Genomic DNA, 108,478 nt, shown 5'->3' on the forward strand with positions numbered 1-108,478 from the left:
TTCGCAGTCCTCCTGGCCAAGCAGGGAGGCCATGTCACCTCCGTCGCGGCCGGTCAGGGCGACAACGGTCATGTCTCGATCGTGAGCAGCCTGGATAGCCTGAACGACGTTGGCCGAGTTGCCGCTGGTGGAGATGGCCAGCAGTATGTCGCCGGGTTGGCCAAGTGCGCGGATCTGCTTTGAATAGACCTCGTTGTAGCTGTAATCATTGGCGATCGAGGTCAGGGTCGAGGTGTCTGTTGTCAGTGCGAGGGCCGGTAGGCTCGGGCGCTCGCGTTCGAAGCGATTGAGCAGTTCAGATGAGAAGTGTTGGCTGTCTCCGGCGCTGCCACCGTTGCCGCAGGCCAGGATCTTGCCTTCGCTCACCAGGCACTGGACCATCATCTGGCTGGCTACCTCGATGAAGGGGGGTAACACTTCGCTGGCATAGGTCTTGGTGTCGATGCTTGCGTTAAAGTGTCCGAGAATTCGTGATTGGAAATCCATCTTGGCTTCCTGGTCCTATAGCGATCAGAACGCTTCGAAGGCGGCCTTAACCCAGAGAAACTCGAGGTTCGGGGCGCTGCCGGTAACGGCGACCACATCGAAGCGGCATGGGCATGATAGCCCGTTGCGGGCGAGATAAAAACGCGCCGCCTTGATGAGGCGGCGTTGCTTGCTGATTGTCACGGTTTCCAGTGGGTGGCCGTGGCGGCTGTCACGACGATGGCGGACCTCGACGAACACCAGGATCTCGCCTTCTCGCATCACGAGATCCAGTTCACCGCCCTTGGCATGCTGATTGCGCGCCACCGGGGTGAGGCCCCGGGCGGTCAGCCAGTCGTTGGCCAGGGCCTCGATGGCGGCACCGCGTGCGCGGGCGTCAGCGGAGCTGGCCATCGCCCAGCTCACTCGTGTCCATTTCACTACCGCTGACATCGTTGCTTGGTTGGCGGCCCTGTTGAACGTTGCCCGAGTCCGCGTCAATCCTTCGTTCGCCCCCGGCCTTCAGAGGCGGTTGCGGACGGCCGTCGATGAATTCCGCCCAAGGCAGTTGGCGTTGGATGCGCCCATCGTTGGCCGCACGCAGGGTGCCGGTAGCACCAAAGAGTTCACTGCCGCCGATGGCCTGCAGCTGAGGAAGCCGTACACCAAGCTCGTAAGCGTCGACGCCCATGGCCATCAATTTGAGAACGCCAGGATCGTCGGCTTCTGCCGACAGGGTGCGGTAGCTTGCATAGAAGGGCAGGGCTTCGACGCCGCCGACGGCTGCATCAGGGATCAGCCAAGGGATTTCGACAAAGCGCACACCGTTCAAATCGCTATCGGCTCGCGGCTGCGGCTGACCTTCGTAAGCCTGAGAGGTGGTGTAAACCGGCAGGTCGGGGCGTTTTTGATACTCAAGAGTGGGAGGGATCTGACGGGCATAGCTCGGCAGGCCGAGTAAAAACAGCATGTCTACCTGGCCGCTCAGGTTGAGGAGTCGCTTGACGCTGTTATTCACCAGCGCCTCTGGGTCGTACTGCATCATATGGCCGATTTCGCCGCCCTGATCTTCCCAGGTCTCTTCAAAGGAGGCGCCGACGCGGCGCCCCCAATCATTATTAGGCACCATGCCCGCAGCGCGGCGGTGGCCGTCACGCGCTGCACGGATGGCGACCTGGCGTGCTTCATCTTCGACAGAGAGGCCGTACTGGAAGAGATTTTCGGCGACATTGCGCTCGGCCGTCCCGTAGTTCAGGGCAAGGGTTGGCAGCGGTAAGCGCTGACGCTGCTCCAGTTCCTCGACCTTACGCTTGGCCAGCGGACCGATCACGACCTGGGCACCACGCATGCTTGCCTCTGCATAGAGCGCATCCAGATCTTTCTGGCTTGAGTCAATGAAGTCCAGTGCTGGACTAGCGACGCCTTGGCGTCCGGCATGGTTGTGGCGGGCCTCGATGCCCTGGCGTATCCGGCCGGCCACCGAGGCCAGCGGCCCTGATTCGGGGAGCAGGATGGCGATGCGCTCGACGCGCGTACCGCGAAGCTCTCGCAGGGCGAGTAGCTCGGCAGGTGGCTTGCGCGCGGCCGGGTGGGCTGGGTTCGCGTCTCGCCAGGTGGAGAGCTTGCCGAGCAGTCGGTCGATATCCCCGCTGCTCTGGCGTTGCAGCTCGAGTAGTGATAGCCAGCCGCGGGTCAGGTTGTCGGCGTCTGAGCGCAGCGTCATCAACTCCTGTGCCGAAAGGCGATTGAGCTGCTTCCAGATGGCGTCGTTGGGGATATCGCTGCCGGTGGCGGCTTGTGCCGTCAGCATGGCCTGGGTGGAGGCCAATGGCTCGCCGAGCATGCCAAGTGCCAGGCCACGGCGGTAGAGAAGGTTGTTGGCGGCGTCGTTATCCAGCTGGGCGCCGTCTTCCAGTAGGTCGGTGGCCTTGATGACGCTTGGGGCATCATCGGCTTCTAGCCCCAGCCGGGATAGTAGCAGTGCCCACTCCTGGCGACGCTCGGCGTTCAAGGCCGTGTCATCTAGCTGGGTGGCGATTTCCTTGGCCTTAGCCGCATCGCCTCGTCGTGCTAGAATGCGGGCTGCTTCCAGACGGCTCTCGGCTGCCGGGCCGGGCGCCTGTTGTTCGGCCTGGGCGAGCAGGGCGTCGGGTGACCGCTCGGTCGACATCAGGCTGGGGCCGGCGCAGCCGCTTATCAGCAGCGTCAGCAGCGCTACGGCCAACCAGCCGCGAAATGATGTATTCATGAATCCCTTCCTTAGATAACCCGCTTTCGGAATCGTAATGACAGTTTCGGCTATTGGAACATTGTACGTGGTCGCCACACCGATTGGGAATCTCGACGACCTGTCGCCGAGAGCCCGTGAAGTGCTTGGTGACGTCTCGGTAATTGCCGCCGAGGATACCCGTCACAGCGGGCGCTTGCTGCGCCACCTAGGGCTTGATCGGCCCATGCTTTCACTGCATGAGCACAACGAAAGCGGGCGCGTTGCCCAGCTCAAGGCAAGACTTGCCGCAGGCGACGATGTGGCGTTGATTAGTGATGCCGGTACGCCGCTGATCTGCGACCCGGGGTTCTTGCTGGTGCGTGAGCTGCGAGCGGAGGGGTATCGGGTGGTGCCGATTCCCGGTGCCTGTGCCTTTGTCGTTGCCCTCTCTGCGGCGGGCCTGCCCACCGACCGTTTTCTTTTTCAGGGGTTTTTGCCGGCCAAGGGCAGCGGTCGTCGGGGACGCCTGGCGGCCCTTGAGGAGCGCGAGGAAACGCTGATCTTCTATGAGTCACCCCATCGCATCCGTGACACGCTGGAGGACATTGCCCAGTGTCTCGGGACGCGCCGTGTGGTGTTGGCCCGGGAGCTGACCAAGACCTTCGAGACGTTTCTTGATGGCGATGCGGCGTCGTTGCTTACGCGCATGGAGGAAGACACTGACCAGGCGCGCGGCGAGTTCGTGGTGATGGTGGCTGGCGCCTCGCCTCGGACGGATGACGACGAGGCGCTGGTCGAGGCCGAATCGCTTCTCAAGGCGCTACTGTCAGAGGGGGTGGGCGTTAAACAGGCGGCTGCCATTGCGGTGCGCTTGCTCGGCGGGACCAAGAAGGTTTGGTACGCCAGAGCCCAGGCCCTGAAGGATGAGGGGTAGACTGCACAGTCATCGCTTGAGGGGGGGCGGCTGCGCTGGTATTCTGCGCCGCTGGGAGTCAGCCAGACAGTCGCCGCCGATAGCCTCTCGAGGTCATCGGGGGAGGAAAGTCCGGGCTCCATAGGGCAGAGTGCCAGGTAACGCCTGGGCGGCGTGAGCCGACGGCAAGTGCAGCAGAGAGTAGACCGCCTACGTCTCCTTCGGGAGGCCGGTAAGGGTGAAAGGGTGCGGTAAGAGCGCACCGCGCGCCTGGCAACAGTGCGTGGCACGGTAAACCCCACTCGGAGCAAGACCAAATAGGAACCCATTGGCGTGGCCCGCGTTGGGTTCGGGTAGGTTGCTTGAGGAAGGCGGCGACGCCTTCCCTAGAGGAATGACTGTCCACGACAGAACCCGGCTTATCGGCCGACTCCCTCCATTCCCCATCATCGGTTGGTCATCGACTGACTTGCCGGTGTTTCTTGTTTGTATCGAGACCTGCATGAGCGCATCTGAAAACCCCGCGGCCCCGTCTTCCTTTCGTCACGAAAGCGTGCTGCTCGACGGGGCGGTCGATGCGCTGCTTGTCGACCCCGCCGGCGCCTATCTGGACGGCACCTTCGGCCGCGGCGGTCACTCCCGCCTGATTCTGTCGCGCCTGGCACCAGAAGGGCAGCTGTTGGCGATCGACCGAGATCCCCAGGCGCTGGAGGAGGCGGCGAGTATCGATGATGCTCGCTTCGCCATCGAGCGTGGCGAGTTTGCAAGGCTTGGTGATATCGCGGCGGCGCAGGGCCTTCACGGTCGGCTGGCCGGGATTCTGCTTGATGTGGGCGTGTCATCGCCTCAGCTTGATGACCCCGAGCGTGGCTTCAGTTTCCTGCGCGATGGCCCGTTGGACATGCGCATGGACCCTGAACACGGGGAGAGTGCTGCCGACTGGCTAGCGCGGGCCAAGGTTGAGGATATTGCCTGGGTCTTCAAGACCTATGGTGAAGAGCGTTTCGCCAAGCGCTTGGCGCGGGCGATCGTCGAGCGTCGTAAGGAGTGCCCCTTCACACGCACCGGTGATCTGGCCGAGGTGATCAAGACGGCACATCCTGCCTGGGAAAAGGGTAAGCATCCGGCCACTCGAGCCTTCCAGGCCTTGCGTATCCATGTCAATGGCGAGCTCGATCAGCTCGATGCCGCCCTCGACGCCGCGCTCGAGGCCTTGGCACCGGGCGGTCATCTGGTGGTCATCAGTTTTCACTCCCTGGAAGATCGGCGCGTCAAACGCTTCATCCGCGAGCACGTGCGCGGCGATACGCACTTGCCGCGCGGCATGCCGATCCGCGATGATCAGCTCAATCGCCGCCTTGAAGCCGTCGGTAAAGCGCGTCGCGCCAATGCCGCCGAGGTTGATGCCAATCCCCGTGCCCGCAGCGCCGTGATGCGGGTGGCCCGCAAGTTGAAGTAGCCGCGACGCACAAGCAGCTAAGGAGCGACATGAGCCAGGGACGAGTCTGGATGCCGGGTCTTGAGGCGAGCCCTCGCCCGAGCCTGCGTCTGGTGCTAGTGGTGCTGTTGGTCATCGCCGCGTTGGCGAGTGCTGTGGCCGTTACCACGACCAGCCATTTGACCCGCGAACAGTACGCCCGCCTTCAGCAACTTGAGCGCGAGCAGAGCCAGCTGCAGACCGAGTGGGGGCAGCTGCTTCTCGAGGAGAGCGCCTGGTCGAGTCCGGCACGGATCGAGAGGCTTGCCAGTGATCGGTTGGAAATGCACTTGCCGGATATCGAGCGTGTGGAGGTGATTGGGCCATGAGCACGACCCAGCGCCGCTCCGCTACGCCACGTCGCCCGCCTCCTGGCGCGCCTTTGGGTGTCTTCCGCTACCGGTTAATGCTAGGGCTGATCCTGTTGGCCTTGTGCCTGCTCGGTGCACGTATCGTCTATCTGCACGTGATCGACCGCTCCTTTTTGCAGGGGCAGGGTGATGCCCGCACGCTGCGCGTGGAATCGATAAGTGCCCACCGGGGAATGATCACCGACCGCAACGGTGAGCCATTGGCCATCTCCACCCCGGTTGTCAGCCTATGGGCAAACCCTGAGGAATTACCGCCAGATGACATTCAGCGTCTGGTGTTGGCGCGCGCCCTGGATGTTGACCTGGACGACCTTAATGCCCGCATTGCGCGTTATTCTGAGCGTGAATTCATGTATCTGCGCCGTCAGATGACGCCCGCCGATGCCCAGGAGATTCTCGATCTCAAGGTACCGGGTATCTATCGCCAGCTCGAGTACCGTCGCTACTATCCGTCGGGCGAGGCCTCGGCGCAGCTGATTGGCGTGACTAACGTCGATGACCGTGGGCAGGAAGGCCTCGAGCTCGCCTACAACAACTATCTGTCCGGGACGCCTGGCAAACGCCGCGTGCTCAAGGATCGTCGCGGTCGTTTGGTGCGCGACCTGCACCTGCTCAAGGAGGCTGATCCGGGTGGCGATCTGACGCTTGCCATCGATCAGCGGCTGCAGTACATGGCTTATCGGGAGCTCAAGGCGGCCGTTCAGGAGAGAAATGCCGATGGTGGCACCCTGGTCATGATGGACACCCGTAGCGGCGAGGTGCTGGCAATGGCCAACCAACCCTCCTACAACCCCAATAATCGCGCCGGCCTCGATCCCAGTAGCCTGCGAAATCAAGCCATCGTCGATGTTTTTGAGCCAGGCTCGGTGATGAAGCCATTGGCCATGTCCGCGGCACTTGAGACCGAACGCTATTCACCAGACACCGTCGTCGACACCTCGCCGGGCTGGATGCGTCTGGACAACCGCTTTACCATCCGCGATTTTCGCAACTACGGTGAGCTGACGTTGGGCGGTATTCTCCGGAAATCATCGAATATCGGCATGACTCGTATTGCTCTCGACCTGCCGGATACCGCTGTGGTCGATACCTATCAGCGCCTGGGGCTGGGGCAGGCGCCGGGCACGGGTTTCCCCGGCGAGGCCTCGGGAAGCCTGCCGTCACCAAGCCATTGGGCTGACAGTCAGCGTGCCAGCCTCGCCTATGGCTATGGCTTGTCGGTGTCGGCTTTGCAGTTGGCAAGCGCCTATACGGCGATCGCTAACCACGGGCGTCGTCTATCTCCTTCGCTTTTAAAGCGGGATGGGCCGCCCGAAGGGTCTGTGGTCATCGAGCCGCGGGTCGCCGATGAGCTGCTCGGCATGATGGAGCAGGTGGTGCAGCCTGATACCGGCGCACATCGAGCCGGGGTGCCGGGCTATCGGATAGCAGGCAAGACCGGTACGGTGCGTAAGGCCGCCGGCGGGGGCTACGAGGAAGACGCCTATCGTGGCCTCTTTGTCGGCATCGCTCCCGCCTCTGACCCGCGTATCGTCACTGTCGTGATGATCGACCACCCTCGAGGGGATGACTACTATGGGGGGCTGGTCGCGGCACCGGTGTTCTCGACGGTTGTCGGCAATGCCCTGCGTCTGCTCGATGTGCCGCCTGATCAGGATACGCTTTCATCCGCCGACGCCCCTTGATTCCTGGAGAAACGCATGCAGGTTGAGAATTCGCGCCTCCTAGCCAGCCTAGAGGCCTTCTGGCCCGGCGTCAGCGCCGCGCTTCCCGACATACCTGAAGGCACGCAACGGTTAATGCAGGACAGTCGCCTCGTCAGGCAGGGCGATATCTTCATCGCCCTGCCTGGACTCCATGTCGATGGCCGGGATTACCTGGTTCAGGCGCTCGAGGGCGGTGCCGCGCTGGTGCTCTGTCATGCGGATGACGGTTCACCTTCCCATGCTAAGGCCGCCGACCCGCGGGTGCTGATGCTGAATGGCCTCGCTGACTGCGTGGGTGAGCTTGGTCGCACCCTGTTTCAGGTGCCTGAGAACCAGCAGCTGATTGGGGTTACCGGCACCAACGGCAAGAGCTCGGTGACCCACTATCTGGCGGCGCTGAGCGAGGCTATTGGTCGCCCCTGTGGGCTCATTGGCACCCTGGGCAGTGGTCGTCCGGGAGCACTTGAGGATAGCGGCTTGACCACGCCGGGCCCCTTGGCACTGCAGGAGAGTCTGGGTGAGATGGCGGCCCAGGGGCTAGACCGAGTGGCCATGGAGGTGTCGTCCCATGCGCTCGCGCAGCAGCGCCTCGAGGGATGCCGAGTGCAGGCGGCGGTATTTACCAACCTGACACGTGACCATCTGGATTATCACAGCGGGATGGCCGACTACGCCGCTGCCAAGGCAAAACTTTTCAAGCGCTCGGAGCTGGAGCTCGCCGTGGTCAATGGTGATGACGCCCTGGCGAGATTGATGCTCGCCGGGCTGCCCAAAGGTGTCAGGGTGTTGGCGACTGGCGAAGGCGAGGCTACCACTTTTCGCGTTCTCGATTGGGAGCCGCTCCCCGACGGCCAGCGCGCCCTGATCGCGAGCCCCGATGGCGAGTTTGCGCTGGCGCTATCCCTGATGGGGCGTTTCAACCTCGATAATGTCCTGCTGGCCATGGCCACGCTCTATGGTCTCGGCGAATCCCTCGAAGATATCAGCGTGGCGGCGGGACAGTTGGCTCCGGTGCCGGGGCGCATGCAACCGCTTTCTCGGCCTGGCCAGCCAGCGGTGGTGGTAGATTACGCCCACACGCCGGATGCCCTGGATAATGCATTGATGGCATTGCGAGCGCACCTGGGGGCAGCGGGTCAGCTTTGGTGTCTGTTTGGTTGTGGTGGCGAACGTGACCGTGGCAAGCGGCCGTTAATGGCGCGCGCGGCCGCCGCTCGCGCTGATCGGCTGGTGATTACCGATGACAACCCGCGAGGGGAGGATCCTGCGGCGATTCGTGATGAGGTTCTTTCAGGCCTTGAGCCTGCCGAGCGCGAGGCCGCCTGGTGCATCGATGGGCGGCGTGCCGCGATTCGAGCTTGCCTGGAGGCCGCTGGTCCGGAGGACCTGGTGCTGATCGCGGGCAAGGGCCACGAGGCCTATCAGGAGATCTCTGGTGTGCGTCATGATTTTTCCGATGCCGACGAAATCGACAAGGTTCTCGATGCCCTCGAGGCGGCAGCGGAGGCCGGCTCATGAGTGGAGTAGGCCTTGAAACGCTGGGTGAGCTTGCCGAGCGACTCGGCACTGCCTGCCCGGCTGGTGCCTCCTCGCCTGTCTTGGGCATCACCACCGATACGCGTGCGCTGACGCCGGGCCAGGTGCTGATAGCATTGGTCGGCGAGCGCTTCGATGCGCACGATTATCTGGCCAAGGCGCGTGAGGCCGGGGCGCTTGCTGCGGTAGTGTCGCACCCCGTCGATGACCCGCTGCCACAGCTCGTGGTGCCCGATACCCGCCTGGCCTTGGGCGTGCTTGCCAAGGCGCGCCGTCAGGCCTGGGGTGGCCCGTTGGTCGCGATCACCGGTAACAGCGGCAAGACCACCGTCAAGGAGCTGCTTGCCTCTCTGCTGGCGGCAGGCGGTAAGGGGCTCGCGACTCGCGGCAACCTCAACAACGACATCGGAGCCCCCCTGACCCTGCTGGGACTGGCTGCCGAGCATCGCCATGCGGTGCTTGAGCTCGGTGCCAACCATGTCGGCGAGATCGCCTGGACGACGTTGCTGGCAGCGCCGCAGGTGGCGGTCATCACTAACGTGACCGGCGCCCATGTCGGTGAGTTTGGTGGCACGGGGCGTATCGCTCAGGCCAAGGCCGAAATTCTTTCTGGTCTCGCCGCCGACGGGGTGGCGGTGCTTAATCGCGACGATGTCTTCTATCCGCTATGGCGCCGGCTGGCTGAGCCGAATGAGGTGCTGGACTTCGGCTTCGCGGAGGGAGCCCGGGTTCGGGCAGTCGACCCGGTCTGTGATGGGGAGGGGCGCTATGCGTTTGCGCTGCATGTCGATGGCCGCTCACTGGGGCGTGTTCAGCTTGGCCTGCTTGGTCGGCACAATGTGGCCAATGCCCTGGCTGCTGCCGCAGCCGCTCTCGCGATGGGGCTGGACGAGGCCACCTTGATGGCGGGGCTGTCTGCAGCGGCGCCGATGCCCGGGCGCCTGATGGTGGTGCCGGGAATCCGCGATTCACGTTTGCTCGACGATACGTATAATGCCAACCCCGGAGCGGTGAAAGCGGCAATAGATCTGCTGGCCGAACTACCGGGCCCCCGCTGGTGCCTACTGGGGGCCATGGGCGAATTGGGATCGGCGTCCGATCAGCTACATGCCGACATCGGACGTCATGCGCGGGAACGAGGTATCGACTTTCTTGGCACTCTGGGTGCGCCGGCCGAGCCGGCCAGTCAGGCCTTCGGCGAAGGCGGGTGTCATTTCAACGATTGGCAGGCGCTCGCGCGCCATGCCCAAAACCATCTTCCGCCCGGGGCCAGTGTGCTGGTCAAGGGCTCGCGCAGTGCCGGCATGGAACGCTTGATTGCCGAGCTGCGCCTGGATGCATCAAGGTGAACGCAACCCATGCTGCTTTTTCTCGCCGAATTACTGTCGCACTACAATAATGCCTTCAATGTCTTCGGCTATCTGACCCTGCGCATGATCCTGGGGACACTGACGGCGCTGCTGCTGTGTCTATGGTTGGGGCCAATGATGATTCGCCGCCTGGTCGAGCGCCAGATCGGTCAGGCGGTGCGTGATGATGGTCCTCAGTCACACCTGTCTAAAGCCGGTACGCCGACCATGGGCGGGGCGATGATCCTGATGGCGATGGCCGTCAGTACGCTATTGTGGGGTGACCTGACCAACCATTACGTATGGATCGTGCTTGGTGTCACGCTGGGCTTTGGTGCCATAGGCTGGGTCGATGATTTCCGCAAGGTGGTCGAGAAGAACCCTCGCGGCCTGCCAGCGAAGTGGAAGTACTTCTGGCAATCGGTGATCGGGCTGGGAGCTGCAGTGCTGCTCTACCTGACCGCCGCGAGCCCGGTCGAGACCAGCCTGATCGTGCCGCTATTCAAGGACGTGGTGGTGCCGTTGGGGCTGTTCTTCGTGGTGCTGACTTACCTGGTGATCGTAGGCAGTTCCAATGCCGTTAACCTCACCGATGGCCTGGACGGCCTGGCGATCATGCCCACCGTGCTGGTGGCCATGGGGCTCTCCGTATTTGCCTACGCCAGCGGCAATACGGTCTTCGCCGAATACTTGCATATTCCGCTGATTCCCGGCGCCGGTGAGCTTGCAGTGTTCTGCGGCACCATCGCCGGTGCTGGTCTTGGCTTTCTGTGGTTCAACACCTATCCGGCCCAGGTCTTCATGGGCGACGTGGGGGCCCTGGCACTTGGCGCCGCCCTCGGCGTGGTGGCGGTGATCGTCCGTCAGGAGATCGTGCTGTTCATCATGGGTGGCGTCTTCGTCATGGAAACGGTGTCGGTGATCCTTCAGGTGGCTTCCTACAAGCTTACCGGGCGGCGCATCTTTCGTATGGCACCTCTACACCACCACTTCGAGCTCAAGGGCTGGCCTGAGCCGCGGGTCATCGTGCGTTTCTGGATCATTACCGTGGTACTGGTGCTGATGGGTCTTGCGACGCTGAAGGTTCGCTGATGGTCGCTGTTCCCGAGGGGGTGACCTTGGTGGTGGGGCTTGGCGTATCGGGCCGCGCCATTACGCGTCACCTGTCGCGCCTGGGTGTCCCCTTCATGATCGCGGATACGCGTCAGTCACCGCCTGGTCTTGACGAGATTCGAACGCAATACCCTGATGCGGCGATTCATTGCGGTCCGCTCGGTGACGTGGATATGTCGGCGGCCAAAGAAGTCGTCTTGAGCCCTGGTGTGGATCCCAAGACACCAGGTTTGCCGTCACTTGCGGCTATTGGTGATGAGGGCCGGCCGCGCCTGGTGGGCGAAATCGCGCTCTTCGTGCGTGCGTGTCGTGCCCCTATTGCCGCGATTACCGGCTCCAACGCCAAATCTACCGTAACCACCCTTCTCGGCGAGATGGCCAGTGAGGCCGGTCGCCGTGTCGCCGTTGGGGGGAACCTGGGCACGCCGGCGCTGGATTTGTTGGCCGATATGCCCGATGCCGAGCTCTATGTGCTTGAGCTATCCAGCTTCCAGCTCGAGACCACGCCCTGGCTAGGTGCCGAGACGGCAGCCTTTCTCAACCTCTGCGATGATCACCTGGATCGTCATGGAGATCTGGCGGGGTATCGCGACGCCAAGCTTGGCATCTTCCGTGGCGCGGCTCATGGGGTGGTCAACGCCGATGACTCCATGACCTGGCCCGCAACAACGCTGCCTGCGCTGGATCGTTTTACCACCCAAGCCCCCGACGAGGGGGACTGGGGCATTGCGAAGCATGATGATGGCCAGGGCGATGTGCCCTGGCTGATGCGTGGCAAGACCCCGTTGATGCCGGCCAGTGCCGTGCGCCTGCCCGGGCGTCACAATCAGGCCAATGCCTTGGCCGCGATGGCCATGGGCGAGCGCTTGGGACTGCCGCTGTCCTCGATGCGCGCCGTGCTCGAGCGCTTTCAGGGGCTTGCCCACCGTGGTGAGCTTGTGGCCAAGGTGAATGACATCGCCTGGATCAATGATTCCAAGGGCACCAACGTCGGGGCGACGCTGGCTGCCATAGAAGGCCTGGGGCCGACGCTCGATGGTCGCTTGGTGCTGCTGGCCGGTGGTGTGGGCAAGGGGGCCGATTTTACGCCCCTGGCGGAACCGCTTTCGCGCTATGCCCGCGAGGTGGTGGTATTTGGTGCCGATGCCGAGCGTCTGGCCACTACCGTGGAGGAGGGCGTGGCGGTGACTCGGGTCGATGATCTCATTTCTGCGCTTGTGCGGGCGCGTGGCGTAGCTCGGCCGGGCGATGCCGTTCTGTTGTCACCAGCCTGCGCCAGCCTCGATCAGTTTCCTCACTATATGGCCCGCGGTGATGCCTTTCGTGACTGGGTAAGTGAGATGCTGAAGGAGAAGACATGAAGAGGCTGAGCGAACGTCTGTCTACCGCTCACCAGCCTTTCGATGGTTGGCTATTGCTGTCGGCCCTCACCTTGATGCTGGTGGGTTGGGTGATGGTGACTTCAGCCTCCACCGAGGTGGCGTCGGGGCTTACCGGCAACCCCTTCTATTTCAGCATCCGCCATGGTTTCTTCGTGCTGTTGGCGATTGCGACCGGCTATGCGGTGCTGTGGGTGCCCATCGGCTGGTGGCGGGTCAATGGACTGTTGCTGCTGGGGGTGGCCTTTTTTCTGTTGGTACTGGTGCTGATTGTCGGTCGTGAGGTCAACGGCAGCACTCGCTGGCTATCCATTCCCGGTGTGCCCGTTAACCTCCAGCCTTCCGAGATCGCCAAGCTCTGCCTGATTGCCTATATGGCGGGCTATCTCGAGCGCTATTTACCGTTGGTGCGCAAGACCTGGGGGGCTTTCCTGAGGCCGCTTTTGGTCACGGGTGTGCTCGCCTTGCTGCTTATTCTCGAGCCTGACTATGGCTCGGTGGTCGTCATGACCGGCTGTGTGATGGTCATGCTGCTGATGGCCGGCGCGCCGATGTGGCGTTTCCTGCTGTTGATGGTATTACTGGCGGCGCTGGGCGCGCTGCTGGCGGTCGCCGAGCCCTACCGCATGGCGCGCCTGACCAGTTTTTCCGACCCCTGGGCGGATCAATTTGCTAGCGGTTATCAGTTGACCCAGGCGCTGATTGCCTATGGCCGCGGACACTGGTTCGGGCTGGGGCTGGGTAACAGTGTGCAGAAACTTTTCTATCTGCCCGAGGCCCATACCGACTTCGTGTTTGCGGTGATTGCTGAGGAACTCGGGTTGTTGGGTGCCATGGCGGTGGTCGGGCTTTTTGCCCTGCTGGTCATTCGGGCAATGGCAGTAGGTCGGCGTGCGGAGCTTGCCAAATTGCCGTTTGCCGCTTATCTCAGCTACGGTATCGCCCTGATCATCGGCGGCCAGGCTTTCATCAATATCGCCGTGAGTACCGGGATGTTGCCGACCAAGGGGCTGACGCTCCCGCTGCTGAGCTATGGCGGTTCGAGCCTGGTGATCAGTGCCGTCATGGTGGCGCTGTTGCTGCGGGTCGATATCGAGACCCGCCAGGCAGCCCGTCGATCGCGTTCTACGGCGCCCAAGACGGCGCGCACCAAGACACCGACTCGATCGCAGGGAGAGCGAGCGTGAAAGAATCCAAGCCTGAGCGGGTACTGATCATGGCCGGTGGCACCGGAGGGCACGTAATCCCGGCGCTGTCGCTGGCGCGTGGCCTTCAGGCCCACGGTGTGTGCGTCGAGTGGCTGGGTAGCCCTCGGGGCATCGAAAACCAGTTGGTTCCCGAGGCCGGCATCCCCCTGCATCGCATCGATGTGGCTGGTCTGCGCGGTAACGGGGCGGCCGGTTGGCTTTCGGCGCCCTGGCGACTAAGCCGTGCCATCTGGCAGGCTCGCGGCGTGATGGCTCGTTTCAACCCCGACCTGGTCGTCGGCATGGGCGGCTTTGCCAGCGGCCCTGGTGGCCTCGCGGCCTGGCTGACGCGTCGTCCGGTATTGATCCACGAACAGAATGCTGTGGCTGGCATGACCAACAAGGCCCTCGCGCGCCTAGCGCGACGGGTCTATGCCGCCTTTCCTGGTGCCTTCCCCCGGGGGGCAGAAGTGATAGGCAACCCCGTGCGCTCCGAGATCGCCGCCTTGGGTGAGACGCCCCGCGGGGAAGCCACGATGAATAACCGGCCGCTGCGCCTGCTGATAGTGGGGGGATCTCTGGGTGCCAAGGCGTTGAACGATTACTTGCCTACGGCACTTGCCAAGCTCGCGCCGGAAAAGCGCCCCGAGGTGCGCCATCAGGCCGGACGTGATAAGGACGTGGCAACCCGTGAGGCGTATGCGGCGCAGGAGGTGACGGCTGAGGTCAGTGCTTTCATCGATGATATGGCCAACGCATACGACTGGGCGGATCTGGTGGTCTGTCGCGCCGGGGCGCTGACGGTGGCCGAGTTGGCGGCGGCCGCGAAACCGGCGCTGCTGGTGCCTTACCCGCATGCGGTAGATGATCATCAGACGGCCAATGCCCGGGTGCTGCTGGATGTCGGCGCCGGCGAGCTGGTGCCTCAGGCCGAAATTACGTCGTCCGCGCTTGCTGCGCGGCTCGAGGCGCTCTTGGTGCCCAATACCCTAGCCACCATGGCAAGCCGCGCCCGGGCTAATGCCCGCTTGGACGCCGTCGATCGCCTGGTGGCTGGCTGCATGGAGATAGACAGTGAAAGATCGTAAGCAATCCCCGCTCGCTGGCAGCGATGTCCGTGGTCCTGGTATGCGGCGTATCCGGCGTATTCATTTCGTCGGCATCGGCGGTGCTGGCATGTGTGGTATCGCTGAGGTGTTGGCCAATCAGGGCTATCAGGTTAGCGGTAGCGATCTTAAGGAATCGCCGGTGGTCGCCCATCTGCGCCAGTGCGGCATTCGCGTGTCGCTTGGGCATGCTGCCGAGAACGTTGAGACGGCTGATGTGGTGGTCGTCTCGACCGCTGTCGACCCGGCCAATCCGGAGATTCGCTGGGCCCAGGAAAACCGGGTGCCGGTGGTGCGTCGTGCCGAAATGCTTGCCGAGCTGATGCGCTTTCGCCACGGTATTGCCGTGGCCGGCACCCATGGCAAGACAACGACAACCAGCATTGCCTCGACACTTCTCGCCGAGGGCGGGCTTGATCCTACCTTTGTGATTGGCGGCAAGCTGACCAGTGCCGGCACCAACGCCCGGCTCGGTGAGGGCGATTACCTGGTCGCTGAAGCCGATGAGTCGGATGCGTCCTTTTTGCACCTGCAGCCGATGGTGTCGATTGTGACCAATATCGACGCCGATCACATGAGCACCTATGGCGGCGATTTCGAGCGGCTCAAGGACACCTTCGTCGAGTTTCTTCACAACCTGCCGTTCTATGGACTCGCCGTGCTGTGCCTCGACGACGAGAACGTGCGGGGTCTGTTGGATCGGGTGCATCGTCAATTCGTGACGTATGGCTTCAATGAGGGCGCCGATTACCGTATTACCGAATTTGTTCAGGATGCCGGAGAAGTGCGCTTTACCGCACTGCGCCCCGATGGCCAGCCGCCCCTCGAAGTGCGTCTTGCCATGCCGGGCGAACATAATGCCCTCAACGCCCTGGCGGCAATCGCGGTGGCCTGTGATGCCGGTGTTTCAGATGCTGCCATCCTGAGCGGCCTGGCGAGTTTTGCTGGTGTCGGGCGTCGCTTCCAGGTGCATGGCGACTTCAAAGCCCCTGATGGCGAGGGTGAGGTGATGCTGGTCGATGATTACGGCCATCATCCACGTGAGGTGGACATGGTGATCCGTGCGATCCGCGCAGGCTGGCCCGAGCGGCGCTTGGTGATGGTCTACCAGCCGCATCGCTATTCACGCACGCGTGATCTTTACGAGGATTTTGTGCGGGTGCTGTCGGGTGTCGATACCCTGGTACTGCTGGACGTCTATGCGGCCGGTGAGACGCCAATTCCTGGTGCCGAAGGCAAGACGCTGGCCGGCTCGATTCGCCAGCGTGGTCTCGTTGATCCGCTATTCGTCGAGCACAAGTCGGAACTCCCGGATCTGCTCAAGCGCATTCTGCGCCCCAACGATATTCTGATTACCCAGGGCGCCGGTGACGTTGGCGGCATCGCCTTGGGGCTTGCCGAACAACACCTTGAGCTCGATAAGGTGACGCTATGACGGATGATGCAATGATGATGAGCGAGGGTGTCAGGCCTGAGCGGTATGGCCGAGTGGTAGTCGTCTATGGGGGCACCTCCGCTGAGCGCGAAGTGTCGCTGATCAGCGGCAGTGCCATCCTTGCTTCCCTCAAGCGCAGTGGCGTTGACGCCATTGGCTATGACCTGGCCCTTAGTGGCTTGGCCGGCTTGCAGGCGCTGGCCCCGGACCGGGTCTTCATCGCCCTGCATGGCGGTGTGGGTGAAAACGGCACCCTCCAGGGAGCGTTGTCACTGCTTGAGGTTCCCTTTACCGGCAGTGGCGTGCTGGCCTCAGCGCTGGGGATGGATAAACAGCGTACCAAGGCGATATGGCAGAATGCCGGGCTTCCCACGCCGGAGAGCCTGACACTCGAGGCTACCGCTGACTGGAGTGGTGTCTGTCGTTCGCTTGGGCTGCCGCTAATCGTCAAGCCCGTGCATGAGGGGTCGACGCTGGGCATCACCATCGTCGATAGTCCCGAGGCTCTCGAGGCAGCCTATCGCGATGCAGCGCGATTCGATGCGGCCGTGATGGCCGAACGCTTCGTCAAGGGGCCCGAATATACGGTGTCGCTGCTCGGTGACAGTGTGTTGCCGGCGATCCGGGTCGAAGTTCCCAGTGGCTTTTATGATTATGAGGCCAAATATCTCTCCGACGAGACCCTCTACCATCTCCCCTGCGGGCTCTCCCCGGAGGATGAAAAGGCCCTGGGTGATTTGAGTCGTCGCGCTTTCCAGGCTATCGGGGCCGAGGGCTGGGGGCGCGTGGATGTGATGCGTGACGCTGAAGGACGCTTCTGGCTGCTCGAGGTCAACACCGTGCCGGGCATGACCGATCACAGTCTGGTTCCGCAAGCGGCGGCCTACGCCGACATCGATTTTGACACGCTGGTGCTTCGCATCCTCGATAGCAGCCTCGCTGCCACGCAGGAGTCGTAACAGGCGATGGAACGCTCCCGTGGGCCCTGGCTTGGCCTCATTCTGCTTATGGTACTGCTGGTGGCCGGTGGCCGCGTGCTGTGGCTGTGGCTGGATCGCCCCATTGAACGGGTCTCGATCCGGGGTGATCTTGAACTCGTCAGTGCCGATTATCTGCGCGAGCAGTTGGCACCGCTGGTAGAAGGACAGTCCTGGCTGGCGCTTGATCTTGGCGAGCTACGTCAGCGGGTCAGAGATATTGGCTGGCTGGCCGAGGTTCGTGTGTCACGTCAATGGCCGGATGCGCTGACGCTGGAGCTTTTCGAGCAGCAGCCGGTGGCGCGCTGGCATGATGATGAGTTGCTCAATCCTCGCGGTGAGCCCTTCGCCTTTGGCTCGGTTGCCCCTCCAAAGGGGCTTCCTGACTTGGCTGGTCCAACGGGCAGTGGCGCCGAAGTCCTGGCCTATTACGACCGCCTGCAACGACACTTTACTGCATTGGGCGTGACGGTCCGCCAGTTGCGCCTTGAGCCCCGGGGAGCCTGGCGCCTGCAGCTTGATAGCGGTGTTTGGATCATGCTGGGACGCAGCGATCGTGATGCGCGGCTCGCACGACTCGAGGCAGCTTGGCGGCGACAATTGGGGAGTGAAGCGTCGCAAATTCGCTACATCGACCTGCGCTACCCGAATGGTGTGGCGGTTGCCTGGCACGGTGAGACGGCTCCGGTCGAGCCATGAGGCATGAATGACAACGGGTGCCTTTTTTCGATACAGCTCCCGTCACGTGGGAGTTCAGGGTGTTTCTTTTCAGAAAAAAACCGCTTATTGTGTGCGATGTTTTTATGCTGGGGTGGTGAAAGTAGGGAAGTTGTTCCTATAATTGCCTCAATATACATTTTATGCGGATTCACGGATGATCATCCGAACAGTTTCTAGGAGTATTCCCGACCCATGGCAGGACATTCCAACGCTTCTAATATGGTAGTCGGGCTGGATATCGGAACATCCAAGGTGGTGGCGATTGTCGGTCAGCCCAGCGATGATGGTGGTATTGAAATTGCCGGCATCGGTTCGCACCCCTCACGGGGCATGAAGAAGGGGGTCGTGATCAATATCGAATCGACTGTTCAGTCGATTCAACGCGCCGTCGAAGAAGCCGAGTTGATGGCCGGTTGCGACATTCATTCGGTTTATGTGGGTATCGCAGGCAGTCACATCAGTTCGATGAATTCCGATGGTGTGGTGGCCATCAAGGATCGGGAAGTATCGTCATCTGATATTGAGCGCGTGATCGATTCGGCCCGTGCGAGGGCGATATCCGAGGGGCAGCGCGTGTTGCACGTGTTGCCTCAGGAATTCGCCATCGACACCCAAGAGGGTATTCGTGAGCCGCTGGGCATGTCGGGTGTTCGCCTGGAGGCTCGCGTCCATTTGGTCACGGCGGCGCTCAATGCCGTGCAGAATATCGAGAAGTGTGTGCGTCGCTGTGGTCTGGAAGTCGACGACATCATTCTCGAGCAACTGGCCTCAAGCCATGCGGTGCTTACCGAGGATGAGCGTGAGCTCGGGGTTTGCATGGTAGATATTGGTGGCGGAACGACCGACATCGCGGTCTTTACTGAGGGGGCCATTCGCCATACGGCGGTGATTCCCATCGCCGGCGATCAGGTCACCAATGATATCGCCATGGCCTTGCGTACGCCGACGCAGTACGCCGAGAACATCAAGGTCAAGTATGCTTGCGCGCTGACGCAGTTGGCCGCAAGCGATGAAATGATCAAGGTGCCGAGCGTCGGCGACCGTCCCGCTCGGGACCTGTCACGACAGGCGCTGGCTGAGGTGGTAGAACCTCGCTATGAAGAATTGTTTACGCTGGTCCGCGAAGAGTTGCGTCGCAGCGGATTCGAAGACCTGGTCGCCGCCGGCGTCGTGTTGACCGGTGGCACCTCGCGCATGGAAGGCGTGGTCGAGCTGGCCGAAGAAATCTTCCACATGCCTGTGCGTATCGCCTGCCCGCAAAATGTTCGTGGGCTTGCCGATGTAGTCAGAAACCCGATTTATTCAACAGGAGTCGGTTTGCTACATTACGGAATGCGTGATGCCAGGCAGGGGCAGGGCCGGGTCGTTTCGGCACAGCCGAAGAGGGAGGACGTCTCCCGGGGACTCAAGGAAGCGATGCCGGCCATAGACAGAATCAAGGGCTGGTTCAAAGGAAATTTCTGATACGGGCCGCATGCGGTCCAGGAGACGGGGCATATGTTCGAACTGGTTGATAACGCACCCTCAAGCAGCGCGGTCATCAAAGTAGTTGGTGTTGGTGGTGGTGGTGGTAATGCCGTCAATCACATGGTCGAGAGCAGCATCGAGGGCGTGGAGTTCATCTGTGCCAATACCGACGCTCAGGCTCTCAAGCGGGTAGCTGCCAAGACCGTCCTCCAACTGGGTAGCGAGATTACCAAGGGACTGGGCGCTGGTGCTAATCCCGAGGTGGGTCGCCAGGCGGCAATGGAAGATCGTGAACGCATCGCCGAATTACTGGAAGGTGCTGACATGGTGTTTATCACCGCCGGTATGGGCGGTGGTACGGGTACCGGTGGTGCTCCGGTCGTCGCGCAGGTAGCCAAGGAACTCGGCATCCTGACAGTCGCCGTGGTGACTCGACCCTTCCCCTTCGAAGGGCCCAAGCGCATGCGTGCGGCCGAAGAGGGAATGAAGGAGCTCTCCGAGCATGTTGATTCGCTGATCACCATTCCCAACGAGAAGCTGCTGTCGGTGCTTGGCAAGAGCGCGACGCTGTTGACGGCTTTCAGCGCTGCCAATGATGTCTTGCTGGGTGCCGTTCAGGGTATTGCCGAACTCATCACCAGTCCTGGCATCATTAACGTCGACTTTGCCGACGTACGTACCGTTATGTCCGAGATGGGTATGGCGATGATGGGAACCGGTGGTGCGACCGGGGAAAACCGTGCACGTGAAGCGGCCGAGAAGGCGATTCGCAGCCCGTTGCTCGAGGACATCGACCTTCACGGTGCTCGCGGTATCCTGGTCAACATCACGGCGGGTCCCGACCTGTCCATCGGCGAGTTCAACGACGTCGGTGCTACCGTTCAGGAGTTTGCCTCTCAAGATGCCACCATCGTGGTGGGTACCTCCATCGACATGGAAATGTCGGATGAGCTTCGCGTCACCGTAGTGGCAGCGGGTCTCGATGGCCGTGCGCCCAAGACGGCGACTGCACCGCGAGAAGCTGCTGCATCGCGCCCCGAGGCCGCTGATTATCGCACCCTGCAGCAACAGCCGGCGGTGGCGCGTCAGCAGGCTGCCAAGACGGCCGATCAGGAAGCCGCCAAGGCACGCTCCGATCAGCGCCGTAACAAGGATATGGACGACTACCTGGATATCCCGGCATTTCTTCGCCGCCAGGCCGATTGAGCCAATCTATTGTTGACATAGGGGGCGCCGGGGTGAGTTTTCTTTGTTGAAACGGGCGTTCGCTGGTATAGTGAACACCGTTTGATAACTACATGTCACGGCTCGGCGAATGCCCATGATTAAACAACGTACTCTCAAGAACACGATCCGCGCCACTGGCGTGGGTTTACATTCGGGTGAAAAGGTCTGTCTGACCCTTCGCCCTGCGCCGGCGAATACCGGTGTCATCTTCGTGCGTACCGATCTGAGCCCTGAGGTTCAGATTCCGGCTAACGCCAACCTCGTTACCGATACCTCCTTGTGCACGGCGTTGTCACAGGGTGATGTCAAAGTAGCGACGGTCGAGCACCTGATGTCGGCTTTTGCCGGCCTGGGTATCGATAACGTCTTTGTTGAGCTAAGTGCTGGTGAAGTGCCCATCATGGATGGCAGCGCGGGTCCCTTCGTCTTTCTGATTCAGTCGGCGGGTATCGAAGAACAGGCAGCCGCTAAGAAATTTATTCGCATCAAGCGCGAAGTGGTGGTGCGCGATGGCGATAAAGAAGCCATTTTTCTCCCGCACCACGGCTTCAAGGTCTCCTTTGCCATCGATTTTGATCATCCTGTTTCGGAGCTGCGCGATCAGATGGCTGTCGTGGATTTTTCGACGACGTCATTTGTTAAGGAAGTCTCACGGGCGCGTACCTTTGGCTTCATGCGTGATCTCGAGTTTCTGCGCGCTCAGAATCTGGCGCTGGGCGGTAGCCTGGATAATGCAGTGGTGGTTGATGACTATCGTATCGTCAATGAGGGCGGTCTGCGTTACGACGATGAGTTCGTCAAGCACAAGGTGCTGGACGCCATTGGTGATCTCTACCAGCTTGGTTACAGTCTTATCGGCGAGTTCCGTGGTGTGAAATCAGGCCATGCGCTCAACAACCAGCTTTGCCGCGCCATGCTGGCTCAGCCGGATGCCTGGGAGCTGGTCACCTTCGAGGATGCCAACCAGGTCGCCCCCATTTCCTACGCCTCACCCGCCATGGCTTGACACCCAGGGCTATGCCCCTTCGCCGAGCTGCCGTCATGGAGGTGATTTCCGTGATTGGCACTATTGCTTGACGCCGTTTCCTCTTCTGGAAGCGGCGTTTTTTGTTTGGGTCTTCTCTAGTATTTTTCTGGTACTTCCGCAGTTTTCTCTCAAGGCAGGTGGGTATTGGCCGTGCCAGGTGTGAAAGATTGAGGCTTCAGGGTAACAAGCGAGGGCGGTCGGCTAGCCCTGGTCGTCGGCATGAGACGCCAGGCGCTCGAGGGCGCGTTTCAATCGCGGATCTTCTGTATCCTCGGCGCAGCTGGCGATTTCGCCAGCGGCATTAGTCGACAGTCGCCGGTTATGGCGTGGCGGGGCCTTTGGGGGGCGGACCGGGCGAACCTTTAATGTAAACCCCAGTACGGCCTCGAACTCCGGTTGTTGTCTCAGTAGATCCAGCAGTCGGGGTTGTTCGTAACGAAGCCAGGTCAGCCAGACCGCTCGGTCAGTAATCAGGGTAAGTTTGCCATCCCGGTAGCCGCCCACAAATACATGCTCGCGTACTTCGAGCGGTAGGTGTTCACGAAGCACTGTCTGGGCTTTGTCGATCAAGCTCGCCATGCGCATCAGGCCGCCAAGCTCGCCGCGGCCGCCGAGCAGCGACGTGACGGGCTGGGCGCGGAAACGCTTAACCTTTATACTCATGGGCTGCACTTTTAACGCCAATTGATAATCGGCAATCTACCATGCCCGCGAGTACTCCAACAGCATGAATGGCTCTTCCTATGCCAGCCCAGGTCGGCCCGCCGATACGGTTTCGCGCCGTCGCACCCGATGGTGGCTGGCGGGGTTGTTGGTGGGCTGTCTGCTGCCCGCCGGTCTGGTGCAGGCCGACGGCGTCAGGTTGGTCGAGCGGGTGGTGCAAATATGCTGGCTGGCGCCGGCGGTCATCCGCGCGGAAAGCCGCCGTCAGGCGAGTCAACGACGTTGGAGGCCCAAACGCCATTGGCGCCGCTTTCGGTCATCGATTTCGCCCCTGCCACGCAATGATTTGCGGGTTCCCGCTGCCGCTCATGATGTCTTAACTCGTCGCGGTCCGCCTTCTCCAACCGTCTGACATACCCGCCTGTTGGGTAGACATGGGGCGCAATTACCTGCTCGGGGTACTGCTGCCTTAATTGGGATACTTGGTAGAGAACGGACGTTTCATGATCAATAATTTATTACGCAAAGTGGTGGGTTCCAAGAACGATCGCGAGGTCAAACGCCTAGGCAAGGTCGTTGAAAAGATCAATGCCATGGAAGCGGATTTCGAGACACTGGATGATGCCAGCCTACAGGCCAAGACCGGCGAATTTCGTGAGCGCCTAGCGGCAGGGGAAACGCTCGATGCGTTACTGCCCGAAGCGTTTGCAGTGGTGCGTGAGGCCAGTAAACGCGTCATGGGCATGCGCCATTTCGATGTTCAGATGATCGGTGGTCTGGCGCTGAATACGGGCCGTATTGCCGAGATGAAGACCGGCGAGGGCAAGACGCTGGTGGCGACATTGGCCGTGTATCTGAACGCACTGCCTGCCAAGGGCGTGCATGTCGTCACGGTCAACGACTACCTGGCCCGGCGCGACGCCGAGTGGATGCGCCCGCTCTATGAGCGCCTCGACCTGACGGTCGGGTCCATCTATTCGGGGCAGGACGGCGAAGACAAACGCCAGGCCTATGCCTGTGACATCACCTACGGCACCAACAACGAATTCGGCTTTGATTACCTGCGCGACAACATGGCCTTCTCGCTTGAGGACAAGGTCCAGCGAGGCCTGCACTATGCGATCGTCGATGAAGTCGACTCCATCCTCATCGATGAAGCGCGCACGCCGCTGATCATCTCCGGCCCGGTGGAAGAAAACACCGAGCTCTACAAGGTGATGAACCGCCTGTCCGCCGACTTGGTGCGTGGCGAGCAGAGTGAAGATGATGAAGTGCCGCCCGATGGCGATTTCGTTCTCGATGAGAAGCAGAAACAGGTCGAAATCACTGAAGAGGGGCACCATAAGGTTGAGGCGCTGCTGAGGAGTGAAGAGCTGCTTGGTGAGGACGAGTCGCTGTATGCGGCGCAGAACCTCAACCTGCTCCAGCACATGCATTCCGCTCTGCGGGCGCGACACCTCTATCAGCGTGACGTCGACTACATCATCGATGACGGCCAGGTGGTCATCGTCGACGAGCACACGGGGCGCAGCATGCCCGGCCGTCGCTGGTCCGAGGGTCTGCACCAGGCCGTCGAGGCCAAGGAAGGAGTCACCGTGCAGCGCGAGAGCCAGACGCTGGCCTCGACCACCTTCCAGAACTATTTCCGTCTCTATGAAAAGCTCGCCGGCATGACCGGCACCGCCGATACCGAAGCCTTCGAATTCCGCCAGATCTATGGTCTGGATGTGATGGTGATCCCGACCAATCGGCCGTTGATCCGTCGGGACCAGAATGACCTGGTCTACCTGACCGGCGAGGAGAAGTTCGAGGCGATCATCAAGGATGTGCAGGCCGAGACCGAGGCGGGTCGCCCCGTATTGGTGGGTACCGCTTCCATCGAGACATCCGAGTATCTGGCCGAGCTGATGCGCAAGGCGGACATGGCCTTCAGCGTATTGAATGCCAAGCAGCACCAGAGCGAGGCACAGATCATTGCCCAGGCGGGTCGTCCCGGCGCGGTGACCATCGCCACCAACATGGCCGGGCGTGGTACAGACATCATGTTGGGCGGTAGCTGGGAGGCCGAGGTCGCCGAACTCGATCATCCCGATGAGGCCGCGGTACAGGCCATCAAGGATGCCTGGCAGGAACGTCACGATGCCGTGCTGGCCGCCGGAGGCCTGCATGTGATTGGCTCTGAGCGCCACGAGTCGCGCCGCATCGACAATCAGCTGCGCGGCCGTTCGGGTCGTCAGGGTGATCCCGGCTCGACCCGTTTCTTCCTGTCACTGGAAGATAACCTGATGCGCCTGTTCGGCTCCGACCGGGTGCAGCGATTGATGCAGGCGCTGGGTCTCGAGCGGGGCGAGGCCATCGAGCACAAGATGGTTTCCAATGCCGTCGAGCGCGCCCAGAAGAAGGTCGAGGGACGCAACTTCGATATCCGCAAGCAGTTGCTCGAGTACGATGACGTGGCCAACGATCAGCGTCGCGTGATCTACGAGCAGCGCAACGACATTCTCGAGGCCGAGGATGTCTCCGAGAATGTATTGGGGATTCGCACCGAGGTGATGGATGAGGCCATCAGTGATTTCGTGCCGCCGCAGAGCCTGCCCGAGCAGTGGGACCTGGCGGGACTCGAGACGCACCTCAAGTCCGAGTTCAACCTTGATACGCCGGTGACCCAGTGGTCGGCCGAGGATGCTCGACTCAGCGAGGAGCAACTGCGCGAGCGCCTGCATGAGGCACATCGCAAGCTGTATGAGGACAAGGTAGCCGCCGTCGGTGAGCCATTGATGCGGCGTTTCGAAAAGCAGGTGATGCTCCAGGTGCTGGACACCCGCTGGAAAGAGCACCTTCAGTCGATGGACCACCTGCGTCGTGGCATTCACCTGCGCGGCTATGCCCAGAAAAACCCCAAGCAGGAATACAAGCGTGAAGCCTTTGAGCTGTTCCAGGGGCTGCTTGGCAACATCAAATCCGACATCACCCGCATCCTGAGCCATGTTCAGGTGCGTCGTCAGGAAGAAGTCGAAGAGCTTGAGCAACAGCGGCGTGAAACCTTGGCCCGCGAGCAGGCTGGCGTCGCGACACGTCGTGACGAAGCCACGGCAAGCCCTGATGAAGCGTCAGCGGACCAGCCAGCGCCAGAGGGTGCTGAGGGTCAGCCGGTGAGGCGTGAAGGTCCCAAGGTCGGCCGCAATGATCCTTGCCCCTGCGGCTCCGGCAAGAAGTATAAGCAGTGCCACGGCACACTGAGCTGATAGAGGCTGGCGGCGTGAAGCGTCGCCGGCCTGCCACGAACGAGGAGTAGATGCATGGCAGTGGGTGAAGCGGTCTTTCCGCAGATGCCGGTGATAGAAGGGCTGCGTCTGGGCACCACCAGTGCGGGTATCAAGAAACCGGGGCGTCGTGATCTGGTGGTCATCGAGGTGCCTGAGGGGGCAAGTGTCGCTGGTACTTTCACCCTTAATGCTTTCTGCGCGGCGCCGGTACAGGTAGCCAAGCGGCATCTGGCGGCGCGTTGTGAAAAGGGCCTGGCACCGCGTTATTTCGTGATCAATACCGGCAATGCCAATGCGGGTACCGGGGCGCTTGGTCTGCGCGATGCCACCTCCAGCTGTGACGAGCTCGCGCGTCTGACCGGCGTCGAGGGCGAGGCGGTATTGCCGTTCTCCACCGGTGTGATCGGTGAGCCACTGCCCATGGAGCGCTTGCTGGGGGCACTGCCTCAGGCGCTTGAGGCACTGAGTGAAAACGGCTGGGACGCCGCTGCCGAGGGTATCCTGACCACCGATACGCGTCCCAAGGGGGCCACGCGTACGATCACCATCGATGGCGAGACGGTGACCATCGCCGGTATCAGCAAGGGGTCGGGCATGATCCAGCCCAACATGGCGACCATGCTTGGCTTCGTGGCCACCGACGCCGCTATTTCTCAGGCGCGGCTTGAGTCGTTGTTGCAAGACGGCGTTGGCCGTTCTTTCAACTGCATCACCGTGGACAGCGACACCTCCACCAACGATGCCTGCATGTTGGTGGCCACGGGGCGCGGTCCCAGAGTCGAGAGCAGTGCGGACCTCGAGGCGTTTCGTGTTGCGCTCGATGAGGTGTTGGTCGAGCTGGCGCAGGCGATTATCCGCGATGGTGAGGGAGCGACCAAGTTCGTGACCCTCGATGTCGAAGAGGCCACCTCTCGCCGGGAAGCCCTGGACGTGGCCTTTACGGTGGCGCATTCACCGCTGGTCAAGACCGCCCTGTATGCCTCTGATGCCAACTGGGGCCGCATTCTGGCTGCTGTGGGGCGTGCGCCCGTCGAGAACTTCGACGTTGAGCGTATCGTCATCGACCTGGGCGATGTGCGCCTGGTCGAAGCGGGTGGCCGTGCCGCCGGCTACACGGAAGAAGCCGGCAGTGACGTGATGGCGAGGGAAGATATTCGCATCCGCATTCGTCTGGGACGCGGGGAGGCCAGCGCCACTGTGTGGACCTCCGACCTGTCCCATGACTATGTCTCCATCAATGCCGATTATCGCAGCTAGGTCTGACTGGTTGTCGCCATGGCGCGCGTGGGCGCGTCATGGGTTACGCGTTCTTCATGTTTGAAAGGTAATACACACAATGGTCAAGAGAAGGGTACATGTGGCTGCCGCCGCCATCGTCAGCGAGGATAAGGCTCAGGTGTTGATCGCCCGGCGCCCCTCCAATGTCGATCAGGGCGGGCTGTGGGAGTTTCCTGGCGGCAAGCTGGCCCCCTATGAAACTGGCTTCGAGGCCCTGAAGCGCGAGCTGCATGAGGAGCTTGGCGTCGAGATTCATCGCGCTCAGCCGCTGATTCGGGTCAATCACGAATATCCCGACAAGCATATTCTGCTCGATGTGTGGCAGGTCCATGCTTTCGCCGGCGAGCCGTTCGGCCGCGAGGGTCAGGCCGTGCGCTGGGTCAACAAGGAAGACCTCTTCAACTACCCCTTCCCGGCGGCCAACTTGCCGATTCTGCGGGCGGTGATCCTGCCTACCGAGTGTCTGATCACTGGCGAAGAAGACGACGATGATGTGTTCTTCACCAAACTCGAGCGGGCATTGGTCGAGGATCAGGTGCGTCTGGTGCAGCTTCGTGCCAAGCAGCTCGACCGGAAGGCCTATCTGGATCGCGCCGAAGGGGCGCTGGCGCTGTGCCGCAAGCATGGTGCTCGCCTCCAGCTCAATGGCGAGCCCGAGCTTTTGAATGAGATCGACGCTGATGGCGTTCATCTGACCAGCGAGCGGTTGATGAACCTCGAGCGTCGCCCGCTGGCTCAGGGCAAGTGGCAGTCGGCCTCGACTCACAATCAGGAACAGCTGGATCAGGCTGGCCGCATCGGCTGCGACTTCGTCACGCTGTCGCCGCTGCGTACCACGCCGACCCATCCGGAGACGGCGCCGCTTGGTTGGCACGATTTCCAGCAACTGGTCGAAACGGCTGCCATGCCGGTCTTCGCGCTGGGGGGCATGACGCGCCACGATGCCAACCATGCCCGCGGCGTGGGCTCGCAGGGGATCGCCTCGATTCGCGACTTCTGGAAGTAACCCGGGCTTCAAGTGATATTCCTTCGGCCTGCGCCTGACGCAGAGTTCTCGTCCATGGGGTTGCTTCAGGGCTGCTTGCGATAGCCAGTTGTCGAGCGTCAGTAACAAGCGCCCCCGCCAGGATGCCTGGCGGGGGCGCTTGTTTGATGGGGCGAGGCGTATTGTATGGCGTCTAGGTACTTAATCCCCGAAACAGGAACTTAATCCCTGAAATAGGTACTTAGTCCCTGAAGCGCCGTGTCAGGTCACCGTAAGCATCAATGCGGCGGTCGCGCAGGAAAGGCCAGATACGACGGGTGTCCTCGGCACGAGCCATGTCGACCTCGACCAGCAGTCGCTGGCTTTCTTCGCCGGCATGGGCCAAGAGCTCACCTTGGGGGCCGCAGATGAAGCTGCCTCCCCAGAAGTCGATACCCTGACTCATGCCGCTGAGGTCGGGTTCGTGGCCGACGCGGTTGGCGACCACGACCGGCAGGCCGTTGGCCACGCCATGCGCGCGCTGAATCAGGGTCCAGGCATCTTTCTGACGGGTCTTCTCATCGGGCTCATCCGATGGCGTCCAGCCGATGGCAGTGGGGTAGAGCAAAAGCTCAGCCCCGGCGAGCGCCATCAGTCGGGCTGCTTCCGGGTACCATTGGTCCCAGCAGACGAGCAGCCCCAGGCGCCCCACCGAGGTGTCGATGGGGGCGAAGCCGCCCAATGGCGCCAGGGCGTTGACGCCTTCGGCATCGCCCGGGGTGAAATAGAATTTTTCATAGAACCCCGGATCATCGGGAATGTGCATCTTGCGGTAGTGGCCGACGGCCCCTTGCGCCCGGTCATAAACCACGGCGGTGTTGTGGTAGAGCCCGGCGGCTCGCCGCTCGAACAGCGAGCCCACCAGCACGATGTCGAGTTCGGCGGCCAGCGCGGCCAGTCGGCGGCCGGTGGGACCATCCAATGGCTCGGCCAGGTCGAAGACGGCCGGGTCTTCGTACTGGCAGAAATAGTGACTGGCATGCAGTTCCTGAAGCAACACAAGCTCGGCGCCTTCTGCCGCGAGCGCGCGGACACTTGCTTCGGTCTCGTTCAGGCTCTTGGTCTTGTCGGGCCAGGCTTGCTGCTGGACCAGGCCAACGGTGAGCGTCTTGTTCATATGATCACTCCTGAAGATCGTCGGCGTCGCCGAAGAAAGAAGCACTCAGGCTGCCCTTGGGCAGCTGCATGGTCAGACAGTGCAGGCTGCCGTGCTGGCGGATGACCTCGCGACAGTCGATGGGGATCAGATCGCGGTCGGGAAAAACCGTTGCCAGGGCGCTTAGTGCCAGGCTATCAGCCGCATCGCCATAGGCCGGCACCAGTACGGCACCGTTGATGATCAGAAAATTAGCATAGGTGGCTGGCAGGCGATGGCCGTCCTCGGGGTCGAAGCAGGGCCGCGGCCAGGGCAGGGCGATCAGCCGGTAGGGCGTGCCGTCAGCCTGTCGCAATGCTCTCAGCTCATCCTCCATGGCGGCCAGGGCTGCGTAGTGAGAGTCCGTGGGGTCGTCACAGCGCACGTAAGCGATGGTCTGTGGGTCGCAGAAGCGGGCCAGGGTGTCGACATGACTATCGGTGTCATCGCCCTCCAGGTGCCCATGTGCGAGCCATAGTACGCGATGCGCGCCGAGATCTTCGGCCAGCCGTGACTCTATCGCCGCCCGATCGAGTGTCGGGTTGCGATTCTCGTTGAGCAGACAGGCTTCCGTGGTCAGAAGGGTGCCTTGACCATCACTCTCGATGGCGCCACCCTCCAGAATCAATTCACGGGAGATGAGAGGGGCAGCGAACACACCCTGATCCGCGAGGGCCCGGTTCAGGGCGTTGTCCTTTGTGGCGGGAAACTTGCCGCCCCAGCCGGTGAAACGGTAGTCGAGGAGGGTGAGTCGTCCGTCGCGCTCGATACCAATGGGGCCGTGATCCCGTGCCCAGGTGTCATCGCTTGAGACGACACAGAGCCTAAGTCGGGTGCCAGGCACGCCGAGTTGCCTGAAGGTCGCGGCCAGGCGTGTGCGGGTGGCGTCATCGGCCACACTGATCAGCACGCCTTGATAGCGGGTGATGGCGATCACCATGTGCTCAAGCGTGGCTTCGATACGTGACAGCATGGAGGCCCAGTCGCTGTGAGCACTCGGCCAAGTCAGTTGCACGGCATCCTGTGGGTGCCATTCGGGGAACAAGCGGTTAGCCATCGCAGTCTTCTCACGGGTATGCTCGTCGGGGCCTTGCCCCGGGAACGGCGCAATGTAGGGGCAGCGCTACCGGGATGCAAGGGCTACGCCCACAGAGAACCGCCTTGCTTTTGGTGGCGCACATGCGTCGCCAGGCAAAAAACCGTACCATGAGCGCCCGCTGACAAGGAACCGATCGCGATGCTCGACCGCCTGCCATTTATGCTTGGACTGCGCTACGTGCGCGCCAAGCGACGCAACCACTTTATTTCCTTTATTTCCCTGACTTCGATGCTTGGGTTGATGCTCGGTGTCGCCGTGCTGATCCTGGTGCTGTCGGTGATGAACGGTTTCGATCACGAGCTGAGATCTCGGGTGCTGGGCATGGTGCCCCACACCCGTATCGAGGCACCATCGGGGATGACCGACTGGCAGCCGCTGGCCGAGCGGTTGACGCAGCGTGAACGGGTCATTGGAGCGGCGCCCTATGTGCAGCAGCAAGGCATGTTCTCGATCGGCGGGCGCAACGAAGGGGCCATGGTCAACGGCATTGCCCCAGACGCCGAAGCCAAGGTGTCGATCATCGATGACAACATGGTTCAGGGCAGCCTCGATGACCTGAAAGCCGGGGAGTGGAATGTCGTGCTCGGTGAACTGCTGGCCAAACGGCTGGGCGTCGGGGTCGGCGATCGTGTCACCCTGCTGGTTCCCGAAGCATCAATTACCCCGGGCGGGGTCTTCCCGCGCCTCAAGCGTTTCAATGTCAGCGGCATGTTCAGTGTCGGCGCCGATCTGGATGCCAGCCTCGCCTATGCGCATATCGACGATATGCAGACCCTGGCCCGAATGGGGGATGCGGTAGGAGGACTGCGGCTCGAGTTCGATGATCTGTTCGCCGCCCATGGCGAGACACGCAAGATCATCGACGAGCTGGGGCCAGGGTATCGCGGTATCGACTGGACGCGGACCCACGGCAACCTCTTCCAGGCGATCCAGATGGAGAAGCGCATGATTGGGCTGCTGCTGACCGTGATCATTGCGGTGGCCGCCTTCAACATCGTCTCGACGCTGGTCATGGTGGTGACCGACAAGAAGGCGGATATTGCCATCCTGCGTACTATCGGCGCGACGCCTGGCTCGATCATGGGCATCTTCATCGTCCAGGGACTGGCGATTGGTATCATCGGCATTCTGATGGGGCTTGGCATTGGCGTAACGCTGGCGCTGACGATTGCCGATCTCATCGCCTGGTTCGAGTCGGCCACCGGTATCCAGTTCCTGGACGCTAACGTCTACTTCATCAGCTATCTGCCGTCCCGCCTGAACTGGTCCGATGTGGGGGTGATTACCACGGCGGCCTTCGTGCTGACCTTCCTCTCCACCCTGTACCCGGCCTGGCGTGCCTCGCGCATCCAGCCGGCCGATGTGCTGCGCTACGAATGAGGCCCTCGATGAGCAAGGAGACAACCATGACCGAGGAGCGTATCGCCCCCAAGGCGGGGCAGGTGCTGCTCGAGTGCCAGGGGCTGACGAGGACCTATCACGAAGGGCCTCAGGATGTGACGGTGCTCGAAAACCTGGATCTTGACGTGCGTGCCGGCGAACGCGTGGCGGTAGTCGGCAGCTCGGGGTCGGGCAAGACCACATTGCTTAACCTCCTGGGGGGCCTGGACCGTCCCACTGCCGGAACCGTCAAGGTGGCTGGGCAATCATTGGCAGAACTGGGCGAGAGCCAGCTGGGACGTTTTCGCAACCGCCACATCGGTTTCGTCTATCAGTTCCATCACTTGTTGGCTGAGCTCACGGCCCTGGAAAACGCGGCGCTACCCCTGATCGTGCGTGGCCAGTCGCGCAAGGACGCCTGTGGGCGCGCCGCCCAGATCCTCGAGCGCGTCGGCATGGCCACGCGAGGTGACCACAAGCCGGGTGAGCTGTCCGGGGGGGAGCGTCAGCGGGTCGCGATTGCCAGGGCATTGATTACCGACCCAAGCCTGGTGCTGATGGACGAGCCTACCGGTAACCTTGATCAGACAACCGCGGCCAGTATCCTTGCGATGATGGACGATCTAGCAAGGACCACCGCCTGCGCCTTCGTGGTGGTGACGCATGACACTGGCCTCGCGGCGCATCAGGACCGGGTGATGAAGCTTGATAATGGCAAACTGACTCCCGATTAGACCGCTTTCGGGACGGTGGCGGCCCTGCTGATACTGATCATTGGAGGATCAGCGCGAGCCATGCGGCGGCCGGCGCCGTCACCGGCAGTCTTCATTGCGACCTTTCCCGGGCGGTGTTGCCCGCAGGCGACGCTTCTTGCGGCGGCTCCAGCTACGCGAGACCTGCCAGCGCCAGATCAGGCGAATGCTTGCGTTTGCGGCAAGGCCAGCCACCACCGCCGCTACCAGCGAGCCAAGCGCCAGCGCTGGCAGGATATCGACCAGCTGCTCGGCTACCCACTGAGTGGACAGGGTGTCTGGCGCCGCCCGAGGCGGAGTGGATAGCAGCCAGGTACCCAGGCGATAGTTGCCGTAGAAGATGATCGGTATGGTCAGCGGATTGGTAATCCACACCAACCCAATCGAGAGAGGAAGGTTGCAGCGCAGTAGGCAGGCCCCGCCAGCGGCGAAGACCATTTGAAAGGGAATCGGTAGCAGGGCGCAGAATATGCCGACCATGAAGGCATTGGCGACAGCACGGCGTGACAGCATCCATAGCGAGGCATCGCCGATCAAATGGCGCATGAAACGCAGCGAGCGATTACCCTTGAGGGCATCGGGATGGGGCATGTAGCGCTGTAGGAAGCGGCGCGGCATGGCAGGCTCGCAGGCGATGGACGATATGGATCAGGCAATCCGTCGCCATTATCCATACAAGGCATGTCTCTCGCCACGGCTTCGGCCGTGACGAGGGGATGACAGGGCCAGGGAGGGCCGCAGACTGTCATGTATACCGCCATGCGCAGCGGTCTTGGTATGCCCGTGGCGCTTGCCGCCATGGCAGGCGCCGGACTCGCCATCCAGGCTCCTGGTGGACTCTTTACGGCCTGGGGAGTCACCGGGCTGTTACTGCTTGTGTGCCTTCCACGCTCACGATTGGCGTTATGGCTCCTTGTCGTGGCGACGATGGTTGGCGCAGCACTGCTGCTTGCGCGAGGCGCCGAGCTGCCGCGAGGCCTGATAGGAGAGGATCTTCGGCTCGAAGGGCGTGTCACCGCCTACCAAGCGGGTCAGCCGGCGAGTCGCCTGCGCTTGACCGTTGATGACTGTCATCCGTTGAACCCTGGCCTGCCGGCTTGCGACGCACTCAATGAGGTACGCCTGTCGGTCTATGGGGGTAAAACCATGGCGGTAGGAGAGCGCTGGCGCCTGACGGCGCGACTGCGTCCGCCGTCAGGCTTTTCCAACCCGGGCACGTTCGATTATCGCGCCTGGTTGTGGCGCGAGGGGCTGGGGGCGACAGGTTATGTGCGCCATTCACCGCCCGCTGAGCGCATGGGAGCCGCGCCCGATTCGTTGCGTCAAACGGCTCTTTCCTTTCTCGACAGTCATTACCCCGACGGTGTGGGCCGTCGCTGGTTGGCAGCCCTGACGCTTGGCGCTGATGAGCGGCTCAATGATGAGGATTGGGCGGTTTTGAATGCCAGCGGTACCACGCACCTGGTGGTGGTGTCGGGGCTTCATGTCGGGCTGGTCGCGACCTGTGTGCTGTGGCTGATGCGAGGGCTGGCCCGGTGCGTGACGCCGGGACGTTGGCGCATGGCCATCTGGCCCTGGGTGCTGGCCGGTGCGGCGGCAAGCGGCTACGCCTGGCTTTCTGGTCTCGAGCCGCCGGCGTTTCGCGCTCTGATCATGACCCTGGTCGGCCTCTGGGTCGCTTGCGGTCGCCATGCCCCCGGTCCTTGGCAAGCCTGGTGGCTGGCGCTTTCGATGGTCGTTCTGGTTGATCCTCTCTCACTATGGCGGCCTGGCCTGTGGCTGTCGTTTCTGGCGGTCGCTTGGCTGATCCTTATCTGGCAGGGGCGGACCCGACCCCAGGGCCTGAAAGGGTGGGCCTGGGCGCTGATTCGCACCCAGCTTCTGCTTTCACCGATGATGGCCGCTGCCGTGGTGATCGCTTTCGGGCGGCTGGCCCCGTCCGCGCCTTTCATCAACCTGATGGCGGTGCCTTGGGTCAGTATGCTGATGGTGCCGTTAGGCCTTTTGGGCTGGGCATTGAGCGTCGTGCCGGTATTGGCCTATGCCTGTTGGTGGTTGTTCGAAGCGCTGGCGGTCGTGTTGCATGCCGGCTTGAACGAGGCGGTTGTGGCCATTCCCCAGCAGGTGCTGCCGACCTGGCAGCGGTTACCGGCGACGCTGTGCCTGTCGGGTCTTGCCCTGGTCTGGGGTTTGCCGGCCTTGTCGCGGTCGCTGCGGGTAATGAGTTCACTATGGTTGATGGTCGTCGCCTTTAGCCTCGAGGCACCGACGCCTGAGGTGGGGAGTCTGCGTGTGCACGTCTACGATGTCGGCCAGGGGCAGGCGATCGAACTCAGTACATACGCTCCTATAGACCCCGGCCATGCGACTCATCCTGATAATGACAACTCAGATCGCATGCTCGATGGCCTTGAAGACGGTGCCCATAAGGGCATACGGGACACACGCGTTTTGTATGATACCGGCCCACGCTTTGCCTCTGGCTTCATGCCGCTGGCCGGTCTCTGGCCTGCGGGACAGATGTTCTCACGCGTTATCGTCAGTCACGGTGATCAGGATCATGCCGGTGGCGTGGCGGCGCTTGCCGAGCATAGGGTAGGTGAGTGGCTGGCCCCGAGAGGAGAGCGCATCGGGCATTCATCCAAGGCCTGTGTTGCCGGACAGCGCTGGACAAGTGGCGGTGTCGCCTTCCAGGTACTCTGGCCGCCGGCAGGTCCGCTCGATTCGCTGTCCGCGAACGACCGTTCCTGTGTGCTGCTGGTACGTCTTGGTGATCAGGCGGTCTTGATCACCGGTGACGCCGGGCGAGCGGTGGAACACCGTTTACTGCCTAGCTTGCCCGAGCATATCGATGTACTGATCGCCGGGCATCATGGCAGCCTCACCAGTTCCGGGCCGGCCTTCGTGGCGGCGACGAACCCTTCTCAGGTCATCTTCAGCGCGGGTCGCGACAATCGCTTCGGTCACCCGGCTCCAGAGGTGGTGCGCCGTTTTCGCAGACAAGGCAGCTGTCTTTGGAATACCGCGCTCGACGGGGCGGTGACACTCACCATGACGCCAGGCGTGGCGCCCGTACTGACGGCAGAACGCCAGCCGAGCTGGCGTCGTGGTGTCGATGGCGGCTGCCATGGGGTAGAATCGCGTCCCTAGACTGACGGCCAATGGCGTCTCCGGCGGTCATGGCATTAGGGAGACTCTTGTATGGATATGCTCGGCGCTCTGGAAGTCGGTGGTTGGCTGATATTGCCGCTACTGGGCTGTTCTCTGGTGGCTACCGTGATCATCATCGAGCGGCTTTGGACGCTGCGGGCTTCACGCATCGCACCGGCGGGGCTGGGAGGCGAGGTATGTGCTCTGGTCGCCCAGGGCCAGGTCAACCTTTACTGGTTGGAAAGCCATTCACCGCTTGGGAGGGTGCTGGCTGCCGGACTTCGCAATACGCGTCTCGGGCATGATCAGGTGCGGGCTCGCCTGCAGCAGGCCGCCGTCGCGGTGATCCACGATATGGAACGCTTCCTGAGTCCGCTGGGTACCATCGCCGCGATAACCCCACTGATCGGTTTGTTGGGTACCGTGGTCGGAATGATTGAGGTCTTCTCGGTGCTGGTCAGTGCGGAAGGCCCGGGGCGCACCGCAGACCTTGCCGGCGGGATTTCCCAGGCGCTGGTGACGACCGCCGCCGGTCTGACGGTGGCGATTCCGTCGCTGATGTTTCATCGCTTCTTCCAGCGTCGGGTCGAAGATATCACCGTTCGCATGGAAGAGCAGGCCAGTCAGCTGGTGGATTTTCTGGCGCACTACCCGGGAGAGTTGAGCCTGACCGAGCGTGACGAGGCGCCCGGTCGAGGAGTGTGTGGCGCATGAAGTTTCCGCGCCGTCGCCGGGAACCGGTGGAAATCAATCTGACACCCTTGATCGATGTGGTGTTTCTGCTGTTGATCTTCTTCATGGTGTCGACCACCTTCGAAACCCGCCAGGCACTTGAAATCGAACTTCCCGAAAGCAGCCGTGCCGCGCCGGCCGATACCTCGCCAGTGGTGCTCTCGATCACCGTCGCCGGTGACTATCGGCTTGGTGAGGCAATCGTCGAACAGGATGACCTGGCGACGGCACTGTCGTCCCGCGCAGAAGACGCTAGAGCCCATGGCCTGATCATTGAAGCCGATGGCAGAGTGGCTCATAGCCGCGTGGTCGCCGCTCTCGACCAGGCGTCCGCTCAGGGCATCACCCGTGTACGCATCGCCACCCGCAAGGCAACCGAACGTACCAATCAAGCGGAGACACCGTGACCTACGATTCAGGATGGGCTCTCTACAAACGCCTGCTCGACTATGTCAGGCCCTATTGGCGCTCCTTCATGCTGGCCGTGGTCGGCTATGCTATCTACGCCGCGTCCAGTACGGCCCTCGCCGAGATGATGAAGCGCCTGATCGATGGCATCCAGAATCCGGATGCGGCGTTTCGACTCTTCCTGCCGCTTTTCGTGGTCGGCATGTTCGCCGCTCGGGGGCTGGGGACCTTTCTCGGCACCTATTTCATGAGCCAGGTAGCACGTAATGTGGTGCATGCGCTGCGTTGCGATGTCTTCAACCACATGCTGCACCTGCCCGGACGCTTCTTCGACGAGCACTCCAGCGGTCAGCTGGTCTCGCGGGTGACGTATCACGTCGAGCAGGTCACAGGCGCCGCCAGCAACGCCATCACCGTAATTTTGCGCGAAGGTCTCTTCGTGATCGGTCTACTCAGCTACCTGCTGTGGACCAATGCGTTGCTGACGCTGGTGTTCTTGACGGTCACGCCGCTGATCGCGCTGGTGGTCAGCTACGCCAGTAAGCGATTCCGGCGCCTGTCCCAGCGTATCCAGCGTTCCATGGGCGATGTCACGCATGTGGCCTCGGAAGCACTGTCCGGGTACCGGGTCGTGCGCACTCATGGCGCCGAAGCCTATGAAAAGCGTCGCTTCGCTCAGGCAAGCGATGAAAACCGTCGCCAGAGCATGAAGGAAGCGCTGACCAAGGGCATCAGCACGCCGGTGATTCAGCTGTTGGTGGCGCTGGCGCTGGCGGGGCTTGTCTGGCTAGCCATGTCACCGGCACTGCTTGATGACATGACGCCAGGCGAATTCGTGGCCTTTATCACCGCGGCTTCATTGATGGCCAAGCCCGTGCGCCAACTGACCGACGTCAACAGTGCGATTCAGAAGGGTATCGCCGCCTCCGGCGAGCTGTTCGGCCTGATCGAGGAGCCGGCTGAACCCGATCAGGGAACGATCGAGCCGGAGCGGCTGAAAGGGCGGGTGCACTTCGACGGCGTGCGCTTCGCCTACGCTGATGGGGAAAATGAGGTGCTCAAGGGCATTCAGCTTGAGGTGGCGCCCGGTGAGATGATTGCGATCGTCGGCCGTTCCGGCAGCGGTAAATCGACGTTGGTTAATCTGTTGCCACGTTTCTATCGACCCTCGCAAGGCGCGATTACACTTGATGGCGTGTCGCTTGACGACTTCAAGCTGTCGCCACTACGTCGCCAGATCGCTCTGGTCTCCCAGCAGGTGACCCTCTTCAATACCACCATCGGCCAGAACATTGCCTATGGTGTCGATGACCCCGACCAGGACGCTATCGAAGCCGCGGCCCGTGCCGCCTTTGCCCATGACTTCATCATGGAGATGCCTAAAGGATATGACACCCCGGTAGGCGACAATGGGGTGATGCTCTCCGGTGGCCAGCGGCAACGCTTGGCGATCGCGCGTGCGATCTTCAAGGATGCGCCGCTGCTGGTGCTCGATGAGGCGACCTCGGCGCTGGATAGCGAGTCTGAGCGCTATATTCAACAGGCGCTTGAAGAGGTGTGTCGCGGGCGCACCACCTTTGTTATCGCTCACCGCCTCTCCACCATCGAGCGTGCGGATCGCATCCTGGTGATGGAGCAGGGCGAGATCGTCGAGCAGGGCAGTCATGCCGAATTGATCGCCAGAGGTGGCGCCTATGCGGCCTTGCATCAGCTGCAGTTCCAGGACGCGCCATGAAGTGGTGGCGTCGGTTCACTGAGCGCCTTGGTGAGGCGCTCTTGAATGCCTGGTACAGCGATGCCGCCTGGCTTTCTGTGCTGAGACCGCTAGAGGCAATCTATTGTCGCCAGGTGACGCGTCGTCTGGCCGAGGCGCGGGCTGGCAAGCGGACCGTTCATCAGCTGAGCGTGCCGGTCATCGTGGTCGGCAATCTGACCCTCGGCGGTACCGGCAAGTCACCGCTGGTGGCGTGGTTAGCGAGGTATCTCAGCGAGCAGGGCTATCGCCCGGGCATTCTGTCGCGTGGCTATGGTGGCAAGAGCGCCGATTATCCGCTGCGGGTCGCCGCAACAACGCCGGTCGATGTCTGTGGTGATGAGCCCTTGATGCTGGCGGCGCAGACGGGCGTGCCGGTGGTGGTCGACCCTAAGCGGGCCCGCGGCGCCGAGCGACTGCTCGATGAGGGCTGCGATATTCTGATCAGTGATGATGGCCTTCAGCATCTGGCACTTGGCCGCGATATGGAACTTGTGGTGGTCGACGGTCAGCGGGGCTTCGGCAATGGTCGCTGCCTGCCCGCCGGTCCGTTGCGCGAACCGCTCTCTAGGCTAACAAGCATTGATGCGCTGGTGATCAATGGCGCCGAGCCCGATGCGGTAGCCGGTGGTGAGAAGGCGGCGCAGCGCTATCAGATGACGCTCGCGCCTGTGGTCTGGCGGCGGCTCAGCGACGATACGCGTCTGTCGCTGTCGCCCTTGCCCTTCGCCCCTCGGGTTCACGGTCTGGCGGGCATCGGCAATCCGCCGCGCTTCTTCGCTACTCTCGAGGGGCTCGGGCTCGAGGTGATGCCCCATCCTAAGCCCGACCACCATCGTTTTACGTCCCGGGACCTGTCCTTTGATGATGAAGCACCGGTGATAATGACCGCCAAAGACGCCGTCAAGTGCCGAGGCTTCGCCGATACGCGCTGCTGGGCACTGGACGTCGAAGCCCGGCCTTCATCAGGCTTCATCGAATGGTTTGCCATCCAACTCGACGCGCTGACGCGTGTCCCGCAAGGGGAAAGACAATGATGGATAAGGAATTGCTGGCCATGCTGGTCTGTCCGCAGTGCCAGGGCAAGCTCAAGTACGACCGTGAACACGCCGAGCTCAAGTGCCACTTCGATGGTTTGGCGTTCCCGGTCCGTGACGATATCCCGGTCATGTTGACCGAGGAGGCTCGGGTCATGAGTGTCGACGAGAAATTAGGCAAGTCTGGCGCGCCGAATCGTGGCGAGGCAGGAGGGCAGGCATGAGCGATTTCGTCGCGGTGATCCCGGCGCGCTTCGCCTCCAGTCGCCTGCCCGGCAAGCCGTTGCTCGATATCGCCGGTGAGCCGATGGTGGTGCGAGTCTGGCGCCAGGCGCTTGCCAGCCAGGCCAGCCGGGTGGTGGTTGCCACCGACGATACGCGCATTCGTGAGGTGGCCGAGGCGGCGGGCGCCGAGGTGGTGATGACCGCCGCCGATCATCCCTCCGGCACCGACCGGCTCGCCGAGGTGGCTAAGCGCCTGGGGCTTGCCGAAGACGCCATCCTGGTCAACGTCCAGGGCGACGAGCCGTTGCTGCCCCCGAGCCTGATCGATCAGGTGGCCGCTCGACTGGAAGAAGACACTGAGGCCTCCATCGCGACCCTGGGCGAGTCGATCAGCGATGTCGATATGCTGTTCAACCCCAACGTGGTCAAGGTGGTGCGTGACTTCACTGGGCGTGCGCTATATTTCTCCCGAGCGCCCATCCCCTGGGATCGGGAATCCTTTGCCAGCCGGCCGGCGCTGCTTGAACACGATGCCTGGCTACGCCATATCGGGCTCTATGCTTATCGTGCCAGCTTCCTGGCCGCCTATCGCCACTGGGCGCCCGCGCCGCTGGAACAGCTCGAGCAGCTCGAGCAGCTGCGTGCCCTGCAGCACGGGCACCGCATTCAGGTCGCCCTTGCCAGCGAGCCGCATCCCGCCGGTGTGGATACCGAGGGCGATCTTGAACGCGTGCGAGCGCTGTTTGCCGATGCCGCCATGCCGCCAGCATCCGCTGGCACGTCACCTGAAGACACTCAACCCGACCACAAGGAGCGCTGAGATGCGCGTGCTGTTCGTCTGTCTTGGCAATATTTGTCGTTCACCGACCGCCGAGGGCATGCTGCGCCACAAGCTTGTGGAGGCGGGGTTGGCTGGTCGTGTGACCATCGATTCCTGCGGTACCGGCGACTGGCATGTGGGCAAGGCGCCGGATCGCCGCGCTGCTGCGGCCGCCGCGAGCCGCGGGATCGACCTCAGTGCTATCAGGGCACGCCAACTCGACCGAGCCGATTTCGAGCGCTTCGATTATCTGCTGGCCATGGATCACGGCAACTTGGCCGACCTGTTGGCCCTGCGCCCCGGGAACTGTGATGCCCATGTCGGGCTGTTCCTCGATTTCGCCGGGCGAGAGGGAGAAGCCGTGCCTGATCCTTATTATGGCGCGGAAGATGGCTTCGCTGAGGTGCTTGACCTGGTTGAGGCTGCCGCCGATGGATTGGTCGAGGATCTGCGTAAGCGGCTGGACGCTGCGTCGTGAGTCTCGTCTGGCACGCGCATCACGATCTCCGCGGGGCCAATACGCTTGGCTTGCCCTGTGTGGCCGAGCGCTTCGTGGCGCCTTCGACTCCGGATGAGCTGGCCATGGTACTGGCTGATGCCCGAAAGGCTGGCTGGCCGATCACGGTTCTGGGTGGGGGCAGTAACCTGATCCTGGGTGACTGGTTGCCGGGCTTGGTGATCCGCCCTGAATTCACCGGTTACCGCTGCGAGACGCTCGATGACCAGCGGGTGAGGGTGCACGTTGAGGCCGGCATGAACTGGCATGAGCTGGTCATGACCCTGGCCGGGCAGGGGCTATGGGGCATCGAGAATCTGGCGCTGATCCCCGGCCAGTGTGGTGCAGCCCCGATCCAGAATATCGGCGCCTATGGCACCGAACTCGCGGATGTTCTGGAGCGCGTGCATCTGGTCTATCTGGCCGATGGGCGTGAACAGGTACTCGAGGCCGGCGATTGCGCTTTTGGCTACCGTGATAGCATCTTCAAGAGAGCCCTGGATGGCCAGGTGGTGATTATCCGCCTGGAGCTTTGTCTGACCACTCAAGCATCTCCACGCCTGGGGTATGGCGACCTAGAAAGCCGTGTCGGGCCGACACCGACGCCCCTTGAGGTCGCCGAGGCAGTCTGTGCCTTGCGCCGCAAGAAGCTTCCCGACCCCACACTGCTTGCCAATGCCGGCAGTTTCTTCAAGAACCCGGTGGTTGAGGCCGGTCTGATGCAACGGCTACTCGAGCACTATCCTGACATGCCGCACTTTTCTCAGCCCGGTGGCCATTACAAGCTGGCGGCCGGGTGGCTGATCGATCAGTGTGGGCTCAAGGGGTGTCGCGAGGGCGCTTTCGGCGTGCATGACCGCCAGGCCCTGGTGCTGGTCCATCATGGTGGGGGAGATGCCGAGGGCTTGATTGGCTTTGCCAATAAGATTGCCGCTAAGGTCAAGACGCGCTTTGGCGTGGAACTTGAACGTGAGCCGCGATTGGTCGGGTTCATCGAGTAGACAGTAGCCAGCTTTCTTGCATAAAAAACGCCCGCGGACTTGGTCCGCGGGCGTTTTTTTTAATGCCTGTCAGTGATGGCCCGGGTCTCCCCGGGCCTGCCGATCAGGACTGGCCGTCGTCGGTCTTGCCCTGCTGCTCACGACGACGAATCTCGCGCGGGTCGTTATGAGCGCGGCGACGGCGACGCGCCTTGGGCTGCTGAGCATCGGCTTCAGAAGCCTCTTGCTTCGGGGCTTCCTGCTTCGGCGCCTCTTGCTTCGGAGCCTCGGCTTTCGGCGCTTCCTGCTTCGGGGCTTCCTGCTTCGGCGCCTCTTGCTTCGGAGCCTCGGCTTTCGGCGCTTCCTGCTTCGGGGCCTCTTGCTTCGGCGCTTCCTGCTTCGGGGCTTCCTGCTTTGGAGCCTCTTGCTTCGGCGCTTCCTGCTTCGGGGCTTCCTGCTTTGGAGCCTCTTGCTTCGGAGCCTCGGCTTTCGGCGCTTCCTGCTTCGGGGCCTCGGCTTTCGGCGCTTCCTGCTTCGGAGCCTCGGCTTTCGGCGCTTCCTGCTTCGGTGCTTCGGCTTTCGGCGCTTCCTGCTTCGGGGCCTCTGCCTTCGGGGCTTCCTGCTTCGGTGCCTCTGCCTTCGGGGCTTCGGCTTTCGGCGCCTCCTGCTTCGGGGCCTCTGCCTTCGGGGCTTCCTGCTTCGGCGCCTCTGCTTTCGGGGCTTCCTGCTTCGGCGTCTCTTGCTTCGGAGCCTCTTGCTTCGGCGCTTCGGATTTCGGCGCTTCCTGCTTCGGAGCCTCTTGCTTCGGCGCTTCCTGCTTCGGAGCCTCTTGCTTCGGCGCTTCCTGCTTCGGTGCTTCCTGCTTCGGAGCCTCTTGCTTCGGCGCTTCCTGCTTCGGCGCTTCCTGCTTCGGCGCTTCCTGCTTCGGCGCCTCTTGCTTCGGAGCTTCTGCTTTCGGCGCTTCGGCTTTCGGCGCTTCCTGCTTCGGCGTCTCTTGCTTCAGCGTCTCGGCTTTTGGCGCTTCCTGCTTGGGCGCTTCGGCCTGCGGGGCATCGCCTTGCTGAGCTTCCGCCTGCAGGCGCTTCTGCTCGGCTTCGGCCTGCGGATTTAGTGCCTGTTTGCGCGTCCGGTTACGCGGATTGTTGCGCGTGCGCTTGGGCTTGCCATCGCTTTTGGCCGTTTCCTTGGCAGGCTGGTCGACCTGGTTAGACTTATCGGCAGACTGAGGCTTCTTCTCGGACTGCTTGTCCTTGCGCTCACTCTGGTTGGGTTTTTTATCCCCTTGCGTTTTATCGCCCTGGGGCTTCTCACCCTGGGGCTTCTCACCCTGACCCTTGGCAGCAGGCTTCTGCTGACGGCGATCGTCATCCTGGCGCCCGCGGCCGCGATTGCCACCCTGGCGGTTGCCGTCGCTGCGACCCTCTGCCTTGGTATCACGGTTATCACTGTTGCCGTCGCCACGGTTGTCAGGCTTCTTGTTGCCCTGATTACGGTTGTCGTCACGGCCGCGGCGATTATTGCCCCCGCGTCCACCTCGACCGCCACGGTTGTTGCGATCCTGGCGTGATTCGCTGTTCTGGTCGTCGCTGCGATCGCTGGCCTGAGTCTTATCCGTTTGCTGCTTATCGCCGCTGGTTTGGGGAACAGATTGCGCGCCCGTCGACGCGGAGGTGCTTTCGCCGCTGCCGAGCAGCTTGCTGATGCCCTTGAACAGGCGCGAGATGACACCGCTTTCTTCGACGATTGCTGCCTTGGCTATCGACGTGGGCGCCTTGTTTTCGGGAGCCGCAGGCTCTTCCTTCAGTGAAGAAGGCGCGGGTGCTGTATGGACGACACTCTTGACCGCGGCCTCAGCGCGCTGCACCGGTTTGGCGATGCTTTCATCCTGTTCCTTGCCGACATCGCTATCGGTGGGCAGCTCGTAGCTGGATTTGATCGAGTCGTCATCGTCGACGTGGTCATCGCGAAGGCGCTGAACGTCGTAGTGAGGCGTGTCCATCTCCGGATTGGGCAGTACCAGTAGACGTACCCCCTGGCGGCGCTCGATTTCGGCGAGTACGGCACGCTTTTCATTGAGCAGATAGGTAGCGACCGGTACCGGTAGGATGGCGCGGATTTGGGCGCTGCGCTCCTTCATGGCCTCTTCTTCGAGCAGGCGCATGACGGAAAGTGACAGCGAGCGCACGTCACGGATGGTGCCTTGCCCGTCACAGCGCGGGCAGACCCCGCCGCTGGTTTCGCCAAGTGATGGGCGCAGACGCTGGCGTGACATCTCCATCAGGCCGAAACGTGAGATGCGGCCGATCTGGACGCGGGCGCGATCGAGCTTGAGGGCATCGCGCATGCGATTCTCGACCTCACGCTGGTTGCGCGCCGGGCTCATGTCGATGAAGTCGATGACCACCAGGCCGCCGATATCACGCAGGCGCAGCTGGCGAGCGATCTCGTCGGCCGCCTCACTGTTGGTCTGCAGCGCGGTTTCCTCGATGTCGCTACCGCGGGTGGCGCGCGCCGAGTTGATGTCGATCGACACCAGTGCCTCGGTATGGTCGATGACGATCGAACCGCCCGAGGGCAGTTTCACTTCACGCTGATAGGCCGTTTCGATCTGTGATTCGATCTGGAAACGCGAGAACAACGGCACTTCGTCGGCGTAAAGCTTGATCTTCTGCTGATAGGAGGGCATGACCTGGCGGATGAAGGCCAGGGCTTCTTCATGCACCTCGGGGCTGTCGATCAAGACCTCGCCGATATCGTTGCGCAGGTAGTCGCGCATGGCGCGGATGATGACGTTGGATTCCCGATAGATCAGGAAGGGCGCGGGGCGCTTGCCCGCTTCCTCGGTAATCGATTCCCACACCTGCGCCAGGTAGTCCAGATCCCACTGCAGCTCTTCGGAAGAGCGGCCGATGCCCGCGGTGCGTACGATCACGCCCATCTTGTCAGGCAGGGTGAGCTGGCCCATGGCCTCCTTCAGCTGTGCCCGCTCTTCGCCTTCGATGCGGCGAGAGATGCCGCCGGCGCGAGGGTTGTTGGGCATCAGGACCAGAAAGCGGCCGGCCAGGCTGATAAAGGTGGTCAGTGCGGCGCCCTTGTTGCCGCGCTCTTCTTTATCGACCTGAACAATGACTTCCTGGCCTTCCTTGAGCACTTCCTTGATATTGGGGCGCCCACTGGGCTCCTTGCTGAAGTACTCGCGGGAGATCTCCTTGAGGGGCAGGAAACCGTGGCGGTCAGCGCCGAAGTCGACGAAAGCGGCTTCAAGGGAGGGTTCTACGCGGGTGATCTTGCCGCGATAGATATTGGCTTTCTTCTGTTCCCGGGCACCGGACTCGATGTCCAGGTCGTAAAGGCGTTGTCCATCGACCAGTGCGACCCGCAGCTCTTCTGGCTGGGTCGCGTTGATGAGCATCCGTTTCATGTTGTCTCGCTTGCAGTCGCGCACCGGATGGCGCCCTTAAGCGGTCGACGAAGGCGAACCTCTGGGTGCTGCGTGCTTGTGCTCAGCGCATGTCGCGGATGCGTGTGCGCCCGGCTCGGGCAGTGGGTAGGTCCCATGGCTGTTCGAGCGTGATCATGTTGAGTACGCGGCGGTGGCGAGACATGTTTCGGCGGGCATCACGCCCTGCCGGCCCCGCTGACAACCGCCAGACACCTGGCATACATCGATTCGCCAACGCCGGCCTCCGGCTCGCTATTGAGTATTCCCGTGGCCTGCGGGTCGTCCCGTCTTGGGGTACGGCCCGGGGTCCGGGCGTGGCGTTCAAGTTTCGCTTTCTTCTTACAGTGGCGCCGCAACCCTGATTCGAGCAGTCGTCGTGGCGGCCAGATTCTTGTCGCTCTGGCCTGCTTGTCTAGTGTGCAGGCGCAAATATGAGACGCTATTAGCCCCATTCGAACGAGTTGGAAATATAACAGCAATGCCCAAAAGCAGCAATTGGCGCAGCAATGGCGTGGGTGCGGTAGAATGGACGGATTATTTGAGCGCAAGACATGATCAGTCGAGACGGAGTAACGAATGGCCGAGGGGCGAGAAGTACAGTGGATTGAGGTCACCGAGGGCCAGGTAGGGCAGCGAATCGATAATTTCCTGCGTACCCGACTGAAAGGAGCGCCTAAAGCGCTGATATATAAAATCGTTCGCAAGGGCGAAGTTAGGGTTAACAAGAAACGGGTCAAGGTGGATTATCGGCTTGAACTCAATGACCTGGTTCGGGTCCCACCGCTGCGACTGGCACCGGAAGTGGCGGTGCGTGAGGTGAGTGACAACCTGCGCAACTTGCTGGCCGGCAGTGTGCTGGTCGAGGGGCCGGGGTGGCTGGTGATCAACAAGCCTTCAGGACTCGCCGTTCACGGCGGCAGTGGCGTCAAGATCGGTCTGATCGAGGCATTGCGTCAGGTGCGCGAGGACCTGGATTTCCTTGAGCTGGTGCATCGCCTGGATCGCGATACCTCGGGTTGTCTGCTGCTGGCCAAATCTCGCCCCGCCCTGTTATCCCTCAATGAGTCCCTCAAGGGGCGCAAGATGGATAAACAGTATCTGGCGTTGGTGGCGGGTCGCTGGCCGGCTCGGCGTGACTACGTTAGCGCTCGTCTGGATCGCTTCGAGGCCGGTAACGGTGAGCGTCGAGTGCGGGTCGACCCGGCCGGGAAAGTCTCTCGCACGCGCTTTGGCGTGCGGGAGACCTTTGCCAACGCCACCTTGATCGAAGCTGAGCCGGTTACCGGACGTACTCACCAGATTCGCGTCCACGCCGCCCATGCTGGTCATCCGCTGCTGGGTGATGACAAGTACGGTACTCGGAGTGGAGAGGCATTGGCTGGCCGGTTGGGGTTGGGTCGCCTTTTCCTGCATGCCGCGGCACTGACCTTTCCGGAGCCTGACAGTGGGCGGCCTGTGCACGTCAAGGCGCCGTTGGGCGAAGAGCTCAATGCCGTGTTGGAGCGGGCGCGCCAGCAATCCTGAAACAGAGGTCCGCATCTTTATGTGGGCAAACCGGTAAGCGACAAGGGTAGGTTATGCGTTATCGACTGGTGATCTTTGACTGGGATGGCACCCTGATGGATTCCGAGGCGCGAATCGTCGCCTGCATGCAGGCGGCAGCCAGGGATTCAGGTTGGGGCGAGTTGCCCGGTGAGGCGGTCAGCGACATTATCGGTCTCGGTCTGCCGGAAGCCATTGCTCGGATGTGCCCGGGTATTACAGCTGAACAGGCAGAGCGGTTGCGTGAATGCTATGCCCACCATTTTGTGGCCGCCGAGGCCGAGCCGTTGTCATTTTTTCCTGGCGTCGAAGCTGGGGTGGCAAGGCTTCGTGAGTACCCAGAGACGAGACTGGCGGTCGCTACCGGCAAGAGTCGTCGCGGGCTCGATCGGGTCTTTGCCGAAAGCGGCAGTGGCGCCTGGTTTCATGCCAGTCGCACTGCCGATGAGACACACTCCAAGCCGCATCCACGCATGCTGGAGGAGCTTCTTGCAGAATGCGGGGTTCCGGTGGAAGAAGCCGTCATGGTGGGCGACACCGAATACGACCTGGAGATGGCCAGGGGGCTGTCGATGGATCGTGTGGCCATGACCTACGGTGTGCATGCCCCCGAGCGGCTGGCTGCCAGTCAGCCCACGTTTACTACCGACAGTTTCTCCGGGCTGATCGACTGGCTAACCCACTGAAAAAACTGACTCAGCGGTTCGCTGGCAATGGTGGCTGTCTCAGGTGGCCTCCTTGTGGTTAGGATAAAAGTCGCTGTCGCTGTTCATTCGGCTTTTCGGTGACGCCAGGTCCATGATGCCCTTATGGTGAAATACCCTCTTTTTGATCTCGAGCAGGATGCCCATGAGTGACGATAAACCGCAGGATCGCTGGACCCAGGGGCCGGAGTTGAGCCCGGAAGAGGCGAGGCGTGTTGAACAGACGGCCGCCGAGAGTCATGGGGCCGAAGACGGCGAAGATGCTGAGACGCTGCGAGAGCGTCAGCGTCTGGCCCAACTCGAGATGATGGACCGCTGGATCGGTGGCGTGCTCTCGGAGCAACGCCGTTCGCGTCGCTGGAAGCTGTTCTTTCGTTTTCTGTTCGCGGCCCTGATCCTCACGATGCTTGCAACGACCTTTTACAGCCTCTACCGGTCGGCGCAGCCTGCGGTGATGGCCGGGCAGCACCTGGGGGTCGTCGAGGTCGAAGGCGTCATCGATAGTCAGTCACGGGCCAATGCCGAGCGCATCATCGAGGGCCTGAGGCGAGCCTGGGAGGCCCCGAGTGCGCAATCCGTGGTGTTGCATATCAATAGCCCGGGGGGCAGTCCTGTTCAGTCGCAACGTATCTATGACGAGATCAGGCGACTAAGAGGGCAGGGGGATAAGCCTATCATTGCGGTCGTTGAGGACATCGGTGCCAGCGGCGCCTATTATATCGCCGCTGCTGCCGACGAGGTCGTTGCTGCGCCGGCGAGCCTGGTGGGGTCGATCGGGGTCATCTTCTCGGGCTTTGGTCTGGAAGAGGCTATCAGCCGATTAGGGGTGGAGCGGCGGGTCTTCACGGCCGGCGACAACAAGGCTTTTCTGGATCCCTTCAAGGATATTTCACCCGAGCAGCGCACGTTCTGGCAGGGAGTGCTCGATACCACGCATCGCCAGTTCATCGAAGACGTCAAAGCGGGTCGCGGTGATCGCCTGGCCGATGACCCTGAGTTGTTCTCGGGGCTGGTATGGACGGGGCAGCAAGCCCTCGATCTGGGGCTTGTGGATCGCCTGGACACGCTCGAAGGCGTCGCTCGCAAGCGGCTGGAGACACCGCGGATCAAGGACTACACCCCAGGACTTGATCCCTTCGATCGTCTTACGAGGCGGTTCGGGCAGGTGGCAGCCGAATGGATGGGGTTGCCTCAGGCCCAGTCGCCGGTGCGTTATCAGGCCTACTGAGAGCCAGCGTCGGTCGCCTCGAGGCCCAGCGGGTCGAGCCCGGCCTCTCTGAGCATGGCGCACAGCCGAATCAGCGGCAGCCCGATGAGGCTGTTGGGGTCGTCGCCTTCGAGGCGCTCGAAGAGCGCGATGCCCAGGCCTTCCATGCGAAAGCTGCCGGCGCTGTCGAGCGGCTGCTCGCGGGCGATGTAGCGAGCGATCTCGTCCTCTCCGAGGCGACGAAACAGCACATCGAAGGTCTCGTGGGCCAGCCAGTGACGCCCGCCGGCGGTGTCGAGCAGCGCCAGGCCGGTCATGAAGCGCACGCGCTGGCCCGAAAAGCGGGCCAGCTGGGCGCGGGCCGCGTCTTCGCTGCCAGGCTTGCCGAGAATCTCTCCGTCGAACACCGCGACCTGATCAGAGCCGATGATCAGGTGATGCGAAAAGGTCTCGGCCAGGCGGCTGGCCTTGCCGAGCGCCAGTCGATGGACCAGGGCCTCGGGGGATTCGCCGGGGCGGGGCGTCTCGTCGATCTCAGGCTTCGCCCAGGTGAAGGGTAAGCCCAGGCGCTCGAGTAGTTGGCGGCGCCAGGGGGAGCTCGACGCGAGAACCAAGCGGGTCATGGAGTCTCCTGAGGGGTGGTGAAAGCGGGTGGTCTCAGGCGGGTAAGTCTGCCCCGCGAAGCGATAGAGGTACAGCCTTGCCATGATGCTTTGACACCCGGCAGGGGAGTGCCTATCATTGCGCGCCTATGTTGACCACACGACTTCCCTTGAAGGTTGAGCCCCATAAGCTCGCCGCCAACGCCGAACATCTCGAAGGCCTTCTGGCCCTCGACAAGTTTGCGCGCCTAGCTGAAGATGCCGGGCCCCAGCAGGGCGATTGTCAAGTCTGGCTTGACTTCGCCGTCGACACTCAAGGGCGTCGAGTGATTGAGGGTCGGTTAGAAGCCGATGTTCAGCTGCCCTGCCGGCGCTGCATGGAGCCAATACCGACTCACGTCAGTAGCGAGTTCCTGCTGGGTGTGGTCAGCAGCGATGCGCTTGCCGCCGAGCTGCCGAGCACCCATGAGCCGGTAGTGGTAGAAGAAGAACAGCTGAATCTCCTGTCGGTGATCGAGGATGAACTGATCCTCAGTCTGCCGCAGGTGATTTACCACGACGAGTCGCAGTGTCGCGTCTCGTCAGACCAGCTGAGCAGCGGCGACGCGTCCGAGGCCTCGGCAACGCCTGCTGATAGCCCTTTTGATGTGCTGCGCACCTTGAAAGGCAAACCCTGATAGATCATCGATGCACTCTGGAGTGAAATCCCATGGCAGTTCAAAAGAGCCGTAAGACCCGTTCTAAGCGTGGCATGCGTCGTGCCCACGACTCACTGACCGCACCGACCCTGTCCCAGGACAAGGAAACCGGCACCACTCATCGTCGTCACCATGTGGCAGCCGACGGTTTCTATCGTGGTCGCCAGGTCGTCGAAGCGTAAATCAGTGCTTCGGCTGGCGGCGCTCAGCTTATTGACGTGAGAATCGCCATCGACGCGATGGGCGGGGACTTCGGTCCCCGTGCCACCGTGTCGGCCTCCGTCCGGGCCCTGCAAGCCCATCCCCATTTGTCTCTGTGCCTATTTGGCCAGCAGCCTGCCCTTGATGACGCACTCGCGCACCTGTCGCGAAATGATGCGTCTATACTTTCCCGTTTGACCCTGCATCACTGCCCAGATGTTATCGCCGAGGATGCCAAGCCCTCGAGCGCCCTGCGCGGATCCAAGGATTCGAGCCTTTCCAGGATGCTCGACTCTGTGGCCTCCGGTGATGCCCATGCAGCTGTATCCGCAGGCAATACGGGTGCCTTGATGGCGTTGTCGCGTCGCGCCTTGGGTACCGTTGCGGGTATTCCGCGTCCGGCGATCAGTACCGCCGTGCCGACACGCGGCAAGGGGCGTTGCTATCTGCTGGATCTTGGCGCGAACGTCGAGGCCGATGCTGAGCGGCTGGTCGATTTCGCGCTGATGGGCGAAGTCATGGCGAGATGTATCGATGGCCTGGAAAAGCCCCGGATCGCACTGCTCAATGTGGGAATCGAGGGTACCAAGGGCACTGCCAGTGTGCGCGAGGCGGATGCACGATTACGTGATTTTCCGCATCTGGATTATCGTGGGTTTATCGAAGGCGATGGTATCTACTCTGGCCTTGTAGATGTGGTAGTGTGCGACGGTTTCGTTGGCAATGCCGTGCTCAAGGCGAGCGAAGGGCTGGCGAAGATGTTGATTCAGCGGGTTCAGCAGACCTTTGAGGCGCACTGGAGTAGTCGCCTTGTGGGGCTTCTGGCACGCCCAGCGCTTAAGCGTCTGCGCGGCGAGTTGAATCCGGTTCGGTACAATGGCGCCAGTCTGTTGGGGCTGAATGGCATCGTCGTCAAGAGTCATGGTGGTGCCGACGCTACCGGCTTTGCCCATGCCATTTCACGAGCCATCAAGGAGGTCAGCGAAGACTTGCCGTCGCAGCTGGCTTATGAGCTTGGTGAAAGACGTCCTGTTATCGCGTCGGTCGCGTGCGGCCGAGGCGATAGCGGGATGGACGCCCGCTGTCGGACCAACGAATAGAAGACGTAAAGGTGAAAGTCATGACGCAATCCCTGGCTCTCGTGTTCCCAGGGCAGGGCTCCCAGCAGGTAGGTATGATGCGGGAGCTGGCCGAACGATACAGTGTGGTGCGAACCACCTTCGAAGAGGCCTCCGACGCTCTGGGCTATGATCTTTGGCATGTTGTCCAGGAAGGGCCTGCCGAGCACCTGGATGCTACTGCTTGCACACAGCCTGCGTTGCTGACGGCCAGTGTTGCCATCTGGCGCGTCTGGCAGGAACTTGAAGGCCCGCGCCCTGGCAGCATGGCTGGGCATAGTCTTGGCGAATACAGTGCCATGGTATGTGCTGGTGTATTGCCCTTTGCTGAAGGCGTGCGACTGGTCAAGCTTCGTGGTGAAGCGATGCAGGAAGCGGTGCCGGCGGGCACGGGTGGCATGGCGGCTATTCTTGGGCTGGATGACACGGCTGTTGAGCAGGCCTGTCGTGAGGCAGCCCAAGGTGAGGTGGTCGCCGCGGTAAATTACAATGCGCCGGGACAGGTCGTGATTGCTGGTGGCAAGGCGGCAGTGGATCGTGCTATTGCCCTCTGTCAGCAGGTGGGTGCTAAACGTGCACTGCCGCTGCCAGTGTCGGTTCCCTCGCACTGCGATCTTATGCGCCCAGCCGCCGACCGTCTGGCGAGTGCCATGCAAGACATCGACATGCGCCCGCCACGCTATACCGTGGTGCAGAACGTTGACGCTCAGGCGCATGCCGATGTTGATACTCTGCGCACCCGGCTGGTTGAGCAGCTTTATCAGCCGGTACGCTGGACCTCCTGCATTGAGGCCATGGCCGGGCAGGGAGCTGAAGTGTTTATCGAGTGTGGCCCCGGCAAGGTGTTGACCGGTCTTGGCAAGCGTATCAATCGTTCCGTCAAGGGCCTGGCCGTCAACGATCCGGACAGTCTTGAAAGCGCACTCGAACTGGCGCGCAGCGCCGCTACCGAATAAGGTGGTGGTGCGTCCCCACAAGAAGACAGTAATAATGCGGATTGGATTATGAGCGAATCTAGAGTAGCCCTGGTAACGGGTGCCAGCCGTGGTATCGGCCGCGCTATCGCCCTGGAACTTGGTAGGCAGGGACGTATCGTCATTGGTACGGCCACCAGTGATAAGGGTGCTGAAGCCATTGATGCCTATCTCAAGGAGCAGGGCATTACGGGGGGCGGTCGCAAGCTTGATGTTACCGATCAGGGCAGCATTGATATGTTGCTCAAATCGGTAGGCGAGGAGTTCGGCGCCCCGACCATTCTGGTCAACAATGCCGGGATTACCCGTGACAACCTATTGATGCGCATGAAAGAAGACGAGTGGGATGATGTCATTGACACCAACCTCAAGTCGCTTTATCGCGTTACCAAATCATGCATACGGGGCATGACCAAGGCGCGCTTCGGTCGTGTGGTCAGCATCAGCTCCGTTGTCGCGACGATGGGCAATTTGGGGCAGAGCAACTATGCTGCGGCAAAGGCCGGGATGGAGGGCTTTTCCCGTGCGTTGGCGCGTGAAGTTGCGTCGCGTAACATCACCGTCAACAATGTAGCTCCTGGTTTCATTGCGACCGACATGACGGAGTCGCTGCCGCAGGCGCAGAAAGATGCATTGCTTGCACAGATTCCGTTGACCCGACTCGGTCAGCCCGAAGAGATTGCCGCGGCCGTGGGCTTTTTGACGAGTGATGCTGCTGGCTATATCACCGGCGAGACACTGCAGGTCAACGGCGGCATGAACATGCGCTGACGGCTTGGCCGACACTCATGTTGCGAAGGCCCCTAGCGGTCTATACACTACCCCGCAGCTTTTTTGGGCTTGCGGATATTATCCGGCTGTAAGTTAACGGCTATCTTGAACGACTGGAGTGAGTAACTAATGAGCACCATCGAAGAGCGCGTGAAGAAGGTTGTGGCCGAGCGCCTGAACGTCAAGGAAGAAGACATCCAGAACACCTCTTCCTTTACCGAAGATCTCGGTGCCGATTCTCTTGATACCGTCGAGTTGGTGATGGCGCTTGAAGAGGAGTTCGATACCGAAATTCCCGACGAAGAAGCCGAGAAGATCACCACCGTTCAGGAAGCGATCGATTACGTCAACGCTAACCAGTAAGCGAGCGTTGTGATCGCGGCCTCAATGGTCGCCAGGTCCACGTAAGTGACCTGAAGCGGGAGCCACCCTGGCTAGCGATGGGTGGCTCCCGTTTTTTTTGGTCGCATGGGCTGTCATGCCGACCAGGTTCGGGAGTCTCGGGTGGAGACACACCCCCGGGGAGTTCAGGTATAATTCCCGTAACGTCGGTATGCTGCGGCATGCTACCTGAATAGTCTGGAGGGAAGCTGATGCCTCGTAGAAGGGTCGTAGTGACTGGGCTTGGTCTGGTAACGCCAGTAGGGAACACGGTCGATGAAAGCTGGGCGAACATTGTCGCCGGCAAAAGCGGTATTTCCGCCATTGATCATTTTGATACCAGTGGGTTCAACACGCGCTTCGGTGGATCGATCAAGGACTTTGATATCAGTCCTTATCTGAACCCCAAGGATGCGCGCAAGATGGACCTGTTCATCCAGTACGGCATTGCTGCCGGTGGGCAGGCCATCAGCGATGCCGGGCTTGAGTGCAGTGAATCCAATGCGCACCGGATCGGTGTGGCGATTGGCTCCGGTATCGGCGGATTGCCGATGATCGAGCATAACCACAACGCCCTCCAAAAGGGCGGTGCCCGGCGCATTTCACCATTCTTTGTGCCCGGTTCGATCATTAACATGATCTCTGGCAACTTGGCGATTCAGCATGGTTTCCGTGGCCCCAATATCGCCATCACCACGGCCTGCACCACCGGCACCCATAACATCGGCTATAGCGCGCGCACTATTGCCTATGGCGATGCCGATGTCATGGTCTGTGGTGGAGCAGAAATGGCGACCACGCCGCTGGGGCTTGGTGGTTTCTCGGCTGCGCGCGCGCTGTCGACACGCAACGATGATCCAGAGTCGGCCAGCCGTCCCTGGGATCAGGATCGCGACGGCTTCGTGCTGTCCGATGGCGCCGGTGTGATGGTGCTTGAGGAGTACGAACACGCCAAGGCCCGCGGTGCGACCATCTATGCAGAGCTTTCCGGTTTTGGCATGAGTGATGATGCTTACCACATGACGGCGCCGCCGGAAGATGGCAGCGGTGCGGCCATGTCGATGCGTAACGCCGTTAACGATGCCGGCATCGATCCCGCCAAGATCGATTACATCAATGCGCACGGTACCTCCACGCCGGCGGGTGACCTGGCCGAGAGTCGCGCCGTTGAAAAGGTGATGGGCGAGGGCGCCAAGTCCGTGGCCGTAAGTTCCACCAAGTCGATGATCGGCCATCTGCTGGGTGCTGCCGGTGCCGTCGAAGCGGTGTTCTGTGTGCTCGCGATACGCGATCAGGTGGCGCCGCCCACGATCAACCTGGATACCCCCCAGGCAGGCTGTGATCTCGACTATGTACCGCACACCGCTCGCGAGATGAAGATCGACACCACCCTGTCGAATTCCTTTGGCTTCGGCGGCACCAACGGCTCGCTGATCTTTACCCGGGTCTGAACGGACGATGAGTGAGGCAGCGCTGCCGCTGGATGATCGTGGTCTGGCCTACGGCGATGGCGTCTTCGAGACCGTGCTGGTTCGCGATGGCTGCCCTGTGCTCTGGGAAGAGCACCTGGCACGATTGGCGCGAGGCTGCTCCCAGCTGGGCTTTCCTCCGCCTTGCCGTGACGAACTTGATGCCTTGCCGGGCAAAGCGCCGGCTGGGCTCAGTGTGCTCAAGCTGATCGTGACCCGCGGCAGTGGCGGGCGGGGCTACCTGGCCCCGACTGATCCGGCGCCGCGTCTGCTGGTACAGCATCTGCCGTTCGCCCCCGCCGAGACACGCTGGCATGAAGGGGTGAGGGTGCGTTTCTGTGCCTTGCGGCTGGGGATTCAGCCGCTACTTGCCGGGCTCAAGCACCTCAACCGCCTGGAGAATGTGCTGGCTCGCAAGGAGTGGTCTGATGCCGCTGTCGCCGAGGGCCTGCTCTGCGACAGCGATGACCACCTCATCGAGGCCACCTGCATGAATCTCTTCTGGCAGCGTAATGGCCGCCTGGAAACGCCAAAGCTTGATCGCTGCGGGGTGGCAGGTACCCTGCGCCAGGCGCTGCTGGCCGAGCATTCGGTCAGCGAGGTCGAGGTCGGTCCATCGCGACTCCAAGAGGCCGAGGCCCTATGGCTCGGCAATTCCCTGCAAGGGTTATGGCCAGTGACCCGGCTTGATGACAGCGATGGCCGTGCGCTTATCACCTGGACGATTGGCGAGAGGCATCGTCGATTGCAGAACGACGCCCAGCGCCTGCTGGGTTATCCGCTGCTGCCTTGATGCCGGTAGCAGTTCCCTGAGGAGACACCATGCGAGTGGGTAAAATTCTGCTGGCCCTGGCGGCCGTCACGGTTGCGCTGGCGATCGGCGGTTATCGTTACTGGGAAAGCCGGTTGGCCGCACCGATCAACGTCGATGAGCCGACTCTCTATGAAGTGCCGGCAGGCGCCGGGTACCACCAGGTGGTGCTGGACCTTTCCCGTCGCGGCATTCTTGATGACCCTTGGGCCTTTCGCCTGCTGACACGCCTCGACCCAGCGTCGGTGCCGAGTCTCAGGGTTGGTGAGTATCGGCTCGAACCCGGCATGACCGGTCGCGAGGCCCTGGCGCGTCTGGGAAGCGATCAGGTGGTGACCTACCCGCTGACCATTCCCGAAGGTTGGACCTTCGCCGAGATGCGGGCACGTCTTGATGAAGCCGACAAGCTGGCGCACGAGAGCGAAGGCATGAGTGATGCCGAGATCATGGCCGCCCTGGGGCGCGAGGGCGAGCATCCCGAAGGCTGGTTTTTCCCCGATACCTATCGCTACCACAAGGGCGTCAGTGATCTCGACATTCTGCGCCGAGCCCATGAGCGCATGGAAACGATCCTCGAGGAAGTCTGGGAAGGGCGTGATCCTGACCGGGAACTGCCTATCGATAATCCCTATGAGGCGTTGATCATGGCGTCGTTGATCGAAAGGGAGACCGGTGCCAGCGAGGAGCGCCGTGCCATCGCCGGGGTCTTTGCACGTCGAATGGAGCGCGGTATGCGCCTGCAAACCGACCCTACCGTGATCTATGGCATGGGTGAGGACTATGACGGCAATATCACTCGGGCGGATCTGCGTGAGGCAACGCCCTATAACACTTATGTGATTGATGGATTGCCGCCAACCCCGATCGCCATGCCGGGACGAGCGGCCCTCGAAGCGGCGGTAGACCCCAAGCCTGGCGATACGCTGTATTTCGTGGCGCGTGGCGATGGTACCCATCATTTCTCGCGTACCTTACGCGAGCATAATGCCGCCGTGCGGCGCTTCATTCTTAACCGCTGACGCCAGGAGCGCTATGAATATCCGCGGACGCTTTATCACGCTGGAAGGCGGCGAAGGCGTAGGCAAGACCACCAACGTCGACTTGGTGTGTCGCTTCCTTGGCGAGCGCGGCATCGAGGTGGTGCGGACCCGCGAGCCGGGGGGGACACCAAGGGCTGAGGCCATCCGCAACCTGTTGCTTGATCCTGACATCGACGAACCCTTGGACGATGATGCCGAATTGCTGCTGGTGTTTGCTGCCCGCGCCCAGCATCTGGCGCGCTGCATCCGTCCGGCGCTCGCGCGCGGGGCCTGGGTGGTCTGTGATCGCTTTACCGACGCGACCTTCGCTTACCAGGGCGGTGGCCGCGGTCTCGACGCATCACGTATTGCCACTCTGGAGCAACTGGTACAAGGCGACTTGACGCCTGACCTGACGCTTCTGCTCGATATGCCCGCCGATGCCGCCCAGCGCCGGCTGGCCTCACGCATTGACGGTCAGGGCGGACAGCGTGATCGTTTCGAGCGCGAGCGCTTCGATTTCTTTACCCGCGTTCGAGAGGCCTATCTCGCTCGAGCAGAAGGCGCACCCGAGCGGGTTGCCGTGATCGATGCCGGCCAGTCGCTTGAGGACGTGCAGGCATCGATCATGTCGGCACTCGAGCGCCAGTTGGGTCAGGCGCCGGCCGGGGAGGACGCATGAGCGCCGAAGCCATGCCGGCGCCACTGCCCTGGCAGCAAGGGCTCTGGCAGCAGCTGGTCGCCCTGCAAGCGGGGGGGAGGCTACCCCATGCGTTGCTGCTATCCGGCCCGAAGGGTGTCGGCCCCCAGGCGCTGGCCGAGGCGCTTATCGCCCGCACCCTATGCGACCAACCCGGGGACATTGCCTGCGGGCACTGCCACAGCTGTGCCATGCTGGCGTCAGGTTATCATCCGGACCTGAAGCGGGTGGGACCGGCTGAGAAAGGGCGCCAGATTCGCATCGATCCCATCCGCGAGGTCAATGCGTTCGTCAACCAGACGGCCCAGCAGGGTGGCCATCGAGTGATCGTGATCGAACCCGCCGAGGCGATGAACGTGGCGGCGGCCAACGCGCTGCTCAAGAGCCTCGAGGAGCCTGGCGAACGCACCCTGTTCGTGCTGTTGGCGGAGATTCCCTCGCGGCTGATGCCCACCGTACGCTCGCGCTGCCAGCAGTGGCGGTTGGCCACGCCCGAACCGCAGGCGTGCCAGCCCTGGCTCGTCGACGCGCTGGGAGATCACCAGGATGCCGCCTTCTGGCTGCAGGTGGCGGGCGGGCTGCCGCTGCTGGCCCGCGACCTGGCGACCGGCGAGGCGCGTCAATTGCGTCAGACCCTTCACGAGTTGTTCGATGCCCTGGTGCGAGGGGCCGAGCCGGTGGCCGAGGCCTCGCGACTGGCCGGCCAGTCGGTGGAAGCCATCCTGTGGTACGGTATCGGCTGGCTGGAAGACCTGATTCGCCTAGGCCTTTCCGGCGATGATCGGGCGCTTCGCAATCCGGATCTTTTGCCGCTGTACCGCCAGGCGGTCAAGAATGCCCGGGTACGCGATTGGTTTCGCCTACTCGACTTCGCCCGCGAGCAGCGCCGATTGCTGGCGGCCGGGGGGAATCCTAATCCACAGCTGGTGCTGGAAGCCTGGCTCGTGCGCTGGTCGGCGTTGCTGCGCTCATAGTGCCGACGCGATGCTATATTTCGTCTAGGGTCACATTGCCATCTTGAGGAGCCGCTATGGCCGGTCAGAAAGCGTTGTCACTGACGATTCAGGATTTGCCGACGCTGCTGTCGGCCTATATGCCTTCTCTGGTGAGAGGCGGTATCTTCGTGCCAACCCGTGAGCGCTATACGCTCGATCAGGAAATCCTGTTGCTGCTGACCCTGCCCGGTGACGAAGAGCGCTACCCGGTGACGGGGCAAGTAGTCTGGGTGTCGCCTCCCGGTGTCTCGGGTCGGCGGGTGCCAGGGGTTGGCCTGCATTTTCGCGCCGAGGATCAGAGCGTACGCGACCGTATCGAGACACTGCTGGCTGGCCAGCTCGACAAGGGTGCCACCACCTATACGCTGTAGCATCTTCCCGTTTTCCCCTTTTCGCTGACCGAGTGACCCATGTTTGTCGATTCCCACTGCCATCTCGACCGCCTTGACCTGAGTGCCCATGATGGTGATCTGAACGCTGCCCTCGAGGCGGCGCGTGCGCGTCATGTGCGCCAGTTCCTGGCGATCGCCGTGACCCTTGAAGACGTGCCCGGCCTCGCCGATATCGCCCGCGACCATGCAGACGTCGTGATATCTGCCGGCGTGCACCCCCTGCATAGCGTGGCCGAAGAGCCGACAGTCGCCGCCATCAAGGACTGTGCCGAACGCTATGAGGCAGTCGCCATCGGCGAGACCGGGCTGGACTATCATTACGACGGTGTCGCTCAGGAGGTGCAATACGAGCGCTTTCGCCGCCATCTGATAGCGGCCAATGAGCTCGAGCTACCGGTGATCATCCATACTCGCGAGGCCCGCGAGGACACCCTGGCGCTGATCCGCGAGCACACCGATCCCGCCATTGGCGGTGTTCTGCACTGCTTCACCGAGGACCTGGATATGGCGCGGGAAGCGGTGCGTCATGGCTTCTTCATTTCGCTGTCCGGTATCGTGACGTTTCGAAATGCCAAGGCGATCCGCGAGCTTGCCAGCCAGGTGCCGTTGGATCGGCTGCTGATCGAGACCGATAGCCCTTATCTGGCGCCGGTGCCACACCGCGGCAAGCCCAATGAGCCGCAGTGGGTCGTCGAGGTGGCTGAGTGCATTGCCAAGGAGCGAGGCATCAGTGTCGACGAGGTCGCCATGCAGACCACCGCTAACTTCTATCGACTGTTCAAGGCCGCCGTACCGGAAGCACCGACTGACGTGCGAGAGTCGCTGGCAGAATCCGGTCTGATATGACCGTCTTGTCGAGTCTGTCGCCGCCGAGAAGGAAACCTTATGCCGATCGATTACCCGCCGCTAGCGCCGCTTCTTGAGTACATCGAAGGCGAGGGCGCCATTCCGCCGCTCGAGGATTGGCATCCGGCGCTGTCGGGAGAGATGAACCTGTGCATCCGTGCCGATGGCCGCTGGTGGCATGAAGGTGAGCCTATCACGCGGGGGCGATTGGTCCGGCTACTGTCGACCCTTCTGCGTCGCGAGGAAGACGGTGAGCATTACCTGCTGACGCCGGTAGAAAAATGGCGCATCGAGGTCGAAGATTGCCCCTTTCAGGTTGTCGATGCCGACCATCATGACAATGTCTGGACCCTGACCACCAACGTCGGCGACCGCCTGATCCTTGACGAGCATCACCGGCTGAGGCTGGATCACGATATTCCTTCTGTGCCGGTGCGCTTCGGCTTGTCGGCGCGGCTGCATCGTAACGTCTACTATCGGTTGATCGAGCAGGCGCAGACCCGCGAGATCACGGGTGTCGAGACGCCTGCGCAAGAGCTGGGCATCGAGAGTGCTGGTGTCTGGCAGCCGCTGGGACGCTTTTCCGAGGAGGGCGCGTGAGGCTGACCCCGGAGCAGCAGGCGGTGGTCGGCCACCCGGGCGGGCATGCTCGGGTGGCCGCCGTGGCCGGTGCCGGCAAGACCACCACCCTGGTGGCACGGGTGCTGCACCTGCTTGCCTCGGGCGCGCCGCCCAAGCGGATGCTGGTGTTGATGTTCAATCGCGCCGCCCGTGAGGATTTCACCGCCAAGCTCGTCGCCCGGGCGCCGGCCGGCATGGCGCTGCCCGATGTTCGCACCTTTCACTCTTTGGGGCATCGCCTGACCCAGAGCCTGACCCGCTGGGGAGCTCTGACACCGCGACAACTATTGGCCGCCGACTGGCAGCGCGAGCGGCTGCTGCGCCAGGCCGTGCAGCAGACCCTGTCTGGCGACCAGACACGCCTGGAAGATGCGCTGGAACCTGAGCGCCTGGAGGCCTTCGGCCACTTCTGCGAGCTGGTCAAGGCCGAGCTTGCCGACCCCGGCGAGCTTCACGAGCGCCTCGACTATGGCGTTGATACCGGGCACTTCGTCGAGGCCTTCGACACCGTCGAGACGCTGCTCGCCGACCATCGGCAGATGACCTACGCCGATCTTTTATATCGCCCGCTCAAGGCACTGGAGCGAGAGCCGGCACTCAAGGCACGGGTGCAGGGGTTCCTCGATCAGGTCATCATCGACGAGTATCAGGATATCAACGCCGCCCAGCAGCGGCTGCTGGCCCTGCTGGCCGGCGACACCGCTGCGGTGATGGCGGTCGGGGATGCCAATCAGTGCATCTACGAATGGCGCGGGGCCCGGCCCGACACCATGCTCGATGACTTCACGGCCACCTTCGGCGAGGCGCATGACTATCCGCTGTCGACCACTTTTCGTCATGGTCATGCCCTGGCCCTTGCCGCCAACCATGCCATCGCCGCCAATCGGCGGCGCCCGGATCAGCTGTGCCTTGCCACGCCCGACAATCCGACCACCACGCTTCAGGTGGCGCAGGGAGGCGCGTATCTCGCCGAGGCGCTCATCGATTGGCAACGACAGGGGCGTAAGCTCGCCGAAAGCTGCGTGCTGGTGCGCAGTTGGGCGTTATCGGTATCGGTACAGTTGACGATGCTGCGGGCCGGCATTCCTTTCCGCCTGTCACGGGATGATCGCTTCGTGTTTCGGCTGCCGCTGGTCCAGGCCCTGGCCGGCTACCTGATGCTGGCGCGCCGTCCCGAGTTGCTCAAGGACCCCGGACATCTTGAGCTGCTGCTCGCCCAGCCCACGCCCTTCGTGGCGCGGGAACGGCTCGGTGCCCTGGCGCTGCGCCTGGCCGAGACCCAGTGCTGGCCGGATCGCCAGGACCCCCTGCTGCAGAGCCTGAAGCCCCTTCAGCGGCGCAACCTCAAGCGGCGCTGGGAGCTACTTTGTGAGCTGCCGCGCCTGGCTGGCTGGCCGCCGGCCAAGCTGCTGACGCATGTGGTCGAGCGGTTGGACGCCGAAAAGGTGCTCAAGCGTGCCGCGGCGCGCCGCGAGAAGGGGGAGGAGGACGTGCGCCTGCTCGACGTGCTGATCGAGCAGGCCGGCGAACTCGCCCATGACCCCGACGCCTTCATTGCCCTGCTGCGCGAGCCCGTCGAGAGCCGCGAGGATGGCGTGCTGATCACTACCGTACATGGCGCCAAGGGGCTGGAGTGGCCACTGGTTGCCCTGTGGGGCGCCAATGAGGAAGATTTCCCTCACTATAGCCGCGAGAATCCGCTCAGCGACGAGCGACTCGAGGAGGAGCGTCGGCTCTTCTACGTGGCCATCACCCGTGCCCGGGAGCAACTGCTGATGCTCCACGACGGTGGTGAGCATCGGCCCAGCCGCTTCATCGCCGAGACCGCCTGGCAGGATTGCCAGCGGCTTGCCGAGGCGCTTAACAATCAGAGTGATTCTCAGGATGATCGCGTCGCTGAAGCGCCGGCCCCTCTGGGCGTCGAGCAGCCGGCACTGGCCGAGCGCTATCTGGCGGCGCAAGGATACGACTTGCCGGTGGCCGCGCGAGCTCAGTCGAGTGGTGCTGAAGTCGCGGGGCAAGAAGTAAATGCCTCCGGTAGTCTTTTTCGCGTCGGCCAGCGCTTGCGTCATGCGGTATTCGGTGAGGGTGAGGTGGACCTTGTCGAAGGCGACCCGCGAGACCCCATCATCGAGGTGCGCTTCGCCCAGGCCGGCAAGCGTCGCTTGATCGCCAGCCGCGCACCGATCGAGCCACTGCCAAGGGCCACGGTCCCTCACTAGACGCCTGTGGCAGCATCCGGGGCTCGATCATCTTCGCGCCTCGCACTGGAAAACTGATGTTTCCACCCCTGCCTTGAGGTGTCTGTTCGGGATATACCGTTTACGCATCAAGCCTTCGGAGAAGCCCTGCCATGAATCAGCCGCTGATAGACTCAGTCTCCCTTTCCACGGTCATGATGTCGTCACAGCCGCCGCTGCTACTCGATTGTCGAGCCCGACTCGATGCCGCCAGTGCCGGGCGAGCCCTGTGGCGGGACGGCCACCTGCCAGGCAGCCAGCATCTGGCCCTGGAGCACGATCTGTCGGCACCGGCAGGCGAGGGCGGTCGGCATCCGTTGCCGAGCCATGAGGCCTTTAGGGCGGTGATCCGGCGTTTGGGGATCACACCCGATGTGCCGGTGGTGGTCTATGACGACATGGGTGGCCAGCTCGCCGCCGCGCGGGCCTGGTGGATGCTGGCTTGTTGGGCGGGCCACCCAAGCGTGCGAGTGCTGGATGGCGGTCTTGCTGCCTGGCAGGCCAATAGGGGACTGCTTGAAGAAGGCGAAACGCCGGCGCCGGCGCCCAGCGACTGGCAGCCGAGCTTTGATGATAGCGTCCTGGTGAGTGCTACCGGCATCACGCCGGGGCACTCGGCGCTGGTGGATGCCCGGGCGTTGGCGCGTTTTCGCGGCGAGGTCGAGCCCATCGACCCGGTGGCCGGTCATATCCCCGGCGCCGAGTGCCGGCCCAGCGCCGACAACCTGGACGCCGATGGACAGTTCAAGTCGGCCGCGCAGCTTGCCGCCGAACTGCCGAAGGTCGATGCTCGGGCGGCCGACGGCCTAATCGCCTACTGCGGCTCCGGGGTCTCCGCCTGCCACGATATCCTCGCCTACGCCATCGCTGGCCGCACGTTGCCGCGCCTCTACGCCGGCTCCTGGAGCGACTGGATTCGAGACCCCGACCGACCCATCGCCAACGGCGATTGAGCCCGGCGACGCCCGCAAGACGTAAGAAAACGCCCCGCAGGCCGAGTGCCTGCGGGGCGTTTTCTTGGTACCCGCTCTGGGCGGCATGGACAAGCAAGGCGAGCGATTTCGACAGGGCGCCGTCGCGTAGCGCGATGGGTAGCGCGAATCGACAGGGATGTCGATTCAGAGGCGGCAAGAGGGGCCTTGTTCCGCCTCGAGCGCGTCAGCCGGCTCGCGAAGCGTCGGGGTTTCGCCCTGATGCAAGCGAGCCGTTGCTTGTCGATGACATGACCCCGCCGGAGCAGGGCTTCCCTCACATGTTCGGATAGTTCGGCCCGCCGCCGCCCTCCGGTGCCACCCAGGTGATGTTCTGGGCGGGATCCTTGATGTCGCAGGTCTTGCAGTGCACGCAGTTCTGGAAGTTGATCTGGAACTTGGGCGTGCCGGCCTCGTCTTCTACGATCTCGTAGACACCGGCCGGGCAGTAGCGCTGAGCCGGTTCGGCGTATTCCGGCAGGTTGACCCTTACCGGCACCTCGGGATCGCTGAGGCGCAGGTGGCAGGGCTGATCCTCCTCGTGGTTGGTGTTGGAGAGAAACACCGAGGAGGACTTGTCGAAGGACAGCTTGCCGTCGGGCTTCGGGTAGTCGATCTTCTCGCACTCGCTGGCCTTCTTGAGGGCGGCGTAATCGGCGGTGGTGTCGTGGACGTTAGGCAGCTTGCCGCCCAGCAGTTGATCGAGGAAGTTGTAGGCGCCGCCACCGACGGTGCCGTACTTGTGGATCGCCGGGCCGAAGCTCGCGCTTTCCTTGAGCTCCTGATAGGCCCAGCTTGCTTCCCATTTCTCAGTGAAAGCAGAGAGTTCCCGGCCGCCCTCGTCATCCTGCGCGAGGGCTTCGAAGACGCTTTCGGCGGCCACCAGGCCGGACTTCATGGCGGTGTGCAGGCCCTTGATCTTGGCGAAATTCAGCGTGCCGGCATCACAGCCGATCAAAAGCCCGCCGGGGAAGGTCATCTTGGGCAGGCAGTTGAGGCCGCCCTTGGTGATGGCGCGGGCGCCATAGGCCACGCGCTTGCCGCCCTCCAGATACTGCTTGAGCACTGGATGGTGTTTCATGCGCTGGAACTCGTCGAAGGGCGACAGGTAAGGGTTCTGGTAGGAAAGATCCATGATCAACCCGACCACTACCTGCTGGTTCTCGGCGTGGTAGAGAAACCAGCCGCCGTGCGTGTGCTTGTCCAACGGCCAGCCAGAGCCGTGCAGCACCAGACCCGGTTCGTGCTGCTCGGCCGGCACGTCCCACAGCTCCTTGAGGCCGATGCCATAGTGTTGCGGGTCCTTGCCGGCATCCAGGTCGAATTTGTCGATCAGGCGCTTGCCGAGATGGCCCCGGGCGCCCTCGGCGAACAGGGTGTACTTGGCCCGCAGTTCCATGCCTGGCATGTGGCCGTCCTTGGGCTCGCCGTCGGCGCCCAGGCCCATGTCGCCGACCAGAATGCCACGCACGGTACCATCTTCGTCATGCAGGGTTTCCTGAGCGGCGAAGCCAGGGAAGATCTCGACGCCGAGTTCCTCGGCCTGCTCGGCGAGCCAGCGGCACAGGTTGCCAGCGCTGATCACATAGCGCGTCTGATCACCGCCGGTGTTATGCATGGTCTTGGGCACCAGGGCATTGGGCAGCAGCTGGGCCTTGTCGGCATCCTTGAGGAGATAGAGCTCGTCGCGAACGGCGGGGGTAGTCAGCGGGGCGCCGCGGCCTTCCCAGTCGGGAAAAAGCTCGGCCAGTGCCCGTGGCTCGAAGACGGCCCCCGAGAGGATATGGGCGCCGACCTCAGAGCCCTTTTCCACCACGCACACCGTCAGTTCCTGCTCGGCCTCGTTCGCCTGCTGCATCAGGCGACAGGCGGCGGACAGGCCGGAGGGACCGGCGCCGACGATGACCACGTCGAAATCCATGTATTCGCGTTCTTGCTCTTCCACTTGATCTCTCCTCTTGTTCGATGCCGCGACCAGCCATGCCTGCGGAAATCGCGCTAGATAATGATGCCTATTGTGCGGGATTAGAGGCCGATCGGGTAGCCGCCTTGGTCGGCACGAAAGGATTTTAAACGGTCGTTTGCTTCTATGTCTCGCCCATGATAAGCATACTCACTGGACAGTGTCGCATGGCGGGGCGCGATGGACGGTCATGGTCGCCCATGACGGCGCCCTCAAGCGACAATGATGCCGGGTGGGAAAGGATGAAATGCCGGCCGGTTTGGGGTCATTTATGCCGCCGACATTGTGGCGGCACGGCCCCTGTGGCAGATTACGCACCTGCCCGGGATCTGTCGGTTGATCATGCACTTAACGAAAGAATCTAACGACCTGCCCATCGGTGATAACGGGGCGGCCGATGCATGATCGCGCCATCCCCGACTCACGCCTCACGAGGCCCCCAGCGAAAGCGAGGACACCATGAAAGTATTGGTCGCGGTCAAACGCGTCATCGATTACAACGTCAAGATCCGCGTCAAGCCGGATCACTCCGACGTCGATCTTACCAACGTCAAGATGGCGATGAACCCCTTCTGCGAGATCGCCGTGGAAGAAGCGGTCCGCCTCAAGGAAAAAGGCGTGGCCACTGAAGTGGTCGCCGTGACCGTGGGCCCCAAGGCGGCTCAGGAACAGCTGCGTACGGCCATGGCGCTGGGTGCCGATCGCGCCATCCACGTCCAGACCGACGACAAGGTCGAGTCGCTGGCGGTCGCCAAGCTGCTCAAGGGTGTGGTCGACGAGGAGCAGCCGGGACTGGTGATCCTCGGCAAGCAGGCGATCGATACCGACAACAACCAGACCGGCCAGATGCTGGCTGCGCTTTCCGGTCTTCCTCAGGGCACCTTTGCCTCCGAGGTGGATATTCAGGGCGAGAAAGTCTCGGTGATTCGCGAGATCGATGGCGGCCTGCAGACGGTCGAATTGTCGCTGCCGGCGATCGTGACGACTGACCTGCGCCTCAACGAGCCGCGCTACGCCAAACTGCCGGACATCATGAAAGCCAAGAAGAAGCCGCTGGCCGTCAAGACGCCAGAGGACTATGGCGTGGCAACCGCCAGCAAGGTCAGCCTGGTCAAGGTCGAGGCGCCGGCCGAGCGCAAGGGCGGCATCAAGGTGGGCTCGGTGGATGAGCTGGTCGACAAACTCAAGAACGAAGCCAAAGTGCTTTGAAAGGAGCTGATCTCATGAGCATTCTGGTACTCGCCGATCATCACGATGGGCAGCTCGCCGGTACCACCGCCCACGTGGTCGCCGCGGCGCAGGAAATTGCCAATGCCGGCGGTGGTGACATCGACGTGCTGGTGGCCGGTGAAGATGTAGCCGCTGTCGCCAAGTCCGCGGCCAAGCTTGATGGTGTTGCCCGGGTACGGGTGGCGGATCATGCCGTCTATGCCCACCAGCTGGCGGAGCCACTCGGCGCGCTGCTGGTCGAGCTAGCCGGTGACTACAGCCACGTGCTGGCCAGCGCCTCGACCACCGGCAAGAACGTGATGCCGCGTCTGGCCGCCCTGAAGGATGTGTCCCAGCTCTCCGACGTCATCGCCGTCGAAAGCGCCGATACCTTCAGCCGACCCATCTATGCCGGCAACGCCATCGCCACCGTCAAGAGCGACGATGTCCTCAAGGTGCTCACCGTGCGCTCGACCGGCTTCGATGCTGTGAATGGCGAGGGCAGTGCCAGCATCGAGGCGATCGACACGGTGGTGGAAAATAGCCAGTCAACCTTCATCAAGGAAGATCTGGCCCAGAGCGATAGGCCTGAACTTGGCGCTGCGAAAGTGGTCATCTCCGGTGGTCGCGGCATGGGCAATGGCGAGAACTTCAAGCTGCTCGACGGTATCGCCGACAAGCTGGGTGCCGCTATCGGTGCCTCGCGTGCTGCGGTGGATGCAGGCTATGTGCCCAACGATATGCAGGTTGGCCAGACGGGCAAGATCGTTGCCCCGGATTTGTATATCGCGGTAGGCATCAGTGGTGCCATCCAGCACCTGGCCGGCATGAAGGATTCCAAGGTGATTGTCGCCATCAACCAGGATGACGAAGCGCCGATCTTTCAGGTAGCAGATTATGGCTTGGTCGGTGATCTGTTCCAGGTGTTGCCGGAGCTAGAGAGCAAGCTGTGATGAACGCGTGGTCTTTCAGGTAGCGCCTTCGATAGTCTGCGGCCTGGTCGGTGATCTGTTCCAGGTGCTGCCGGAGCTTGAAAGCAAGCTGTAAGGCGATGAGTATTAGTGGTTGCTGAAAGCTGCCAAGCGCTAAACCATTGCCGCTGATTGAGCATCTACGACCGGCCTTCCTTCGGGGAGGCCGGTTTTTTTATGCGAAAGGATGAGAGAAGGCGTCGATAGGCGCAGAGGGGCATCAAGTCATGCTTGTTATTGATAATTGTTGCTATTTGAGGTAGCGTTTCATCCACTTGCGGCAAGGATCAATGGGAGAGCGTGGTGCGACATACCCCCAAACGGTGGCGAACGAGATGGATCTTGGCGCTTGCGCTGGCAATGCCGACCGTACCTGCCTTGGCTAATGAAAAACTTCTCGATGAGACCCTTTCTGCCGAGCAGTCGCAGGCTGAACTGCAGGCACGTATCGATGCCGCTGACGAGAAAACTCGCGCCGATATCAAGGCGCTGCGGCAGAAGCAGGCGGAATTGCGTCAGTTGACGGGCTACAACCGTGATATGGCCCCGCGCCTGGACCAGCAGGCCGCGACGCTAGATGACCGCGAAGCGGCACTCAATGCTTTGGGGGACACCCGCGAGGCGTTGCCGGGGATGCTCCACGACCTGGTGAAGCGACTGCGCCAGTGGGTCGAGGCGGATTTGCCCTTTCTCAAGCAGGAGCGCATGGCGCGGGTAGATAGCCTTGAGTCCCTGCTCGCCAACGCCGAGGTCAGTTACGGCGAAGCGCTTGAGCGCGTGCTGGCCGCCTGGCGCACTGAGCTCGACTATGGGCGAGAACTGGATGCCTGGCGCGGTCTTCTGGACGCTGCCCCGTCGAGTGGCCGCTCAACTATGTCGTCAAGCAAGTCTATGTCGGCAGGCGAATCGCTCTCCCAGGAAGTCGATTTTCTGCGTGTCGGTCGCGTCGGACTCTATTACCTGACACCGGATGGACGTGAGGGGGGCGTGTGGAAGACCACCGCCATGGAATGGCAGCCACTCGATGGCAACGAGCGTGCTGAGGTCGACAAGGGGCTACGTATCGCTCACGACCAGCGTGCACCAGCGTTGCTGACGCTACCCGTGTCCCAGCCGGTCGGTGCCAATGCGTCAGTATCTGACGAAAACGCGCCTGTCTCTGTCGGCATTACCACCGAGGGCTCGCGTTCGGGCGAGGAGGACGCTACATGAAGCGCTTGTTAGGCATCAGTGCTGCCGTCATCACGCTCGGACTGATGCAGACGGCTATCGCCCAGCCAGCCGAGGCCCAGGATCAACCCCAGCAGGCCACTGGCTCGCCGATCCAGACGCTCAAGGCCGAGCGCCAAGCCGCTGAGGCAAGGGATAGAGCGCGTCTCTCGGCGCTGGTCGAGGATCGCGAAGCCCTGTCGGCACGTCTGGCCGAGGTCTCGTCGCAACTGGAAGAGGCGCGCGCGCATCGCCAACGGCTCGATGTCCGCGAGGGCGAGCTTGATGCCCGCCGCGAGGCACTGGCTGAAAAGCGCCAGCAGGCGGGCGGTGAGATGGAGGCCATCGCCGGCACGCTGGAAAGCCAGACCAATGCCCTGCGGGATGACCTGGCAGACAGCTTCTTGACCGCGGGTGAGGTCAGTCTGCCGCCAAGGATGGGCAGTGATGCCTTGCCGCGTCTTGAGCATCTCGAGGCACTGGCCGACAGCCTGATGTCGCTTACCGTGGCGAGCGGTCAGGTCCAGCGATTGACTGCGCCGGTGGCCGATGCCGGCGGTGAGCGAGAGCGTCGGGAGGTCATTCGTGTTGGCGATATATTGGCGTTGAGCGAAGGTCAGCTGCTGCGCCGCCCCGGCCCGGATGGTCAGCTATCGATGAGTGGCCATACCCCGCGCGCGGCTTCAGAGACGCTCAAGAACTTCCAGGCGGGTCGTGAAGACCGGGTGGTGATAGATCCGTCCCAGGGCCAGGTGATGGAGGTGCTCGCCCAGCAGCCGAGCCTGCTCGAGCGTTTCCATCAGGGGGGCGCGGTCGGTTATGTGGTCGTGACACTGGGCGTATTGGGACTACTGGCGGCACTGGCTCAGTATGCCTACCTGATCCGGGTCAGCCTGGCCGTGCGCCGCCAGCTCGGCGATTTGAATCATCCGGGTAATAACAATCCACTGGGTCGAGTGATTCGCCGCCTCGCATCGCTGTCGCGTGATCATGCCGCGGAGGCGCTGGAGGCACGCCTCGATGAGGCGCTGCTCGCTGAGCAGCCGCGACTCGAGCGTGGTCAGCCGCTGGTCAAGCTGCTCGCTGCGGTGGCGCCCTTGCTCGGCCTGTTGGGCACGGTGACTGGGATGATCGGCACCTTTCAGGCGATCACGGTGTTTGGTACCGGAGATCCGCAGATGATGGCCGGTGGTATCAGTCAGGCCTTGGTGACCACGGTACTTGGCCTGATCACTGCCGTCCCGTTGTTGTTCGCTCATACGGCGCTTGCCAGCCGTAGCCGTCACCTGGTCGGTGTGATCGAGGGGCGCGCCAGTGCCGCTCTGGCGGAACGTCTCGAGCCTCTTACTGCAGATGATGAACGAGAACGTCATGCCAGTCTGGCTTGAACCACTGAGCTGGTTGTTCCGTGCCGGTGGACCGGTGCTGGTGGCCATCGCCCTGGTGGCGGTGGTGCTATTCAGCCTGGCACTTGAGCGCTGGTGGTATTTTCGTCTCACGTATCGGCGGGCTCGACGCTCATTGATCAGGCGTTGGGTGGCGCGCGAAGAGCATGTCAGCTGGAGTGCTCGCACCTTGCGGGAGGCTTGGACCCGCGAGCTGATCGCGCGGTTACGTCGCCCCTTGCCCTGGCTCAGATGGCTGGTGGCGGTCTGTCCCTTGCTGGGGCTGTTGGGCACGGTGACCGGAATGATCAGTGTCTTCGATAGCCTCTCGCTGAGCGAGGTCAATCAAGCGCGGGCAATGTCCGACGGCGTCGCCCGTGCCATTCTGCCGACATTGGTCGGCATGGCTGTGGCGGTGGTCGGCTTGCTTTTTACCACCCGCCTGGAACACATCATTCGCCGCGAAGACCAGAAGCTCCATGATCGGATGGCTCGCGCCACGGAGGACTCTCATGCGTAGGCGTCGCCTGGAGGGCGATCACGGTAGCGAAGGGGAGGTCAATCTCACCCCCATGCTCGACGTGGTCTTCATCATGCTGATCTTTTTCATCGTCACCACGTCTTTCATCAAGGAAAGCGGGGTCGAGATCCAGCGTCCCGAGTCCAGTGCGGCCACGCCGCGACCGGATGCGCAGGTGATGGTCGCCATTACTGCCGAGGGCTCGGTTTGGGTCGATGGCCAACCGGTCGACCTGCACCGTCTGGGCGATACGGTGTCCGCGCTTGTCACTGATCAAGGCGCCGTGGTCATCCAGGCCGATCGTGAGTCTACCACTGGGCTTTTGATCGAGGTCATGGATAGCCTGCGGGATGCCGGTGTCGAGAATCTGGCCGTAGCGGCCAGCCGAGAGGCGTCCTGATGCGTCACCTGGTGGCCATTCTGGGGGGCGTCATGCTGGTCGGTGGCCTCTTCGCCCTGCTGGCGATGCTGGTATCACCGCCGGACGACACGCCGACACTCGATGTGCCGGCCGTATCCCTTGCCATGGTCGAAGCGCCGACTCAGCAGTCGGCCAGTGCGGCGCCAACGCCTACGCCGCCGGCACCATCGGTCGCTCCGCCACCTCCGGCCCCTGAACCGGCGCCCCAGACACAAAGCGCGATCAGCCTGCCTGACCCCGAGCTGCCCGCGGAGCCGCAAGCATCACCGCCATCAGAGATGACGCTGCCCGACCTAGAAGAGCAGCGCCCGGACCCTGAGCCAACGCCTGAGCCCATGCCTGAGCCAGAACCCAGGAACGAGCCGGCCGAGCCTGTGACAGACACCGAGCCAGCCGAGCCACAAGAGGTTGCAGCGGCCAATGGACGTGGGGAGAGCGCCAACGAGGCCACCGAGGATGCCAGTTCTCAAGAGGTGACGGCCGCTCCGCGTCCGACGCGAAAAGTCCCCCCGCAGTACCCGTCGCGGGCACAGCGACGGGGTCTGCAGGGACATGTGGTGGTGGCTTTCACCATTCGTCCCGGTGGCGAGGTTGACCGTGATTCGATCACGGTCGTCGAGGCCGACCCCGCTCGCGTCTTTGATCGCGCTGCCCGTCGCGCGATAGCCGGCTGGGAGTTTCCGGCCTCTGGCTCGCCGCGGCGGGTGCGGCAGCGTCTAGAGTTCAAACTGAGGTAATGGCTAACGTGATGAAGGTGCCGACTGCTTCCATCTACCGCCTGCTTGTGGGGCTGCTGCTCACGGCGATAACGACCGCTCACTGCCTGGCGGCGCCGTCGCTTCCTGGTGGCATCCTGCGCGATCTGGAATCGGTCGAGCAGGACCTGGCGGCGGCGGATGGCTCAGATGACATCCTGGCACTCGAGAATCGCGCCCTGTCTCAGGCCAAGCGTCTGGCGGGTGGCAATGATGCCGACCGCTGGGCGCGAGCGCTCTATCTTCAGCTGGCATCACAAGCGGCGGTTCGCCGTGACGCCTATGACGATGCAGCTAAGCATATCGCGACGGCTCGAGGCGTGCGGGGCGTCGATGCGGCGATGCAGTCTCGTTGGCAGCATTGGGAGGCGAGCCTGCGTCTGCGCGCCGGTCAGCAGGCCAAGGGAGCGGAGCTGCTGAAGGCCTGGCTCGACGAGCACTCAGGTGAGGCCGACGATTACTGGCGACTCGCGAACGCTCAGGCACGCCTCAAGCGGTGGTCGTCAGCGGCCGCCACGCTGGAGAAACTGCCCGGTGCGTTGAGTGATGCCGCAGCAGACCAGGAGCCACTTTCTGAGTCGCGAATGATGCTTGCGGCAAGCATCTATCAGCATGCCGGTGAAGATGAGAAGGCGCTTACGATGATCGAGCGCCTGTTGGCCGGTGCGTCCCATGATGAGGCGACATGGCGGCGGGCGGCCGGTCTCGCACAGCGACTGGGGCGAGATGCCCATGCCGCCGCCCTATGGGAAGCGGGCTGGCGACAAGGCGTGCTTAGCGGCGAGGCGGCGCTTGAGCGACGCATCAGACTCCACTTGCAGGCAGGCACACCCGCTCGAGCGGCGGAGCTTCTGGCCAACGCGCTGGACGAAGGAGCACTTGACGATACCCTGGCGCGGCGTCGCCTGCTGGCGAGGGCCTATGAGCGGGCCAGGGCGCGCTCGTCAGCGCTCGAGGCCTGGCGGCAGGTTGCTAAGCAAAGCGGTGAGGCCGAAGACTGGTTGTACCTCGGTCAGCTAGCGGCGCAGTGGGGCAAGGATCCAGACGCTAATCAGGCGCTGTCCCGGGCGCAATCACTGGGTAGTGAGCAGGCCGCCGCCTGGCTTGACTATCTGGATCAGCACCCGTTGGAGCAGCGCTAGCGCCTAAAATAGCGCGTGGCAGTTTAGGAGTCAGTGTCCGGAGCCAGACTCGGGGATAGCGAGGGAGGGGAGCCTGCCCGCCCTAATGGCGAGCCAGGCGAGGGACAGCGGCGGCATTGTGAAACGTGTCATCCGTTGTCTCTATTGAGCGCCGGGCTAGAGTGCCAGTTCGGCCCACACCGGCGCGTGATCCGACGGCTTTTCCATGCCGCGCAGCGCATAGTCGATGCCTGCGTCAGTCACGACATCATAAAGCGGCTGGCTGACCAGGATATGGTCGATGCGCAGGCCGCGCTTGGGCTCGCGATCAAACCCCTTGGAGCGGTAGTCGAACCAGCTGAAGTAGTCGTCCCGGGTCGGGTGCACCAGGCGGTAGCTGTCGGCCAGCCCCCAATCCTTGACGCGGGTAAGCCAGGCACGCTCGATGGGCTGAAAACTGGTCTTGCCTTCGCGCAACCAGCGCTTGCGATTGGCTTCACCGATGCCGATGTCGCGATCTTCGGGAGAAATATTGAAATCCCCCATGATGGCAAGGCGCATATCCGGCCGGCAGTCTTCTTCCAGCAGCCGTGACAGCTGGGCGTAGAAGCGTTCCTTGTAGGGAAACTTGGTGGGGTGCTCGACGTTCTCGCCCTGGGGGAAATAACCATTCCATACGGTGAGGTGTTCACCGTTGTCCAGCGTCAGGCGGGCGCCGATCATGCGTCGCTGGGCGTCGTCACCATCGTCGGGGAAACCGTAAAACACCGCGTCGGGTTCCTGGCGACACATCAGCGCCACGCCATAGTGGCCTTTCTGGCCATGGAAATAGACGTGATACCCCAAGGCTTCCAGAGCTTCACGCGGGAATTCGCTATCCTGGACCTTGGTTTCCTGCAGCCCGATGACGTCCGGCGCATGCGCCTCGATGAGTGCCTCGAGTTGATGCGGGCGGGCACGGACACCATTGATGTTGAACGACACCAGCCGCATTATTTGCCCTCGTCGTCGGGTCGAGCGTTCTTGTCTGGATGAATCTCGATGGATTGCGCCTTTTGCATGCGCTCGAGCTTGCGCGCGGCCTGCTGCTTGCGCTGGTCCTGTTTCTTGGCGGTGAAGCGACGTGATGGCGCCACCTCATCGGGGTTGTTGTGGCGCCACTGCTTGTAATCCTTGCGCCGTCCGGTGCGGAGCTGCACCTTGTCGGCCAGCGAGCGAGTCTTCTTTCTGCGTGTCATGACAATATTTCCTTTCCTGAGCGACGGCCATTCTAGCAATCACGGCGCGCTATCAACAGCGACTCACCGAGTCAACGGCGATCATCTTGATGAAGTGGCGCGTGAGGATGCGTCGAACGTGGCCAAGATGTCACCCAGACAAGCCGTGGCGGCCAAGGGCTGGTACAATACCCCACCCGGAACTGGCCTGACCTTGGCGTCAGTGCATCACATCCACTGTTATTGGGACCTAAGCACAGCCTATGAGCGAGTCGGAACAGAATCCCGCCCCGGCGCAGACCCGCAAGCCAAAGCGTCGTCGCCGCAAGCCGCGCAAGTCACAGTCCAGCTGGGACATACGCCAGTTCCAGGTGCCTGCCGTCGCGGGCAAGTGGCGCTTCCATGACTTCGACCTGCCCTTGCCGCTGATGCGTGCCATCCATGCGCTGGGCTTCGAATACTGCACCCCCATTCAGGCCGAGGCACTGGCCCAGACCCTGCTGGGCGGTGATGTGGTCGGCAAGGCCCAGACCGGCACCGGCAAGACCGCTGCCTTCCTTATCTCGATGATGGCCTATTTCCTCGAGGAAGAGGCGCCTGATGGTCAGAAGCCCGGTGCGCCGCGTGCACTGATCATCGCGCCGACCCGTGAGCTGGCGCTGCAGATCGAGAAGGACGCCAAGGCACTGGCACGCTTTACCAAGCTGAATGTGGCGAGTGTCGTCGGTGGTATGGACTACCAGCAGCAGCGCGAGCAGTTGGGCAAGAATGTCGATATCCTGGTGGCAACGCCTGGCCGGCTGCTCGACTTCCATGAGAAGCGTGATATCGATCTGACCCAGGTCGAGGTGCTGGTGCTTGATGAGGCGGATCGCATGCTGTCGATGGGGTTCATCCCCGACGTCAAGCGCATCATTCGCCACACGCCGAAGAAGGAAGAGCGTCAGACCTTCCTGTTCTCGGCGACCTTTACGCCGGACATCCTCAACCTGGCCAGCCAGTGGACGATGGATCCCGCGCATGTGGAAATCGAGGTCACCGTCGACAATGCGGCCGATATCGATCAGCGCGTCTATCTGGTCAGCGATGAGGACAAGTCGCGGTTGCTGATCAATCTGTTGAAGGACGATAGCCTCGAGCGGGTGATGGTGTTCTGCAACCGGCGTGACCTGGTGCGCAAGCTCGATGACCTGCTCCGCGAAGCCGGCGTCAGCGTGGCGATGCTCTCCGGTGACGTGCCGCAGACCAAGCGCATCGAGACCCTCGAGCGCTTCCGCGAAGGCGATGTGCGGGTGCTGGTGGCCACCGATGTGGCCGGCCGCGGCATCCACATCGAGGACGTCAGCCACGTGGTCAACTACACCTTGCCGGAAGATCCGGAAGACTATGTGCACCGTATCGGTCGCACCGGTCGTGCCGGCGCCAAGGGTGTGTCGATCAGCTTCGTGGGTGAGGAAGACGCCTTCTCGCTGCCCGAGATCGAGCGTTACATCAACGACAAACTGCCCTGCGAGCATCCCCCGGAAGGCACGCTGTAACGGCGAAGGCCGTAAGGACGATATCGACGATGCTGGACGAGGCGCTCAAGGGCGACATCCAGACCGCCTATCGGCGGGTACTCGAGGGCCTCGAGCTGGCGCCGCGCTACGGTCAACGGCTGATGATCGCCGAGATCGCCCGCACCCTTGCCGGTATTCAGGCCGATGATGACGGCAAGCGGACCTCCAACGAGCACGTTTGTGTGCTCGAGGCGGGCACCGGCACCGGCAAGACCCTGGCTTACCTGCTGGCGGCGCTGCCGGTGGCCAAGGCGCGCGGCAAGCGGCTGGTGGTTTCCACCGCCACCGTGGCGCTGCAGGAGCAGGTGCTGCATCAAGATCTCCCCGCGCTCAAGCAGCATAGTGGACTGGACTTCGACTATGCCCTGGCCAAGGGGCGTGGACGCTATATCTGTGTGGCCAAGCTCGAGCAGGCACTCGATGGGGTCGAGGACAACCCCACCTTGTCGCTGTTCGAGCAGGCCATGGAGTCCCGTGACGGCGACGATTTCCATGGTCTGGTCAAGGAACTGGCCGAGGCGTACGGCAACGGACGCTGGGAAGGGGATCGCGACAGCTGGCCGGTGGCCATCGCCGACCCCGAGTGGCGGCGCCTGACCACCGATCATCGTCAGTGCACCAATCGTCGTTGTGACCACTTCAGCGCCTGCGCCTTCTTCCGTGCACGACGCTATCTGGACAGCGCCGATATCATCGTCGCCAACCACGACCTGGTGCTCGCCGACCTGGCGCTGGGCGGTGGTGCGGTGCTGCCGAGTCCCTCCGACTGCATCTATGTCTTCGATGAGGGGCATCATCTTCCCGACAAGGCCATCGGCCACTTCACGCATCGCTTCGCCGTCAACGGCGCACTTCGCTGGCTGCGTACCCTCAAGAAGTCCTTGACCGAACTCAATACCGCACTCGGCGTGCAGCCGACCCTGGCGCGGCTGCTGGGCGGTTTTCCCGAGGCGATCGCGGCCCTGGAACCCCGCCTGGGTGAGGTCTTCGCGCTCGGTCATCAACTCGCCGACCTGCCCAATGGCGCCGGTGAGGAGAGTCGCCAGCTGCGCTTCGACATGGGGCGTGCGCCAGAACCATTGCGCGAGCAGGCCGGCGCTCTGGTCACGGTCTTCGCCGAGCTATCGCGCAATCTCGAGAGCATGGCCGACATCCTGCGCGAGAGCCTTGATCCGGAGAAGTCCACCGGGCTGCCCCGGGAGCAGGCCGAACCCTGGCTGCCGCTGATCGCTTTGCTGCATGGCCGCGCCCTGGAGGCCCACGGCCTGTGGCTGGCCTTCAGCGAGGTCGACGATACCCAGGAACCGCCCCGGGCGCGTTGGCTGAGCTTCGAGCAGGTCGGCGGCGAGCCGGAGCTCGTTTTTGCAGCGAGCCCGGTCTCGGCGGCCAACACCCTGGCACGCACCCTGTGGGGCAGCTGTCACGGTGCGGTGGTCACCTCGGCGACCCTCACCGCCCTTGGGCGCTTTGAGCGGATCCAAGAACGAGCGGGGCTCGCTAACCGCTATCGCTACCAGCGTCTGCCCAGCCCCTTCGATTATTCCCGGGCGGTGCTGAGCATTCCCCGTGAGGCGGTCGATCCCGGTGACCGCGAGGGGCATGAGCGCGCGATCGTCGATTTCGTGCAGGGCCTGGATGAGAGCGAGGCGGTATTGATGCTGTTCTCCTCGCGGGCCCAGCTGCGCGCCGTGGAAAAGGCGCTGCCACGCAGTGAGCGCGAACGGGTACTGGCACAAGACCGATTGCCCAAGCGCGAGCTGATCGAGCGCCATCGGGCCCGGGTCGATGCGGGAGAGGGCAGTATCATCTTCGGCCTGGCAAGCTTCGCCGAGGGCATCGACCTGCCCGGTGAGTATCTGACCCATGTGGTGATTACCCGGTTGCCCTTCGCGGTGCCCGACGACCCGGTAGGCGCCACGCTTGCCGAGTGGATCGAAAGCCGCGGTGGCAACCCCTTCATGCGCATCACCGTGCCCGACGCCTCGATCAAGCTGGTGCAGGCCTGTGGCCGTTTGATCCGCAAGGAGGAAGATTCCGGGCGCATCACCCTGCTGGATAGACGGGTGCTGACGCGCCGCTACGGCCAGGCGCTGCTCGATGGCCTGCCGCCCTTCACCCGTGAGATCGATGGGGTGGTGCAGGGCGGCTGAGGCCGCCTCGCCTGCGGCGGCAACGGGGTCGATTTCCCGTTGCCGGTGGAGTGTCTCGTTCCAGCGGGTACCGCCATGAAGCTGATCCTCAGTCGCAAGGGCTTCGATACCGCCGCCGGGGGCGTGCCCAGTCCGATCTTTCCCGACGGCCGGTTGCTGTCGCTGCCCATTCCCGATGCCCGCTCGACGATTGCCTATCACCACATCGACCATGAGGGAGCATCTCTGGGGCCCCTGGTCGCCGAGCTGACCCGAGGGCGAATCACGGCCGGGCAGGGCGCCCATCTGGATCCCGACCTGCTGGCACAGAGCCTGCCGCGCCGGCCCGGCTGGCGACCGCTATTCGGCCAGATGGGTCAGGCACAGGGGCATCTGCGCAATCAGGGCGTGGGGCCGGGTGATCTGTTCCTGTTCTTCGGCCTCTTTCGGCGCGTCGAGCGCCGAGGCGGTGCCTGGCGCTGGGTGCGCGAGGCACCGCCGTGTCATCTCCTCTGGGGGTGGATGCAGGTCGAGGAGGTCGTGTCGCTGTCGGGCGGCTGGCCGGCCGGATATGAGTGGGCGCACGATCACCCGCACGGCCAGCGTCTCGAGGCGGCTCATAACGTGCTCTATGTGGCGCGACGTCGACTGGCGCTGGGCGGTGGGGCCGATGGCTTGCCGGGGGCGGGCGTCTTTGCCCATGAGTCAGCGGCGTGCCGCCTGACGGCGCCGGGCGCGGAGGCGGTCTCTTGCTGGGCGCTGCCGCGCTGCTTCTATCCCGATGATGGCCGCCCGCCGCTGTCCTATCACGCGGACCCCGGTCGCTGGCGCCTCCGCCCGGACCATGCGGCGCTAAGGGCCGTGGCGCGAGGCCAGGAATTCGTGCTGGAGGGGGAGGCCTACCCTGAGGCGATCGCCTGGGCGGGGGAGCTGATCCGCAGCGAAGGAGCCAGGTGAGGGTTGGTTTCTCCTTGATGGGGCGAGATAGTGGCCGGTGAGGCGCGATCAGCCAAGATCCGCGGTATCAACAGGGAGAGTCGAGATGTATATAGCATTGAAATGGGATCACAAGATTGGTGCTCACTTTGTGGCCTGGATCGTGGTCGAGTGTTCGGCCGTGGGCGAGAAGTTTGGCTTGCCTCAGGCGCTGCCGCCCAGGCGTGACGTGGCCTACTTCGTGGACCCGGATACAGCGGAGCAGGATGCCAAGGCATTTGCCGAGTACAAGAACGAGGACGCGACGGCTGCGCTGGCCAGCGAATATAGTCCTTACCTTTCTGAGCACCATGGCTACTGCCATTACCCGTGGGATCATGACTATCTGAGTGAGCTGGTCAAGCATGCGGTGCTGTATTGGGAAGACGGCCAACACCTGAAGCCCGCGCCGGTACGCGATGATGTCGCGTATTTTGTCTGCCCTGAGGCGTCGGAGCAGGACAGCCGCTTTTTCGTCCAGTACAAGCTGGCCTGCGCAGACCGCACCGTGGCCTAAGGCTGGCGTCCCCTTGAGATCGGCATATAGCGGTAGGTCGGGGATGTAGCCATAAAAAAACAACGCCCACCAGCCGTGTGGGCGTTGCTCTATCAGGATCGAGGCCCTGAACGTCGAACGCTGGGGATCGAACGATCAGTCGCTGCGACGCTTGGCCAGCACCGGTGCCAGCTTCTCGTTCATGGCAGTGAAGGTGGATACGGTGGTGTCCCAGTCAATGCAGGCATCGGTGATCGAGACGCCATAGGCCATCTCGGCCCTGTCGTCCTTGATCTTCTGGTTACCCCAGCCGATATGGGATTCGACCATCAGGCCGATGATCGAACGGTTGCCTTCAAGGATCTGGTTGGTGACGTTTTCCATCACCAGCGACTGAAGGGCCGGATCCTTGTTGGAGTTGGCATGCGAACAATCGATCATGATGTTCGGCTTGATGCCTTCCTTTTCCAGTTCCTGTTCCGCCAGTGCCACGCTGACGCTGTCGTAGTTGGGTTTGCCATTACCGCCGCGCAACACCACATGACCATAGGCGTTGCCGCGGGTGCGGATGATCGCTACCTGGCCGGCCTGATCGATGCCGAGGAAATTGTGCGGGTGCGCCACCGACTGCAGGGCATTCACTGCCACATCCAGGCTGCCATCGGTGCCATTCTTGAAGCCCACCGGGCAGGAGAGGCCAGACGCCATCTCGCGGTGAGTCTGCGACTCGGTGGTACGCGCACCGATCGCCGACCAGCTGATGCAGTCCTGCAGATACTGCGGCGAGATCGGATCCAGGGCTTCTGTCGCCAGCGGCAGGCCCATGTCGGAAAGGTCCACCAGCAGGCGACGCGCGATATGCAGGCCTTCTTCGATTTCGAATGAGCCATTGAGATGCGGGTCGTTGATCAGGCCTTTCCAGCCAACCGTGGTACGCGGCTTCTCGAAGTAGACGCGCATCACGATGTAAATGCTGTCCTTGACCTCATCGGCCAGCCGGCGCAGCCGCCGGGCATAGTCCATTGCCGCATCCACGTCGTGAATGGAGCAGGGACCCACGACTACCAGCAGACGTGGATCGCTGCCATCCAGGATACGCTGGATGGTCTCGCGGCCTTCGACGACCGTGCGCTCGGCGTTGCCTGTCAGCGGGACTTCCTGCTTGAGCGTCTCGGGGGTGATCAGAACATCCTGGGCTAGGACGTTGAGGTTATTGACCTGCTGTTGTGACATGCCGCTACCTGTGACGTGATTACGCGCGTTGGAAAGATGAAGTATCGCCTACTATCGCCCGTGGGGGCTGTGAAAATCAACGGCGATAAGGAACTTGCCGACGAATGTTGTTGTCACAGCCGTTCGCTACCGTTGGCATGCCATATGCTTGATGGAATGCCAATAAACAGGAACACTGACGGATAATCATCACCGAATGCCACCAGGTTTCCACAGAGACGTTATGACTGCTTGTTTACCTCCAGTGTTCACCGAGAGCTCGGCCCTCGGGCGATGCAGTAACGTGTGCTCGTCCAGTGTAGCGTCGGTTGCGTGCGTCTCCTGCACAGGGAGAAGCTGAATGGACACCCGAGAAACCGATCAGCAACTCGTTGAGCGTGCTCAGCGGGGTGATACGCGTGCCTTCGATCTGCTGGTCAAGAAGTATCAGCATAAGATCATCGGACTGATCGGTCGCTACGTGCACGATCATGCTGAAGTGCATGATGTAGCGCAGGAGGCCTTCATCAAGGCTTACCGAGCGCTCGGCAAGTTTCGCGCCGACAGTGCCTTTTATACCTGGATGTACCGTATCGCCATCAATACGGCCAAAAACCATCTGGTGTCGCGTGGCCGTCGTCCGCCGGGCAGTGATATGGATATCGTCGACGCCGAGATCGTCGACCAGAGCGGTCGGCTCTCCGATATCGAATCGCCGGAAGCGTCTATTGCGCGCGATCAGCTAGAAGCGGCGGTCCTCGAGGCAATTGATAACCTGCCTGAAGATCTCCGTACGGCAATCACATTGCGAGAGTTCGACGGCCTGTCATATGAAGATATTGCACAGATCATGGACTGTCCGGTAGGCACGGTGCGTTCGCGCATCTTCCGTGCCCGCGAGGCCGTCGATCGTCATATTCAGCCGCTGGTGGTCACCGCCAGGACGCAGGATATGGTCCCCGAGTGACAGATTCAGGCATTTTTTGATCTCGGGGCTGAACTGTTGTCGCCTTTCGGCGTCACATGCTTGGGTCGAATCTGTCGTGGTGGCAGTGCCCGACAAGAGACAAGGTGGCGTTAGCCGTCCTGCTTCGTGTCGTTGGCTGTAAGGCACGTTGTTACCACTGGAGTCGACAACTGATCTTAGGGCGACACGCCTTAAAGTGTGAGGGTGTAACTGATGAACCAGAATTCACGGGAGTCATTGTCTGCCTTGATGGACAGTGAGGCCGACGATCTCGAACTTCCTCGAGTGCTTAAGTCGTTGGACGATTCCCCGGATGTGGCCGAAACCTGGCGACGTTACCACTTAGCTCGCAGCATGATGCATCGCGACCGGGATGTGGATGTGTCAGCAGATCTTTCAGCGGGCATCATGTCGCGGCTAGCCGATGAACCGGCACCTGAGGTTGAGGCGCCGGTCAAACCGGCACGCAGTCTGTTTTCCCGAGCGAGCTCCTTTGCTGGCAGTGCGGCGGCGGCCGCCGCTGTTTCGTTGATGGTCATTACTGGTGTGCAGTTCTATAACGGGTCGACTGAGCGTACCGACTCTGGCCAACCAGAGTTTGCCAGTGCACCGGGGGCCAGCTCTAATGCCTCAGGCCAAGTGCAGCGCCCCTCATTGGTCGATCTGCCACTCTTTCAGTCGTCCTCTGCAGGCCGCGGGGTGATGAATGTCGGGGCGACGGTCGAGTCTCCGATGATCATGGCGCCTAGCGTGCGTCAGTCGCAGCGAGCAGACCAGCAACAAGCACGTCTGTTGCAGTCCTATCTGGATCGCCACGCAGAAGGCGCGGCATATCGTAGCGGTGATGCCTGGATGCCTATTCTGCGGGCGTCCGGCCAAGAGTCATTAGGCCTGCACTAATGATGGTGTTCCCTGTCCTGAATCGAGCTATCGGTCACCGCCGATTGTCTTCTCGCGCGCTGATATTGTCGGCATCGGTGGCTCTTGCATGGCCCGCCTCTTCCGCCCTGGGCGAGGAAGAGGCATCTACCGGCTATGATTGCCAGCGGTTGGTGGAACAAGCCGCCCCGACAACCGCCAGCGAGTGGTTTGATCGGAGTCTATGGGCCAGCCACTGCTATGTGTTCAAGGCCCGCGCGGTGCGCATTGGCAGCGATGGCGTGCGGACACTGGCACTGACTCATGAGATCCAAGATGGTGTCGAGCACGAGGTGGCGCGCTTTCTCGATGGTGAGCCCGTCATGTTTGAGCGCCATGGTCGAATTGGCCGTGGTGCCTGGTCATCAGGCGACGCCAAGGCGCAGGCCTCACCCCAGGCGATCATGGCAAGGCTGAATGATCACTATCGCCTGAGCCTAACTGGCGAGGAGCGTATTGCTGGCCGCACCGCGATCCGTCTGGATGTCGAGCCGCTTGATGATATGCGCTTTGGCCAGCGGCTGTGGCTCGACAAGAACACATCACTGCCGCTCAAGCAGATGTTGCTTGATACACAGGGGCGAGTGCTTGAGACCTTCCAGATAACAGAAATCGAACAGCCGAGCGTGTTTGACGGTCGGATCGATATGGATCGTGGTCGAACACCGCCTGACGATAGCTGGCAGCCAGGCTGGATGCCGCCGGGTTTCGTCCCTCAGCCAGTTGAGACGGGCAGTGCCCTTCATGCAGATGCTGTGCATCACCGCCTATACAGTGATGGGATTTCCAGTCTTAGCATGTTTTTAGAGCCTCTTTCCCCCGAGCGGCCGGCGCTATCCCCCGGTTTGCATCGGCTGGGTATTTCCTATGCGGCCGTTCGGCATCTGACCTTGGAAGGTAAGCCCATGCAGGTGGTGGCTATGGGAGAAATGCCACCAGAGGTGCTAATAAAGGTTGTCGAACAAGTAAGCCTTTCGGACGATGCCCAGAATGCTGCCTCGAGTGACGCTGTCGATCATGTTGTCGATAGTGTTTCGACATTGCAGGAAGCGCCATGAGCATGACGGCGGATGTGTCATCGGCTCATTGGCTGGAAACGACAGCGCGAGTCGATGAGCTTATACCTGATGGGGCCCTTATCAGCGTACTGACCCAACGTGGCTGCGATGGCTGTGCATCACGCCAGGGGTGCGGCACGGGGTTGTTGGCCACCCGACGAGCACGCTCCAGGCAGTTCAAGGTCACGACGTCTGTTTCGTTGACGGTGGGCCAGACGGTTAGCATCGGCCTACCATCTCGTCGTTTTCTTGAAGGAGCCCTGGCCGTCTATGGGTTACCGCTGCTGACATCCTTGGCGGGCGGAATAGCAGCCGAAATCTGGCTGGCGCCCGGTCACCCGCTGGTTCCCATCGCGTTTCTTGCCGGACTTTTCGGTGGTGCATTATGCCTTTCCCTATGGGGCCGCTATCAGGCATCCGCTTATCGTCCGGTATTACTTGACCCTTCTCCGACGTAACGACCGGAATTGCCAGTCATTTCTAGAAAGACATTGGGGGTAGTCATGGGGTGACCAATAACCCAATGAAAGAGGGGCATCTGCACTCATCCTTTGCTGATCCACGTATTGCCTTCCCATGCTGCTGCAGGAGTGATTATGGAACGCACGCTTCGCCATTCTTTCGTCTTTGCTTTGTTGTTCATGCTGACGCTGGTCTGTGCCTCTGCTCAGGCCAGAGATCTTCCCGACTTTACTGAGCTGGTCGAGCAGGCCGCCCCCGGGGTAGTCAATATTTCGACGACGCGCACGGTGACTTCAGGTGGCTTTTCTTATCATGGTCCCGGCGGTGAGGATATTCCCGAGATCTTCCGGCGTTTCTTCGGTGACCAGTTGCCCATGCCAGGGGGTGGCCAGAAACGTGAACACGAACGTAAGTCACTGGGCTCTGGCTTTGTGATCAGCGAAGACGGCTACATCATGACCAATGCGCACGTGGTCAAGGACGCCGATGAGATTCTGGTGCGTCTCAATGATCGTCGTGAACTCGAAGCTGAGCTGGTCGGTGCTGATGCCAAGACAGACGTGGCGCTGCTCAAGGTTGATGCCGATAGCTTGCCGACGCTTGATATCGGAAACTCCGATAGGCTCGAGGTCGGGGAGTGGGTCGCCGCGATAGGCTCGCCATTCGGCTTCGACCATTCGGTGACGGCAGGGATTGTCAGTGCCATCAATCGCACCATACCGACCGATGCCTACGTGCCCTTCATCCAGACTGATGTGGCTATCAATCCGGGTAATTCTGGTGGGCCGTTGTTCAATCTCGATGGCGAGGTTGTCGGCATCAACTCACAGATCTTTACCCGCAACGGTGGTTACATGGGGCTTTCGTTCGCCATCCCGATCACGGTGGCCATGAACGTTGCCGATCAACTCAAGAGTGATGGGCGGGTCAATCGCGGCTGGTTGGGCGTGGTGATCCAGCCCGTATCGCGGGATCTGGCCGAGTCCTTCGGCCTGGATGGGCCGGCAGGGGCGTTGATCGCCGATCTCGACCCCGAGGGGCCAGCAGCTCGCGACGGATTGGAAGCTGGCGATGTGATTCTTGGCGTCAACGGTCAGGATGTCGATCGCTCAAGTAGCTTGCCAAGACTGATTGGCCGAGTGAGCCCGGGCGAGGAAGTAGAACTCGACGTGATGCGCGATGGCCGCCAGCGTGAGGTCACTGTCACCGTCGGCGACTGGCCAGATGCTGAGGACGGTAAGCAGGCCTCCAGCATGACCGATGGCAGTCAGGCGCGCCTGGGGCTGACGGTTAGCTCGCTCGATGAGCAGGTGCTCGAACGGTTGGGGATCGACGGCGGTGTGGCCGTGGATTCTGTCGAGCCTGGCAGTGTTGCCCAAGAAGCGGGTATTCGCTCGGGCGACGTGCTGGTCTCGGTGGATCACCAAGCTGTTTCTTCACCCAAGCAGCTGATGTCGGTTATTGAGTCCTTGGGTGCAGACCGTGCTGTGCCGGTTCGCCTCTATCGTGAGGGGCGCTCGCTCTACGTCGCAATGCGACTCAAATCCGAGTAACTCCCTACCTGAAAAACGACGGGGCCTACGGGCCCCGTCGTTCGTTGGAGCAGGGCTTCTCCGCGGCGTCGCTGTTCCTGTCGAGCCCTTGTCGGTACAATGCCGGCATTCTTATTCAAGACGCCCCTCCCATCGGGATTCTACTGATGGCCGCCAGGATGCGTACCAAGAACCGGATGACTCTGCATGAGCAACAACGTGACCAGCAAAGACCTTAGCTTGATCCGTAATTTTTCGATCATCGCCCACATCGATCACGGCAAGTCGACCCTCTCGGATCGCATTATCCAGATCTGTGGTGGTCTGACCGACCGCGAGCTCAAGGAACAGGTGCTCGACTCGATGGATATCGAACGCGAGCGTGGCATCACCATCAAGGCACAGTCGGTCACCCTGGATTACCTGGCAGACGACGGTAAGACCTATCAGCTCAACTTCATCGATACGCCGGGCCACGTCGATTTCTCCTATGAAGTCTCGCGCTCGCTTTACGCCTGTGAGGGCGCATTGCTGGTGGTCGATGCAGGCCAAGGGGTTGAAGCGCAATCCGTGGCTAACTGCTACACCGCCGTGGAGCAGGGCCTGGAGGTGTTGCCGGTACTCAACAAGATGGACTTGCCCCAGGCTGACCCGGATAAAGTCAGTAAGGAGATCGAGGAAATCATCGGGCTGGACGCCACCGATGCCTGCCAGGTGTCGGCCAAGAGCGGCCTGGGGATGGACGCGTTGCTCGAGCGCCTGGTGCGTGACATTCCCGCTCCCAAGGGGGATCGAGATGCGCCGTTGCAGGCGCTGATTGTCGATTCCTGGTTCGACAACTACCTGGGCGTCGTTTCGCTGGTTCGGGTGTTCGATGGCACCCTGAAGAAAGGCGAGAAAATTCGTATGACATCCACCGGCCGTGACTGGTCGGTGGGTGAGGTGGGGATCTTTACGCCGCTGCGCAAGCAAACTGATGTCCTTCGCGCGGGTGAGGTCGGTTTCGTGGTCGCCGGTATCAAGGATATCCATGGCGCTCCGGTAGGTGACACCATCACCCACACCAAGACACCTGACGTGCCACGTCTGCCGGGCTTCCAGAAGGTCAAGCCGCAGGTCTATGCCGGCATGTTCCCGGTCTCCTCCGATGATTACGAAGATTTCCGCGATGCCCTCGAGAAGCTAGCGCTCAACGATGCCTCTCTGGATTACGAGCCGGAAAACTCCGATGCGCTGGGCTTCGGCTTCCGCGTTGGCTTCCTCGGCACGCTGCACATGGAAATCATCCAGGAGCGCCTGGAGCGGGAGTACAACCTCGACCTGCTGACCACGGCGCCCACCGTGATCTATGAGCTGGCGATGGACAATGGTGACATCGACTATGTCTCTAACCCGTCCAAGCTGCCCGACATGGCCAACGTCGACGAGATGCGTGAGCCGGTGGTGCGGGCCAGCATCCTGGTGCCCCAGGAGTTCGTCGGCAACGTCATCACCGAGTGTGAGCAACGCCGAGGTACCCAGCTCGACATGCAGTTCCTGGGGAGTCAGATTCAGCTGACCTACGAGCTGCCGATGTCCGAAGTGGTGATGGACTTCTTCGATCGCCTGAAGTCGATTACCAAGGGGTATGCGTCGCTTGATTACAGTTTCGAGCGCTTCGAGGCTGCCAAGCTGGCGCGTCTGGATGTGCTGATCAACGGTGACCGGGTCGATGCGCTGGCGATCATCATCCACCGTGATCATGCTCACTCCCGTGGTCGGGCGCTGGTGGAGAAAATGAAGGAGCTGATCCCGCGCCAGATGTTCGACGTGGCTATTCAGGCGGCCATTGGCGGCCAGGTCGTGGCGCGTTCGACGGTCAAGGCGCTGCGCAAGAACGTGACCGCGAAGTGCTACGGTGGCGATGCATCCCGCAAGAAGAAGCTGCTCGAAAAGCAGAAAGCGGGCAAGAAACGCATGAAGCAAGTTGGCCGGGTCGAGATCCCGCAGGAAGCCTTCCTTGCCGTGCTCAAGGTGAACGACTAGGAAACACTGACAAATGGATTTCTCGCTTCTGCTGGTGGTGGCCGTCACGGTCACCGGGTTGATCTGGTTGCTCGATAGCGTCTGGTGGTCCAAGCGCCGCCAACAAGGCCCGGCGCTTGCCGGCGGCGATGATCGTGGTCGTGAATCCGGTGTGGCTTCTGCCAATGCATCTGGCCATCAAGCAGGAGGTGGCGAAAGCGCTGCTACCCGGACCACTGCCAAGGAGCCCTGGCTAGTTGACTACGCGCGCTCCTTCTTCCCGGTACTGCTGGTGGTGCTGGTATTGCGCAGCTTCGTCGTCGAACCCTTCCAGATCCCCTCGGGTTCCATGCGTCCGACACTGGAAATCGGCGATTTCATCCTGGTCAACAAGTTTACCTATGGACTACGTCTGCCGGTCACCAACACTGAGATCGTGGACCTCGGTGAGCCTGAGAGGGGCGACGTGATGGTATTCCGTTTCCCGAAAGACCCGTCGGTCAACTTCATCAAGCGTGTGATTGGCCTGCCGGGTGATCGTATTCGCTACGAGGGCAAGCAGCTTTATATCAATGGCGAGGCGGTGACCAAGCAGTTGGTCGATGAAGGCAATATCGACCAGCTCAAGGAAGTGTTGCTCGAGGAAAACCTGGGCGATGCCACCCACCCCATTTACAATGATTTTCGTGACCCAGGTCCGCAGATGCGCGAGCTGCGCGTGCCTGAGGGACATTATTTCATGATGGGCGATAACCGTGACCACTCCAACGACAGCCGCTACTGGGGCTTCGTGCCGGAGGAAAATATTGTCGGTGAGGCCTTTGCGGTGTGGATGCACTGGAACGGCGGACTACCGAGCTTTAGTGAGGTCCGGGTAATTGACTGACGTTGTTGCGGCCCCGGCGGTCGCAACCGGTTACATGCCCATCGATGATGACAACCTTTCAGAGAGTAGCAGGAGTTTCGTGAGCAACCCCTTGAATGCCTTCAGCCACCGGGTCGGTCATGAGTTCGACGACCCAGGCTTGCTGGAGCTAGCCATGACCCATCGCAGTTTTGGCGGTCAGAACAACGAACGGCTCGAGTTTCTCGGTGATTCCATCGTCAACTTCGTGATCGCCGAGGCGCTGTTTCGTCGCTTTCCACAAGCTCGAGAAGGCCAGCTGTCGCGTCTGCGTGCCCGTTTGGTCAAGGGCCAGACCCTGGCTGAACTGGGTCGGGAGTTTTCGGTAGGCGAATGCCTGCGGCTGGGTTCCGGTGAAATGAAAAGTGGCGGTCATCGTCGGGATTCGATTCTCGCCGATGCCGTCGAAGCGGTCATCGGTGCCATTTATCTCGATGCTGGCATGGATGTGGCCAAAACCCGTGTCTTGTCCTGGTTTGCGACCCGCCTCGAGGCGCTGGATCTGCAGGATACGCAGAAAGACCCCAAGACCCGTCTGCAGGAGTTCCTGCAATCCCGTCAGTCAGCGCTGCCGCGTTATGAAGTGGTCACCGTGGATGGCGAGGCACATGCCCAGACATTTACCGTAGAGTGCCACATCGAGATGCTCGATGAGCACACAGAAGGGGTCGGCTCGAGCCGGCGCCATGCCGAACAGCAGGCTGCCGAACTGGCGCTTACCCGCCTTGATCCCCGTGGAGGTCGCTCATGACTCAATCCTGTGGCTTCGTCGCCATCGTCGGGCGTCCTAACGTCGGCAAGTCGACGCTGATGAACCGTATCCTGGGCCAGAAGGTCTCCATCACGTCGCGTCGCCCCCAGACGACGCGTCATCAGGTGATGGGCATCAAGACAGAAGACGAGACCCAGTTCATCTACGTCGATACCCCTGGCATGCATATCATGTCGAAGGATCGTAACAAGGCGATCAATCGTTTCATGAACCAGGCGGCTACCCAGGCGCTGCGCGATATCGACTGCGTGGTCTTTATCGTCGACCGTACCCGCTGGGCGCCGGAAGATCAGGTGGTGCTCGACAAGCTGACCCACGTAAGCGCGCCGGTCATCCTTGCCGTCAACAAGGTGGACTGGCTCGAGGACAAGGCAAGCCTGTTGCCCTGGCTCGATCAGGTCGGCGCCAAGCGTGACTTCGCCGCTATTCTGCCGATTTCCGCCAAGCACGGTACCAATGTGCCGGAGCTCGAAGCCGAGGTCGCCAAGCATCTGCCGGAAGGGATTCATCACTTCCCTGATGATCAGATCACCGACAAGAGCTCGCGCTTCCTGGCCGCCGAGCTTGTGCGCGAGAAGGTCATGCGTCAGCTGGGTGATGAGTTGCCGTATCAGATGACGGTTGAAATCGAGGAATTCAAGACCGACCAGCGCGGCACTCTGCATATCAGTGCGCTGGTGATGGTCGAGCGTGATGGACAGAAGAAAATCCTGATCGGCGAGTCGGGTGATCGCATCAAGAAGATCGGTCGCGAAGCGCGTCTGGAAATGGAGCGTGCCTTCGAGTCCAAGGTGATGCTCAATCTCTGGGTCAAGGTCAAGCGCGGCTGGTCCGATGACGAACGAGCCTTGAAGAGCCTGGGCTACGACCTCGACTGAGACTCGATATGCAGCCTCAGCCGGCGTTTCTGCTGCACAAGCGTCCCTACCGCGAGACCAGCGCTCTGGTCGACCTGCTGACTCTGGACCATGGCCGTATTCGTGCCGTGGCCCAGGGCGTGCAGCGCCCAGGCAGCCGTTCCCGGGCGCGTCTGCAGCCTTTCACCCCCCTGCATCTGACCTGGGTAGGAAACGGAGAGTTGAAGCGTCTGCGGCTGATGGAAAGTACCGGCAGCGCGCCCATGTTGGCGGGCGAAGGGCTGCTATGTGGTTTCTATGCCAACGAACTCTTGACCCGACTGCTGCCGCTTGAGCTGCCGGTGGCCGAGGTCTTCGCTTTTTACGGCGCGGCACTCAAGTCGTTGCACCGCCCCAGTGATCGAGCCGGAGCCTTGCGGCGTCTGGAGTATGCGCTGCTCGAGGCGCTGGATGCCGAGCCAGTGTTCTGCGATCTCGACGGTGTCGAGCTTGATCCCCACACGCGCTATGTTTATCGCGCCCAGGCGCGGCGTTTCAGTGCCTTGGCCCACGACGACGGTGGCGGGCTCGATGGTCGCACCCTCAAACTGCTACAACAGGGTGATTGGGCCTCCCCCGGACTTGCGGCGCCCGCCCGTTCATTGGCCCGTGCCGCGTTGGCGCCACTGCTTGGCGAGCGCCCCCTGAAGGCCCGTGAATTGATGCAGCAGCTGGCCGCGCGTCGCCGTTCTGGCTGATAGTCACCATCTGCTCACGAATTTTCCCCCGATGACTTACTGGAGAGATTGCCATGCTCCCCCCTCGTATCCTGCTCGGCGTCAACATCGATCATATCGCCACCCTGCGACAGGCTCGCGGTACACGCTTCCCCGATCCGGTTCAGGCGGCCCTGCTCGCTGAAGAAGCCGGGGCCGATGGCATCACCGTTCATCTGCGCGAAGACCGTCGCCACATTCAGGAGCGCGACATTCGGCTCCTCGCCGAGGTGCTCAACACGCGCATGAACCTCGAAATGGCGGTGACGCCGGCGATGCTCGAGCTGGCCGAGGAGATTCGCCCGGCCCATGTTTGCCTGGTGCCGGAAAAGCGCGAGGAACTGACCACCGAGGGCGGGCTCGATGTGGCAGGCGCCAGCGATCACATTGCCGCCGCTTGCAAGCGCCTGGCCGCGGCGGGTTGCGAGGTATCACTTTTCATCGATCCAGAGCCTGCCCAGATCGAAGCGGCCAAGGCCTGCGGCGCACCGGTGATCGAGCTACATACGGGCGCCTATGCCGAGGCCAGCGGTGATGCGGCTAGGCGCGAGCACGCGCGGTTGAGTGCCGCTGCCGAGATGGCACTGGAAATGGGGTTGGTGGTCAATGCCGGCCATGGCCTGCATTATCATAACGTCGAGGCGATCGCCGCCATTCCAGGGCTGACCGAGCTCAATATCGGCCACGCGATCATCGCCCGCTCCCTGTTCGTGGGCCTCAAGGAGGCGGTGGCCGACATGAAGCGTCTGGCCATTGCCGGACAGGAAGCCGGCCTGGTGGCGGCGATGGAGGCTCACGACCACGATCATGATCATGACCACCACCATGATCACGGCGAGAGCTAGCCGGCATGATCCTCGGTATCGGCACCGATATCGCGCGGGTGGCGCGTTTCGAGGTCGCCATGGCGCGCCATGGCGATCGCCTCGCGGCGCGCCTGCTTGGGGAGCATGAGCTGAGTCGATTGGCGGAACACGCCCAGCCTGCCGCCTACCTGGCCAAACGCTTTGCTGCCAAGGAGGCCTTCGTCAAGGCGCTGGGTACCGGCATGCGCCAGGGCATGCGCTGGCGTGAGATTCAGGTGGTCAACGACCGCCTGGGCCGGCCCTCGCTGACCCTTTCCGGCCAGGCTCAACTGCTGGCCGAGCGCCTGGGCGTGACCGGCATGCATTTATCAATCTCCGATGAGGCCGAGCTTGCGCTTGCCCTGGTGGTACTCGAGGGCTAGTGGCGTCACCTGTTCCCGACGCTTAGGCCTGGCGAGCCTGCCAGGCACGCAAACGGCCCATCGCCGCATATAGCTCCCTGAGCATCGAACCGGTCGCCGCTACGCCCTGTACGCGCAGGCGTGTTTCCAGCGTCTCGGCGAGCAGCGCGAGCTGTGGTACCCCGCAATAGCGACAGGCGCCGTTGAGGTGATGGATGGCGTCCAGCATGGCTTCCTCGTCCTGAGCCTGCCAGGCCGCATCCAGGTTCGTCTCACTCTCGTCGAGGCTCTCCAGCAGCAGTGTCAGCGTCTTCAAGGCCAGGTCTTCCCGACCTCCGGCGAGTCGCGTTCCCATCTGCAGGTCCACCACTGCGAGCTCTCCATCGTCTTCTATATGGCCTTTACCTGACGATCCGAATGATGATGTCGATGGCTCCCCTAGGTGTTGTTGGTTGGGCTCGGGCAAGTTCAGTGATAGATGTTGGCCCAACAGTTTGACCAACCGCTGGGCATCGACGGGCTTGATCAGCACATCATGCATGCCGCAGCCAAGCAGACGTTGACGCTCTTCTTCCTGCGCATGTGCGGTGACCGCGATGATGGGACAGGTTCGCCAGTTGCCCCCCAGCCTGCGCAACGCCGTCATGGTGGCCTCACCATCCATGCCGGGCATGCGTATGTCCATCAATACCAGGTCGATACGCTCGCTCTGAGCCAACGCCAGGGCTTCTTCACCACTGGACGCCTGTAACGGCACAATGCCCGCTTCGCGCAGTAGCTCCTGGAGTAGCAGACGGTTGGATGCCACATCGTCGACGACCATGACTCTTGGCACGCTATCAACGGGCGCCTTGGGTAACATGGGCTGAGGAGCCGGCAGATTCGGACGCGCCGTCAGGCCGAGTTGTCTCTTGATCGTTTCCGCCAGGACCTGCCGCGATATCGGCTTGGTCAAGATTTCGCCACCGGTTGGAAGACGCAGATCCGGCATATCGTAGGGGCTGGCGTTGACCATCAGCACGGCTGGACTATTGTTCTCGCTCAAGCAGGCTTGCCAGCTTGCCAATCGCTCAGGGGCCAGATCTTCTATCCCTAGACCCGCCAGAACCATGTCAGGTAACGATGGCGAATGGCTGCTGGGGTGGTCGTCAGACGTCAAAACCTTGGCGTTCCAGCTCGACAACAAATGGTTGAGTGCACGCCGTGTGGGGACGTGGGGTTCATAGAGGGCGATGGCCCGGCCGCCCAGGTCGAGTTCCGGTAAGCGGTGTTCGTGCTGAGTGCCCAAGGGGAGGGTAAAGGAGAACACCGAGCCCTTACCGGGTTCGCTGGACATGGTAATGGCGCCACCCATCTGTTCGATTAGCTGGCGACAGATCAGCAGGCCAAGCCCTGTACCGCCGAACTGGCGGGTATCACTCGAATTCGCTTGGCTGAAGGCTTTGAAGAGACGCTCTCGCTGTTCCTTGGACAGGCCGATCCCGGTATCGCTGACGTTGATCTTGAGCGTGACCTGATGCGCTTGTGACTCTTCGAGCATCACGCGCACGATCACTTCACCGCGTTCGGTAAACTTGATGGCGTTGTTGATCAGGTTGGTCAGTACCTGACGGATACGCAGCGGGTCACCCTTAAGGTCAGTCGGCACGTCGTCGAATACCAGCCCGAGTAGATGCAGTCCTTTCTTATGTGCCTGGGGCGATTGTAGGCCAAGCACATCGTCCACCAGGGCGACCATGTCCAGGTGAACGCTCTCGAGTTCCAGTTTGCCAGCCTCTATCTTGGAAAAATCGAGGATGTCATTCACCAGCATCAGCAGGCTATCTGAGGTCTTCTGCATGTGCTCGAGCCAGTCTCTTTGACGGCTGTCCAGCCGCGAGCGTCCCAGCAACTGACAGAAGCCGATGATGCCGTTGAGGGGCGTGCGGATCTCGTGGCTCATGTTGGCCAGGAATTCTGACTTGATGCGGCTGGCTTCGAGCGCGCGCCGATGGGCTATATCGAGTTCGATATTCTTGACCTCGATGGTTTCCATCGACTCCTGCAGGTCCTCGGTGTTTTGTTCGATCTGCGCTTGCATGTCTTCCTGCACGCGCTCCAGGTGGTCGCGCAGCGCATTGACGCCTGCCATGAGCCCTGCCGTCTCCTGCGGGCCGTTTTCAGGTAGTCGGATGTCATTATCGCCACGATTGAGGCGGTCGAGTGCTGCCTGTATGGCATTCAAAGGCTCGGTGGTTCGACGGCTAACTGAATAGGCCAGCAGGAAGAGACCAAGACCTGCGATCAGTAAACCCAGACCATGAATCAGCAGGTGACGATAGTTGCTGAGGATAAGGTTTTGTGTGTCGACCTCTACTGCCAGCCACCGATCCTGAGTGCCTTCCAGGGGCAACGTCAGCTGCCAGTTGTCGCCATCGGTATCGAGCGTCGGGTCGCTTGGCTGGCGAGCCGAGGAACGGGGAGGCTGGCCGATCGAAAATAGGGGCGTGCCGTCTGCGGTGAGAAGGCGAACCGAGCGTATCTCGTCATTCTCAAGCAGGCTTTCGCCCAGTGCCTGCAATGTTTGCAGAGCGCTGTCTTGATGATGCTGAAGCGCTTCGCTCATCCCGCGGGCGGCAATGGATGCGCTTGACATCATGCGTTGCTGAAGGGCTGAGCGATGTTCATTGGCCTCGTGGGTCAGGGTCAGCGCAGAGGTGATGGCCAGCAAAGCCAGTGGCAGTAACGTCAGCCACAGCAGCAGGCGTGTCTTGATCGGCATGCACAATTCTCTAAAGGACTTCATTTGCACGCAGTATGCCATAGCCATTGTCGATCCCTGTCACCGCGACACGCCCGGCGATATAATGCGACCAAAGACTTTTCCAGAAGGAAGGTTAGATGGATTTTCCCACGCTCGAGGATGTGGTTGGCAATACCCCGCTGGTGCGCCTGAAGCGCATCGCCGCTGGCCACAACAACACGCTACTGGCCAAGCTCGAAGGCAACAACCCGGCGGGTTCAGTCAAGGATCGGCCGGCACTTTCGATGATCGCCGAGGCCGAAGCGCGTGGCGAGATTGCACCGGGCGATACGCTGATCGAGGCCACGTCAGGTAATACCGGCATTGCGCTGGCCATGGCTGCCGCCATGAAGGGATATCGCATGGTGCTGATCATGCCCGATAACGCCTCGAATGAGCGCAAGCAGGCAATGGCGGCCTTCGGCGCCGAGCTGATTCCGGTCACCCGGGAAGAGGGCATGGAGGGCGCACGGGATCTGGCCAATGCCATGGTTAGCCGCGGTGAGGGCAAACCGCTCAATCAGTTCGCCAATCCTGATAACCCCATGGCGCATTATCGCACCACCGGGCCAGAGCTGTGGCGCCAGACCGAGGGCACGATCACCCACTTCATCAGCTCGATGGGCACTACCGGCACCATCATGGGAGTGTCGCGCTATCTCAAGGAGCAGAACCCTGACGTGCAGGTCATCGGCCTGCAGCCAGAAGACGGCGCCAGCATCGCCGGCATCCGCCGTTGGCCGGAGGCCTATTTGCCGAGCATCTTCGAGCCGGCGCGTGTCGACCGGGTGATCGATGTGGGGCAAACCGAGGCGGAGGAGCACATGCGCCGGCTGGCCAGAGAAGAGGGGATCTTCGCCGGTGTTTCCTCCGGCGGCAGCCTCGCGGGGGCCCTCAAGGTCGCGGAGGAGGTCGAGAACGCCGTGATCGCCTTCATTGTCTGCGATCGAGGCGATCGTTATCTGTCGACTGGCCTCTACGCCCCGGAGCAATGACATGGCGATGCTAGGCAAACGCCGTGCGCCCAAAACCAGCACCAGGAAGACGTCGGAGCCGCGTCCGACGCAGCAGGTAGACGCTCAAGATCGAGCCGTGGATATTCTGCGGCTTGCCCATGACGGCCGAGGTGTGGCGCGCAATGCGCAAGGCAAGACCCTGTTTGTGGATCGCGCCTTACCTGGTGAGCGAGTCGAGGTGGCCGTCCACAAGAGCCGCCAACGCTTCGATGAAGCGCATGTGCGCGACGTGCTCACCGCCTCGCCCGATCGCGTTGAGCCAGTCTGCCCACATTTCGGCGTCTGTGGTGGCTGCGATCTGCAGCATCAGGCGCTTGAGGCCCAGCGTCATCATAAACAGCAGGTGCTCGTCGAACAGTTGGCTCGCCAGGGGCTCAAGCTCGCCGAATCGCCGACATGGCTGACTGCAGAGGGGTTGGGTTACCGGCGCCGTGCTCGGCTTGGCGTTAAGGTCGACGGTAGTGGCGATATTCACCTGGGCTTTCGTGCCCGGGGTAGCCACCACCTGATCGACATGTCGGTGTGTCCGGTACTGGTGCCGGCGCTTGCGGCCTTGCTGGCGCCACTGCGCGAGCATCTCGCAACGCTCGAGGCGCCCCGCCAAGTAGGGCACATTGAGCTCATCGCAAGCGACGCGGGCATCTGTCTGGTCGTACGTCAGTTGCGTGACCAGCCCAAGGACGCAGAACGCTGGAAGGCTTTCGCCGGTGTCCATGAGCTGTCGCTTGGCTGGTGGGTCGGCCGAGACTCGCCCCAACTCGAGTGGCTGACGGAGACACCGGATCTTCATTACCACCTGACGCTACCCGCGTCGGATGAGTCTCACGTGCCCACGCGAGAACTGGTGCTGGGCTTCTCACCGGGTGACTTTCTGCAGGTCAATGCCGCCGTCAACCAGCGCCTGGTCGACACCGCGCTCGAGTGGCTGTCACCTCGCGCTGGCGAGCGGGTGCTCGACTGCTTCGCCGGGGGGGGCAACTTCAGCCTGGCCCTCGCTGCTTTTACCGGGGACGTCACTGGGGTAGAAGGCAACCCGCTGATGGTCGAGCGTCTGGCTGCCAACGCTCATCGAAACGGTCTTGGCGGGATCACGGCTCGCCAGGCTGACCTGAGTCGCGACGATCAGGCTCGCGCCTTGATGGCCGATGCCGATTGGGACCTGGTCGTGCTTGATCCACCCCGGGAGGGCGCTGAAGCGCTAGCCAGACAGCTAGCCGCCTCCCGAGTTGGGCGTATTCTCTATGTGTCCTGCGACTCGGCGACGCTTGCCCGGGATGCGGCGCACCTGGTGGCCGCTGGCTATCGGATCAAACGCGCCGCCGTCGCCGACATGTTTGCCCAGACCGCCCACCTCGAGTCTGTGTTGTTGTTTGAGCACCCCGAATTTCCTGCGTCCGCCAAGGCCGGCGCAGATGGCAAAGGAGTGAAGCACCATGGTGAAGGTGCGTGATGACCAGCCGCTGACCGCTGATGGTTCGGTGGATATTGATCAATGGCTGGCACATCTCGGCGAAGAAGTCGTACTGACCGACAAAAGCCGGATGCGTGAGGCCTGTGAACTGGCAAAGCGTCTTTCAGAACAGGCCAGCCAGGCGCAGCAGTTCGGGTTGGGTTATGGCTCCAGCTATCGCATGAGCCTGGAGATGGCCGACATCCTCAGTGAACTCAAGCTCGACCAGGTCGCACTCGAAGCCGCCGTGCTGTATCGCTCGGTGCGCGTCAAGCTGATCTCGGTCGAAGCCGTCGAGAAGCGTTTTGGCAAGGAAGTCGCCAGTCTGATCGAGGGCGTGTTGCAGATGGCGGCGATCAGCCATCAGGCCCTGCCCAGTCAGGACATGTCCCAGTACAACCAGCAGGACAACCTGCGACGCATGTTGGTCACCATGATCGACGACGTGCGCGTGGCGCTGATCAAGATTGCCGAGCGGACCTGCGCCCTGCGTCAGGTCAAGGACGCGACCCGCGACAAGCGCTTGCGGGTCGCTCGTGAAGTCTTCGATATCTACGCTCCGCTGGCACACCGGCTGGGCATCGGCCATCTCAAGTGGGAGCTCGAGGACCTGTCCTTTCGCTATCTCCACGAGGCCGAGTACAAGTCGATTGCCAAGCAGCTGGCCGAGAAGCGACTCGACCGTACGCGCTACATCAACGATGTCGTGGGCACGCTCGAGCAGCTTCTTGAAGCTCAGGAGATCCACGAGTACGACGTCGACGGGCGCGCCAAGCACATCTATTCAATCTGGCGGAAGATGCAGCGCAAGCACATCGACTTCTCCCAGGTTTATGACGTGCGCGCGGTGCGCATCCTGGTGCCTCGCGTAGCCGATTGCTATACGGTGCTGGGTATCGTGCATTCGCGCTGGCATCACGTGCCCAACGAGTTTGACGACTACATCGCCAATCCCAAGAAGAATGGCTATCAGTCGCTGCACACCGCCGTGTTTGGCCCCGAAAACAAGGTGCTCGAGATCCAGATTCGCACCTTCGCCATGCATGAAGAAGCGGAGCTCGGGGTCTGTGCCCATTGGCGTTACAAGGGGCACGATACCAAGGCCAAGAGCCGCAGCTACGAGGACAAGATAGCCTGGCTGCGCCAGGTGCTCGAATGGCAGGAGGAGGTCGGCGGGTTTGGCGACCTGCGCGAAGAGCTATCCAGTGATGTGGCGCCTGACCGCATCTACGTCTTCACGCCCGAGGGTCACGTCATTGACCTGCCGCGGATCGCCACGCCGATCGATTTCGCCTACCGGGTACATACCGAGATCGGCCACCGTTGTCGCGGTGCCAAGGTCAATGGCCGTATCGTGCCCCTGACGTACGAGCTCTCGACAGGCCAGCAGGTGGAAATCCTCACGGCCACCAAGGGCGGCCCCAGTCGCGACTGGCTGAATCCTTCGTTAGGCTTCGTCCGTACCTCCAGAGCTCGCGCCAAGATCCAGGCCTGGTTCAAGCAACAGGCCCGCGGTCAAAATCTCGAGGAAGGCAAGGCACTCTTCGACAAGGAAATGAAGCGCCTCGACGTCGAGGGTATCGACCTCAAGACCCTGGCGGAGAAGGTCAACTACTCGACCTCGGAGGACATGTACGCAGCCATCGGCGCCGGGGATCTGCGCATCGGCCAGGTGCTGAATCAGGCCCAGCAATTGTTTGGCGAGAGCGATGATCAGGAGCAACTTGATCGGCTACTGGCCAAGCCGCGCCGCGAGAAGCATACCGCCGGCAGTCAGGACATCACCGTGCTCGGGGTCGGTAACCTCAAGACCAGCATGGCGAATTGCTGTCACCCGGTGCCGGGCGAAGCGATCGTTGGCTTCATCACGCAGGGCCGCGGCGTCACTATACACCGTCAGGATTGCCCCAATATTCTCCAGCTAAGCCTCGACGAGCCCAAGCGCATCATCGAGGTCGAATGGGGAGAGCGGGCGGTGACTCGCTACCCGGTCGATATCGAAATCGAGGCGTGGGATCGCTCCGGTTTGCTGCGTGATGTGACCAGCGTGCTGGGTAACGACAAGGTCAACGTGTTGTCCGTGAATACCCAGACCGATGAGGCCGAGGGGCTGGCGATAATGACCATCACGCTCGAGGTCGATGGCCTGGAGACCCTGGGGCGGCTGTTCTCGCGCATCCAGCAGCTCTCCAATGTGCTCGACGTCAAACGCCTGAGAAGTGGCGGCAAGGCCAGCGGAAAAGGGAAGCGATCATGAACGAGCGTCACAGCCTGGACGATCTGCTGACGCTAATGTCGGTACTGCGCGATGCAGAGCAGGGCTGTCCCTGGGATCTCAAGCAGGACTGGGACTCGATCGTGCCGCACACTCTCGAGGAGGCCTATGAGGTCGCCGATGCCATCGAGCGCCGCGCCTTCGATGAGTTGCCCGGCGAGCTCGGGGATCTGTTGTTCCAGGTGATCTATTACAGCCAGTTTGGCCATGAGGAGGGTCGATTTGACTTCCATGAGGTGGTCCATGTGCTGACCGCCAAGATGCTGCGCCGTCATCCGCATGTCTTTCCCGATGGCACCCTGAGATCGCGTCGCGATAGTGATGCCGCTGCCCAGGTGGAGACCGCACAAGTGCATTCCCGCTGGGAGTCCCTCAAAGCCGAGGAGCGCGCCGAGCGAGCACGTCCTGATGCCGAGGCCCATTCGGTGCTCGACGACGTCCCCCGTAGCTTGCCGGCACTCAGCCGTGCCGCCAAGCTTTCCAAGCGCGCCGCGCGGGTTGGCTTCGACTGGCCCGATCATCGCGGCGTACTGGAGAAGATTCGAGAAGAGCTCGACGAGGTCGAGGAGGCGCTGGCCGCCGGTGATCAGGAACAGGCCGGCGAGGAAGTGGGTGACCTGCTGTTCGCCGTCGTCAACCTGGCCCGCACTCTCAAGACTGATCCCGAGCAGCGTCTGCGTGGCACTAATGCCAAGTTCGAGCGTCGTTTTCGCCACGTGGAGGCAGCTCTAGCAAGCGAAGGCAAGTCACCCGGTCAGGCGGCACTCGACGATATGGAAGTGCATTGGCAAGCGGCCAAGGCGCTAGAAAAGGATGCTTGATCAAAGGGGTTGAGTGACCTCATTGCAAATTACAGGGTGGGGCGTAGCGAGTGACCCATTGAAGTGGCGGTTCAATAATACCGATAGCCGACAGGAGGGATGTCTGTGAGCGATGATCTGCATGAATCCTTGCGAGAGAACGTCCGCGTACTGGGTGATAGCCTGGGCCGCACCATCGCCGATGATCAGGGCGAAAGCTTTGTCGACAAGATTGAGACCATCCGCGGCTTCGCCAAGCGCGGCCGGCAGGGGGATACCGAAGGCCGGCGCGAGCTGATCGAGTACCTGCGCCGGCTGCCGGATCGTGACCTCTTGCCGGTGACGCGCGCCTTCAACCAGTTCTTGAATCTTGCCAATATCGCCGAGCAGCACTATCGCGCGCGTTTTCGTCGCGTCGAGGATTATAAGCCGGGCTCGCAGCCCGAGCTTGGCGACCTGATCGCTCGCGCTCGCAAGGCCGGACACTCGCCTCGCGAGTTGGTCGAGTCGTTGGCCAGCATGCGCGTCGAGCTGGTGTTGACCGCGCATCCCACCGAGGTGATTCGCCGCACGCTGATTCAGAAATACGATGCCATCGACGACTGCCTGACCGGTCTCGAATCATCTGTCGATTCCGTCGAGAAGCAGTCGCGGGTCCATGGCCGGCTGGAAGAGTTGATCAGTCAGGCCTGGCACACCGACGAGATTCGCCACGAGCGTCCCTCGCCGGTCGATGAGGCCAAGTGGGGCTTTGCCGTGATCGAGAACTCGCTGTGGCAGGCGGTGCCCGATTTCCATCGTGACCTCGACAACCTGTTGCTCGAGGCGGCTGGCGAGCGCCTGCCGCTGGATGCCGCGCCGCTGCGCTTTGCCTCCTGGATGGGGGGTGACCGCGATGGCAACCCCAATGTCACCGCCAAGGTTACCCGCGAGGTCCTGTTGCTGGGCCGCTGGATGGCGGCGGATCTTTATCTGCGCGATCTCGATCAGCTCAAGGCCGAGCTGTCGATGTGGAAGGCCAATAGCGCCCTGCGTGCGGAGGTGAGTGATGCCCAGGAGCCCTATCGGGAGCTGCTCAAGCGCGTCTCTACCAAGCTCGAGGCGACCCGTGACTGGGCCAAGGCGGCTCTTGACGGTGAGCCCCATGAGGGTGGGCCGATCATCGAGCATCGTGACCAGCTCTATGCGCCGCTGCTGGCGTGTTACCGCTCGCTGTGCGATGTCGGCCTGGATACCATCGCCAATGGCGTGCTGCTGGATACCCTTCGCCGTGTCGCCGTGTTTGGCGTCACCCTTACCAAGCTCGATCTGCGTCAAGAATCGTCTCGTCATAGCCAGGTGTTCGACGAGCTGACTGACTACCTGGGACTGGGCCGTTACCAGGAGTGGGACGAGGCCAAGCGTCAGGACTTTCTGCTTGGCGAGCTTACGTCCCGCCGCCCGCTGATTCCGCGTCGCTGGGAGTGTTCCGAGGAAACCCGCGAGGTCATCGATACCTTTCGGGTGATCGCCTCCGAGAAGCGCGAGGCGCTGGGCACCTACATCATTTCCATGGCCGGACAGCCTTCCGACGTACTGGCGGTTGCCCTGCTAATGAAAGAGGTCGGTGGCGATGTCACCCTGCCCATCGCGCCGCTTTTCGAGACGCTGGATGATTTGAATCGGGCCGGTGATGTCATCGACCGGCTGCTGGCGCTGCCGGACTATCGCCGCCTGGCCGGTGACGAGCAGGAGGTAATGATTGGTTACTCCGACTCGGCCAAGGATGCCGGGCAATTGGCCGCTGCCTGGGCCCAGTACCGGTCACAAGAAACCCTGGTCGAGGTCTGCAAGCGCCACGGAGTGAATCTGACCCTTTTCCATGGTCGCGGTGGCACTGTCGGCCGAGGGGGCGGCCCGGCGCATGCGGCGATACTTTCCCAACCGCCAGGCTCGGTAAATGGCAGCCTCAGGGTCACCGAGCAAGGGGAGATGATCCGCTTCAAGTTTGGTCAGCCGGATATCGCTCTGCGTTCGATGGAAATTTACGCCTGCGCGGTGCTGGAGGCGACACTCTTGCCACCGCCGTCACCCGAGCCCGTCTGGCGGGAGGAGATGGATCACCTGGCCGAGGTCGCCCACCAGGCCTACGTGGGGGTCGTGCGCGAGAACCCGGATTTCGTGCCCTATTTCCGCGCCGTGACACCGGAAGGGGCACTGGGCCGCTTGCCATTGGGCTCGCGTCCGGCCAAGCGTCGCCAGGATGGTGGCGTCGAGACGCTGCGAGCGATCCCCTGGATCTTCGCCTGGACCCAGACCCGGTTGATGCTGCCGGCCTGGTTGGGTAGCGGCGAGGCCTTCGTCCAGCGACTTGCCGAGCCAGGAGGGCTCGAGCGCTTGCAGGAGATGCGCCGCCGCTGGCCCTTCTTCGGCACCTACCTGGATATGTTGGAGATGCTCTCCGCCAAGGCCGATGTCGAGATTGCTGCCTACTACGAGCGTCGCTTGGTCGATGAGCCCGGGCTTCTGGAGCTGGGCGAAGAGTTGCGCGGACGTTTTACCAAGCTGCAGGCGGGACTGCTCGATATCCTCGACCAGCGCGAGCTCCTTGAAAATACGCCGCTCATCCATCAGGCCATTCAGGTACGTAATCCCTATATCGATCCGTTGCACGGCTTGCAGGCCGAACTCCTGCAGCGTAATCGGGATGCCGATGGGGCGATCAGCCCGGCGCTGACACGTGCGTTGATGGTGACCATGGCGGGCATATCCGCGGGGCTTCGCAACACCGGCTAACCCCCAACGTTATGATGACGTGGTGGTTGGTTTATCCGCGCCGGCCCCTGTCTGGAGGTACGTGCAATGCGTACCTCCAAACTCCATTGCTGCACGCCCCCACCCACGCGCTTTATGTCATGACCCTTGATAGGGGAGTGACAGAGGCGCGTTGTCAGAGGGCGTAGCAGTTCGTCTGTGTGCCGCCCTTTCTTTAGTGACTTTCTTCAGCCCCTTGCTCTAGTGCCTTGCTTTAACCCCTTGCTGGAGGACTTTCCTGTAGTACCTTTCTCTAAGTACCTTTCGCTAAGTACCTTTCTCTAAGTGCGTTGGGCTTGACGCTGCGCGGAAGCTGGCGCAAGCTGATCCGTAATCAAACGGCCGTATGAATGCGCGGTCGGGCACCGGCATCCAACCCTGCGTGGAGATTCGTGGATGATCTATCAAGGCAAGGCCATTACGGTGGCGAGCGATATCCAAAACGGCGACGCCCCCATCGCCACGCTCACCTTCGATCTGAAGGATGAGTCGGTCAATAAACTCTCCAGCGCGGTGGTCACCGAGCTGGGCGAGGCCATCGAGGCCATTGCGGCGACTCAGGGCCTCGGCGGGCTGGTGATCACCAGTGCCAAGGACGCCTTCATCGTCGGCGCCGATATCACCGAGTTTCATGGCCTGTTCGAGAAGGGCGAGGACTACCTGGTCGAGATGAATCAGAAGGTGCATGCCATCTTCAATCGCATCGAAGACCTGCCGTTCCCTACCGTCACCGCCATCAACGGCCTGGCGCTGGGTGGCGGCTGCGAGGTCACCCTGACCACCGATTTCCGTGTCATGGCGGACAGCGCCAAGATCGGCCTGCCCGAGACCAAGCTCGGTATCCTGCCCGGTTGGGGTGGCTGCGTGCGGCTGCCGCGGCTGATCGGTGCCGATAACGCCATCGAGTGGATCGCTGGTGGCACCGAGAACCGCGCCGATGCTGCCCTAAATATCGGCGCCGTGGATGTGGTGGTGCCGAGCGAGCGCCTCGAGGCCGCCGCACGCGACATCCTGGCCCGTGCCATGAGTGGTGAGCTTGATTATCAAGCTCGCCGCGACGAGAAGACTTCGCCGCTCAAGCTCGATGCCATCGAGCAGATGATGGCCTTCGAGACCGCCAAGGGCTATGTGGCCGGCAAGGCGGGCCCGCATTATCCGGCGCCGATCGAGGCCATCAAGGTGATCCAGAAGGGCGCCGGCGAGGGCCGCGAGCGCTGCCAGGCCATCGAGGCCAAGGCCTTCGCCAAGCTGGCGCTGACTGACGTCTGCTATAACTTGGTCGGGCTGTTCATGAACGATCAGCTGGTCAAGAAGAAGGGCAGCCAGTACGCCAAGCAGGCGAAACCGGTCAATCAGACCGCGGTGCTGGGCGCCGGTATCATGGGCGGCGGCATCGCCTACCAGAGCGCCTCGAAGGGTACGCCGATCCTGATGAAAGACATCAAGGACGACGCCATCGAGCTGGGTCTCAAGGAAGCGCGCAAGCTGTTCGCCAAGCAGGTCGAGCGCAAAAAGCTGACCACCGAGACGATGGCCGAGAAGCTTACCAACATTCGTCCCACGCTTTCCTACGGCGACTTCGGTCACGTCGACCTGGTGGTCGAGGCCGTGGTCGAGAATCCCAAGGTCAAGGACGGCGTGCTCACCGAGGTGGAAGGCTATGTCGGCGAGGACACCATCCTCACCTCCAATACCTCGACCATCTCGATCACCCGCCTGGCCGAGAACCTCAAGCGCCCCGAGAACTTCTGCGGGATGCACTTCTTCAACCCGGTGCACCGCATGCCCCTGGTCGAGGTGATACGCGGCGAGAAGACCTCTGACGCCGCCGTGGCCGCTACCGTTTCCTATGCCCGTGCCATGGGCAAGACGCCGATCGTGGTCAATGACTGCCCGGGGTTCTTGGTCAATCGTGTGCTCTTCCCCTACTTCGGCGGCTTCAGCCTACTGGTCGAGCAGGGCGCCGACTTCCGCCGGGTCGACAAGATCATGGAGAAGTTCGGTTGGCCGATGGGACCTGCCTATCTGCTCGACGTGGTGGGCATGGACACCGCCGTGCACGCCAACGAGGTGATGGCTGAGGGCTTCCCGGATCGCATGGCCCGCGAGGGCAAAACCGCCATACAGGCGATGTATGAGGCCGAGCGCCTGGGCCAGAAGAATGCCAAGGGCTTCTACGCCTACGAGGAAGACAAGAAGGGCAAGCCGAAGAAGGTCGAAGACGAGGCGGCGCTTTCCCTGGTCAAGGAACTCGCGACCGATAGCCAGGAATTCTCCGATGATGAAATCATCGCACGCATGATGGTACCGCTGTGCCTGGAGACCGTGCGCTGCCTGGAAGACAACATCGTCGCCACCCCCGCCGAGGCCGACATGGCGCTGATCTACGGCATCGGCTTCCCGCCGTTCCGTGGCGGTGCGCTGCGCTATATCGATGCCATGGGCGTGGACGCCTTTGTCGCCCAGGCCGAGCGCCTGGCCGAGGAGCTGGGGCCCCTCTATGCGCCCACCGACAAATTGCGCGCCATGGCCCGTGCCGGCGAGCGTTTCTATTCCGATGCCGCCGCTTCTAGCACCGATTCCAGCCCTAAGCCGGCCTGATCCACCACGTACAGAGAGGTTGAAGATGAGTTTGAATCCAAGAGATATCGTGGTGGTCGACGGCGTACGGACCGCCATGGCCAAGGCCAAGAACGGCGCCTTCCGCCATGTGCGCGCCGAGAATCTGTCGGCGTCGGTGATGCAGGCGCTGTTCGATCGTAACCCGGGGCTCAATGCCGATGAGGTCGACGATGTGATCTGGGGCTGCGTTAATCAGACCCTCGAACAATCCATGAATATCGCCCGCAATGCGGCGATCATGACCGGCATCCCGCGTACCGTGCCGGCTCAGACCGTCAATCGGCTGTGCGGCTCCTCGATGAGCGCGTTGCATATCGCCAGCGCTAACATCAAGGCCGGCATGGGCGATTTCTACATCATCGGCGGCGTCGAGCACATGGAGCACGTGCCGATGACGCATGGCGTCGATGTGAACCCGGCCGCCAGCAAGCATGCCGCCAAGGCGGCAATGATGATGGGCCTGACCGCCGAACTGCTGGGCAAGATGCACAATATCAGCCGCGAGCAGCAGGACGCCTTCGGCGTGCGCTCTCATCAGCGTGCCCAGGCGGCAAGCGATGCCGGCCGCTTCGACAACGAGATCATCAGCGTCGAAGGCCATAATGCCGAAGGCTTCAAGGTGCGTGTCGACCGTGACGAGGTGATCCGCGGCGAGGCGAGCCTGGAGTCCATGGGGGCTCTGAAGCCGGTCTTCGACCCGCGCCACGGCACCGTCACCGCCGGCACTTCCTCGGCGCTGTCGGTGGGGGCGAGCGGCATGGCGGTCATGAGCTACGAGCGCGCCCAGGCGCTGGGCCTCGAGCCGATCGCCCGGGTGCTGTCTACCGGTGTGGCCGGCTGTGACGCCTCGATCATGGGCTATGGCCCGGTGCCGGCGACCAAGAAGGCCCTCAAGGCGGCCGGACTGACCATCGATGACATCCAGACCGTTGAGCTCAACGAGGCCTTCGCCGCCCAGTCGCTGCCGGTGCTCAAGGATCTTGGCCTTCACGATCGCATGGACGAGGTGGTCAACCTGAATGGCGGCGCCATAGCCCTGGGTCACCCGCTGGGCTGCTCGGGGTCGCGGATCTGCACCACCCTGCTCAACGTGATGGAGCAGCAGGACACCCGCCTGGGACTTGCCACCATGTGTATCGGCATGGGGCAGGGCGTGGCAACCATCTTCGAGCGGTTGAAGTAACCCCCCGCTAGAACGCTGCGATAGAAACAATAACGGCGCCCCACGGGGCGCCGTTGGCGTTTCTGGGCGCTGCGTTGCTTACTGCTGCGCCTGATAGGCATCGAAGGCCTTTGTCAGGATGTCGCGTGCGTCGTTGGCATCGCCGAAGCCGTTCAGCTCTATATCGCCACCATCCGGGAGATCCTTGTAAACGCGGAAGAACGCGTTGATGCGTTCCGCCTGCATCTCGGGAAGATCCTCAATAGCCTGGACGTCGGCATAGCTCGGGTCGACATCGTTGGTCGGCACGGCAATGATCTTGTCGTCGGCTTCGCCGTCGTCGACCATGCGTAGCACGCCGATGGCCCTGACCTTGATGACCGCGCCGGGATAAATGCTGTCGCGGGTCAGCACGAGGGCGTCTAGCGAATCGCCATCGCCACCTGCAGAACTGGTGATGGAGCCGTAGTTGGCCGGGTAGCGGACCGGCATCGAGACGTAACGATCAACGATCAACTGCCCATGCTCAGCATTGATCTCATACTTGGTGAAGCTACCGGCGGGAATCTCGTTGACCACGTTGAAGCTGGCTGGTGCATCATCGGTTTGCGGGTAATCAAAGACATTCTGCTGCGCTTGAGCGGACGCGGTAAATAGCAGGCCAGCGGCTAGTAGAGAAGAGATGGCGACTTTTATGAAACCTCGTCCTGTCTTGGGAAGTGAGATTTCCAGTCTATTCAGCGAAGGGTGACGGGGGCGTGACAGCCTTCTGGTTTCTGCGGCCCAGGCGATGAGCCTTATCGGAACCTCTGTTGCATTTGTCGCCCTCAGACTTCATGACGTTCACCAGATTCCCGCATCCAGCCCGGCGGCCAGGTAGAGCCCTCGTTCCTCGACCTGCTCGGCGAAGCCGTCCTGCCAGTTGTCGCGAAGCACCAGGGGCGTCTGCACCCACCGCCAGCGCAGTCCGGTGATGATCGACTCCACCGCCCGAGTGCTGTCCGCCGGTTAATTCGGGGGCGTGTGAATTAACGTAAAAGCACGTTAAATTAGGTGGTAGTGCAGCGTTCGTTTCCCGGGGCAGGGGAGTGGGCCTGAGAGGGTCGCGACGGTCAGGAAGGTAGTGCCTGTTTGGCCCCACCCGGCGGTAGCGTAGGAGGCGTGAGTTGCGAGGGGACGTGCGCAGAGTGGTAGCTGGAATCGACCCAAAGTGGCCTTCCCGGCAAAGGCAGCAGGCGTGTTTATTGGTGTTATATAGCCACGTAAACGAAAATGCAAAGAAAAATCAATTGGTTGGTGTGACGGTATAAGAATATTGAACGCGCGTGCTCGTTCAAGTCAATAAACGAGCGCGCTATCTAATACCTGTTGAACTAAACCGCTTCGCGGTAGCTGTCGTCGAATCCTGTCTTTCGCCTCATCGAACCACACTGT

At 62.0% G+C, this 108,478-nt stretch carries 95 protein-coding genes, 1 other RNA gene and 1 pseudogene (1 of these 97 only partly in view); 81 read left to right on the forward strand and 16 right to left on the reverse strand.

Features of this window, described 5'->3' with window-relative positions; genetic code table 11:
• The 3 genes in view from ETC27_RS12635 to ETC27_RS12645 are tightly spaced (at most 24 nt apart) and all read right to left on the reverse strand, a layout consistent with a single transcriptional unit that may run on beyond the window.
• Positions 1-486: the 5' portion of a phosphoheptose isomerase gene (locus ETC27_RS12635; RefSeq protein ID WP_136255359.1), read on the reverse strand. Its footprint begins 108 nt before the window's first position; 486 of the gene's 594 nt are visible here — the first part of the coding sequence; it begins with the start codon at positions 484-486; its stop codon lies off the left edge, out of view.
• Between the two features lie 24 nt (positions 487-510).
• Positions 511-879, reverse strand: coding sequence for a YraN family protein (locus ETC27_RS12640; protein ID WP_136255360.1), 369 nt, complete (start codon positions 877-879; stop codon positions 511-513).
• Positions 863-2,713 (reverse strand): penicillin-binding protein activator, encoded by a 1,851-nt coding sequence (locus ETC27_RS12645; RefSeq protein WP_136255361.1) that lies wholly within the window; start codon positions 2,711-2,713, stop codon positions 863-865. Before ETC27_RS12645 ends, ETC27_RS12640 begins: the two co-directional genes overlap by 17 nt.
• Positions 2,714-2,750: 37 nt before the next feature.
• Between ETC27_RS12645 and rsmI the strand changes: the two genes are divergently transcribed.
• From rsmI to lpxC, 17 genes are all read left to right on the forward strand, one after another.
• On the forward strand, positions 2,751-3,608 hold the full coding sequence (gene rsmI / locus ETC27_RS12650; RefSeq protein ID WP_136255362.1) for a 16S rRNA (cytidine(1402)-2'-O)-methyltransferase: 858 nt from the start codon (positions 2,751-2,753) through the stop codon (positions 3,606-3,608).
• A gap of 54 nt (positions 3,609-3,662) precedes the next feature.
• Positions 3,663-4,025: RNase P RNA component class A (rnpB, locus tag ETC27_RS12655), an RNA gene on the forward strand.
• Between the two features lie 64 nt (positions 4,026-4,089).
• Positions 4,090-5,046: a 16S rRNA (cytosine(1402)-N(4))-methyltransferase RsmH gene (gene rsmH, locus ETC27_RS12660; RefSeq protein ID WP_136255363.1), complete on the forward strand. Its 957-nt coding sequence runs from the start codon at positions 4,090-4,092 to the stop codon at positions 5,044-5,046.
• Between the two features lie 29 nt (positions 5,047-5,075).
• Positions 5,076-5,393: a cell division protein FtsL gene (gene ftsL, locus ETC27_RS12665; protein WP_136255364.1), complete on the forward strand. Its 318-nt coding sequence runs from the start codon at positions 5,076-5,078 to the stop codon at positions 5,391-5,393.
• Positions 5,390-7,120, forward strand: a complete 1,731-nt coding sequence (locus tag ETC27_RS12670; protein ID WP_136255365.1) for a peptidoglycan D,D-transpeptidase FtsI family protein — start codon at positions 5,390-5,392, stop codon at positions 7,118-7,120. Before ftsL ends, ETC27_RS12670 begins: the two co-directional genes overlap by 4 nt.
• 15 nt (positions 7,121-7,135) lie before the next feature.
• Positions 7,136-8,659, forward strand: coding sequence for a UDP-N-acetylmuramoyl-L-alanyl-D-glutamate--2,6-diaminopimelate ligase (locus tag ETC27_RS12675; RefSeq protein ID WP_136255366.1), 1,524 nt, complete (start codon positions 7,136-7,138; stop codon positions 8,657-8,659).
• Positions 8,656-10,026 carry a UDP-N-acetylmuramoyl-tripeptide--D-alanyl-D-alanine ligase gene (locus tag ETC27_RS12680; RefSeq protein WP_136255367.1) on the forward strand — a complete coding sequence of 457 codons (1,371 nt, stop codon included), beginning with the start codon at positions 8,656-8,658 and terminating at the stop codon, positions 10,024-10,026. The genes ETC27_RS12675 and ETC27_RS12680 overlap by 4 nt, the downstream gene beginning before the upstream one ends.
• Positions 10,027-10,035: 9 nt before the next feature.
• Positions 10,036-11,118, forward strand: a complete 1,083-nt coding sequence (gene mraY, locus ETC27_RS12685) for a phospho-N-acetylmuramoyl-pentapeptide-transferase (RefSeq protein ID WP_136255368.1) — start codon at positions 10,036-10,038, stop codon at positions 11,116-11,118.
• Positions 11,118-12,500 carry a UDP-N-acetylmuramoyl-L-alanine--D-glutamate ligase gene (gene murD, locus ETC27_RS12690; protein WP_136255369.1) on the forward strand — a complete coding sequence of 461 codons (1,383 nt, stop codon included), beginning with the start codon at positions 11,118-11,120 and terminating at the stop codon, positions 12,498-12,500. Before mraY ends, murD begins: the two co-directional genes overlap by 1 nt.
• The gene (gene ftsW / locus ETC27_RS12695; RefSeq protein ID WP_136255370.1) at positions 12,497-13,705 is read left to right on the forward strand and encodes a putative lipid II flippase FtsW; all 1,209 of its coding nucleotides are present in this window, start codon (positions 12,497-12,499) and stop codon (positions 13,703-13,705) included. Before murD ends, ftsW begins: the two co-directional genes overlap by 4 nt.
• Before the next feature lie 29 nt (positions 13,706-13,734).
• Positions 13,735-14,793, forward strand: coding sequence for an undecaprenyldiphospho-muramoylpentapeptide beta-N-acetylglucosaminyltransferase (murG, locus tag ETC27_RS12700; RefSeq protein ID WP_240724912.1), 1,059 nt, complete (start codon positions 13,735-13,737; stop codon positions 14,791-14,793).
• Positions 14,794-14,833: 40 nt separating this feature from the next.
• Entirely contained in the window at positions 14,834-16,246 is a 1,413-nt protein-coding gene (gene murC / locus ETC27_RS12705) for a UDP-N-acetylmuramate--L-alanine ligase (RefSeq protein WP_136255458.1), read from the forward strand.
• Entirely contained in the window at positions 16,243-17,205 is a 963-nt protein-coding gene (locus ETC27_RS12710) for a D-alanine--D-alanine ligase (RefSeq protein WP_240724903.1), read from the forward strand. Before murC ends, ETC27_RS12710 begins: the two co-directional genes overlap by 4 nt.
• Before the next feature lie 6 nt (positions 17,206-17,211).
• Positions 17,212-17,922: a cell division protein FtsQ/DivIB gene (locus tag ETC27_RS12715; RefSeq protein ID WP_136255372.1), complete on the forward strand. Its 711-nt coding sequence runs from the start codon at positions 17,212-17,214 to the stop codon at positions 17,920-17,922.
• Between the two features lie 213 nt (positions 17,923-18,135).
• The gene (ftsA, locus tag ETC27_RS12720; RefSeq protein ID WP_136255373.1) at positions 18,136-19,407 is read left to right on the forward strand and encodes a cell division protein FtsA; all 1,272 of its coding nucleotides are present in this window, start codon (positions 18,136-18,138) and stop codon (positions 19,405-19,407) included.
• Positions 19,408-19,440: 33 nt separating this feature from the next.
• Positions 19,441-20,616 (forward strand): cell division protein FtsZ, encoded by a 1,176-nt coding sequence (ftsZ, locus tag ETC27_RS12725; RefSeq protein WP_136255374.1) that lies wholly within the window; start codon positions 19,441-19,443, stop codon positions 20,614-20,616.
• A 115-nt stretch (positions 20,617-20,731) separates the two neighbouring features.
• The gene (gene lpxC, locus ETC27_RS12730; protein ID WP_136255375.1) at positions 20,732-21,643 is read left to right on the forward strand and encodes a UDP-3-O-acyl-N-acetylglucosamine deacetylase; all 912 of its coding nucleotides are present in this window, start codon (positions 20,732-20,734) and stop codon (positions 21,641-21,643) included.
• 222 nt (positions 21,644-21,865) lie between these two features.
• Here the strand turns inward: lpxC and ETC27_RS12735 are convergent, their stop codons facing one another.
• On the reverse strand, positions 21,866-22,327 hold the full coding sequence (locus ETC27_RS12735) for a DUF721 domain-containing protein (RefSeq protein ID WP_136255376.1): 462 nt from the start codon (positions 22,325-22,327) through the stop codon (positions 21,866-21,868).
• Positions 22,328-22,830: 503 nt separating this feature from the next.
• Between ETC27_RS12735 and secA the strand changes: the two genes are divergently transcribed.
• The 3 genes from secA (at position 22,831) to ETC27_RS12755 (ending at position 27,877) form a co-directional block, all read left to right on the forward strand.
• Positions 22,831-25,572 (forward strand): preprotein translocase subunit SecA, encoded by a 2,742-nt coding sequence (secA, locus tag ETC27_RS12745; protein ID WP_136255378.1) that lies wholly within the window; start codon positions 22,831-22,833, stop codon positions 25,570-25,572.
• Between the two features lie 54 nt (positions 25,573-25,626).
• On the forward strand, positions 25,627-26,850 hold the full coding sequence (gene argJ / locus ETC27_RS12750; RefSeq protein ID WP_136255379.1) for a bifunctional glutamate N-acetyltransferase/amino-acid acetyltransferase ArgJ: 1,224 nt from the start codon (positions 25,627-25,629) through the stop codon (positions 26,848-26,850).
• Between the two features lie 79 nt (positions 26,851-26,929).
• A complete protein-coding gene (locus tag ETC27_RS12755; RefSeq protein WP_136255380.1) occupies positions 26,930-27,877 on the forward strand; it encodes a Nudix family hydrolase in 948 nt (315 codons plus the stop codon).
• 220 nt (positions 27,878-28,097) lie between these two features.
• Here the strand turns inward: ETC27_RS12755 and ETC27_RS12760 are convergent, their stop codons facing one another.
• Both ETC27_RS12760 and ETC27_RS12765 read right to left on the reverse strand, forming a co-directional pair.
• On the reverse strand, positions 28,098-29,012 hold the full coding sequence (locus ETC27_RS12760) for a carbon-nitrogen hydrolase (protein WP_136255381.1): 915 nt from the start codon (positions 29,010-29,012) through the stop codon (positions 28,098-28,100).
• A 4-nt stretch (positions 29,013-29,016) separates the two neighbouring features.
• Positions 29,017-30,087: an agmatine deiminase family protein gene (locus ETC27_RS12765; protein WP_136255382.1), complete on the reverse strand. Its 1,071-nt coding sequence runs from the start codon at positions 30,085-30,087 to the stop codon at positions 29,017-29,019.
• A gap of 180 nt (positions 30,088-30,267) precedes the next feature.
• Between ETC27_RS12765 and ETC27_RS12770 the strand changes: the two genes are divergently transcribed.
• Positions 30,268-31,509 carry a lipoprotein-releasing ABC transporter permease subunit gene (locus tag ETC27_RS12770; RefSeq protein WP_136255383.1) on the forward strand — a complete coding sequence of 414 codons (1,242 nt, stop codon included), beginning with the start codon at positions 30,268-30,270 and terminating at the stop codon, positions 31,507-31,509.
• Between the two features lie 8 nt (positions 31,510-31,517).
• Positions 31,518-32,243 (forward strand): ABC transporter ATP-binding protein, encoded by a 726-nt coding sequence (locus tag ETC27_RS12775; RefSeq protein WP_136255384.1) that lies wholly within the window; start codon positions 31,518-31,520, stop codon positions 32,241-32,243.
• Positions 32,244-32,321: 78 nt separating this feature from the next.
• Here the strand turns inward: ETC27_RS12775 and ETC27_RS12780 are convergent, their stop codons facing one another.
• Positions 32,322-32,879, reverse strand: a complete 558-nt coding sequence (locus tag ETC27_RS12780; RefSeq protein WP_136255385.1) for a DUF2062 domain-containing protein — start codon at positions 32,877-32,879, stop codon at positions 32,322-32,324.
• 129 nt (positions 32,880-33,008) lie between these two features.
• Between ETC27_RS12780 and ETC27_RS12785 the strand changes: the two genes are divergently transcribed.
• The 9 genes from ETC27_RS12785 to murB are packed head-to-tail and all read left to right on the forward strand — an operon-like array spanning position 33,009 to position 41,883.
• Positions 33,009-35,411, forward strand: a complete 2,403-nt coding sequence (locus ETC27_RS12785; RefSeq protein WP_240724904.1) for a ComEC/Rec2 family competence protein — start codon at positions 33,009-33,011, stop codon at positions 35,409-35,411.
• A 51-nt stretch (positions 35,412-35,462) separates the two neighbouring features.
• Positions 35,463-36,125 carry a MotA/TolQ/ExbB proton channel family protein gene (locus tag ETC27_RS12790; protein ID WP_205742738.1) on the forward strand — a complete coding sequence of 221 codons (663 nt, stop codon included), beginning with the start codon at positions 35,463-35,465 and terminating at the stop codon, positions 36,123-36,125.
• Positions 36,122-36,550 carry an ExbD/TolR family protein gene (locus ETC27_RS12795; protein WP_136255386.1) on the forward strand — a complete coding sequence of 143 codons (429 nt, stop codon included), beginning with the start codon at positions 36,122-36,124 and terminating at the stop codon, positions 36,548-36,550. The genes ETC27_RS12790 and ETC27_RS12795 overlap by 4 nt, the downstream gene beginning before the upstream one ends.
• On the forward strand, positions 36,547-38,286 hold the full coding sequence (gene msbA / locus ETC27_RS12800) for a lipid A export permease/ATP-binding protein MsbA (protein WP_136255387.1): 1,740 nt from the start codon (positions 36,547-36,549) through the stop codon (positions 38,284-38,286). The genes ETC27_RS12795 and msbA overlap by 4 nt, the downstream gene beginning before the upstream one ends.
• Positions 38,283-39,341 carry a tetraacyldisaccharide 4'-kinase gene (gene lpxK, locus ETC27_RS12805; RefSeq protein WP_136255388.1) on the forward strand — a complete coding sequence of 353 codons (1,059 nt, stop codon included), beginning with the start codon at positions 38,283-38,285 and terminating at the stop codon, positions 39,339-39,341. Before msbA ends, lpxK begins: the two co-directional genes overlap by 4 nt.
• The gene (locus ETC27_RS12810; RefSeq protein ID WP_136255462.1) at positions 39,341-39,565 is read left to right on the forward strand and encodes a Trm112 family protein; all 225 of its coding nucleotides are present in this window, start codon (positions 39,341-39,343) and stop codon (positions 39,563-39,565) included. The genes lpxK and ETC27_RS12810 overlap by 1 nt, the downstream gene beginning before the upstream one ends.
• Positions 39,562-40,386, forward strand: coding sequence for a 3-deoxy-manno-octulosonate cytidylyltransferase (gene kdsB / locus ETC27_RS12815; RefSeq protein ID WP_136255389.1), 825 nt, complete (start codon positions 39,562-39,564; stop codon positions 40,384-40,386). The genes ETC27_RS12810 and kdsB overlap by 4 nt, the downstream gene beginning before the upstream one ends.
• A gap of 1 nt (position 40,387) precedes the next feature.
• Positions 40,388-40,864: a low molecular weight protein-tyrosine-phosphatase gene (locus tag ETC27_RS12820; protein WP_136255390.1), complete on the forward strand. Its 477-nt coding sequence runs from the start codon at positions 40,388-40,390 to the stop codon at positions 40,862-40,864.
• The gene (gene murB, locus ETC27_RS12825; RefSeq protein ID WP_136255391.1) at positions 40,861-41,883 is read left to right on the forward strand and encodes a UDP-N-acetylmuramate dehydrogenase; all 1,023 of its coding nucleotides are present in this window, start codon (positions 40,861-40,863) and stop codon (positions 41,881-41,883) included. Before ETC27_RS12820 ends, murB begins: the two co-directional genes overlap by 4 nt.
• A 103-nt stretch (positions 41,884-41,986) precedes the next feature.
• Here murB and rne read toward each other — a convergent pair whose 3' ends face one another.
• A complete protein-coding gene (rne, locus tag ETC27_RS12830; RefSeq protein WP_168709064.1) occupies positions 41,987-45,283 on the reverse strand; it encodes a ribonuclease E in 3,297 nt (1,098 codons plus the stop codon).
• A gap of 597 nt (positions 45,284-45,880) precedes the next feature.
• Between rne and ETC27_RS12835 the strand changes: the two genes are divergently transcribed.
• The 3 genes from ETC27_RS12835 (at position 45,881) to sppA (ending at position 48,778) form a co-directional block, all read left to right on the forward strand.
• Positions 45,881-46,828 (forward strand): RluA family pseudouridine synthase, encoded by a 948-nt coding sequence (locus ETC27_RS12835; protein ID WP_136255392.1) that lies wholly within the window; start codon positions 45,881-45,883, stop codon positions 46,826-46,828.
• A 53-nt stretch (positions 46,829-46,881) separates the two neighbouring features.
• Positions 46,882-47,532: an HAD family hydrolase gene (locus tag ETC27_RS12840; protein ID WP_136255393.1), complete on the forward strand. Its 651-nt coding sequence runs from the start codon at positions 46,882-46,884 to the stop codon at positions 47,530-47,532.
• 163 nt (positions 47,533-47,695) lie between these two features.
• Positions 47,696-48,778: a signal peptide peptidase SppA gene (gene sppA, locus ETC27_RS12845; RefSeq protein WP_136255394.1), complete on the forward strand. Its 1,083-nt coding sequence runs from the start codon at positions 47,696-47,698 to the stop codon at positions 48,776-48,778.
• Here the strand turns inward: sppA and ETC27_RS12850 are convergent.
• On the reverse strand, positions 48,772-49,380 hold the full coding sequence (locus ETC27_RS12850; protein ID WP_136255395.1) for a Maf family protein: 609 nt from the start codon (positions 49,378-49,380) through the stop codon (positions 48,772-48,774). The two genes, sppA and ETC27_RS12850, sit on opposite strands and share 7 nt — an antisense overlap.
• A gap of 128 nt (positions 49,381-49,508) precedes the next feature.
• Between ETC27_RS12850 and ETC27_RS12855 the strand changes: the two genes are divergently transcribed.
• The 16 genes from ETC27_RS12855 to ETC27_RS12930 all read left to right on the forward strand — a co-directional run bounded on the left by ETC27_RS12855 (position 49,509) and on the right by ETC27_RS12930 (position 63,548).
• Positions 49,509-50,036, forward strand: a complete 528-nt coding sequence (locus ETC27_RS12855) for a YceD family protein (RefSeq protein ID WP_136255396.1) — start codon at positions 49,509-49,511, stop codon at positions 50,034-50,036.
• Between the two features lie 32 nt (positions 50,037-50,068).
• A complete protein-coding gene (rpmF, locus tag ETC27_RS12860; RefSeq protein ID WP_112053312.1) occupies positions 50,069-50,239 on the forward strand; it encodes a 50S ribosomal protein L32 in 171 nt (56 codons plus the stop codon).
• 36 nt (positions 50,240-50,275) lie between these two features.
• Complete coding sequence (gene plsX / locus ETC27_RS12865; protein WP_136255397.1) at positions 50,276-51,358, forward strand: phosphate acyltransferase PlsX; 1,083 nt, start codon at positions 50,276-50,278, stop codon at positions 51,356-51,358.
• A 20-nt stretch (positions 51,359-51,378) separates the two neighbouring features.
• A complete protein-coding gene (gene fabD, locus ETC27_RS12870; protein WP_136255398.1) occupies positions 51,379-52,332 on the forward strand; it encodes an ACP S-malonyltransferase in 954 nt (317 codons plus the stop codon).
• A 45-nt stretch (positions 52,333-52,377) separates the two neighbouring features.
• A complete protein-coding gene (gene fabG, locus ETC27_RS12875) occupies positions 52,378-53,121 on the forward strand; it encodes a 3-oxoacyl-ACP reductase FabG (RefSeq protein ID WP_136255399.1) in 744 nt (247 codons plus the stop codon).
• 129 nt (positions 53,122-53,250) lie between these two features.
• Positions 53,251-53,484: an acyl carrier protein gene (acpP, locus tag ETC27_RS12880; protein ID WP_136255400.1), complete on the forward strand. Its 234-nt coding sequence runs from the start codon at positions 53,251-53,253 to the stop codon at positions 53,482-53,484.
• A 230-nt stretch (positions 53,485-53,714) separates the two neighbouring features.
• Positions 53,715-54,953 (forward strand): beta-ketoacyl-ACP synthase II, encoded by a 1,239-nt coding sequence (gene fabF / locus ETC27_RS12885; protein ID WP_136255401.1) that lies wholly within the window; start codon positions 53,715-53,717, stop codon positions 54,951-54,953.
• 7 nt (positions 54,954-54,960) lie between these two features.
• Entirely contained in the window at positions 54,961-55,764 is an 804-nt protein-coding gene (gene pabC / locus ETC27_RS12890) for an aminodeoxychorismate lyase (protein ID WP_136255402.1), read from the forward strand.
• Positions 55,765-55,793: 29 nt separating this feature from the next.
• A complete protein-coding gene (gene mltG, locus ETC27_RS12895) occupies positions 55,794-56,801 on the forward strand; it encodes an endolytic transglycosylase MltG (RefSeq protein WP_136255403.1) in 1,008 nt (335 codons plus the stop codon).
• A 13-nt stretch (positions 56,802-56,814) separates the two neighbouring features.
• Positions 56,815-57,483 (forward strand): dTMP kinase, encoded by a 669-nt coding sequence (gene tmk / locus ETC27_RS12900; protein ID WP_136255404.1) that lies wholly within the window; start codon positions 56,815-56,817, stop codon positions 57,481-57,483.
• A complete protein-coding gene (locus ETC27_RS12905) occupies positions 57,480-58,475 on the forward strand; it encodes a DNA polymerase III subunit delta' (protein ID WP_240724905.1) in 996 nt (331 codons plus the stop codon). The genes tmk and ETC27_RS12905 overlap by 4 nt, the downstream gene beginning before the upstream one ends.
• A 56-nt stretch (positions 58,476-58,531) precedes the next feature.
• The gene (locus ETC27_RS12910; RefSeq protein ID WP_136255405.1) at positions 58,532-58,867 is read left to right on the forward strand and encodes a PilZ domain-containing protein; all 336 of its coding nucleotides are present in this window, start codon (positions 58,532-58,534) and stop codon (positions 58,865-58,867) included.
• 39 nt (positions 58,868-58,906) lie between these two features.
• On the forward strand, positions 58,907-59,734 hold the full coding sequence (locus ETC27_RS12915; RefSeq protein ID WP_136255406.1) for a TatD family hydrolase: 828 nt from the start codon (positions 58,907-58,909) through the stop codon (positions 59,732-59,734).
• Between the two features lie 39 nt (positions 59,735-59,773).
• Positions 59,774-60,334 carry a DUF1285 domain-containing protein gene (locus ETC27_RS12920; protein ID WP_136255407.1) on the forward strand — a complete coding sequence of 187 codons (561 nt, stop codon included), beginning with the start codon at positions 59,774-59,776 and terminating at the stop codon, positions 60,332-60,334.
• The gene (locus tag ETC27_RS12925; RefSeq protein WP_136255408.1) at positions 60,331-62,577 is read left to right on the forward strand and encodes an ATP-dependent helicase; all 2,247 of its coding nucleotides are present in this window, start codon (positions 60,331-60,333) and stop codon (positions 62,575-62,577) included. Before ETC27_RS12920 ends, ETC27_RS12925 begins: the two co-directional genes overlap by 4 nt.
• 131 nt (positions 62,578-62,708) lie before the next feature.
• Positions 62,709-63,548 carry a sulfurtransferase gene (locus ETC27_RS12930; RefSeq protein ID WP_136255409.1) on the forward strand — a complete coding sequence of 280 codons (840 nt, stop codon included), beginning with the start codon at positions 62,709-62,711 and terminating at the stop codon, positions 63,546-63,548.
• A gap of 295 nt (positions 63,549-63,843) precedes the next feature.
• Here the strand turns inward: ETC27_RS12930 and ETC27_RS12935 are convergent, their stop codons facing one another.
• A complete protein-coding gene (locus tag ETC27_RS12935; RefSeq protein WP_136255410.1) occupies positions 63,844-65,511 on the reverse strand; it encodes an electron transfer flavoprotein-ubiquinone oxidoreductase in 1,668 nt (555 codons plus the stop codon).
• Between the two features lie 477 nt (positions 65,512-65,988).
• Between ETC27_RS12935 and ETC27_RS12940 the strand changes: the two genes are divergently transcribed.
• The 8 genes from ETC27_RS12940 to ETC27_RS12980 all read left to right on the forward strand — a co-directional run bounded on the left by ETC27_RS12940 (position 65,989) and on the right by ETC27_RS12980 (position 73,141).
• Positions 65,989-66,738, forward strand: coding sequence for an electron transfer flavoprotein subunit beta/FixA family protein (locus ETC27_RS12940; protein ID WP_136255411.1), 750 nt, complete (start codon positions 65,989-65,991; stop codon positions 66,736-66,738).
• A 14-nt stretch (positions 66,739-66,752) separates the two neighbouring features.
• Positions 66,753-67,691, forward strand: a complete 939-nt coding sequence (locus tag ETC27_RS12945) for an electron transfer flavoprotein subunit alpha/FixB family protein (RefSeq protein WP_136255412.1) — start codon at positions 66,753-66,755, stop codon at positions 67,689-67,691.
• Positions 67,692-68,051: 360 nt separating this feature from the next.
• Entirely contained in the window at positions 68,052-68,921 is an 870-nt protein-coding gene (locus tag ETC27_RS12955; RefSeq protein ID WP_240724906.1) for a DUF3450 domain-containing protein, read from the forward strand.
• Positions 68,918-70,306, forward strand: a complete 1,389-nt coding sequence (locus ETC27_RS12960) for a MotA/TolQ/ExbB proton channel family protein (RefSeq protein ID WP_240724907.1) — start codon at positions 68,918-68,920, stop codon at positions 70,304-70,306. Before ETC27_RS12955 ends, ETC27_RS12960 begins: the two co-directional genes overlap by 4 nt.
• Positions 70,290-70,823 carry a MotA/TolQ/ExbB proton channel family protein gene (locus ETC27_RS12965; protein ID WP_136255413.1) on the forward strand — a complete coding sequence of 178 codons (534 nt, stop codon included), beginning with the start codon at positions 70,290-70,292 and terminating at the stop codon, positions 70,821-70,823. The genes ETC27_RS12960 and ETC27_RS12965 overlap by 17 nt, the downstream gene beginning before the upstream one ends.
• Entirely contained in the window at positions 70,816-71,223 is a 408-nt protein-coding gene (locus ETC27_RS12970; RefSeq protein ID WP_136255414.1) for an ExbD/TolR family protein, read from the forward strand. The genes ETC27_RS12965 and ETC27_RS12970 overlap by 8 nt, the downstream gene beginning before the upstream one ends.
• Positions 71,223-71,981 (forward strand): energy transducer TonB, encoded by a 759-nt coding sequence (locus tag ETC27_RS12975; protein WP_136255415.1) that lies wholly within the window; start codon positions 71,223-71,225, stop codon positions 71,979-71,981. Before ETC27_RS12970 ends, ETC27_RS12975 begins: the two co-directional genes overlap by 1 nt.
• 11 nt (positions 71,982-71,992) lie before the next feature.
• Positions 71,993-73,141 (forward strand): tetratricopeptide repeat protein, encoded by a 1,149-nt coding sequence (locus ETC27_RS12980; RefSeq protein ID WP_136255416.1) that lies wholly within the window; start codon positions 71,993-71,995, stop codon positions 73,139-73,141.
• 156 nt (positions 73,142-73,297) lie between these two features.
• Here the strand turns inward: ETC27_RS12980 and xthA are convergent, their stop codons facing one another.
• Together xthA and ETC27_RS12990 are read right to left on the reverse strand one after the other, a co-directional pair.
• On the reverse strand, positions 73,298-74,113 hold the full coding sequence (gene xthA, locus ETC27_RS12985) for an exodeoxyribonuclease III (protein WP_136255417.1): 816 nt from the start codon (positions 74,111-74,113) through the stop codon (positions 73,298-73,300).
• A complete protein-coding gene (locus ETC27_RS12990) occupies positions 74,113-74,358 on the reverse strand; it encodes a hypothetical protein (RefSeq protein WP_136255418.1) in 246 nt (81 codons plus the stop codon). Before ETC27_RS12990 ends, xthA begins: the two co-directional genes overlap by 1 nt.
• Before the next feature lie 242 nt (positions 74,359-74,600).
• Here ETC27_RS12990 and rhlB point away from each other — a divergent pair, with 242 nt between their 5' ends.
• The 4 genes from rhlB to ETC27_RS13010 all read left to right on the forward strand — a co-directional run bounded on the left by rhlB (position 74,601) and on the right by ETC27_RS13010 (position 79,517).
• Positions 74,601-75,875 carry an ATP-dependent RNA helicase RhlB gene (gene rhlB, locus ETC27_RS12995; protein ID WP_136255419.1) on the forward strand — a complete coding sequence of 425 codons (1,275 nt, stop codon included), beginning with the start codon at positions 74,601-74,603 and terminating at the stop codon, positions 75,873-75,875.
• A 29-nt stretch (positions 75,876-75,904) separates the two neighbouring features.
• Positions 75,905-78,046, forward strand: a complete 2,142-nt coding sequence (gene dinG, locus ETC27_RS13000; protein WP_136255420.1) for an ATP-dependent DNA helicase DinG — start codon at positions 75,905-75,907, stop codon at positions 78,044-78,046.
• Positions 78,047-78,121: 75 nt separating this feature from the next.
• A complete protein-coding gene (locus ETC27_RS13005; RefSeq protein WP_136255421.1) occupies positions 78,122-78,982 on the forward strand; it encodes an Nmad3 family putative nucleotide modification protein in 861 nt (286 codons plus the stop codon).
• Positions 78,983-79,067: 85 nt separating this feature from the next.
• Entirely contained in the window at positions 79,068-79,517 is a 450-nt protein-coding gene (locus tag ETC27_RS13010; protein WP_136255422.1) for a hypothetical protein, read from the forward strand.
• 135 nt (positions 79,518-79,652) lie between these two features.
• Here ETC27_RS13010 and ETC27_RS13015 read toward each other — a convergent pair whose 3' ends face one another.
• A complete protein-coding gene (locus ETC27_RS13015) occupies positions 79,653-80,729 on the reverse strand; it encodes a 3-deoxy-7-phosphoheptulonate synthase (protein WP_136255423.1) in 1,077 nt (358 codons plus the stop codon).
• A gap of 340 nt (positions 80,730-81,069) precedes the next feature.
• Between ETC27_RS13015 and rpoE the strand changes: the two genes are divergently transcribed.
• From rpoE to acpS, 12 genes are all read left to right on the forward strand, one after another.
• Positions 81,070-81,675 (forward strand): RNA polymerase sigma factor RpoE, encoded by a 606-nt coding sequence (gene rpoE, locus ETC27_RS13020; protein ID WP_136255424.1) that lies wholly within the window; start codon positions 81,070-81,072, stop codon positions 81,673-81,675.
• 213 nt (positions 81,676-81,888) lie between these two features.
• On the forward strand, positions 81,889-82,575 hold the full coding sequence (locus tag ETC27_RS13025; protein ID WP_136255425.1) for a sigma-E factor negative regulatory protein: 687 nt from the start codon (positions 81,889-81,891) through the stop codon (positions 82,573-82,575).
• Positions 82,576-82,652: 77 nt separating this feature from the next.
• The gene (locus ETC27_RS13030; protein WP_240724909.1) at positions 82,653-83,651 is read left to right on the forward strand and encodes a MucB/RseB C-terminal domain-containing protein; all 999 of its coding nucleotides are present in this window, start codon (positions 82,653-82,655) and stop codon (positions 83,649-83,651) included.
• Complete coding sequence (locus tag ETC27_RS13035) at positions 83,648-84,109, forward strand: SoxR reducing system RseC family protein (RefSeq protein WP_136255426.1); 462 nt, start codon at positions 83,648-83,650, stop codon at positions 84,107-84,109. Before ETC27_RS13030 ends, ETC27_RS13035 begins: the two co-directional genes overlap by 4 nt.
• A gap of 138 nt (positions 84,110-84,247) precedes the next feature.
• A complete protein-coding gene (locus ETC27_RS13040) occupies positions 84,248-85,666 on the forward strand; it encodes a DegQ family serine endoprotease (RefSeq protein WP_136255427.1) in 1,419 nt (472 codons plus the stop codon).
• A 186-nt stretch (positions 85,667-85,852) separates the two neighbouring features.
• On the forward strand, positions 85,853-87,670 hold the full coding sequence (gene lepA, locus ETC27_RS13045; RefSeq protein ID WP_136255428.1) for a translation elongation factor 4: 1,818 nt from the start codon (positions 85,853-85,855) through the stop codon (positions 87,668-87,670).
• A gap of 13 nt (positions 87,671-87,683) precedes the next feature.
• On the forward strand, positions 87,684-88,535 hold the full coding sequence (lepB, locus tag ETC27_RS13050; protein WP_136255429.1) for a signal peptidase I: 852 nt from the start codon (positions 87,684-87,686) through the stop codon (positions 88,533-88,535).
• Between the two features lie 79 nt (positions 88,536-88,614).
• Positions 88,615-89,304: a ribonuclease III gene (gene rnc / locus ETC27_RS13055; protein WP_136255430.1), complete on the forward strand. Its 690-nt coding sequence runs from the start codon at positions 88,615-88,617 to the stop codon at positions 89,302-89,304.
• Positions 89,301-90,203 carry a GTPase Era gene (era, locus tag ETC27_RS13060; protein ID WP_136255431.1) on the forward strand — a complete coding sequence of 301 codons (903 nt, stop codon included), beginning with the start codon at positions 89,301-89,303 and terminating at the stop codon, positions 90,201-90,203. Before rnc ends, era begins: the two co-directional genes overlap by 4 nt.
• Positions 90,204-90,211: 8 nt before the next feature.
• The gene (gene recO, locus ETC27_RS13065; protein ID WP_136255432.1) at positions 90,212-90,919 is read left to right on the forward strand and encodes a DNA repair protein RecO; all 708 of its coding nucleotides are present in this window, start codon (positions 90,212-90,214) and stop codon (positions 90,917-90,919) included.
• 53 nt (positions 90,920-90,972) lie between these two features.
• The gene (gene pdxJ, locus ETC27_RS13070) at positions 90,973-91,782 is read left to right on the forward strand and encodes a pyridoxine 5'-phosphate synthase (RefSeq protein ID WP_136255433.1); all 810 of its coding nucleotides are present in this window, start codon (positions 90,973-90,975) and stop codon (positions 91,780-91,782) included.
• A 5-nt stretch (positions 91,783-91,787) separates the two neighbouring features.
• A complete protein-coding gene (acpS, locus tag ETC27_RS13075) occupies positions 91,788-92,165 on the forward strand; it encodes a holo-ACP synthase (protein ID WP_136255434.1) in 378 nt (125 codons plus the stop codon).
• Between the two features lie 22 nt (positions 92,166-92,187).
• On the opposite strand, the gene ETC27_RS13080 is transcribed toward acpS, so the two are convergent.
• A complete protein-coding gene (locus tag ETC27_RS13080; protein WP_136255435.1) occupies positions 92,188-94,905 on the reverse strand; it encodes an ATP-binding protein in 2,718 nt (905 codons plus the stop codon).
• 119 nt (positions 94,906-95,024) lie between these two features.
• On the opposite strand from ETC27_RS13080, the gene cysM reads away from it, so the two are divergent.
• From cysM to fadA, 7 genes are all read left to right on the forward strand, one after another.
• Entirely contained in the window at positions 95,025-95,921 is an 897-nt protein-coding gene (cysM, locus tag ETC27_RS13085; RefSeq protein ID WP_136255436.1) for a cysteine synthase CysM, read from the forward strand.
• A gap of 1 nt (position 95,922) precedes the next feature.
• Complete coding sequence (rlmD, locus tag ETC27_RS13090; protein ID WP_136255437.1) at positions 95,923-97,392, forward strand: 23S rRNA (uracil(1939)-C(5))-methyltransferase RlmD; 1,470 nt, start codon at positions 95,923-95,925, stop codon at positions 97,390-97,392.
• Positions 97,376-99,649 (forward strand): GTP diphosphokinase, encoded by a 2,274-nt coding sequence (gene relA / locus ETC27_RS13095; RefSeq protein ID WP_136255438.1) that lies wholly within the window; start codon positions 97,376-97,378, stop codon positions 99,647-99,649. Before rlmD ends, relA begins: the two co-directional genes overlap by 17 nt.
• Positions 99,646-100,488, forward strand: a complete 843-nt coding sequence (mazG, locus tag ETC27_RS13100) for a nucleoside triphosphate pyrophosphohydrolase (RefSeq protein WP_136255439.1) — start codon at positions 99,646-99,648, stop codon at positions 100,486-100,488. Before relA ends, mazG begins: the two co-directional genes overlap by 4 nt.
• A 105-nt stretch (positions 100,489-100,593) precedes the next feature.
• A complete protein-coding gene (gene ppc, locus ETC27_RS13105; RefSeq protein ID WP_136255440.1) occupies positions 100,594-103,242 on the forward strand; it encodes a phosphoenolpyruvate carboxylase in 2,649 nt (882 codons plus the stop codon).
• A gap of 414 nt (positions 103,243-103,656) precedes the next feature.
• Entirely contained in the window at positions 103,657-105,861 is a 2,205-nt protein-coding gene (gene fadB / locus ETC27_RS13110; RefSeq protein WP_136255441.1) for a fatty acid oxidation complex subunit alpha FadB, read from the forward strand.
• Between the two features lie 25 nt (positions 105,862-105,886).
• Complete coding sequence (fadA, locus tag ETC27_RS13115) at positions 105,887-107,065, forward strand: acetyl-CoA C-acyltransferase FadA (protein WP_136255442.1); 1,179 nt, start codon at positions 105,887-105,889, stop codon at positions 107,063-107,065.
• A gap of 78 nt (positions 107,066-107,143) precedes the next feature.
• Here the strand turns inward: fadA and ETC27_RS13120 are convergent, their stop codons facing one another.
• Positions 107,144-107,623 carry an inorganic diphosphatase gene (locus ETC27_RS13120; protein WP_240724910.1) on the reverse strand — a complete coding sequence of 160 codons (480 nt, stop codon included), beginning with the start codon at positions 107,621-107,623 and terminating at the stop codon, positions 107,144-107,146.
• Between the two features lie 264 nt (positions 107,624-107,887).
• A pseudogene (locus tag ETC27_RS13125) lies at positions 107,888-108,037 on the reverse strand (flavodoxin family protein); the annotation flags it as partial.
• Between the last annotated feature and the right edge of the window lie 441 nt (positions 108,038-108,478).

Source organism: Onishia niordana (assembly GCF_004798965.1).
Taxonomy (GTDB): domain Bacteria; phylum Pseudomonadota; class Gammaproteobacteria; order Pseudomonadales; family Halomonadaceae; genus Onishia; species Onishia niordana.

Excerpts from the sequence above, each read along its gene's own strand:
- acpS (WP_136255434.1), top strand. The coding sequence starts at position 91,788 with ATGATCCTCGGTATCGGCACCGATATCGCGCGGGTGGCGCGTTTCGAG.
- mraY (WP_136255368.1), top strand. The coding sequence starts at position 10,036 with ATGCTGCTTTTTCTCGCCGAATTACTGTCGCACTACAATAATGCCTTC.
- recO (WP_136255432.1), top strand. The coding sequence starts at position 90,212 with ATGCAGCCTCAGCCGGCGTTTCTGCTGCACAAGCGTCCCTACCGCGAG.
- mltG (WP_136255403.1), top strand. The coding sequence starts at position 55,794 with ATGCGAGTGGGTAAAATTCTGCTGGCCCTGGCGGCCGTCACGGTTGCG.
- ETC27_RS12980 (WP_136255416.1), top strand. The coding sequence starts at position 71,993 with ATGAAGGTGCCGACTGCTTCCATCTACCGCCTGCTTGTGGGGCTGCTG.
- ETC27_RS12715 (WP_136255372.1), top strand. The coding sequence starts at position 17,212 with ATGGAACGCTCCCGTGGGCCCTGGCTTGGCCTCATTCTGCTTATGGTA.
- ETC27_RS12945 (WP_136255412.1), top strand. The coding sequence starts at position 66,753 with ATGAGCATTCTGGTACTCGCCGATCATCACGATGGGCAGCTCGCCGGT.
- fabD (WP_136255398.1), top strand. The coding sequence starts at position 51,379 with ATGACGCAATCCCTGGCTCTCGTGTTCCCAGGGCAGGGCTCCCAGCAG.
- ETC27_RS12960 (WP_240724907.1), top strand. The coding sequence starts at position 68,918 with ATGAAGCGCTTGTTAGGCATCAGTGCTGCCGTCATCACGCTCGGACTG.
- rpoE (WP_136255424.1), top strand. The coding sequence starts at position 81,070 with ATGGACACCCGAGAAACCGATCAGCAACTCGTTGAGCGTGCTCAGCGG.
- ftsZ (WP_136255374.1), top strand. The coding sequence starts at position 19,441 with ATGTTCGAACTGGTTGATAACGCACCCTCAAGCAGCGCGGTCATCAAA.
- ETC27_RS12735 (WP_136255376.1), bottom strand. The coding sequence starts at position 22,327 with ATGAGTATAAAGGTTAAGCGTTTCCGCGCCCAGCCCGTCACGTCGCTG.
- ETC27_RS12775 (WP_136255384.1), top strand. The coding sequence starts at position 31,518 with ATGAGCAAGGAGACAACCATGACCGAGGAGCGTATCGCCCCCAAGGCG.
- ETC27_RS12990 (WP_136255418.1), bottom strand. The coding sequence starts at position 74,358 with ATGACACGCAGAAAGAAGACTCGCTCGCTGGCCGACAAGGTGCAGCTC.
- lepA (WP_136255428.1), top strand. The coding sequence starts at position 85,853 with ATGAGCAACAACGTGACCAGCAAAGACCTTAGCTTGATCCGTAATTTT.
- rpmF (WP_112053312.1), top strand. The coding sequence starts at position 50,069 with ATGGCAGTTCAAAAGAGCCGTAAGACCCGTTCTAAGCGTGGCATGCGT.
- fabF (WP_136255401.1), top strand. The coding sequence starts at position 53,715 with ATGCCTCGTAGAAGGGTCGTAGTGACTGGGCTTGGTCTGGTAACGCCA.
- ETC27_RS12790 (WP_205742738.1), top strand. The coding sequence starts at position 35,463 with ATGGATATGCTCGGCGCTCTGGAAGTCGGTGGTTGGCTGATATTGCCG.
- argJ (WP_136255379.1), top strand. The coding sequence starts at position 25,627 with ATGGCAGTGGGTGAAGCGGTCTTTCCGCAGATGCCGGTGATAGAAGGG.
- ETC27_RS12910 (WP_136255405.1), top strand. The coding sequence starts at position 58,532 with ATGGCCGGTCAGAAAGCGTTGTCACTGACGATTCAGGATTTGCCGACG.
- ETC27_RS13040 (WP_136255427.1), top strand. The coding sequence starts at position 84,248 with ATGGAACGCACGCTTCGCCATTCTTTCGTCTTTGCTTTGTTGTTCATG.
- ftsW (WP_136255370.1), top strand. The coding sequence starts at position 12,497 with ATGAAGAGGCTGAGCGAACGTCTGTCTACCGCTCACCAGCCTTTCGAT.
- rsmH (WP_136255363.1), top strand. The coding sequence starts at position 4,090 with ATGAGCGCATCTGAAAACCCCGCGGCCCCGTCTTCCTTTCGTCACGAA.
- ETC27_RS12820 (WP_136255390.1), top strand. The coding sequence starts at position 40,388 with ATGCGCGTGCTGTTCGTCTGTCTTGGCAATATTTGTCGTTCACCGACC.
- ETC27_RS12965 (WP_136255413.1), top strand. The coding sequence starts at position 70,290 with ATGCCAGTCTGGCTTGAACCACTGAGCTGGTTGTTCCGTGCCGGTGGA.
- ETC27_RS12810 (WP_136255462.1), top strand. The coding sequence starts at position 39,341 with ATGGATAAGGAATTGCTGGCCATGCTGGTCTGTCCGCAGTGCCAGGGC.
- pabC (WP_136255402.1), top strand. The coding sequence starts at position 54,961 with ATGAGTGAGGCAGCGCTGCCGCTGGATGATCGTGGTCTGGCCTACGGC.
- mazG (WP_136255439.1), top strand. The coding sequence starts at position 99,646 with ATGAACGAGCGTCACAGCCTGGACGATCTGCTGACGCTAATGTCGGTA.
- ETC27_RS13015 (WP_136255423.1), bottom strand. The coding sequence starts at position 80,729 with ATGTCACAACAGCAGGTCAATAACCTCAACGTCCTAGCCCAGGATGTT.
- rsmI (WP_136255362.1), top strand. The coding sequence starts at position 2,751 with ATGACAGTTTCGGCTATTGGAACATTGTACGTGGTCGCCACACCGATT.
- ftsA (WP_136255373.1), top strand. The coding sequence starts at position 18,136 with ATGGCAGGACATTCCAACGCTTCTAATATGGTAGTCGGGCTGGATATC.
- ETC27_RS12835 (WP_136255392.1), top strand. The coding sequence starts at position 45,881 with ATGGCCGAGGGGCGAGAAGTACAGTGGATTGAGGTCACCGAGGGCCAG.
- ETC27_RS13010 (WP_136255422.1), top strand. The coding sequence starts at position 79,068 with ATGTATATAGCATTGAAATGGGATCACAAGATTGGTGCTCACTTTGTG.
- murG (WP_240724912.1), top strand. The coding sequence starts at position 13,735 with ATGGCCGGTGGCACCGGAGGGCACGTAATCCCGGCGCTGTCGCTGGCG.
- pdxJ (WP_136255433.1), top strand. The coding sequence starts at position 90,973 with ATGCTCCCCCCTCGTATCCTGCTCGGCGTCAACATCGATCATATCGCC.
- ETC27_RS12785 (WP_240724904.1), top strand. The coding sequence starts at position 33,009 with ATGTATACCGCCATGCGCAGCGGTCTTGGTATGCCCGTGGCGCTTGCC.
- ETC27_RS12915 (WP_136255406.1), top strand. The coding sequence starts at position 58,907 with ATGTTTGTCGATTCCCACTGCCATCTCGACCGCCTTGACCTGAGTGCC.
- dinG (WP_136255420.1), top strand. The coding sequence starts at position 75,905 with ATGCTGGACGAGGCGCTCAAGGGCGACATCCAGACCGCCTATCGGCGG.
- ETC27_RS12840 (WP_136255393.1), top strand. The coding sequence starts at position 46,882 with ATGCGTTATCGACTGGTGATCTTTGACTGGGATGGCACCCTGATGGAT.
- xthA (WP_136255417.1), bottom strand. The coding sequence starts at position 74,113 with ATGCGGCTGGTGTCGTTCAACATCAATGGTGTCCGTGCCCGCCCGCAT.
- ETC27_RS13080 (WP_136255435.1), bottom strand. The coding sequence starts at position 94,905 with ATGCCGATCAAGACACGCCTGCTGCTGTGGCTGACGTTACTGCCACTG.
- ETC27_RS12755 (WP_136255380.1), top strand. The coding sequence starts at position 26,930 with ATGGTCAAGAGAAGGGTACATGTGGCTGCCGCCGCCATCGTCAGCGAG.
- ETC27_RS12640 (WP_136255360.1), bottom strand. The coding sequence starts at position 879 with ATGGCCAGCTCCGCTGACGCCCGCGCACGCGGTGCCGCCATCGAGGCC.
- ETC27_RS12760 (WP_136255381.1), bottom strand. The coding sequence starts at position 29,012 with ATGAACAAGACGCTCACCGTTGGCCTGGTCCAGCAGCAAGCCTGGCCC.
- rne (WP_168709064.1), bottom strand. The coding sequence starts at position 45,283 with ATGAAACGGATGCTCATCAACGCGACCCAGCCAGAAGAGCTGCGGGTC.
- ETC27_RS12920 (WP_136255407.1), top strand. The coding sequence starts at position 59,774 with ATGCCGATCGATTACCCGCCGCTAGCGCCGCTTCTTGAGTACATCGAA.
- ETC27_RS12680 (WP_136255367.1), top strand. The coding sequence starts at position 8,656 with ATGAGTGGAGTAGGCCTTGAAACGCTGGGTGAGCTTGCCGAGCGACTC.
- ETC27_RS12930 (WP_136255409.1), top strand. The coding sequence starts at position 62,709 with ATGAATCAGCCGCTGATAGACTCAGTCTCCCTTTCCACGGTCATGATG.
- acpP (WP_136255400.1), top strand. The coding sequence starts at position 53,251 with ATGAGCACCATCGAAGAGCGCGTGAAGAAGGTTGTGGCCGAGCGCCTG.
- ftsL (WP_136255364.1), top strand. The coding sequence starts at position 5,076 with ATGAGCCAGGGACGAGTCTGGATGCCGGGTCTTGAGGCGAGCCCTCGC.
- ETC27_RS12675 (WP_136255366.1), top strand. The coding sequence starts at position 7,136 with ATGCAGGTTGAGAATTCGCGCCTCCTAGCCAGCCTAGAGGCCTTCTGG.
- ETC27_RS12970 (WP_136255414.1), top strand. The coding sequence starts at position 70,816 with ATGCGTAGGCGTCGCCTGGAGGGCGATCACGGTAGCGAAGGGGAGGTC.
- kdsB (WP_136255389.1), top strand. The coding sequence starts at position 39,562 with ATGAGCGATTTCGTCGCGGTGATCCCGGCGCGCTTCGCCTCCAGTCGC.
- ETC27_RS12975 (WP_136255415.1), top strand. The coding sequence starts at position 71,223 with ATGCGTCACCTGGTGGCCATTCTGGGGGGCGTCATGCTGGTCGGTGGC.
- lpxK (WP_136255388.1), top strand. The coding sequence starts at position 38,283 with ATGAAGTGGTGGCGTCGGTTCACTGAGCGCCTTGGTGAGGCGCTCTTG.
- ETC27_RS12905 (WP_240724905.1), top strand. The coding sequence starts at position 57,480 with ATGAGCGCCGAAGCCATGCCGGCGCCACTGCCCTGGCAGCAAGGGCTC.
- rhlB (WP_136255419.1), top strand. The coding sequence starts at position 74,601 with ATGAGCGAGTCGGAACAGAATCCCGCCCCGGCGCAGACCCGCAAGCCA.
- era (WP_136255431.1), top strand. The coding sequence starts at position 89,301 with ATGACTCAATCCTGTGGCTTCGTCGCCATCGTCGGGCGTCCTAACGTC.
- ETC27_RS12940 (WP_136255411.1), top strand. The coding sequence starts at position 65,989 with ATGAAAGTATTGGTCGCGGTCAAACGCGTCATCGATTACAACGTCAAG.
- ETC27_RS12855 (WP_136255396.1), top strand. The coding sequence starts at position 49,509 with ATGTTGACCACACGACTTCCCTTGAAGGTTGAGCCCCATAAGCTCGCC.
- rlmD (WP_136255437.1), top strand. The coding sequence starts at position 95,923 with ATGGCGATGCTAGGCAAACGCCGTGCGCCCAAAACCAGCACCAGGAAG.
- ETC27_RS12780 (WP_136255385.1), bottom strand. The coding sequence starts at position 32,879 with ATGCCGCGCCGCTTCCTACAGCGCTACATGCCCCATCCCGATGCCCTC.
- cysM (WP_136255436.1), top strand. The coding sequence starts at position 95,025 with ATGGATTTTCCCACGCTCGAGGATGTGGTTGGCAATACCCCGCTGGTG.
- ETC27_RS12765 (WP_136255382.1), bottom strand. The coding sequence starts at position 30,087 with ATGGCTAACCGCTTGTTCCCCGAATGGCACCCACAGGATGCCGTGCAA.
- relA (WP_136255438.1), top strand. The coding sequence starts at position 97,376 with ATGGTGAAGGTGCGTGATGACCAGCCGCTGACCGCTGATGGTTCGGTG.
- ETC27_RS12710 (WP_240724903.1), top strand. The coding sequence starts at position 16,243 with ATGACGGATGATGCAATGATGATGAGCGAGGGTGTCAGGCCTGAGCGG.
- murD (WP_136255369.1), top strand. The coding sequence starts at position 11,118 with ATGGTCGCTGTTCCCGAGGGGGTGACCTTGGTGGTGGGGCTTGGCGTA.
- ETC27_RS13035 (WP_136255426.1), top strand. The coding sequence starts at position 83,648 with ATGAGCATGACGGCGGATGTGTCATCGGCTCATTGGCTGGAAACGACA.
- sppA (WP_136255394.1), top strand. The coding sequence starts at position 47,696 with ATGAGTGACGATAAACCGCAGGATCGCTGGACCCAGGGGCCGGAGTTG.
- lepB (WP_136255429.1), top strand. The coding sequence starts at position 87,684 with ATGGATTTCTCGCTTCTGCTGGTGGTGGCCGTCACGGTCACCGGGTTG.
- secA (WP_136255378.1), top strand. The coding sequence starts at position 22,831 with ATGATCAATAATTTATTACGCAAAGTGGTGGGTTCCAAGAACGATCGC.
- fadB (WP_136255441.1), top strand. The coding sequence starts at position 103,657 with ATGATCTATCAAGGCAAGGCCATTACGGTGGCGAGCGATATCCAAAAC.
- ETC27_RS13005 (WP_136255421.1), top strand. The coding sequence starts at position 78,122 with ATGAAGCTGATCCTCAGTCGCAAGGGCTTCGATACCGCCGCCGGGGGC.
- ETC27_RS13025 (WP_136255425.1), top strand. The coding sequence starts at position 81,889 with ATGAACCAGAATTCACGGGAGTCATTGTCTGCCTTGATGGACAGTGAG.
- ETC27_RS12795 (WP_136255386.1), top strand. The coding sequence starts at position 36,122 with ATGAAGTTTCCGCGCCGTCGCCGGGAACCGGTGGAAATCAATCTGACA.
- tmk (WP_136255404.1), top strand. The coding sequence starts at position 56,815 with ATGAATATCCGCGGACGCTTTATCACGCTGGAAGGCGGCGAAGGCGTA.
- ETC27_RS12770 (WP_136255383.1), top strand. The coding sequence starts at position 30,268 with ATGCTCGACCGCCTGCCATTTATGCTTGGACTGCGCTACGTGCGCGCC.
- ETC27_RS12670 (WP_136255365.1), top strand. The coding sequence starts at position 5,390 with ATGAGCACGACCCAGCGCCGCTCCGCTACGCCACGTCGCCCGCCTCCT.
- lpxC (WP_136255375.1), top strand. The coding sequence starts at position 20,732 with ATGATTAAACAACGTACTCTCAAGAACACGATCCGCGCCACTGGCGTG.
- ETC27_RS12645 (WP_136255361.1), bottom strand. The coding sequence starts at position 2,713 with ATGAATACATCATTTCGCGGCTGGTTGGCCGTAGCGCTGCTGACGCTG.
- murC (WP_136255458.1), top strand. The coding sequence starts at position 14,834 with ATGCGGCGTATCCGGCGTATTCATTTCGTCGGCATCGGCGGTGCTGGC.
- fadA (WP_136255442.1), top strand. The coding sequence starts at position 105,887 with ATGAGTTTGAATCCAAGAGATATCGTGGTGGTCGACGGCGTACGGACC.
- ETC27_RS12850 (WP_136255395.1), bottom strand. The coding sequence starts at position 49,380 with ATGACCCGCTTGGTTCTCGCGTCGAGCTCCCCCTGGCGCCGCCAACTA.